The organism is Aureibacillus halotolerans (assembly GCF_004363045.1).
In the GTDB taxonomy this organism is placed as follows: Bacteria; Bacillota; Bacilli; order Bacillales; family DSM-28697; genus Aureibacillus; species Aureibacillus halotolerans.
The window spans coordinates 115,343-230,685 of sequence record NZ_SNYJ01000005.1 but is presented as its reverse complement, the minus strand read 5'-3'; the positions used below and the strand labels follow the sequence as shown (position 1 = coordinate 230,685).

General features: G+C 44.6%; 103 protein-coding genes and 3 pseudogenes (1 of these 106 cut by a window edge). 28 read left to right on the top strand and 78 right to left on the bottom strand.

Annotated elements, in window-relative coordinates; all coding sequences use genetic code 11:
- Positions 1–505 precede the first annotated feature (505 nt).
- The gene (pdhA, locus tag EV213_RS08390; protein WP_133580061.1) at positions 506–1,579 is read right to left on the bottom strand and encodes a pyruvate dehydrogenase (acetyl-transferring) E1 component subunit alpha; all 1,074 of its coding nucleotides are present in this window, start codon (positions 1,577–1,579) and stop codon (positions 506–508) included.
- 183 nt (positions 1,580–1,762) lie between these two features.
- Here pdhA and EV213_RS08385 point away from each other — a divergent pair, with 183 nt between their 5' ends.
- On the top strand, positions 1,763–2,590 hold the full coding sequence (locus EV213_RS08385; RefSeq protein WP_133580060.1) for a PaaX family transcriptional regulator C-terminal domain-containing protein: 828 nt from the start codon (positions 1,763–1,765) through the stop codon (positions 2,588–2,590).
- Between the two features lie 484 nt (positions 2,591–3,074).
- On the opposite strand, the gene EV213_RS08380 is transcribed toward EV213_RS08385, so the two are convergent.
- Both EV213_RS08380 and EV213_RS08375 read right to left on the bottom strand, forming a co-directional pair.
- Positions 3,075–3,623, bottom strand: coding sequence for a GNAT family N-acetyltransferase (locus EV213_RS08380; RefSeq protein WP_133580059.1), 549 nt, complete (start codon positions 3,621–3,623; stop codon positions 3,075–3,077).
- Positions 3,624–3,934: 311 nt separating this feature from the next.
- Entirely contained in the window at positions 3,935–5,449 is a 1,515-nt protein-coding gene (locus tag EV213_RS08375; RefSeq protein ID WP_166639218.1) for an S-layer homology domain-containing protein, read from the bottom strand.
- A gap of 96 nt (positions 5,450–5,545) precedes the next feature.
- On the opposite strand from EV213_RS08375, the gene EV213_RS08370 reads away from it, so the two are divergent.
- Positions 5,546–5,854, top strand: a complete 309-nt coding sequence (locus EV213_RS08370) for an MGMT family protein (RefSeq protein WP_133580057.1) — start codon at positions 5,546–5,548, stop codon at positions 5,852–5,854.
- Between the two features lie 3 nt (positions 5,855–5,857).
- Here the strand turns inward: EV213_RS08370 and EV213_RS08365 are convergent, their stop codons facing one another.
- The 11 genes from EV213_RS08365 to EV213_RS08320 all read right to left on the bottom strand — a co-directional run bounded on the left by EV213_RS08365 (position 5,858) and on the right by EV213_RS08320 (position 15,422).
- The gene (locus tag EV213_RS08365; RefSeq protein ID WP_133580056.1) at positions 5,858–6,388 is read right to left on the bottom strand and encodes a DUF5412 family protein; all 531 of its coding nucleotides are present in this window, start codon (positions 6,386–6,388) and stop codon (positions 5,858–5,860) included.
- Between the two features lie 224 nt (positions 6,389–6,612).
- Positions 6,613–8,244 carry a ribosomal protection-like ABC-F family protein gene (gene abc-f / locus EV213_RS08360; protein ID WP_133580055.1) on the bottom strand — a complete coding sequence of 544 codons (1,632 nt, stop codon included), beginning with the start codon at positions 8,242–8,244 and terminating at the stop codon, positions 6,613–6,615.
- Between the two features lie 209 nt (positions 8,245–8,453).
- On the bottom strand, positions 8,454–8,588 hold the full coding sequence (locus EV213_RS21200) for a hypothetical protein (RefSeq protein ID WP_279512755.1): 135 nt from the start codon (positions 8,586–8,588) through the stop codon (positions 8,454–8,456).
- A 449-nt stretch (positions 8,589–9,037) separates the two neighbouring features.
- Positions 9,038–9,511, bottom strand: coding sequence for a thioesterase family protein (locus EV213_RS08355; RefSeq protein WP_133580054.1), 474 nt, complete (start codon positions 9,509–9,511; stop codon positions 9,038–9,040).
- Between the two features lie 48 nt (positions 9,512–9,559).
- Positions 9,560–10,519, bottom strand: coding sequence for a 3-hydroxyacyl-CoA dehydrogenase NAD-binding domain-containing protein (locus tag EV213_RS08350; RefSeq protein WP_133580053.1), 960 nt, complete (start codon positions 10,517–10,519; stop codon positions 9,560–9,562).
- A gap of 19 nt (positions 10,520–10,538) precedes the next feature.
- Complete coding sequence (locus tag EV213_RS08345; protein WP_133580052.1) at positions 10,539–11,417, bottom strand: beta-keto acid cleavage family enzyme; 879 nt, start codon at positions 11,415–11,417, stop codon at positions 10,539–10,541.
- Positions 11,410–11,979: a GbsR/MarR family transcriptional regulator gene (locus EV213_RS08340; protein ID WP_133580051.1), complete on the bottom strand. Its 570-nt coding sequence runs from the start codon at positions 11,977–11,979 to the stop codon at positions 11,410–11,412. Before EV213_RS08340 ends, EV213_RS08345 begins: the two co-directional genes overlap by 8 nt.
- A gap of 38 nt (positions 11,980–12,017) precedes the next feature.
- Complete coding sequence (locus EV213_RS08335; RefSeq protein WP_133580050.1) at positions 12,018–12,662, bottom strand: ABC transporter permease; 645 nt, start codon at positions 12,660–12,662, stop codon at positions 12,018–12,020.
- 1 nt (position 12,663) lies between these two features.
- Positions 12,664–13,572: an osmoprotectant ABC transporter substrate-binding protein gene (locus EV213_RS08330; protein ID WP_133580112.1), complete on the bottom strand. Its 909-nt coding sequence runs from the start codon at positions 13,570–13,572 to the stop codon at positions 12,664–12,666.
- Positions 13,573–13,609: 37 nt separating this feature from the next.
- The gene (locus tag EV213_RS08325) at positions 13,610–14,254 is read right to left on the bottom strand and encodes an ABC transporter permease (protein ID WP_133580049.1); all 645 of its coding nucleotides are present in this window, start codon (positions 14,252–14,254) and stop codon (positions 13,610–13,612) included.
- Between the two features lie 13 nt (positions 14,255–14,267).
- A complete protein-coding gene (locus EV213_RS08320; RefSeq protein WP_133580048.1) occupies positions 14,268–15,422 on the bottom strand; it encodes a betaine/proline/choline family ABC transporter ATP-binding protein in 1,155 nt (384 codons plus the stop codon).
- A 533-nt stretch (positions 15,423–15,955) separates the two neighbouring features.
- Between EV213_RS08320 and EV213_RS08315 the strand changes: the two genes are divergently transcribed.
- The gene (locus tag EV213_RS08315; RefSeq protein ID WP_133580047.1) at positions 15,956–17,653 is read left to right on the top strand and encodes a M3 family oligoendopeptidase; all 1,698 of its coding nucleotides are present in this window, start codon (positions 15,956–15,958) and stop codon (positions 17,651–17,653) included.
- A 46-nt stretch (positions 17,654–17,699) separates the two neighbouring features.
- Here the strand turns inward: EV213_RS08315 and EV213_RS08310 are convergent, their stop codons facing one another.
- Both EV213_RS08310 and EV213_RS08305 read right to left on the bottom strand, forming a co-directional pair.
- Positions 17,700–19,217, bottom strand: a complete 1,518-nt coding sequence (locus tag EV213_RS08310) for an amidase (RefSeq protein ID WP_243740037.1) — start codon at positions 19,215–19,217, stop codon at positions 17,700–17,702.
- A gap of 15 nt (positions 19,218–19,232) precedes the next feature.
- Entirely contained in the window at positions 19,233–20,093 is an 861-nt protein-coding gene (locus EV213_RS08305) for a GNAT family N-acetyltransferase (protein ID WP_133580046.1), read from the bottom strand.
- 446 nt (positions 20,094–20,539) lie between these two features.
- Here EV213_RS08305 and EV213_RS08300 point away from each other — a divergent pair, with 446 nt between their 5' ends.
- Positions 20,540–20,725: a hypothetical protein gene (locus EV213_RS08300; RefSeq protein WP_133580045.1), complete on the top strand. Its 186-nt coding sequence runs from the start codon at positions 20,540–20,542 to the stop codon at positions 20,723–20,725.
- Between the two features lie 316 nt (positions 20,726–21,041).
- Here EV213_RS08300 and EV213_RS08295 read toward each other — a convergent pair whose 3' ends face one another.
- From EV213_RS08295 to EV213_RS08275, 5 genes are all read right to left on the bottom strand, one after another.
- On the bottom strand, positions 21,042–21,695 hold the full coding sequence (locus EV213_RS08295; protein ID WP_133580044.1) for an amino acid ABC transporter permease: 654 nt from the start codon (positions 21,693–21,695) through the stop codon (positions 21,042–21,044).
- A gap of 13 nt (positions 21,696–21,708) precedes the next feature.
- Complete coding sequence (locus EV213_RS08290; protein ID WP_133580110.1) at positions 21,709–22,341, bottom strand: amino acid ABC transporter permease; 633 nt, start codon at positions 22,339–22,341, stop codon at positions 21,709–21,711.
- Positions 22,342–22,500: 159 nt separating this feature from the next.
- Positions 22,501–23,445 (bottom strand): transporter substrate-binding domain-containing protein, encoded by a 945-nt coding sequence (locus EV213_RS08285; RefSeq protein ID WP_133580043.1) that lies wholly within the window; start codon positions 23,443–23,445, stop codon positions 22,501–22,503.
- Between the two features lie 17 nt (positions 23,446–23,462).
- On the bottom strand, positions 23,463–24,188 hold the full coding sequence (locus tag EV213_RS08280) for an amino acid ABC transporter ATP-binding protein (RefSeq protein WP_133580042.1): 726 nt from the start codon (positions 24,186–24,188) through the stop codon (positions 23,463–23,465).
- A gap of 196 nt (positions 24,189–24,384) precedes the next feature.
- Complete coding sequence (locus tag EV213_RS08275; RefSeq protein WP_133580041.1) at positions 24,385–25,209, bottom strand: histidinol-phosphatase; 825 nt, start codon at positions 25,207–25,209, stop codon at positions 24,385–24,387.
- A 124-nt stretch (positions 25,210–25,333) separates the two neighbouring features.
- On the opposite strand from EV213_RS08275, the gene EV213_RS08270 reads away from it, so the two are divergent.
- From EV213_RS08270 to EV213_RS08260, 3 genes are all read left to right on the top strand, one after another.
- On the top strand, positions 25,334–26,146 hold the full coding sequence (locus EV213_RS08270) for an undecaprenyl-diphosphate phosphatase (RefSeq protein WP_133580040.1): 813 nt from the start codon (positions 25,334–25,336) through the stop codon (positions 26,144–26,146).
- Between the two features lie 171 nt (positions 26,147–26,317).
- Entirely contained in the window at positions 26,318–26,977 is a 660-nt protein-coding gene (locus tag EV213_RS08265; protein WP_166639217.1) for a pentapeptide repeat-containing protein, read from the top strand.
- 58 nt (positions 26,978–27,035) lie between these two features.
- A complete protein-coding gene (locus tag EV213_RS08260; RefSeq protein ID WP_133580038.1) occupies positions 27,036–28,169 on the top strand; it encodes a DUF4309 domain-containing protein in 1,134 nt (377 codons plus the stop codon).
- Between the two features lie 157 nt (positions 28,170–28,326).
- Here the strand turns inward: EV213_RS08260 and EV213_RS08255 are convergent, their stop codons facing one another.
- Positions 28,327–30,306: a beta-galactosidase gene (locus EV213_RS08255; RefSeq protein WP_133580037.1), complete on the bottom strand. Its 1,980-nt coding sequence runs from the start codon at positions 30,304–30,306 to the stop codon at positions 28,327–28,329.
- 511 nt (positions 30,307–30,817) lie between these two features.
- Positions 30,818–31,117 (bottom strand): antibiotic biosynthesis monooxygenase family protein, encoded by a 300-nt coding sequence (locus EV213_RS08250; protein ID WP_133580036.1) that lies wholly within the window; start codon positions 31,115–31,117, stop codon positions 30,818–30,820.
- A 161-nt stretch (positions 31,118–31,278) separates the two neighbouring features.
- Between EV213_RS08250 and EV213_RS08245 the strand changes: the two genes are divergently transcribed.
- The 3 genes from EV213_RS08245 to EV213_RS08235 all read left to right on the top strand — a co-directional run bounded on the left by EV213_RS08245 (position 31,279) and on the right by EV213_RS08235 (position 36,205).
- The gene (locus tag EV213_RS08245; protein ID WP_133580035.1) at positions 31,279–31,614 is read left to right on the top strand and encodes a DUF4870 domain-containing protein; all 336 of its coding nucleotides are present in this window, start codon (positions 31,279–31,281) and stop codon (positions 31,612–31,614) included.
- 292 nt (positions 31,615–31,906) lie between these two features.
- Complete coding sequence (locus tag EV213_RS08240) at positions 31,907–32,650, top strand: sugar phosphate isomerase/epimerase family protein (RefSeq protein WP_133580034.1); 744 nt, start codon at positions 31,907–31,909, stop codon at positions 32,648–32,650.
- 489 nt (positions 32,651–33,139) lie between these two features.
- Entirely contained in the window at positions 33,140–36,205 is a 3,066-nt protein-coding gene (locus EV213_RS08235) for a family 43 glycosylhydrolase (RefSeq protein ID WP_133580033.1), read from the top strand.
- Positions 36,206–36,320: 115 nt separating this feature from the next.
- Here the strand turns inward: EV213_RS08235 and EV213_RS08230 are convergent, their stop codons facing one another.
- Complete coding sequence (locus EV213_RS08230; protein WP_133580032.1) at positions 36,321–36,938, bottom strand: NUDIX hydrolase; 618 nt, start codon at positions 36,936–36,938, stop codon at positions 36,321–36,323.
- Here EV213_RS08230 and EV213_RS08225 point away from each other — a divergent pair.
- Positions 36,938–37,258 carry an O-methyltransferase gene (locus tag EV213_RS08225; RefSeq protein WP_243740036.1) on the top strand — a complete coding sequence of 107 codons (321 nt, stop codon included), beginning with the start codon at positions 36,938–36,940 and terminating at the stop codon, positions 37,256–37,258. The genes EV213_RS08230 and EV213_RS08225 overlap by 1 nt on opposite strands.
- Positions 37,259–37,265: 7 nt before the next feature.
- Here the strand turns inward: EV213_RS08225 and EV213_RS08220 are convergent, their stop codons facing one another.
- On the bottom strand, positions 37,266–37,796 hold the full coding sequence (locus EV213_RS08220; RefSeq protein ID WP_133580030.1) for a hypothetical protein: 531 nt from the start codon (positions 37,794–37,796) through the stop codon (positions 37,266–37,268).
- A 208-nt stretch (positions 37,797–38,004) separates the two neighbouring features.
- Here EV213_RS08220 and EV213_RS08215 point away from each other — a divergent pair, with 208 nt between their 5' ends.
- Positions 38,005–38,556 carry a hypothetical protein gene (locus EV213_RS08215; protein WP_133580029.1) on the top strand — a complete coding sequence of 184 codons (552 nt, stop codon included), beginning with the start codon at positions 38,005–38,007 and terminating at the stop codon, positions 38,554–38,556.
- Positions 38,557–38,632: 76 nt separating this feature from the next.
- On the opposite strand, the gene EV213_RS08210 is transcribed toward EV213_RS08215, so the two are convergent.
- From EV213_RS08210 to EV213_RS08180, 7 genes are all read right to left on the bottom strand, one after another.
- Positions 38,633–39,616: a LacI family DNA-binding transcriptional regulator gene (locus EV213_RS08210; protein ID WP_133580028.1), complete on the bottom strand. Its 984-nt coding sequence runs from the start codon at positions 39,614–39,616 to the stop codon at positions 38,633–38,635.
- A gap of 156 nt (positions 39,617–39,772) precedes the next feature.
- On the bottom strand, positions 39,773–42,019 hold the full coding sequence (locus tag EV213_RS08205; RefSeq protein WP_243740035.1) for an alpha-galactosidase: 2,247 nt from the start codon (positions 42,017–42,019) through the stop codon (positions 39,773–39,775).
- A gap of 14 nt (positions 42,020–42,033) precedes the next feature.
- Positions 42,034–43,752 (bottom strand): glycoside hydrolase family 35 protein, encoded by a 1,719-nt coding sequence (locus EV213_RS08200; protein ID WP_133580027.1) that lies wholly within the window; start codon positions 43,750–43,752, stop codon positions 42,034–42,036.
- A gap of 15 nt (positions 43,753–43,767) precedes the next feature.
- Complete coding sequence (locus tag EV213_RS08195; protein ID WP_243740034.1) at positions 43,768–44,592, bottom strand: carbohydrate ABC transporter permease; 825 nt, start codon at positions 44,590–44,592, stop codon at positions 43,768–43,770.
- Positions 44,589–45,443 (bottom strand): carbohydrate ABC transporter permease, encoded by an 855-nt coding sequence (locus EV213_RS08190; protein ID WP_133580026.1) that lies wholly within the window; start codon positions 45,441–45,443, stop codon positions 44,589–44,591. Before EV213_RS08190 ends, EV213_RS08195 begins: the two co-directional genes overlap by 4 nt.
- Positions 45,444–45,760: 317 nt before the next feature.
- Positions 45,761–47,053: an ABC transporter substrate-binding protein gene (locus EV213_RS08185; protein WP_133580025.1), complete on the bottom strand. Its 1,293-nt coding sequence runs from the start codon at positions 47,051–47,053 to the stop codon at positions 45,761–45,763.
- An 849-nt stretch (positions 47,054–47,902) separates the two neighbouring features.
- Positions 47,903–48,754 carry a DUF1206 domain-containing protein gene (locus EV213_RS08180; protein ID WP_133580024.1) on the bottom strand — a complete coding sequence of 284 codons (852 nt, stop codon included), beginning with the start codon at positions 48,752–48,754 and terminating at the stop codon, positions 47,903–47,905.
- Positions 48,755–48,918: 164 nt separating this feature from the next.
- On the opposite strand from EV213_RS08180, the gene EV213_RS08175 reads away from it, so the two are divergent.
- On the top strand, positions 48,919–50,349 hold the full coding sequence (locus EV213_RS08175; RefSeq protein ID WP_243740033.1) for an NAD(P)H-binding protein: 1,431 nt from the start codon (positions 48,919–48,921) through the stop codon (positions 50,347–50,349).
- Between the two features lie 301 nt (positions 50,350–50,650).
- Positions 50,651–51,343, top strand: a complete 693-nt coding sequence (locus EV213_RS08170) for a response regulator transcription factor (RefSeq protein WP_133580022.1) — start codon at positions 50,651–50,653, stop codon at positions 51,341–51,343.
- A gap of 9 nt (positions 51,344–51,352) precedes the next feature.
- Here the strand turns inward: EV213_RS08170 and EV213_RS08165 are convergent, their stop codons facing one another.
- From EV213_RS08165 to EV213_RS08145, 5 genes are all read right to left on the bottom strand, one after another.
- Positions 51,353–51,937 (bottom strand): hypothetical protein, encoded by a 585-nt coding sequence (locus EV213_RS08165; protein WP_133580021.1) that lies wholly within the window; start codon positions 51,935–51,937, stop codon positions 51,353–51,355.
- A 152-nt stretch (positions 51,938–52,089) separates the two neighbouring features.
- Positions 52,090–53,313, bottom strand: coding sequence for an ATP-binding response regulator (locus EV213_RS08160; protein ID WP_133580020.1), 1,224 nt, complete (start codon positions 53,311–53,313; stop codon positions 52,090–52,092).
- Positions 53,310–53,930 carry a cupin domain-containing protein gene (locus tag EV213_RS08155; protein WP_133580019.1) on the bottom strand — a complete coding sequence of 207 codons (621 nt, stop codon included), beginning with the start codon at positions 53,928–53,930 and terminating at the stop codon, positions 53,310–53,312. Before EV213_RS08155 ends, EV213_RS08160 begins: the two co-directional genes overlap by 4 nt.
- A 151-nt stretch (positions 53,931–54,081) precedes the next feature.
- Positions 54,082–59,304, bottom strand: coding sequence for a trifunctional serine/threonine-protein kinase/ATP-binding protein/sensor histidine kinase (locus EV213_RS08150; RefSeq protein ID WP_166639216.1), 5,223 nt, complete (start codon positions 59,302–59,304; stop codon positions 54,082–54,084).
- A 532-nt stretch (positions 59,305–59,836) separates the two neighbouring features.
- Positions 59,837–60,745, bottom strand: coding sequence for a phosphotransferase family protein (locus tag EV213_RS08145; protein WP_133580017.1), 909 nt, complete (start codon positions 60,743–60,745; stop codon positions 59,837–59,839).
- A 1,338-nt stretch (positions 60,746–62,083) separates the two neighbouring features.
- On the opposite strand from EV213_RS08145, the gene EV213_RS08140 reads away from it, so the two are divergent.
- Entirely contained in the window at positions 62,084–62,998 is a 915-nt protein-coding gene (locus tag EV213_RS08140; protein WP_133580016.1) for a sulfite exporter TauE/SafE family protein, read from the top strand.
- Between the two features lie 192 nt (positions 62,999–63,190).
- Here the strand turns inward: EV213_RS08140 and cls are convergent, their stop codons facing one another.
- Together cls and EV213_RS08130 are read right to left on the bottom strand one after the other, a co-directional pair.
- Complete coding sequence (cls, locus tag EV213_RS08135; RefSeq protein ID WP_133580015.1) at positions 63,191–64,639, bottom strand: cardiolipin synthase; 1,449 nt, start codon at positions 64,637–64,639, stop codon at positions 63,191–63,193.
- Positions 64,640–64,909: 270 nt separating this feature from the next.
- Positions 64,910–65,752 carry a helix-turn-helix transcriptional regulator gene (locus EV213_RS08130; RefSeq protein ID WP_133580014.1) on the bottom strand — a complete coding sequence of 281 codons (843 nt, stop codon included), beginning with the start codon at positions 65,750–65,752 and terminating at the stop codon, positions 64,910–64,912.
- 126 nt (positions 65,753–65,878) lie between these two features.
- Between EV213_RS08130 and EV213_RS08125 the strand changes: the two genes are divergently transcribed.
- Positions 65,879–67,825, top strand: a complete 1,947-nt coding sequence (locus EV213_RS08125; protein WP_133580013.1) for a glycoside hydrolase family 127 protein — start codon at positions 65,879–65,881, stop codon at positions 67,823–67,825.
- Between the two features lie 97 nt (positions 67,826–67,922).
- On the opposite strand, the gene EV213_RS08120 is transcribed toward EV213_RS08125, so the two are convergent.
- The 10 genes from EV213_RS08120 to EV213_RS08075 form a co-directional block, all read right to left on the bottom strand.
- Positions 67,923–69,248: a GntP family permease gene (locus EV213_RS08120; RefSeq protein ID WP_133580012.1), complete on the bottom strand. Its 1,326-nt coding sequence runs from the start codon at positions 69,246–69,248 to the stop codon at positions 67,923–67,925.
- 25 nt (positions 69,249–69,273) lie between these two features.
- Entirely contained in the window at positions 69,274–69,984 is a 711-nt protein-coding gene (locus EV213_RS08115) for a GntR family transcriptional regulator (protein WP_243740041.1), read from the bottom strand.
- Positions 69,985–70,001: 17 nt separating this feature from the next.
- Positions 70,002–71,015 (bottom strand): sugar kinase, encoded by a 1,014-nt coding sequence (locus EV213_RS08110; RefSeq protein WP_133580011.1) that lies wholly within the window; start codon positions 71,013–71,015, stop codon positions 70,002–70,004.
- Positions 71,008–71,760, bottom strand: a complete 753-nt coding sequence (gene dagF, locus EV213_RS08105) for a 2-dehydro-3-deoxy-phosphogluconate aldolase (RefSeq protein ID WP_133580010.1) — start codon at positions 71,758–71,760, stop codon at positions 71,008–71,010. The genes EV213_RS08110 and dagF overlap by 8 nt, the downstream gene beginning before the upstream one ends.
- Positions 71,761–71,765: 5 nt before the next feature.
- Positions 71,766–72,872 (bottom strand): DgaE family pyridoxal phosphate-dependent ammonia lyase, encoded by a 1,107-nt coding sequence (locus EV213_RS08100; RefSeq protein ID WP_133580009.1) that lies wholly within the window; start codon positions 72,870–72,872, stop codon positions 71,766–71,768.
- Complete coding sequence (locus EV213_RS08095) at positions 72,850–73,950, bottom strand: amidohydrolase/deacetylase family metallohydrolase (RefSeq protein ID WP_133580008.1); 1,101 nt, start codon at positions 73,948–73,950, stop codon at positions 72,850–72,852. Before EV213_RS08095 ends, EV213_RS08100 begins: the two co-directional genes overlap by 23 nt.
- Positions 73,951–75,055: 1,105 nt before the next feature.
- The gene (locus tag EV213_RS08090; protein ID WP_133580007.1) at positions 75,056–75,793 is read right to left on the bottom strand and encodes a sulfite exporter TauE/SafE family protein; all 738 of its coding nucleotides are present in this window, start codon (positions 75,791–75,793) and stop codon (positions 75,056–75,058) included.
- A gap of 153 nt (positions 75,794–75,946) precedes the next feature.
- A complete protein-coding gene (locus EV213_RS08085) occupies positions 75,947–76,375 on the bottom strand; it encodes an Hsp20/alpha crystallin family protein (protein ID WP_166639215.1) in 429 nt (142 codons plus the stop codon).
- A gap of 469 nt (positions 76,376–76,844) precedes the next feature.
- Complete coding sequence (gene thrS / locus EV213_RS08080; RefSeq protein ID WP_133580005.1) at positions 76,845–78,764, bottom strand: threonine--tRNA ligase; 1,920 nt, start codon at positions 78,762–78,764, stop codon at positions 76,845–76,847.
- A 630-nt stretch (positions 78,765–79,394) separates the two neighbouring features.
- Positions 79,395–80,255: an AraC family transcriptional regulator gene (locus tag EV213_RS08075; protein ID WP_133580004.1), complete on the bottom strand. Its 861-nt coding sequence runs from the start codon at positions 80,253–80,255 to the stop codon at positions 79,395–79,397.
- Between the two features lie 196 nt (positions 80,256–80,451).
- Between EV213_RS08075 and EV213_RS08070 the strand changes: the two genes are divergently transcribed.
- Positions 80,452–82,110, top strand: a complete 1,659-nt coding sequence (locus tag EV213_RS08070) for an SLC13 family permease (protein WP_208112732.1) — start codon at positions 80,452–80,454, stop codon at positions 82,108–82,110.
- A 124-nt stretch (positions 82,111–82,234) separates the two neighbouring features.
- Here EV213_RS08070 and EV213_RS08065 read toward each other — a convergent pair whose 3' ends face one another.
- Positions 82,235–83,068, bottom strand: coding sequence for an SDR family NAD(P)-dependent oxidoreductase (locus EV213_RS08065; protein ID WP_133580002.1), 834 nt, complete (start codon positions 83,066–83,068; stop codon positions 82,235–82,237).
- 108 nt (positions 83,069–83,176) lie between these two features.
- On the opposite strand from EV213_RS08065, the gene EV213_RS08060 reads away from it, so the two are divergent.
- A complete protein-coding gene (locus EV213_RS08060) occupies positions 83,177–84,130 on the top strand; it encodes a helix-turn-helix transcriptional regulator (RefSeq protein ID WP_243740032.1) in 954 nt (317 codons plus the stop codon).
- Here the strand turns inward: EV213_RS08060 and EV213_RS08055 are convergent.
- The 3 genes from EV213_RS08055 to EV213_RS08045 form a co-directional block, all read right to left on the bottom strand.
- The gene (locus EV213_RS08055) at positions 84,124–84,930 is read right to left on the bottom strand and encodes a class I SAM-dependent methyltransferase (RefSeq protein WP_133580001.1); all 807 of its coding nucleotides are present in this window, start codon (positions 84,928–84,930) and stop codon (positions 84,124–84,126) included. The genes EV213_RS08060 and EV213_RS08055 overlap by 7 nt on opposite strands.
- A gap of 198 nt (positions 84,931–85,128) precedes the next feature.
- Positions 85,129–85,410: a type II toxin-antitoxin system HicA family toxin gene (locus EV213_RS08050; RefSeq protein WP_243740031.1), complete on the bottom strand. Its 282-nt coding sequence runs from the start codon at positions 85,408–85,410 to the stop codon at positions 85,129–85,131.
- Positions 85,389–85,817, bottom strand: coding sequence for a hypothetical protein (locus EV213_RS08045; RefSeq protein WP_133580105.1), 429 nt, complete (start codon positions 85,815–85,817; stop codon positions 85,389–85,391). The genes EV213_RS08050 and EV213_RS08045 overlap by 22 nt, the downstream gene beginning before the upstream one ends.
- Positions 85,818–86,260: 443 nt before the next feature.
- On the opposite strand from EV213_RS08045, the gene EV213_RS08040 reads away from it, so the two are divergent.
- Positions 86,261–86,899 carry an S-layer homology domain-containing protein gene (locus tag EV213_RS08040; RefSeq protein WP_133580000.1) on the top strand — a complete coding sequence of 213 codons (639 nt, stop codon included), beginning with the start codon at positions 86,261–86,263 and terminating at the stop codon, positions 86,897–86,899.
- Positions 86,900–87,092: 193 nt separating this feature from the next.
- Here the strand turns inward: EV213_RS08040 and pyrB are convergent, their stop codons facing one another.
- The 5 genes and pseudogenes from pyrB to EV213_RS08015 form a co-directional block, all read right to left on the bottom strand.
- Positions 87,093–87,992: an aspartate carbamoyltransferase gene (pyrB, locus tag EV213_RS08035; protein WP_133579999.1), complete on the bottom strand. Its 900-nt coding sequence runs from the start codon at positions 87,990–87,992 to the stop codon at positions 87,093–87,095.
- Positions 87,993–88,095: 103 nt separating this feature from the next.
- Entirely contained in the window at positions 88,096–88,665 is a 570-nt protein-coding gene (locus EV213_RS08030) for a histidine phosphatase family protein (RefSeq protein ID WP_133579998.1), read from the bottom strand.
- A 271-nt stretch (positions 88,666–88,936) separates the two neighbouring features.
- On the bottom strand, positions 88,937–89,245 hold the full coding sequence (locus tag EV213_RS08025; RefSeq protein ID WP_133579997.1) for a hypothetical protein: 309 nt from the start codon (positions 89,243–89,245) through the stop codon (positions 88,937–88,939).
- Between the two features lie 31 nt (positions 89,246–89,276).
- The gene (locus EV213_RS08020; protein ID WP_133579996.1) at positions 89,277–89,822 is read right to left on the bottom strand and encodes a hypothetical protein; all 546 of its coding nucleotides are present in this window, start codon (positions 89,820–89,822) and stop codon (positions 89,277–89,279) included.
- Positions 89,823–89,853: 31 nt separating this feature from the next.
- A pseudogene (locus EV213_RS08015) lies at positions 89,854–90,415 on the bottom strand (N-acetyltransferase family protein).
- Between the two features lie 286 nt (positions 90,416–90,701).
- Between EV213_RS08015 and EV213_RS08010 the strand changes: the two are divergent.
- Together EV213_RS08010 and EV213_RS08005 are read left to right on the top strand one after the other, a co-directional pair.
- Positions 90,702–91,862 (top strand): glycoside hydrolase family 76 protein, encoded by a 1,161-nt coding sequence (locus tag EV213_RS08010; protein ID WP_243740030.1) that lies wholly within the window; start codon positions 90,702–90,704, stop codon positions 91,860–91,862.
- Positions 91,863–91,945: 83 nt separating this feature from the next.
- Positions 91,946–92,365, top strand: a complete 420-nt coding sequence (locus tag EV213_RS08005; protein WP_133579995.1) for an NUDIX hydrolase — start codon at positions 91,946–91,948, stop codon at positions 92,363–92,365.
- Positions 92,366–92,467: 102 nt separating this feature from the next.
- On the opposite strand, the gene EV213_RS08000 is transcribed toward EV213_RS08005, so the two are convergent.
- Entirely contained in the window at positions 92,468–93,634 is a 1,167-nt protein-coding gene (locus tag EV213_RS08000) for an acyl-CoA dehydrogenase family protein (protein ID WP_133579994.1), read from the bottom strand.
- Between the two features lie 162 nt (positions 93,635–93,796).
- On the opposite strand from EV213_RS08000, the pseudogene EV213_RS07995 reads away from it, so the two are divergent.
- A pseudogene (locus EV213_RS07995) lies at positions 93,797–93,943 on the top strand (ATP-binding cassette domain-containing protein); the annotation flags it as partial.
- Positions 93,944–94,171: 228 nt separating this feature from the next.
- Here the strand turns inward: EV213_RS07995 and EV213_RS07990 are convergent.
- From EV213_RS07990 to EV213_RS07975, 4 genes are all read right to left on the bottom strand, one after another.
- Positions 94,172–95,410, bottom strand: coding sequence for an MFS transporter (locus tag EV213_RS07990; protein WP_133579993.1), 1,239 nt, complete (start codon positions 95,408–95,410; stop codon positions 94,172–94,174).
- 138 nt (positions 95,411–95,548) lie between these two features.
- Positions 95,549–96,130 (bottom strand): TetR/AcrR family transcriptional regulator, encoded by a 582-nt coding sequence (locus EV213_RS07985; RefSeq protein ID WP_133579992.1) that lies wholly within the window; start codon positions 96,128–96,130, stop codon positions 95,549–95,551.
- Between the two features lie 132 nt (positions 96,131–96,262).
- Positions 96,263–96,484, bottom strand: a complete 222-nt coding sequence (locus EV213_RS07980) for a helix-turn-helix domain-containing protein (RefSeq protein WP_133579991.1) — start codon at positions 96,482–96,484, stop codon at positions 96,263–96,265.
- Between the two features lie 24 nt (positions 96,485–96,508).
- Positions 96,509–97,081 (bottom strand): DUF2975 domain-containing protein, encoded by a 573-nt coding sequence (locus EV213_RS07975; RefSeq protein ID WP_166639214.1) that lies wholly within the window; start codon positions 97,079–97,081, stop codon positions 96,509–96,511.
- Between the two features lie 188 nt (positions 97,082–97,269).
- On the opposite strand from EV213_RS07975, the gene EV213_RS07970 reads away from it, so the two are divergent.
- The 3 genes from EV213_RS07970 (at position 97,270) to EV213_RS07960 (ending at position 99,933) form a co-directional block, all read left to right on the top strand.
- Entirely contained in the window at positions 97,270–98,199 is a 930-nt protein-coding gene (locus EV213_RS07970; protein ID WP_133579989.1) for an ABC transporter ATP-binding protein, read from the top strand.
- Positions 98,196–99,146, top strand: coding sequence for an ABC transporter permease (locus EV213_RS07965; protein WP_133579988.1), 951 nt, complete (start codon positions 98,196–98,198; stop codon positions 99,144–99,146). Before EV213_RS07970 ends, EV213_RS07965 begins: the two co-directional genes overlap by 4 nt.
- Before the next feature lie 115 nt (positions 99,147–99,261).
- On the top strand, positions 99,262–99,933 hold the full coding sequence (locus EV213_RS07960) for a VC0807 family protein (RefSeq protein WP_133579987.1): 672 nt from the start codon (positions 99,262–99,264) through the stop codon (positions 99,931–99,933).
- Positions 99,934–99,980: 47 nt separating this feature from the next.
- On the opposite strand, the gene EV213_RS07955 is transcribed toward EV213_RS07960, so the two are convergent.
- Together EV213_RS07955 and EV213_RS07950 are read right to left on the bottom strand one after the other, a co-directional pair.
- On the bottom strand, positions 99,981–100,217 hold the full coding sequence (locus EV213_RS07955; protein ID WP_133579986.1) for a hypothetical protein: 237 nt from the start codon (positions 100,215–100,217) through the stop codon (positions 99,981–99,983).
- A gap of 181 nt (positions 100,218–100,398) precedes the next feature.
- Positions 100,399–100,797: a nucleotidyltransferase substrate binding protein gene (locus EV213_RS07950; RefSeq protein ID WP_133579985.1), complete on the bottom strand. Its 399-nt coding sequence runs from the start codon at positions 100,795–100,797 to the stop codon at positions 100,399–100,401.
- 163 nt (positions 100,798–100,960) lie between these two features.
- On the opposite strand from EV213_RS07950, the gene EV213_RS07945 reads away from it, so the two are divergent.
- A complete protein-coding gene (locus EV213_RS07945) occupies positions 100,961–101,842 on the top strand; it encodes an RNA polymerase sigma-70 factor (RefSeq protein WP_166639213.1) in 882 nt (293 codons plus the stop codon).
- Between the two features lie 76 nt (positions 101,843–101,918).
- Entirely contained in the window at positions 101,919–102,356 is a 438-nt protein-coding gene (locus tag EV213_RS07940) for a carboxymuconolactone decarboxylase family protein (RefSeq protein WP_133579983.1), read from the top strand.
- An 84-nt stretch (positions 102,357–102,440) separates the two neighbouring features.
- On the opposite strand, the gene EV213_RS07935 is transcribed toward EV213_RS07940, so the two are convergent.
- Entirely contained in the window at positions 102,441–102,965 is a 525-nt protein-coding gene (locus tag EV213_RS07935; RefSeq protein WP_133579982.1) for an HAD-IIIA family hydrolase, read from the bottom strand.
- A gap of 123 nt (positions 102,966–103,088) precedes the next feature.
- Here EV213_RS07935 and EV213_RS21060 point away from each other — a divergent pair.
- Positions 103,089–104,364 (top strand): annotated as a pseudogene (locus tag EV213_RS21060) (MFS transporter).
- 22 nt (positions 104,365–104,386) lie between these two features.
- Here EV213_RS21060 and EV213_RS07920 read toward each other — a convergent pair.
- The 12 genes from EV213_RS07920 to EV213_RS07865 all read right to left on the bottom strand — a co-directional run.
- A complete protein-coding gene (locus EV213_RS07920; RefSeq protein WP_208112728.1) occupies positions 104,387–105,037 on the bottom strand; it encodes a YdcF family protein in 651 nt (216 codons plus the stop codon).
- Between the two features lie 26 nt (positions 105,038–105,063).
- Complete coding sequence (locus EV213_RS07915) at positions 105,064–105,885, bottom strand: GNAT family N-acetyltransferase (protein WP_133579978.1); 822 nt, start codon at positions 105,883–105,885, stop codon at positions 105,064–105,066.
- 32 nt (positions 105,886–105,917) lie between these two features.
- Entirely contained in the window at positions 105,918–106,262 is a 345-nt protein-coding gene (locus EV213_RS07910; protein ID WP_133579977.1) for a hypothetical protein, read from the bottom strand.
- A gap of 160 nt (positions 106,263–106,422) precedes the next feature.
- Positions 106,423–107,244, bottom strand: coding sequence for a sugar phosphate isomerase/epimerase family protein (locus tag EV213_RS07905; RefSeq protein WP_133579976.1), 822 nt, complete (start codon positions 107,242–107,244; stop codon positions 106,423–106,425).
- Positions 107,241–107,645: a hypothetical protein gene (locus EV213_RS07900; protein WP_133579975.1), complete on the bottom strand. Its 405-nt coding sequence runs from the start codon at positions 107,643–107,645 to the stop codon at positions 107,241–107,243. Before EV213_RS07900 ends, EV213_RS07905 begins: the two co-directional genes overlap by 4 nt.
- A gap of 67 nt (positions 107,646–107,712) precedes the next feature.
- Positions 107,713–108,093: a hypothetical protein gene (locus EV213_RS07895; RefSeq protein WP_133579974.1), complete on the bottom strand. Its 381-nt coding sequence runs from the start codon at positions 108,091–108,093 to the stop codon at positions 107,713–107,715.
- On the bottom strand, positions 108,090–109,109 hold the full coding sequence (locus tag EV213_RS07890) for an ABC transporter ATP-binding protein (RefSeq protein WP_133579973.1): 1,020 nt from the start codon (positions 109,107–109,109) through the stop codon (positions 108,090–108,092). Before EV213_RS07890 ends, EV213_RS07895 begins: the two co-directional genes overlap by 4 nt.
- Positions 109,099–110,127 carry an ABC transporter ATP-binding protein gene (locus EV213_RS07885; RefSeq protein ID WP_133579972.1) on the bottom strand — a complete coding sequence of 343 codons (1,029 nt, stop codon included), beginning with the start codon at positions 110,125–110,127 and terminating at the stop codon, positions 109,099–109,101. Before EV213_RS07885 ends, EV213_RS07890 begins: the two co-directional genes overlap by 11 nt.
- An 18-nt stretch (positions 110,128–110,145) precedes the next feature.
- Positions 110,146–111,288, bottom strand: coding sequence for an ABC transporter permease (locus EV213_RS07880; RefSeq protein WP_133579971.1), 1,143 nt, complete (start codon positions 111,286–111,288; stop codon positions 110,146–110,148).
- Positions 111,285–112,283, bottom strand: a complete 999-nt coding sequence (locus EV213_RS07875) for an ABC transporter permease (RefSeq protein WP_133579970.1) — start codon at positions 112,281–112,283, stop codon at positions 111,285–111,287. The genes EV213_RS07880 and EV213_RS07875 overlap by 4 nt, the downstream gene beginning before the upstream one ends.
- Positions 112,284–112,364: 81 nt before the next feature.
- Positions 112,365–114,341, bottom strand: a complete 1,977-nt coding sequence (locus EV213_RS07870; protein ID WP_133579969.1) for an ABC transporter substrate-binding protein — start codon at positions 114,339–114,341, stop codon at positions 112,365–112,367.
- 355 nt (positions 114,342–114,696) lie between these two features.
- A protein-coding gene (locus EV213_RS07865; RefSeq protein WP_166639212.1) for an AraC family transcriptional regulator crosses the window boundary here: on the bottom strand, positions 114,697–115,343 show its 3' portion. It continues 262 nt past the right edge of the window; the window shows 647 of its 909 coding nt (coding positions 263–909); its start codon lies beyond the right edge, outside the window; the stop codon is at positions 114,697–114,699.

Below are 115,343 nucleotides of genomic sequence, written 5' to 3'. Positions count from 1 at the left end.
CTACGTATTATGACTACGCTGATGTTTGTTTCTGGGTAAATTGTTTTATTTTCTATTGGTCTCGTATAATGAAGAAAATGGAAAAGTGAATTAAGTTGTGTTGCTTTAGGAAACAAACAAGACGAGGTAAGTGCATCGTTTCATGCAAAGTTACATCAACTATGCAGTATTGATGCAGCAGTCGACTTGTAGCAGTACGAAATCAACTTTAACGCTGGCTGTGCTTTAGACGACACGAGGTGACATAGATCAATGGACCTCTTCAAAACAACGCCTGCTGTTTATAGTAAATATAAAAGTGACAATGCTCACAATCCTGTAATGAAAGGTGCGAAAGTTGAGTGATTAACAATTGGAATTAAGCACAAAATCACTTTTCACAATTATAATCCTTTCTTCACTTTTTGTACCATGCTGCCCGAATGTTTAATTCGTTGCGTATCGCCGTAATAATTTGGTCATCTGACGAGTCGAAATATCTCGGTATATCAACGTTTTCTACAACTTAATCTTTGCCATGGAGATGGGGGTTTTCATACATGTTTTCAATTAAATCAGAGACTGTTGTTTTACGTTCAGATTCAGCTTGTTTTATTGCTTCCTTTACATCTTCGATTGCTTTTTCTATAATTTGGTTTTCCTTCTCTTCAGTCCATAACGCTCGTTTTTCTAGAAACAATCTAAACCTTTTTATAGGGTCTTTTTTGTCCCATTCTTTCTCAAGCTGCTCGTTTCTGTACAGTGTTGGATCATCACCTGATGTGGAATGAGGACCATACCGATAAGTGACAGCCTCAATTAATGTAGGCCCATTCAAATGAATTGCCCGTTCTCTTGCTTCTCTTGCAACGACATAAGTCGCTAGAATGTCCATTCCATCTACCCGTACACCTTTGATTCCAGCAGCAACAGATTTATGGGCAATCGACTTTGCAGCTGTTTGTTTTTCAAATGGGGTTGAGATAGCAAATTGGTTATTTTGCACAACAAAAATGGTTTGTGCATTGAACACGCCCGCAAAGTTTATCCCCTCATAAAAATCTCCTTGAGACGTGCCTCCATCACCAGTGTACGTCATTGCAACATTCTTTTTCTTCCTCTTTTTTAAACCAAGGCCTACTCCTGCCGCTTGCACAATTTGTGCACCTATGATGATTTGAGGAGGTGTAACGTTAACTCCTTTAGGCATTTGACCTCCCTTATGATGCCCCTTGGACCATAGGAATAATTGGGATAACGGAACTCCCTGAAACAACATCTGTGGAAGATCTCGATACCCTGGTAATATCCAATCATCTTTTTCTAGTACAAACTGCGTGCCAATCATACTAGCTTCTTGTCCAGCAACCGGGGCATAAAAACCTAATCTTCCTTGCCTAGATAGAGAAATACATCGTTGATCAATTGTTCTCGTATAAATCATCCGCTCCATGAGGAGTTGGAGCTCTTGATCACTGAGTTCAGGCAACAAGTCCTCATGAACAACTTCTCCGTCTTCATTTAACAGCTGAAATGTTTCAAATTCATCGGTTCCATTTAGTAGATTGTTCACTTTAATCACGTCCTTAAAATTAATCATTTCGTTTAACTGCTTATCGAATTTATAATATCATTATAATCGTTCGTTGTATTTTATATTATATTATTAACCATACATTTACAAGATGTTTTCTTGTAAGCCGTAAGTACTAATGATTTTCTCAACTAGCGCTCACTTGAATAACATGGTTATCTCGTTATACTTAATGTAGAGGTGAACGAGGTGACAGTTGAAAAGCAGTTGCTATACTTATTATCTAAAAAGGTTGAAATGGATGGGAAAGAACTCATTCGTATTTTTGAAGAAATGAATTATACGCCACAATCAATAAGAAATAACTTATCTAAATTTAAACGAATGTCATATATAACGTCATTAGAGCGCGGAATTTATAAAATTACACCAAGTGGTCTAAACGCCTATCGTTTATATGCTAAAAAGGATAACTACTACACTGAACATTGGAATGGGAAATGGTACGTAGTGTTCTTGGAGATCCCTGAAACATTAAGAAAGAAAAGAGATGCCTTTAGGAAAGGTTTACTGGATTTAGGCTTTGGCATGTTATACAAGAGTGTTTATGTTTACCCTTGGGATGTAACCGATAAGGTGCTTCATCTGATTGATTCGCTTGAAATCGAGGATTATGTAACGATTATTTCAAGTAATGAGTTCTTGTTAAATGGGATAGACCCTGAGGGAAGAGCAGGACCCAACAATGCTAGGTCGTTGTGGAATTTAGAGGAAATCAACACTACATACAAAAATATAAAAATATGGATTGAAAAAGAGTATACACCAGAATTTAATCGTTTAGTTGAAAATAAAAACCGTGACACTTTACACGTATTCACAAACTTTCTAACACTAAAGGAGATCAGGGATGATCTACTATTAGCAGACCCTATGTTACCAGCTGAGTTCTTACCTGGTAGTTGGCTAGGAACCACTGTCCTTTTTTCACTAGATAAGTTCATCCAAACATTAGCTGATTTAATCCCTAAAGACTCGTATTATTCCTCATTTGTAGCCGATTTAAGAAATAAATAATCTACTAAAGAAAACGCAATGGATTATTGCGTTTTCTTTTAGGTAGCGTCAGGATTTAGACAATCTAGAACATTGATTTTCCGGGATTTTCTTGCACCGCTTCGTCAAAACACTTCGCTTTCCGCGGGCACGGCTTCAGCTTCCTCGGAAAGCAAAAGCGGCTTTCCTGCGGGATCTTCAGCTCGCGCTGTTCCCGCAGGAGTCTACGTATTTTGACTACGCTAAATGCTATGTTTACTTCACTATCCTTTTGTTCTTCGGTTTTTGTATAAATTGTTTTTAATTTGTTCCAGCCTCTTCTTGACTTATTTTTAAAAAACAAGACCTAATCCAAAAGATATATAAATCTTAAGGGAGCGGAGTTGTCTTAAGAGCATCAAAACAGCAGGATGAATGAAAACGCTTGTCTTTCAAGGCGCGGAGTTGCCACATGGGCAATGAGCACCGGATAAGGCGGAAGCAACAAGAAAGCGAGCGTTTCTCATCATCCTACGTCATGTGCTGGGTTGATGATTGCAAACATCTCATGATCCTCCCAGCGCCCATTAATGTTGACATTTTTCCTAGCGAGGCCCTCTTTATGAAAGCCAGCTTTTTCAAGCACACGCATGGATGCACCGTTATGAGGCATAACACCCGCCCCAATCCGATGAAGCTCTAGTTTTTCAAACGCATAGGATACGATAAGCTTAATCGCCTCACTCATATACCCTTTGCCATTTTGCTCTTTATCCAGCATGTAGCCAAGGACACAGTTTTGGAGTACGTGGCGCTGCACTGAATTTAATGAGATCTTCCCAATAAGCTCGTTGTTGCCTTTCTCATAAATACCAAATTGATAGCTTTTGTCTTCCGTTGCCTGCTTGATGTATTCCTGAATCTTTTTTTGAATGGCGTCAATTGTGTAGAAGTCATCCTTGCGAGTGCCGCTATACAACGAGAAATAGTCACGGTTTTTCAATTCGAGTGCAAGAAGAGTCTCTGCATCCTTTTCTTCAAATAGGCGTAAGTACAAACGGTCGCTTTCAAACATTCTTTTCACTCCCTTAGTGGTGTCTCATGCTGAATTTTTAAGTGAAAGAACCCGATCTGTCATCAGACCGGGTTCTCGCATGTATCGTTTGCAAACCAAGACTTTGACAAGTAGTTCATACGCGTATCTTACCATGTCGATGCGACGCACTCCACCATTAACTCAATGGTTTAATATGCATTATGAGCTTGTCTAACTACCACTTCTTCTTCACAAAGCGCTTGTTTATACCTTATTCAAGACACCATCATCGTGTAGAGACATTTAACGAAAAAGGTCTTCTCTTTTTTATGCCACTGTTCATTCGTGCCTTATTTTCTATTATCCCAATCGTAAATATGCACCTTAGAAATCGGTTCACTACTACTTCCATTCCATTTCATCAAAAGTTGATTCCCGTCACCGCCTTTGGCACCGTAATAGAGCGCGTGATCAAACAGATATAAATCATACACACCCACGTTTTCTACTAGTTCTGGGTCTTTACCGACGTTGACCTTAAACAACCGCGTTCTATACATCGTCAAATCGCCGAACCAATCAACGACATAATACATGCCGTCGTCAAAATTGACGGTGTGAACCCATCTTGCCTCAGGTTTATTGACCTCAAAAATAAGGGTGGAGCTTCCATCAAGCGCCACCTCATGCACCTGCTCGTCATTTGTCATAATGAACTTGTCATGGGCTAACCCTTTTAAGTGCAGTTCACTTGTAAACAATGGCGTTGGATCAGACCCATCCATGCGGATTTGAAAGAAAGCATCGTCCGACTCATAGAAAATGTAAGGATCGCTGAGCACATACTCGGATACGTTGGTCGCCAATGTTTGAAGCTTTGACCCGTCTGATTTCATCCGCCGCAAATAACCGTTTTGTTCCGTATGCTCAACAAAATAAAGCCAGTCTCCAACAACCGTTAATTCCGATGGTGTTCCCTTGAAATTGGTGTACACCGCTTTATCACTGCCATCTACATTCATGCGATACAAACGATTCGACATATCTAAGGGTTGTTCAGACGTTGTAGCGATAAGATAAAGCTTGTTGTCGACAACATTAATATCTGTCCCGACAATATTGCCTAAATGCTCTATCGTTCCATCTTTCAAATGCTTGCGTTCAAGAATACTCTGATCTGCACTAATGACAGAATTGATGATTGGAGAGTAATAGATCCAATCCCCTTGACGTGTGATTCGACCGCTATTTTCCAAGTTCCCAACCGTACTTCCATGTTCAGCAACACGGAAAGACGGATTGAGCACACGTGCAAGCATGATCGCAAATTCGGCTTTTGTAACCTGTTCATTTGGGGAAAATCCTTGCCCAAAGGCGTGGCCGACGATACGACTTTCAGAGAGCGTAGCAATGGCATCCTTTGCCCAGTGATTTACCGTATCGTCGTATTGTGCAGCTTCTTGCTCATAGGACAGACTTCCGCGAAGCACCTTGTTTAAGAGAACCGAAGCCTGTGCTCTCGTCAATGTCTCCTGCGGTCGAAACGTGCCATCTGGATACCCATTAATAATACTGAGTCGCCCCATCGCAATGATGGCGTCATAATAAGGGTTGTCCGCTTGAACATCCTTAAAAGAAAATGCATCTTGATCGGCAGGTGCATCGACGTAATGGGAGAGCACCTGAGCAGCTTCGGCTCTCGTCATAGGATCGTCTGGAGTGAATTCGTTCGTCCATATGCCTTGTTCAGCGAGATAACTGATTTGCTCACTTGCCCAATGCTCTGCCGGTGCTGCTTTTGTCGCTTGCGAGATACATAGAATTCCAGCGAACAGAGCCATTACTCCAATAAAACACCTTTTCAAATAAACCCTCTCCTTCATCGTGAACGTATAATAATAGAATCGCAGGCACTCATTTGCTAGACTAGAAACATCTCATGTTGAAAAAAGGAGCCGCTTATGACGCCATTTACTTCTAGAGTCGTTGATCTAATGAAAGCCATTCCTGAAGGTCGTGTCATGACCTATGGACAAATCGCCGCTGCTGCAGGGAGCCCACGCGGTGCACGGCAGGTCGTACGTATTCTTCACTCGATGAGTCGAAAGCATCAGCTTCCTTGGCAACGAGTCGTAAATGCTCGTGGAGAAATTGCCATTCGTGATCCTGAAGGCTCCCTCACCCAACAAGAGCTTCTAGAAGAAGAAGGGGTCGAGCTTTCTATAGATGGAACGATTGATCTCGAGCGTTATCGACATATTCCTGAGTAAACGCTAAAACCAACCATCTGCTGTAGGAAGCTGAATCATCTCCCCGTTTATTACGAACAAGTCTTCACCTTCCCACTGTGTGACTAGGTCATGCGTGCCATCATGCTCAATAAAAATCCTTTTTGTGAACCAAAGTGGCCCATTCAATTCTGCCATAATGCCCTTTAACGTTGTTGCACCACCATCCGTGGCATACACGTCAATCTGATGCGTACCTTCTGGTGACGTCAGGCTGGCGATATATTCTTTTTCAAATGGAAAGACGGACGTGAAAACGAGCGATAGAAGTAAAGCCGCCCCTAATAATGGTGCGATGAAGAACGTCATCCAGCTCTGCATTCTTCCCCAGCGTGTTGTTTTCTTCATAATTCCTATGCAAGCCGTAACGAAACAGCCTGTGACGAGCAACAGTAGCACAAGCCTAGGTGGCGCTACCTGCCACATATTATGAATGGTTGAAAACAGTGAATACACTGACATTACCAAACAAAAGAGCACTCCATAAAAGGCCATCGATTGACTGATTTTCATCATTTGGTTCCTCCTGAAACACTAGGAAGTCATATCCAGTTCGTATACATGATCAAGACTACCATTTTTTCCAGTTTTCATCAAATGGCAGTACGTATGATCATTAGCTGTTATACATAACAGCATGAGCTGTTCCGAAAGCCACAGAGATGACTTTCAAAACAGCCCTTTTTCACAATAATGCTATACAGGATTCCTTCAAATCAACGGAAAGCCGCAGTCGACACTCACTCATTTAATGCGAGTTCTAGACGCTTCGCTCTCGCATAAGGATAACTTCCTTCGTAACGTGTCAGCTGTCCGGAATCAAGCCAGCACGTCACAGGAAAGAGCTTATCGAGAAAGTAGCGATCATGCGATACAGCAAGGATGGTGCCGTCGAAGCTGTCCAATGCTTCCTCAAGCACCTCTTTCGAGTCAATATCTAGGTGATTTGTTGGTTCATCAAGGATCAGAAGGTTATGCTTCTCATGCATAAGCTGTGCCAGTCGAAGCCGCATCCGCTCTCCTCCACTCAAGCTCGATACCTTTTGAAACACCGCAGGGCCATAAAACAAAAATTTAGCTAAGAGACGTCGGGCATCTCCTTCCGTAATCACAATTTTATCACGGAATTCATCAATGACTGTCAAGCGATCGTCCAATTCATCGTTATGCTGTGATAAAAACCCCATCGACAACCGACTTCCGATAGTAAGTTCGCCCGCATCAGCAGTCATTTCACCTAAAATCAGCTTCAACAGCGTCGATTTCCCACTTCCATTGGCTCCAACAATGGCGACGCGTTCCTTGTAGCGCACATGCATTGACAAACGGTCCAGCACCACCTGCTCAGCAAATGCCTTTGTCACACCTTTAGCGACAACGACATCCTTTCCGCTCCGGCCACTGCTGTCAAAGCCGCCATCAATCGCTTTTTGCACAACGGGCTTTTTGACAAGGGTCATGCGGGCAAGCGCCTTTTCCATGTTTTTCGCCTTCTTATGCAAGCCCGCGTTTGGCGGATTCGCGCGGTTTGCCCAGTCCTTCAAGCGTTTAATGGCTTCCTGCATTTTTTTGATTTTCTTCTGTTGATCTTCATATTGCTGAAATTCACGTAACAGTCGTTCTTCTTTTTCCTTAACGTAACCGGAGTAGTTTGTGTGGTACACATACAATTCCCCCTGCTCCATTTCCATCACCTTTGTCGTCGTTTCATCGAGGAAATAACGATCATGCGAAATAATGACGACCGTCGCCCCAGATGACGTGATCCAATCGGTGAGCCATTCGATGGCAGGCAAATCTAAATGATTCGTTGGTTCATCAAGCAGCAACAGTCCTGGATTCCGAAGCAACAACTGAGCCAACCCAATTTTCGTGCGTTCGCCACCGCTCAGTTGCTTCCACGGCTTCTCTAACAGCGGCGTCACTTGAAGACCAGCAGCCACACGCCGAATATTGGCGTCAACTTCATAACCGCCTTCTGCCATAAAGCGCTCCTGAAGCTTGCCGTATACTTCAAGGCGCTTTTCCAGTCCCTTTGTTTCTGAAGCTAGTTGCTGCTCAAGCACTGTCATTTGTTTTTTCATCTCAAGCAGCTCGGTAAACACAGCTAGCAAGGCGTCTGCTACAATTGTGTTTTCCGCAATGGTTGGCATCTGCTCTAGCAACCCTACAGCCATGCCCTTTTTCCAGGAAACGACGCCACTCGCCGGCGTCGTTTTGCCTGCTATTAAATGCATGAGCGTTGTTTTTCCTTCGCCGTTTCTGCCGATGAGGCCGACCCGTTCACCCTCTTTTATTTCACAAGTAATGTTTGAAAAAATTGTTTCTGCGCCAAACGTCTGCGTGACGTCTTGTATACTGCATGCAATCATTGTGGTGTTCCTCCGTTGTTCCTCTGAAGAGACACTGCCAGTTGAACGGTCCTTCCGTCTTCCCGTTCATTCAATAGCAAAATGTATAGATAATGAAGCATTATGATTTCTGTGCACGTTTTAGGGCACAAAAAAGACGCCTGTAGTTAAACAGCCGCCTGTTACGTGCATGGAGAAGGACGTGACGTCCGTTCGTGGGCAGATGTCTCTTACTGGGTATTTTGACAAGCATTGAGTTCAAAAAGGGCATACGTATCCCGTAATACCTCAATGGCTGAAAAAATCGCACGGAGAATGTACAAAAAGCTTTCCATTGCTGTCATGCGAGCACCAGTAAAATTCATCTTCCCACCTCCATTTCCTTTTCGTTACAATTAGTTTAGCCGCTTTTTTGTTTTATATCAAGTGGCTTGTGCTTGTCTACAGACGGTTCCTTGTTTAGCGGAATAGGGGATGGTAAACTATTGGAAGAGACTGAATTTCACATGGGAGGTATTATTTGCTTTCGTTCAAACAACTGGTCTTAAAGACACTTCTCCCCAGTTATGCGGGCATTGTGGCAGTCATTGCTCTATTTCACTATCTGGAAATATCGGCATTTTCACTTGGTAAATTAGAGTCCGCCTTTGTTGGCCATACTCTTGGAACTACTTTTATGTTTCTGTTTGACTCTGTAAGAAAAAGAGGGGCACCTCCTGACAATAGTAACCATGAGGTAAAATAGGGGGCTTATAAGCACAAAAAGGGCTCCAAGTCATTGCTTAGGAACCCTTTTTCTTATTTCTTGTGTCGTTCACTTCCGCTTAATCCCGATTACGCGGCCGGCTTCTTTTGGCTTTTCTGCTGGTGTGTACTGCTCAGCTAATGCTTGAACTTTGCTATACACGCTCTCAGGAAAAGGGGCGGGTCTCCCAGTGGATTGGTCGATGCCCATGAGCATTTGTTCACTTGTTGCGGCTCTTTTGTTATTCTCACCATACAGTTCAAAAAAGACATGAAGTCGTTTGGCATCATAATCAAGCAAGTGTATATGCACTTCAAAAGCCTCGTTCAGCTTCATTTCATCTAAATAAACCACATGATTCTCGAGCGTATACATCGTGTATTGCTGTTGATCACGAAAATCCGCCGTCATACCGATGAACTCCATTAGAGCATCAGTGCCCCAACTAAACGCACGTACATATTCAGCGTCATTCATATGGCCATTAAAATCGATCCATTCTTCCGGCACGTTGTGTTGCAAGATTTTTTTTCCTTCACTCAACGGGTGTACCTCCTTCCCATATCGTTCTTCGTGCTTTCCTTCTTGCCCTTAAAGCTTTCCATTCAAATTAGCACCCGGCCAATATTTTTCCAGTAGTTGCTGTAATTCAATTAGAAACTCATCACGGCGTTCTTCAAGCTTTTCCATTTCAATGGCGCCGGTTTGTGCTTCGCACCCTTCAATGACTTTATTGGCTAGCTCATCGGTTAATTCAGGAGCTTCCAATTTGGTCCATGGCAATTTCAAAGCAGGACCGAATTGGCTGAGCAAGTGGCGCATCCCTTGTTTACCGCCACCCATATGCAACGTCATGAAGGGCCCCATGAGTGCCCAACGCAATCCTGGTCCGTAAATAATCGCAGCGTCCACCTCTTCTGTCGTAGCGACACCGTCATTGACGATGTGTAGCCCTTCACGCCAGATCGCTTCCATTAAGCGATCGGCAATATGCCCTTCAATTTCATTGCGAACGACCAACGGTTTCATATTCATCTCATCATAAAAGTGCTTCGCTTTTTCAATGTATTTCGCTTCTGTTTTTTCACCGCCCACAAGCTCCACTAGCGGGATTAGATACACTGGATTAAACGGGTGTGCGACGATCACTCGCTCCGGATGACGTGTACAGTCTTTTTGCAATACGCTCGGCAAGATACCGGATGTACTGGAAGCGATCACCGCTTCTTTTGGTGCAAATTGATCAATTTTCGCAATGACAGTTCGTTTTAATTCTTCACGCTCCGGGACATTTTCCTGAACAAAGTCCGCATGCTGCAGAGCTTTCTCAAGATCAGGCTCGAAAAACAGCCGCTCCGGAGACGCCTCTTCGTGAACACCCACTTTCTCCATATGCGCCCAGGCCCTTTGGACTGCGTCACGTGTGCGTGCCTCTGCCCCTGGGTCCGGGTCGGACGCTGTTACCGTGAAACCATTTGCCAAAAAACGTGTAATCCAACCGTTACCGATAACGCCTGTACCAACAACGGCAATATGCTTTGTCGCTTTCATTTCAATTCAAACCTTCCTTCTACGGTGTAAATAAGTTCAATTCTTGGCGTGCTTCTGCAGGCGTCATAATATCAGAACCAAGACTCTGCACGATGCCGACGGCCTTGTCAACTAGCTGCTCGTTCGTTGCCAGTTGTCCCTTCTTTAAATACAAATTATCTTCCAAACCGACACGGATATTGCCTCCCTGTAAGAGTGATTCAGCAACCAATGGCATTTGCATACGGCCGATGCCAAACGCCGCCCAGCGTCCATTCGCCGGAATACGGCTCTTCATATAGGATAAGGTCTCCGCATCTGCAGCTGCCCCCCATGGGATGCCTAAACAAAATTGGTATAATGGATCGCCGTCAATAAGGCCTTTGTCAATCAAGTTATTCGCAAAATGGATATGACCCGTATCAAAGCATTCCAGTTCCGGCTTTACGCCACTTTCTTGAACAAGCCTTGCTTGTTTTTCCAGCCAATCTGTCGGGCTTACATATAGCATATTTCCGAAATTGATGCTCCCACAATCGATGGTGCACATTTCTGGAAGAAGTTTAGCTATCGGTTCGTGGCGTTCTTCTGGCGTTTGGATATCCGTCCCTTCGCCACCTTTTGTCGGGTCCTCTTGGCTAGGAATCCAGTCTCCACCACCGCCAGATGTGATATTAATAATGACATCTGTTTCAGATTCACGAATGCGTTCCACCGTTTCCTGAAAAAGCTTTACATCATGACTTGAGCGACCTGTTTCAGGATCACGGACATGAATGTGTGCAATCGTTGCACCTGCTTTTGCTGCCTTTATGGCAGAGTCGGCAATTTCCTTTGGGGTGATAGGCACATGCGGGCTTTTAGCCGTCGTATCTCCTGCGCCGGTCACGGCACATGACAACATCACTTTTTTATTCATCACGATCTCCTCCTGGTGTTTTTTTAGGTACGTGTTTAAAGATCTCTCCACTTTCAAAAAAGTCATTCACTCTGCGAATCCAATCGTAGTACTCCATCCATTCATAGAGTTCTGCCAGTAACTCGTTCATGATCACTTCATTTTCTTCTGTTAATTCTTGATTCTGTTTTAAATCATCGAGCTTTCCCATGAGCTTTTGTTCAAAATGTCTACTTCTAGAAATCGCCCGTTTCCAAGTGGCAGTGAACAGTAAGATAAACGTTTCATAGTAATCTTCCTCCACCCGGTACAAATCTTTACGGAATCCTTTTTTAAACACACGCTCGGCGATGTTCATATCAACCATTTCCCTGACCAACTGGCTCATTCTTGTTTTGCTCATGCCTGTTTCCTCTGCCAATTGATCCAGTGTCATCGGCTCATTGTTCATGTAAATAATGCCGAGAACACGCCCGACACTTGTCGGCGCTCCAAAAGCATTCATATTATCCGTTATCTTTTCGACAAACTGTGTTTTGATATCGTCAATGAGTTCGTTTTGATCCGATGTATGTTCTTTCATGAAGATACTACCTCCCATTATCAGCAAAGACTATCTTCTCATGCTCTTTCTGGCTGCAGCCGCCGTTCAATCCAACCTAAAACAATGTCTGCAATAACCGCCATCAGCGCTGTCGGAATAGCCCCAGCCAAGATAATTGCTGTTCCATTGGTTGAATTTGTGCCAGTGATGATGATCGCTCCAAGTCCGCCGGCCCCAACAAAGGCGCCAATGGCTACGATCCCAATGCCCACGACTAGCGCTGTGCGAATCCCTGCCATAATAACACTGATTGCCAGTGGAAGTTCAACCATGCGCATTAACTGAAACCGTGTCATTCCCGAGGCGTAGCCCGCTTCTACGACGGTTTTGTCAACCTCTTTCATACCTACATACGTATTTTGGGTGATAGGAAGGATCGAATACAAAATGAGTGTCACGATGACCGTATTTGGTCCAAGCCCCATCACAATCATCACAACAGCCATTGCCCCTAAAGCAGGAACGGTCTGAATGATGCTTCCTAATGCTAAAACCCAACCACTCATCTTGCTATATTTGGCGATAAGAATACCTAACGGAACAGAGATAATAGAGGCAAATAATACACCATATAGCGCCATTAGAAAATGCCTATAAAATTCGGTCCAAATATAAAAACTGTTTTCACTGGAATAACGAAGAAACTCCTGCAGTGTTTCCATATTAGTTTCCCCCTTCCCCGGTGCCTTCAAAGTAATTACGGTCTTCCAAAAATTCCTCTGCTATGTTACGCGGGCTGGTATTTTCCACATCCGCTTTGTAGTTTAGTTCTTGCATTTGTTCTGTTGTTATCTGGTTCCCTAATCGCTCCGTAATCTCTTTGATTTTTGGATATTTTTCCAGCACTTCGTTTCTAATGACCGGAGACGCGTCATAAGGCGGGAAAAACTGTTTGTCATCCTCCAATACTTTCAGATCATACTCTTTAATTCGCCCATCCGTTGAATAGGCCAGAACAACATCCATGTTCCCAGTCGCCGCAGCTTTATAGACAAGACCGAGATTCATCGGATACACATTGCCAAATTCAAAATAGGTTTGCTTGAATCCATCATAACCGTCCCCTTCCCGGTTCACCCACGCATTGTCGACGCCAAAATTCAACTCATCAACGTAAGGCTCCAGATCGGAAATCGTTTCAATCTCATTTTTCTGAGCGAATTCTTTTGTGACTGCTAACGAATAACTATTCGCAAAACCATAGGTGTCGGCCCATGTCTGATTAAAACGCTGCTGAAATTCTTCCTTTACTGTCTCCAAAGCTTTTTCCGGATCTTTAATCGGCTCCATACCTAAGGCACCAGCGATATCTGTTCCTGTATATCGTGTGCTAGAAATATCAATATCACCTTGTAGCATCCCCTGGTGCTGCACGATCGATGATCCAAGTTTTGTGACCAGATCTGTTGTTGCATCCGTTTCTCTTTCAATCATGATCGCTAAAACATTCGCCATGATCTCTGATTCAGACTGTGTCAAAGAGCTGATACGTATCGTATCCTTGGATGTTCCAGCAAGCCCAGGCAACGCACAGCCTGATACGAGCAACAGGACAATTGCTGGAATTATCATTTTATAAAATTTACCAGTCACTACATACACTCCTATATTAAGCTGCCTTATAAGAATCTTTCATCCCTTCAGGTGTCAGTTTATTTTCAAGCAAAACGAGCGAACGATTTGCAGCTAAAGCTAATAGTGTTGCAGGTATTGTGCCTGCTAGGATAAGCGTTGGCTTATAAAGATTTAACCCATCAAAAATAAAGTCGCCAAGACCACCGCCTCCGATAAATGCGGCCAATGCCGCCCAACCGATCAGGTACACTGTTGATAACCGGATACCTGCCATAATGACCGGAAGCGCAAGTGGGAACTCCATCTTTATTATTTCCTGCCATCGGCTCATTCCCATACCTCTACCTGCTTCAACGACACCTTGATTCACACCGCGAACGCCAATGTATGTGTTTCGTAATATAGGAAGTAATGAGTAAAAAAACAAGGCCAGAATTGCTGGCGGTTTTCCTATTCCGACGAGGGGAATGAAAAATGCCAAAATTGCCAGGCTTGGAATGGTCTGCAAAATCCCGACAAACGAAACAAACCGGTCGGCAAATTTCGGTACACGCGTCAGGAGAATCCCTAGCGGTACGGCAACAAGTACACCAAGCAAAATCGCTGCCAATGAAATATACAAATGTTCTCCAGTTTTATACAAAAGATCTATTCCATGTTCATTAAAAAAGTCCATCATTACCATACACCACCTATTCTGCTGCCTTTACGATTTCTTCAAGCTCCGTTCCGTCACCCCAAATGGTGTCATAAACCACATTGGTCAATGTTGCGCGCGTGACAATGCCTTCCAACTGGTTATGATCATTGACTACGGGTACATAGGAAGCATTTCGACGGAGAATTTTTCGAATCGTATCACGCAGCAAACTCTCCGCGTTTACAGCCAATACGTCTTTGTTCAACACTTCATCTACCGTTTCTGCCTTTTTATAATTCTGGTGGATTGTTTCTATATTCACATAACCCTGTAACTCGTTATTGGCGTTCACGATCAGAAGAGAATCGACGCGTTTTCCTTGCATCGTGGAAATGGCGTCCTTCAATGATGTCCCTGTTGCCACAACAATCGGATGTTTTTCCATCACTTGGCTGACTGTTGTCACATCCGGTCTTCCCTGAATGAGTAGGTCTCTTCCAAGGAAATCCTCCACAAATTTGTTTGCAGGGTTTCTTAAAATTTCCTCTGGCGTATCAGCTTGTACAATTTCACCATCACGCATAATCACCACTTTATCGGCAAGCTTAATCGCCTCATCCATGTCATGCGTGACAAACACAATGGTTTTATGCAATTCTTTTTGCAATTTTTTGAATTCATCCTGCAGTGAATCTCTTGTGATAGGGTCCAGCGCACCAAATGGCTCGTCCATCAAAATTAATGGCGGATTCGCCGCAAGCGCCCTAAGCACACCAATCCGTTGCTGCTGTCCGCCGCTTAGTTCATGCGGATATTTGTCCAGGTACTCTTCTGACATATCAACGAGCTTCAGCAATTCCTTGGCTCGCTCATCTTTTTTATCTGTCGACCACTTCAGCAATGTCCCCACCAGAACGATATTTTCCTTAATGGTCATATGAGGCATTAAGCCGATTTGCTGGATGACATAGCCCATTGATCTTCTCAATTCCACTGAATTCTGCTGTTTAATATCTTTGCCATCGACCAAGATCGACCCATTTGAAACATCAATCAGGCGATTTACCATTTTCATCGTCGTCGTCTTTCCGCAGCCACTGGGACCGATAAAACAGACAAATTCACCTTTATTGATTTTCAAATTCAACTCTTTGACGGCGATTGTTCCGTCCGTATATTTCTTCGTTACATTCTTAAACTCTAACAATGACATAAACCTCCATCGATGTTTTTCAACATTTTTCAACTTTTTTCGACTCCGCTTTTTAAAGTATAAAGAAGATGACGCGATAACCAAACGTCCAAATAGTTTCATATACTATATACAACTTGTATAATTTTTATTGTACAAACTTTACGTTCACCTATCGTATATATCCTCACTATCTCGTCATATAACGATAGGATGTAGTATTATTTTCACTATTTAATTAGTTTAAAAAAACAAAAAAAAGACCAAAAAACCATCGCTTGATACCGTGATCATCTGCCCTCTTCCTTTGTCTCATACACACGTTTCGGCATTGTGTCAGGCAGTTGCATCTTACCAACATTGTCGTCCTCATTTGGCGAAACGCATGGGCGCTCTTCCATATGAGGCACCTTTTCAGCGGTACCAAACCGACGTATTGAACCGTCTTACTCATCCCCCCACTACCAAATTAATTCACTAAAAAGCAGGAAAAGCAGGGATACGTGCGAAAAAGGTCTAATGACGTCTATTTCAGGAAGGTGAACACATTGACTAAATTTCAAGACATGACCTATGTACGACCACAGCTTGCTGACATTGAAGCGGCTTGTAAAACGTTGATTTCACGGTTTAAGCAGGCGCAAAGCTTTACTGAGCAGGATGCACTCATGGAAGAAATGAACGATCTGATGAACAAAATAGAAACGCAGCAGCAGCTAGTGTACATCCGGCATTCGATCGATACAAATGATGCCTTTTACAAGCAGGAGAAGGATTACTTTGATGATGCCTCTCCGCAAATGGAGGAGCACCTCAATGCCTTTGACAACACCGTTATGGCATCGCCTTTCCGTGCCGAGCTTGAAGAGAAATGGGGGAAGCAGCTATTCAGACTCACTGAGCTTAAACTAAAAACCTTTCACCCTGACGTTATTCCTGACCTGCAAAAAGAAAACAAGCTCACTACCGAATATGCCCAGCTCATTGCTTCGGCCAAAATTCAGTTCAAGGGGGAGGAGCGTACACTGTCTCAGCTCACCCCTTTTGAGCAAGATAAAGATCGAACGGTACGCAAGGAAGCGGCGAGAGCAAAAACGGATTTTATGTCCGCTCATGAGGAACAGCTCGATCGCATTTATGATGACCTTGTAAAAGTACGAACTAGCATAGCTCAAAAACTTGGCTTTGAAAATTTCGTCGAGCTTGGCTATGCGCGTATGAGCCGGACAGACTATGACGCCTCAATGGTTGACGCCTTCCGCAAACAGGTGCGAGAGCATATTGTTCCGCTCGTCACTGCGTTAAAACAACGACAGGAAAAACGCATTGGTGTAGACACGCTTCGCTATTACGATACGTCTTTTCAATTCACTTCAGGAAACCCAACACCAAAGGGTGACCCGGAATGGATTCTGCAAACAGGTGAAAAGATGTACAATGAACTATCTCCTGAAACCACTGAATTCTTTCAGTTCATGCGATCAAATGAACTCCTTGACGTATTGAGCCGGAAAGGAAAAGAAGGTGGGGGCTACTGCACCTATATTAACGATTATCAATCGCCGTTTATTTTCGCTAATTTCAATGGGACGTCAGGCGATGTGGATGTGTTAACCCACGAGGTTGGCCATGCTTTTCAAGTGTACGAGAGCCGTGCCTTAAACGTGCCTCAATATAACTTTCCAACCTCTGAGTCTGCCGAAATTCACTCAATGAGCATGGAGTTTTTCGCCTGGCCGTGGATGGAGGATTTCTTCAAAGAGGACACAGAGAAGTACAAATTTGATCATCTGGCTTCTGCCTTGACGTTTATTCCTTATGGCGTAGCCGTCGATGAATTTCAGCATATCATTTACAGCCAGCCTGAGCTGACTCCTCAGCAGCGAAAAGATGCCTGGCGAAAGCTCGAATCGACGTATTTACCGCATGTGAACTATGAAGGCAATGATTATTTAGAGAATGGCGCTTTATGGCAGCGACAGCTTCATATTTATGAAGTGCCGTTTTATTACATTGATTATACGCTCGCCCAAATTTGTGCGTTGCAGTTCTGGAAGCGCATGAACGACAACCGTGAGCAGGCATGGGCAGACTACCTCGCATTGTGCAAGCTTGGGGGCAGTCGCTCCTTCCTAGAGCTCGTTTCGTCGGCGAACCTCGCATCACCTTTCGAGGACGGCTGTGTGTCATCCGTGATTCAAGACATTCAAACCTGGCTTGATCGTGTTGACGATCAAGCTTTATAAGCACAGCAACCCCCACGTAACCAACGTGGGGGGTTTTTGTCGTCCTTCAATTCATATGTGGGTTTCCCTTCATGCCTTGCCACAGTGTCGTCTGTTCCAGCTGATAAGCAAGCTGCAAAAGGAGGTGCTCCTGTCCTTTTCTGCTCATCACTTGAACACCAATGGGCAGCCCTTCGACAGTCTGATGCAGCGGCAGTGACACGGCAGGCTGTCCAGTTAAGTTCGCTAGCTGCGTAAAGGGCGTATACGTCAGACTCGGCAAAAACATGTCGTAGACGAGCTCTAGCTTATCTATTCTTGCCCCTTGACGCATCCGATCTCTATAGCGCTCCTGATCCTCGACATTCCAAGACAACTCACCGACGAGCGGTGCGGCCGATGCGGTGGCGGGCGTGATGTAGAAATCATATCGTTCATGAAACATGTCCATCTTTTCTGCTGCGTTGTCCCACGAGGCTAAGCTCATTGCATAATCGGCGGCGAGAACGTGCTTCCCGGCGGCTCGCAGCATCCACGCTTCAAACTCCGTATCATCCTCCGTCAATGCACGACCAAGACGATGTTCAATGCCTGTAAGCAAGGCATCCATTTCTCCGCAATTCATAATGTAATACTGCCTCATCAAATCCACTCCATCAATCGGTGGCGCCACCTCTTCGACAGCATGACCCTCTTCTTCCATCCAACGCACCATTTTCTTTACAGCCGCTTGTGCCTCATCCGACACAGGCGTCCCTACAGGGGATTCCAGACAGAAGGCTATGTTCCATTTCGCTTGGAGTGGTTTTTCAATGACCTCACGATACTTATCAGGAAAACGTGGAGTAAGAAAAGCTGCAGACAACTGCTCCGTTTGCAACACGTCCAGCATCGCGGCACTGTCTCGAACACTTTTGGTGAGCACAAAATCAACTGCTGCCCCCTGCCACTGTCGTCCAATTCCTGGGCCGACTGGAGTACGTCCCCTTGTCGGCTTCAAACCAAAAAGTCCAGTGAACGATGCAGGTATGCGAATGGACCCTCCCCCATCACTCGCTCCAGCAAGCGGCACAATGCCTCCAGCCACTGCGGCAGCAGCTCCTCCACTAGAACCTCCGGGAGAATAGGCGTGGTTCCATGGGTTTCTTGACGGTCCATAAAGCTCAGGCTCTGTTATATTTTTCAGACCGAACTCTGGTGTATTCGTGTGGCCAAGCATCTGAAACCCCGCCTGTTGACATTCCTTCACAAAATAAGAGTGCTTCGAGGCGACATTGTCCCGGAACAGCCTAGCACCTGACGTGATCTTTTCCCCTTCAAGTCGATGAGACAAATTCTTTAAAAGCATGGGAACTCCTGCAAACAAGCCCTCAGCAGAGTCCTCGTGCAAACGGGCTTCTGCTAATGCTCGTCCTCTTCGGTCATGGACGACCGCGTTCAGGTCAGGGTTCACCTTTTCCAGCTGTCGAATGCTAGCCTCAAGCAACTCTAGTGAAGAGACTTCCTTGTCTCGAATCCATTTAGCAAGCTGTGTCGCATCTGCTTGTACATAGTCCCGTTCATTCAATTCAATCACCACAATCATTGGAGTTTGTAATGCTTAGGAAAAGCGATAGTGCACAGAATCGCAGACAGGCACATAGCCCATATCTTGATAGATATGGTTACTGGTCGGATTGGAAAGATCGGTATACAGTACACAATAGTGAAAACCTTGATTCAGTACCTGCTGACTCAACGCAGCCACGCATGAGGACGCATAGCCGTTGTTGCGGTGCTCTGGCGGTGTGTACACAAGCCCTATCGTCATGCTATGGGTCGTAGGGCGAGCCGCCTTTGCCATCGAGACAATCCGTCCCTCCAGTTCCCAAAAATACAGCTGCTTTCGATCATAGCCTTGTTGCACAAGCTTTTCAGCCTCGTCCCGTGTTATGCCTTCTGTGACACTGCCAAACGCAAACGTCCAGTCTGCAGCCATCGGGAGCATTGATGGCTCCGCTTGTATTAGGCGGCCCATTCCTGGCAAGCGTTTCACCTTTCTCAATTCATAAATACGTTGATTCATTGCGATCGTTTTTTGATGAGATGTGCGTGTCTCCCAAAGCGCCGCCAACTCGTCTGTCAACGGCCTCGGACCAACCATCCCAGAGACTGGAAGGTCGCTATTTAACAGCTGTGCCACCGCGGATTCTAAAGCGCCTTTAGACGGTGTGCTCGTTCCACAGGCAATAATGAGGTTTTTTGTACTCAGAAAAAGGAGCAGTACGGATTCGCCAGCTTCATTTTCGACACGCCAGCTCCCTAGTGCAAGGGGTTCTTGTCCAGTTTTTTCCTGGTCAACAGCAAGCTGAGCAAGCCCAAGCAGGAGGCTATTTTCTGCTTCTCTGTTCTCTAACACCTCTCGATTTTCTGTTAGAAACACTGCTGAAGATTTATAAGAAATGACGTTCACCTGTTCCACACCTCTCCCACCATTTTCTCTTTAATTGGGTTGCAATTCAAACCCGTTAAAAACAACTACGATAGCGGTCAATAATACGAATCAAGATGAGGTCCCGCACTGGTCAGTTCCAAAGACGTTTCTCAATTTTTCTTCATTATCGTTTGACAAGTAAACTTTGCAAGTATATAATGAAATTACGCCAAGAAAACTTGTCATAAAAAAGTGATGACAGGCTTCATTGGCATCCTATTTTCTGTTTCTGTGAGCAGTGAAATACGATAGAACCATTAGCAAGCCAGTTTTACAAATCCCAAACTCGTCTTGATTCTATGCATCGTGTGGATAAGAGGTTTGAAGAGTTGTTTTATTTCAGGCAGATGTTGATCTAAGAGAAAAAAGGTTTTGCCACATTTGTCTGCACCTATGTGTAGTCGAGACACAATCATTCGAAAGAGGTGTCGTTTATGAATAAGTTTAAAGTAGGAGAAGTCGTAGAAGTTCCAGAATCGGTCATGAAGCGTGTTCCTGGCATTGTCGTATCCTTTGACGAAGGACAAGAAAAATATTTAATTCGCTTTGGTGCTTTACAGCAACTGTATTTCTCAGAAGACGAAATTGAACTATGGGATCCAAAAAGATATAAAAAATAAGCTTTTGCCGCGACGGGGTTTGTGTTGCGATGTTGTTCGGCGATCGGTAGCCGGCCACTACAGTCCTGAATTTCTCTGGACGATTGGGAGAAAGGATCAGCTCTTGAATTGCATTTCACGTAGTACCTTTCAGGTTAAGCCAATTCTGTTCAGAATCGGTTTTTCAAATCACGAGTGTTGCCGCACTCGTGATTTTTTTGTGCTTTCATCTTCAGTACAGAATAATAGATACACATGCTGTTTTATCATGCTCTCGAACCCTTTCACAACATGGGTTCGAGGGCATGTTGTTTGCCTAGCGGCTGGTGCAAAAAGTTTACGACCACTTCTTTTCCAAGCGAACACTTAATGCCGACAGTGCAAAGTTTACAACAAAATATAAAATGGCAACAAGAATGATAATCGGGAAGATAAAGTCAAAATCTTGGTTCCAAATAATTTTTGCAGAATTCAGCACTTCAAGCAAGCCAAACATGGAGGTGTACGACGTATCCTTCACGATGGTGATGAACTGGCTGACAATGGATGGTGTCATTCGCTTTAGCGCTTGAGGAAGGATAATGTGCTGCAATGTCTGCACATAGCTGACCCCTTGGGAACGCGCTGCCTCAATTTGCCCTTTTTCAATAGAGTTTAATCCGCCACGAACAATTTCTGCGAGCTGTGAAATTTCAAAGATAATTAACCCTAATGCAAGCTTCCAAAAGAGGGACAAGTCAAAGCCTAACTCTGGCAATCCAAAAAAGGTGAAAAACAAAATTAAAATGAGTGGTGTGTTCCGAACAATTTCAGTATAAAGAAAAGCCAGCTGCCGCAATACAGGAATTTTACTGTAACGGAATATAGCAAGCAATCCACCAATGATAAAACTCACAACGATAGCTGTTAACGCTAATACAATCGTCATTAACAACCCTTTTCCTAAAAATTGCAGATTGCTCCATTGATACGCTTCAACGAAATGCTCCATTCGGTCTCCCTCCTTACACGGCTAATTTTCGTTCTAGAAAATTGACAAAGACACTCATTGGTATTGTAAGTATTAAGTAGAAAATCCCAGCAGTTATATAGACAGGAAATACGGCCCCTGAGCTTTGCAATGAATCAGCTACGTACATAATGTCACCGCCAGCGAAGAAGGCAAGGACGGCGGAATTCTTAATTAAATTGATAAATTGATTTCCTAATGGTGGTGTGGCGATACGAAATGCCTGGGGCAAAATAATAAAAATCATCGATTGCAAATAGCTCAGCCCCGAGGATCTTGATGCCTCCAACTGCCCACTAGGCACAGATTGAATGCCTGAGCGAATATTTTCTGCGATATACGCTGCTGTATAGAAGGTTAGACCGAGCATCCCAGCTTGAAAACCATCGAAATTCAGCCAGTCAATCTCAAGGGTGGGAAGCGCATAATAAAAAATAAAGACTTGGACAAGAAGAGGCGTGTTCCGAAGAAATTCCACATACCATCGTGAGATAAAACGCATCCATCCAACGGTGGACACACGCATAATCGCAATTAAAAATCCTAACACAAAGCTTAGCAATAAGGCGATGACACAGGTTGTTAATGTAGTGACAAAGCCCCCCCAGTACAAATCAAGGTTATTCATAACCGTTTCCACGACGCTCACCTCTTTTTCTTTCAAAGGATGCACATAAAGAATGCCTTGTTCACTGAATTGAACACAATGAACAAGGCATGACAAAATGTGGCCGATCTTATTTCGCATTCAATGCCTGTATATCCGGCGTTCTCTTACGTCTTTTCTTTATTTAAGAAATTCGTTTTCGTATAAGATGTTTTCAGGAGCAGGCTCACCGAACCATTTTTGATACAATTCATCAAGCTCCCCTGATTCCTTGAGTCCATTTAAAAATTCATTCACATACTCGCGGAACTCATCATCGCCATCTTTCAGGAAAATACCATATGGTTCTTCAGTAAACAGACCGCCAACCAATTTGAAGGAAGGATCCGTTTCACGCATACCAAGCAAAATGGCGTTATCCGTAGTTAGTGTATCCCCTTTGCCAGCACGCAGCGCAGTAAAGGCCGCAGCATAATCGTCATAAAGGTCTACTTTTGCGTCCGGAGCCTTTTCTTTAATGTTCTTCTCACTCGTTGATCCTTTTACAGCAATAACAGTTGTATCTGCGGTTAGATCCTCAATTCCTGTGATGCTGCTGTCTTCAGGTACGAGCAAGGATTGCCCTGCAATGAAATATACATTTGTGAAATCAACGATTTCCTCGCGCTCAGCATTAATCGTCGCTGTTGCCGCGCCGAGATCAATTTCACCGTTATCGACGAGTTCAAAGCGTGTTTTTGAGTTTACTTGAACAAGTTCAAGTACATCATCCGCGCTGTCCGTCTCAAAAATATGTTGGGCGAGTAATTTCATAATATCCACATCATATCCTTCAACGTCACCGGATTGTGGGTTTTTCAGCCCGAACAAACGTGTGTCGAATTTCACACCAGCGACAAGCTTACCCCGATCTTTAATCGCCTGAAGCGTTGAACCTTCAGCTGCTGCTTCGCTATCGTCTCCCTCAGCATCCCCAGTAGCTTCTCCACCATCAGCACCACTGTCTGACGTTTCCTCATCTGCTGGAGTGGAACCGGTTTCATTTCCTCCTGAGCCTCCGCAAGCTGCCAAAAGTAGCATCAATGCAAACAATGCAAAGAATAGCATTTTTTTATTCATATTCATTTGAATGCCCCCTCTTTTTATAAGATTTTACTTAAGAATTCCTTCGCTCGTTCTTCCTTCGGGTTTTCAAAAAACTCGACAGGATTGCTTTCTTCGACAATCATCCCTTCGTCCATGAAAATTAGACGATCGGCAACCTCTCTTGCAAAGCCCATCTCATGTGTCACAACGACCATTGTCGACCCTTCTTTAGCGAGGAGCTTCATGACCTCAAGAACCTCCTTGACCATTTCTGGATCAAGTGCTGAAGTTGGCTCATCAAATAACAGGATTTTCGGCTTCATGGCGAGCCCACGTGCAATCGCAACACGTTGTTGCTGACCACCTGATAGCTGATGTGGCTTTTGCTCTGCTTTTTCCAAGATTCCTACTTTGTCGAGATATTCCCTAGCTTCTGTTTCCGCTTGCGCTTTTGGAATCTTTGAAACTTTTCTCGGTGCAAACGTTACATTTCCGATTACATTCAAATGTGGGTAGAGATTAAAGTGTTGAAACACCATGGTGATGTCTTTCCGAAACTCATTCATGTTCATTTTCTTTTGGTCAGATAACGATTGTCCGTTAACGACTAATTCGCCCTTTTGAAAATCCTCAAGACCGTTGATACAACGAATTAACGTGCTTTTTCCAGAACCACTCGGTCCAACAATAACAACGACTTCACCATCGTTGATCTCCAAATCAATCTCTTTAAGAACATGAAGGTCCCCGAACCACTTATTAAGCTCTGTGAATTTAATCATGATGCCACCCCCCTCAACGTCTTCTCGCTATTATCTTATGAATCTGAAGTCCAAGATATCTTAAATTATAAACTATTGCAAGTTTAGATATTCTATATTTGTCAATTAGTTTGACAAGTTAAAATAAAAAAGAAATAAAAACCCCCACGGCTCAAGGCACAAGGGGTTATTGACAATATATAAGATAATTCACTATTCAAAGTCGAACTTCCCTTTTTTCCCTTTCAACAAAATACACCATACGCGTGAAGCCAATGTCCTTTAACACTTTTTTCACATTTTCAAAGTCATCACCAACACGTTCAGGAACGTGTGCATCGGAACCAAAGGTAATATCTACACCATGGAATAGGGCTCGCTCTAAAATCTCGTGAGATGGATACCAGCCACCAACATCCTTCATCTTCCCAGAGGTATTCACTTCAATCGCAACTTCTTCTTCACCAATAATACGTAATGTATCATCAATCTCTTTCTGCGCTGGGATATCTGAAAACGCTGGATAAAACCCCTTCATAGCATCAATATGACCAAGGATTTGAAACATACCGCTTTTAGCAGATTGTTGAATCAAACGATAATATTCCTTTTTCTCCAGAATGGCTTCCTCTTCAGAAAATTGATCCCAACGACCGCGAGTGAAGATGTTGACGTCATTGACATAATGGACAGAGCCAATCACATAATCAAACGGATAGCGATCAATGATGTTTTGATACGGAGGTTGATGCAATTCAAAAAAATCACTTTCCATTCCGAGAAGCACATGAATATCGGACGCATACTTTTCTTTTAAGCCAAGAACTTCTTTAATGTAGTGATCAAACTGACTAATCGGCATTGCAATGCCTGGATACAGGTGATCGTTTTCACTGTAAAAATAAGGCGAATGATCAGAAATCCCGATGTAATCAAGTCCTTTTGAGATGGCAGATGTGACGTATTCCTCAATACAACCAGACGCATGACCGCATCGTTCATGATGCGTGTGTAAATCAAATGAAACCTCAGTTGCTGTCATTGATCATCATCCCTTTCTTCCTTGATTCTTTTAACGTTAGTTTCATTTCTGTCGTAGTCAATGGCACCTCCTTCTATTATACTAAAACATAAATAACTTGTTTAAAAGGATGGGTATCAACATCATGGAAGACTTATTGACACTTATAAAATATGTATTGCTTGGTCTTGTTCAAGGAGTCACAGAGCCAATTCCAATTTCCTCAAGCGGGCATTTAGTATTGCTCCAGCAGTTGTTTAACATTGAATCACAGGGACTTGATTTTTTAATTCTCTTAAACTTTGGTTCGTTTATCGCTGTTGTTCTTGTGTATTGGCATGATATCGTTCGACTGGCAAAAAACGCAGTGGGTTTTGTTGCCACAAGAGACACGACAAAAAGAGACGACTTTGACATGGTGCTTTACATCATCATCGCTACAATTCCAGCAGGCGTTATTGGTCTTTTGTTTAGCGATGCGATTGATTCACGCCTTAATCAAGCCTGGCTCGTTGGGGCAACCCTTATCGTGACTGGTATCGCATTATGGATTATCCGTAATATCCGCGGACGACGAAATGAGGGTCAATTGACATTGAAAGACGCACTAATCGTCGGGCTCGCTCAAGCTGTCGCGCTAATTCCAGGCATTAGTCGCTCTGGGTCAACCATTGTTGCGGCAATGTTGCTTGGCATGAAGCGTGACCTTGCCTTGCGCTTTTCGTTTATGCTTTACATTCCGGTCAGCTTAGGCACTATGGTGCTGTCCATTGACACATTACTTGCTCGAGATTGGTCGTCCATTTGGCTGTTCTATAGCTTAGCGTTTATCGTTACTGCCGTCGCATCATATTTTGCATTGCGCTGGTTTATGGGCATCATGGAACGTGGCAATCTCAAGTACTTTTCCTATTACTGTTTTGTTGTCGGTATTCTGGCTATCTTCTTTCTCGTTTGAGGCAATCCTTCCTTGCAGACAGACCACCCTTTAGGGGAGTTATTTAGCCTAATCAGAATAAGTTATCCTGATTAGGCTTTTGCTTTCTGCTTAAAGACTAGGTCCAACCCTTCTTTTTTGAACAAAAAATCTCGCTAGCAGTTGCATAGCAAAATGAAAAGGAATGATCGCATGAGCACTCAAAAAATGATTAAAAAACCTCGACTCCCCCGATCTTTTCATCCAGTGACTTTCGAGCTGGCCTATGGGGAATGGGTTCTCGAAAATGCTCATCAGGATGGCGGACACATTCTTGAAGCCGATGCAAAAAAACGACGGATTGAGCGCTGTTCCTTTTCAAAAGTTTCCTTCGCTGAAAATCGTTGGGCAGGAGTGGATGTGCAGGACGTTGTCTTTGACCAATGCGATTTATCCAATCTCCAGCTCCATGAAGCAGTAATGCACTCTGTTCATTTCATCAACTGCAAAATGACAGGAATTGATTTGTCCGGTGCCACCCTCCGTCACGTTACTTTTGAGGGCTGCGTTGCCCCTCTATCTTCTTTTGGCTTTATCAACACAAAGGATGTGCGTTTCCAGCGATGTGATCTCACGCAAACAGAGTTTTTCGAATCGACTTTTGTGCGTACGAGCATCGGTGAATGTTTGCTAGATGAAGCCAACTTTAGTCAGGTAGATCTTGGCGCAATGAATTTGAGCAATTCTTCCTTTGAACGCCTTACGGTCACACTCGATAAACTCGTTGGTTGCACGGTTTCTTCTGAACAAGCGATTGGGTTTGCAAAAATGATCGGACTGCGTCTTTCTGACGAAAACAACGAAACAAATTGATTCAGCAGTGCGTTTTTTATATGCACGAATAGGGAATTGTTTTGTAGGAGGGTTGTATATGCTCAATCACCATGACAAACGACTGCGACAGCTGACCGCATCCATTGTTACGGGTTCATTGCTATTAGGAACAGCGGCCTGTTCCTCCAATGCATCAGCGACAGACGCATCAACGCATAGAAGTGAAACTCAAATAGAAGCACATCAAACAGCACCGACCCAAAATGAAGATTCATCCAACAATCTACTGGATGAGAAAAAGGTCCGTCAAACGCTTGATGACATCGTTCAGAAATCAAAGCATCGGACACTTCCAGGGCTCCCAGACAAGCTAATAATTGAAGAAAGCAAGCGGGACACCGTCCATGAAATGCTCGGAGCGCCTTATAAAGAAGCTTCAGTCAATCATGGCTACGATCTGTATTCGGCTACGATGGGACATAGCGGGTATGCGATCCATTACTCGCCAGAAGGCGTGGTTGACGAGATTCGCTTTTTAGGTCGCAATGTGGAACGTCAGCAAGGGATCGGCGGCGTCACTTCAGCGATGGTCCAGGAATCGCTTGGTGCCCCAACAACAGCAAACGTTCTTTCGACAACCGATCAAATGGCGTGGACGTATTCATTTGACCAAACTGAGGTGCAGTTCGTGTTTGAAGCAGAGGAGAAAACATTCTCTGATGAAACCACGCTAGATCATGTCAATGTACTGCCCGCAGACCATACGCGAGCTCACGCAGAAGCAGCAAAAACACTTGATTCCCTCATCGCTGCGGCGAAGAATGGGACCGCTCCAGGGCTTCCACAGCCCCTTACTGTTGGAGAAACGACAAAGGATAACGTGTATAACAGCCTAGGAAAGCCCGTTCAATCTGAGCATGGTTATGATTCGTATTCGGCAACGATGGGACATAGCGGCTATGCCCTCCACTATTCAGAGGAAGACATTCTTCAAGAGATTCGCTTTGTTGGCCGCAACGTCGAACGTGATCAGGGGATAGGCGGCATTACTGCCAGCATGATTCAAGCAAAGTTAGGTCAGCCGACAAAAACATACACCATTTCGTCCACAGGCGAACAAGTGCTAACATACAAGCTGTCCTCGTATACCGTCAAATTCGTTATGGACAGTGCGTATCCTGAAGACAAGAATGCACCAGTGAGTCACGTGAATGTATTGGCAGCTCAATAAAATAGCAAAAAAAAAACGGTTGGACAATGCTACTTCATGCTCCAACCGTTTTTTGCTTACTTGTAGACACCGAAAACGAGCGTTTGCTCCCTTCACAGTTCAGACTGAATGAAAACGTTTGTGTTTCATTGTGGATCATTCCTATTTTCTCATGAATTTATAATGCAGGCGTTAGAACGTCGATGGCATAAGGCTCGAGCTGCTTTTTTTGCTGCACAGATTCCCCAGATAGTTGAGAGACGAAGGACCCTTCAATTGGGACCGTTTGTGTCTGACGACTCATGTTTAGCAGAAAAACAAGTCGCACGCCATCCCTTTCCCTGACAGATACTTGTACCCCTTCCGGCAATGATGTCATTGGTGACAGTCCTGCTTCTTCACTTAAGTCTGCAAACAGCGCATCATAGTATGCCTCTTCTGGAAATGTACCGAGATAATACGCCGCGCCTTTGCCAAAGGCGTGCTTCGTGACGGCAGGAGTCCCCTTGTAAAATTGGTCTGCGTGGACACAAGACGCCTCGGCCCCCTGAAGCTCCAACAGATCACTCCAATAATGAGCCGAATAGCGTATGCCGCTTGAATGTTGAATCGAATGCGGCTCCAGTCCCAGAGAATCGTATTCTGTTACTCGAACCCCTAAACACCTTGCTAGCGGTCCTGGCAGATGGTCCTGACGCATCTGATTGTTCGCTAATTTCACACCTGTTCGAGGCGTAACAACAAGAATTCCTCCCTTCTCCACAAAGGCTTCCAGCTTTGCTGCGGTTTCATCGGTGAGGACATACAGCATCGGAACGATAATGAGGCGATAGGATGATATGTCGACCTTCGGATCAATGAGGTCAACGCCAAGACCTAAACGCAACAGCGAACGATGAAGCTCCTTTACATGCTCCTCAAAATCAAGCCCCTCAGTTTGTTTCTGCAGTTTGAACGACGTATGACTGTCAAAGTCCCAGAGGATTGCCACATTATTGTTCACTGTCGTTCCCTCAAGCAATGAAGACAGCTCTCCTACTTCTTTGGAGAACTTCGAAAATTCTTCTAATCGGCGCCCAGGAACCCCATGATGGTCGAGTAGTCCGTGCCAGTATTGCTCACTGCCGACGGCGGCTGTGCGCCAGCGAAAGAAGACGACCCCATCTGCTCCTCTTGAAATGGATTGCCACGCGGCTGCACGGATAAACCCAGGATACGGCGCACGCCAAATGTTTTGCCAACTTCCTGGTGGTCCAGAAAGCTGCTCCATAACCCAAAAAGGCGCTTGCTTCATGCCTCTTGTGCGGTCAAGCAATAGGGCGCCACTGTAAGGGTTTGTTTTCACCTTCTCTGGACTTGTATTTGGGTAATAGTCGATGGAGGCAAAATCAAGCTCCTTGAACAGCTCATAATGGTGGAGAGGTGTCCCATCTGCCCACGTGTTGTGTGTAATAAAATGAGTTGGACACAACTTGCGGATTTCCTCTATCTGAATGTGCTGATACGCGGTGACGGACTCGCTTTGAAATCGACGGTAGTCCAAAAGGAAAGAGGGATTGAAGTAGGTATGATGGTTTTTTGGAAGTCGAATTTGCGACCATGAGCTGTACTCACCACTCCATACGACTGTTCCCCATTGCTTGTTAACCATCTCAAGAGAACCGTACGTTCGTTTCAACCACATATGAAACGCCTCGGTGCAGTGCTCACAACCACACATGAGCAAGGCGAATTCGTTGTCCGTTTGCCATCCTATCACCGCTGGATGATCGTTGTAATGCGCTGCCAGCTGTCGCGTGATTTGTCTCGTTTTCTTTTGATAGGAAGGACTGTTGTAGCAGCGATGCCCACGAACGCCTGGTTGTCCTAAATGATTGTCGAGTTGTGGCAACACATCAGGATATGCTTCGACGAGCCAATTTGGTGGTGTCATCGTCGGAATACCGAGCACGACGTCAATGCCATAGCTCGCAAATAAGTCAATGGCATCATCAAGCCAACCAAAGCAGTACGCCCCTTCCTTCGGCTCTAAACGGCTCCATGCAAACTCCGCCAACCGGACGACATTCACTCCACTCGCCTTCATTAATTTTACATCGGATTCCCATTGTGAACGTTCCCATTGCTCTGGATAATAATCGACGCCAATATAGATCATAATCTAATCTCCTTCTATGAGTGCGCTTTCTTTTGTAGCTCTCTCAATACTATAGCAAATTTTTTGCCTGAACTTTGGGTTTTTTCGTTCATTGAGAACATTTCATCTGCATTGCTAGCACATAAAAATGCACGTCTAACCCACTAAAGGATCAGCGTGCTTTTTTACTGGTTAATGATCTTGAGATGGTTTCGCCTTGATGTCTCTTGAGCGGGGGATCTTCAGCTCGCGCTGATCCCACTAGAGTCTACGCATGTTGACTACGCTAATGTTTGTTTCTGCGTACATTGTTTTAATGTGGCTCGGTCTCGTATAGAGGGTAAAAAGCCGTGTTGCAACCAAATCAGGCAAGTAGTTGCAATGTTTCAAGTTAGATCACCTGGTGCCTTTTACACGAATTTCGTTTTGAGTGTTTTCCAACTGGTGATTTGTGCAAAAACAAGCACCACAATTCATTCTATTAAAATATGATCTACGTTACCTGAACGGGCACTAGATTGCATTCCATGTTTTACGCTTCTAGCGAAACCTCTTGAAAATGCTCCACCGTCGGAAATGGGTCATAAAATGGGTGCAGCAGTTTCTTCCACTCCAAATATTCTTCAGATTGCCGAAACCCTACCGTATGGTCTTCTAAGGAGCGCCATTGGACCAATAGCAAGTACTTCCCGTCAACTTCTATGCAACGTTGCAATGTATGAGATACGTATCCCTCAATGGCTGATATGTATTGCGAAGCCTCCCGAAACGCTTTTTCATAGGCAGCCTCTTCTCCTGGTTTCACTTGCAGCATGACCGCTTCTAAAATCATTTGGACAGCATCCCTTCCCTCTGTATTGCATATATATTACCATCTGATGCACTTTCATAGGCGTTTTTTAGCTAAAAGCCACTTTAAGCTTGTTTTCTGTCAAGAAATTGTTCACAATATAAGAAGATATTGGTGAATTTGAATACGAAAGGGTGACCCCTATGGAAAACAATGAAATTACAGAGTCCTCTACCAACCTAGACCCTAAGCTCGCGGCCATGCTGTGCTACCTTGGGATCTTCATTACTGGCATCATCTTCTTTATGATTGAAAAAAAGAGTCGATACGTGCGCTACCATGCGATGCAATCGATTATAGTATTTGGCATTTTGTCGATTATCTCTTTTGTGTTGGGCTTTATTCCGGTCATAGGGATGATAATAAACCTAGTATACCTCGTCATCTGGATTGTTTTGATGGTTTCCGCGTACCAAGGAAAATGGGTCAAGGCACCATTTGCCAGTGATATCGCCGAACGCCAATCCGCCAAGTTCTAATAGAAAACAGAGAACCACGTGCGCCATGATTGGCGCGCGTGGTTTTTAATTTAATCCATCCGCTTTACGTTGCCCAATGGAAACCGTTATTAAATCACAGCTATAATCTTTACAGAAAATGCAACAGTCAGAGCTTGTTGTTTTTTTATGTGAGCATTCTCTATGCGGGAATTCAGCCCATTCTAAATTGCACCAATGCACAAAGAAACGCTTTACGATCTCTCCGCTTAATGATACCGTTTGCATAAAGGGAAGCCTTGCCCTTACATGGTAAGGTGGAAGGAGACTTTCGATGAAAATTGGACTTTGCTCAATCACCTTTCGACAACTGGATATACGATCGATCGTAAAACTTGCGGTTGAAGCAACGCTGGACGGCATTGAGTGGGGTGGGGATAAACACGTCCCTCCAGGAGAGCTAAACACCGCGAGACAAACGGCTTTAACAACACAAAAGGCTGGCTTAGAGGTCTCCTCCTACGGGTCATATTATCGTACAGGCTCTCTGACACATGAGCATGAATTCGACGCCATTTTGGCTACCGCAGTGGCACTGCAAGCGCCGTCTATTCGCGTTTGGGCAGGAGAAAAAGGATCTGTCGATGCCACAGCGGAAGATCGCAAACGGGTTGTCAGTGACGCTCAACGAATTGCCACACTCGCACAAGTTGAGGGAATAGCTGTCCACTTTGAATACCACGGGGGCACCTTAACCGATACGAAAGAAAGCGCTCAGGGCCTTATGGTTGCCGTCGATCATCCAAATGTCGGGTTGTATTGGCAGCCAGCTGTTGGCCTACCTGTCGAACAACGTGTACAGAGTATACGATTGCTCCTGCCCTACTTGACACACGTCCATGTGTTCCAATGGCATGGCACAGACCGCTTGCCCCTTTCTGCTGGAGAAGAGGATTGGGCGACATATCTTCACGCTCTGAATAATAAACAGCGGTACGCCATGCTCGAATTTGTCAAAAACGATGACCCCGCACAATTTATAGAGGATGCCAAAGTGCTACGCGGTTTGTTGAGCTAATGGACCATACTGCACTCTTTTGAAGCGGTTCTTGCCACATGAGAGAGCAGTGATGGTCCCATTTTAAAAAGAATGATGTTCTCCAGGAGTTGCCCCAAACATTCCACTCCCATTCGAACGGTTTCTGCGCGTCTACCGCACCTAACATCCAGATTGTTAAAACTCCATGCAAATGCGCATGGGGCTTTTTGACATGCACATTGAACAAAGAGGATAAGAAATGTATATTGTTTTACCTCTTCCCTATCGATAGAATGAGGAAGGGGGGCTGGTTGTAAGAAAAATACAACAGGGGGTGATATAAATGTAAGCGCTTTAATAATTCACTTCACGCTGATGTGGATAAAGGATGGGTCATGATATGCCTTCCGACGCATATTCTAAAAACTAGGTACATGGCTTTCAGGCAAGAAGCCGATTGGTACCAATTCTAAGACAGTGATAGGAGTTGACAATCCGGTTTCCTAATGATTCCAAGGAGGAATGTAAATGGCCAATAAAAAGTTCCATATCCTATTGTTTTGTCTTGCCACAATGCTTATGTTTCCTCAAAAAAGTAGCGCAGAACAACCCGCGCCGGCTAATCCAAAATCGAATGCAGTGACGGATTTCTACAATGTTATCTTTCAAAATGGAGGCGATCCCTGGGTTTATAAGCATACGGACGGGTATTATTATTACACACATACGACTGGTGGGAACGTCACTGTTTGGAGGTCAAAGACGATCACTGGCATTGATGCGAGCGACAAAGCTGTAGCTTGGACACCGCCAAAAAACACAATGTACAGCTCCAATATTTGGGCGCCTGAAATCCACTATCTGGACGGCAAATGGTATATTTATTTTGCCGCTGACGACGGAAACAACGCAAATCACCGCATGTATGTTCTGGAGAACGCCAGTAGTAACCCGCTGACCGGAACTTGGGAGTTTAAAGGGCAGATTACCGACCCTAGCGACCGGTGGGCAATAGACGGTACAGTGCTGGAGATAAACGATGAACGCTATTTCGTCTGGTCCGGCTGGGAGGAAACAGATGGTAGTTTTCAAAATATTTATATTGCAAGGATGAGCAATCCATGGACCATTAGTTCGGAACGGGTACTGATTTCGACGCCAACCCATGATTGGGAAACATCCCCTGCGAGAATCAATGAAGGCCCGCAATTCACTATACGGGGAAACATGATCAACCTTGTCTATTCCGCAAATGGAAGTTGGACAGACAGTTACTGCCTCGGATTAATTACAGCCGACTTGGGTGCCGATCTGCTGGACCCCAATTCTTGGGTAAAAAAGGATGAGCCGATTTTCTCCAGCGCCAACGGCATTTACGGCCCAGGTCACCACAGTTTCACTACATCTCCTGACGGCAGCGAGGACTGGATCCTCTACCATGCCGCTCGCTGGCAAGGTTCAGGATGGACGCGCAGCATCCGGACGCAAGAGTTCACTTGGAACGCAGACGGAACACCGAACCTTGGAATGCCTGTTGATCAAAACACCCCAATTGCCTTACCTTCGGGAGAACTGAAACGGAAACGCTATGAGGCGGAGCACGCCCTGTTGGTGAAAGATCCCGAAAGCGGGACCGGTCCCAGTGTAAGGTGGGAAAGTTCTGCTTCGAGTGAGATGAAGGTTGCCAACATAAACAATGATAACGACTATGCTCAGTTTAAAATAAACGTCCCCACGGCGGGATCTTATTCGCTGTTCGTGCGTACTGCTAACGGCTCAGCCGGTGGGGGGACGGCAAATCATATTTTATCGGTAAACGGCGGGCCCGGAAGCAAGTTGAACGTTGTCTTTTCAGGTTGGAATCACTGGGGAGTCTCGACGGCGACCGTCTTCCTTGAGAAGGGCGACAATACTGTCCGTTTCACTAAAGGCGACAAGTATGCTGAAATAGATAGCATGGATGTCGTTGGACCTGTGGAAGGATTAGAATTCAGGGCCCCAGTGTACACGCTCGGTCTGAATGAAACCCTCAGCCTGCTGCCATTGATGGAAACGGTAAAGAGCGCTGCCGATGGAGTCAGCGTACGCCCCATTTCTGAAGGAGTTTCCTTCTCTGTCTCCCCCGGAAACAAGGTGGTCGAGGTGACTGATACAGAAACGGGTACGATTAAGGCGATTGGCTTGGGCAGCACTGTGATCACTGCAACCTATGGTGATTATATCGCCACAACGACGGTTACTGTCGATGCTGAGCCTGCATCTGTGCAGTCCATTGCCATCAGCGGATTGGACAATGTTATCGTCAGCGGAGAGCAGGAGCAACAACTGCAGCTATCTGCGCTCTACAGCAACTATGAAGTTCACGATGTGACAGACGATGCCACATACTCCAGCAGTAACACTGATGTGGCTACTGTTACACCTACTGGTCAGGTTCATGCTGTTCAACCGGGTGAAACGGTTATAAATGCCACGTACGGAGGCAAGGAAGTGGAGTTCAGCTTGGTGGTCGCTGAAGATCCCGATGCGTCTTCGATTCAGGTTTTTCCATTGTCGAGGGAAACGCCTTCCGGGGTGACACCAGTGCTGCCGAACAAGGTTCCGGTCGTCCATAAGGGCGAGGAGAAAGGAGTAGCCGAAGTCAATTGGAAACTTCAGGGACTTGATTTCAACTCCCTGGGCACTGTTCAAGCGACTGGCATACTGGAGGATTCAGGCATTCCACTCACCGCTAGCGTTAGAGTCGCCCCTGGATGGGGTCTAGACGAGATTGTAAATAACGCCCGCAGCAGGATTGACGATTTTTCAATTCCTATTGGCAAAGGCTTGGGAAACTATAGTCAATGGGCTTACGATGATCTTATGGGTGAGCTTGATCATCTGGAAGAGCTGTCCGCTGCCCCTGATCTGAGTAAAAAACAATTTGAAAAGGCACAGAATCGCCTTGCTGAGGCGGAAGCAGAGCTGTTAGATTCACTCAACCTTACCGAGGATGGCGTTACCTACAACGCATACCGGAACTTTTCCGATGATGAGACGGGCAAGTACCCCTATGGTATTGCCATTGAAGCACTAACCAATGGTGCTACCGCAACGGTACAAGAGGAGGAAGGGAATAAATTTCTTCGCCTAACCACAACAGCGAATTCAGGCAAAGCAAACCTCTTCTTGCCGTATGCAGGGGAAGTAAAGGCAGAGGCAGGTCAGAGCATCGTCATCGAATATAAGGCCAGAGTAAACAGCGAATTCGGTTACGCCAATGGCGCCATGGTGAGAAATGACAGCGGAAATGACAACTATTCCATGGTCACAGCTTTTGATAGAGGGAACATTATCGCGCAGGATGGAGGATCCAAGAAACCAGTCCAAAAGGTTTCATACGATACATGGTATACCATTAAAATGGTGGCAAACTGGGATGCCAAAACGTATGCCGTCTATCTAAACGATGAGCCTGTTCCTGTGGCCACTGATTTCGTCTTCCGTCATACTGGTGGCAGCATGTTGACCGGCCAGCGGTTCGGCATCGACGGGTTTGCTAACGCCTCCATCGACTTTGACGATTTCAAGGTCAGAATTACCGACGGACCGTAAAAAGGCAGCTGAAAGAACGTGTCGTTTTGACACGTTCTTTTTTCGTCACGCACTAATTTTAAGGTCGATCCTCGTTTGAATCTTCACTTCTCTCGCATATAACAATAATCGTCCGCTACAAAGTCTTCTTTAAAGCATCAATTAACGTCTGCACATAATGATCGGGATGGGGCACGAATGCACCCTTAGTTACTTCAATCGTTGTTTGTCGCTGCTTCCCATTTCCCACCGCAAATCCGGTAACATGAATGGAACCCCTCTCTCCGTTCCAAAGCGACACGAAGTGATCAAGGTCTGCTTCGTATAGCCCTGCCACTTCCTCCACTTGCACGTGAAACGCTTCAAAGGGGACTTTTTTTCCATACAGAAACACATGGACAAATTCGCGATCAATAAACGTCCCTTCCTCAATTGTGCACGGGATGGTCGCCACCTGCACGATATCCTCCATCGTTATAGGAAGTCCAAGTTCCTCCTCCACCTCTCGAACACCGTCCAGTACAGTCTCTTCAGCGAGCAAATGCCCTGCCGCTGTGATGTCAAGCAAGCCTTTAAAATCCTTTACGTTCGGGCTCCGCATTTGAAAAAGCAGACGGATGGTCTCTCCTTCACGATAGGCGATCCAGCAATGAAACGTCTCATGCCAGTGCCCTTTTCGGTGAACCTCTTCACGTGAAGCCACTCCTATTCTCTCCATTGCTTCATTAAATACGGCAAGTTGTTCTGTTTTCATTGGTCATTGTCCCTCTCTTCTTTTCTCGACTTACCGAGCATCCACCATTTGATTTTATATTTATTGACGCAGATAAGCTGAACAACCCCCGCTACCTCGAGTGGGCCCTCACATTGTCAAAGCCCGGCACTGTGGTGTTTGCCGACAACATTGTGCGTGAAGGTGCCATCGTCCAAAAGCATACAACAGACCTGCGGGTGCACGAGGTGCAAGCCTTTGTTGACATGCTCGCCAATGAACCACTCGTCCACACGACCGCCATCCAAACCGTCGGTCGTAAGGGATACGACGGTTTTCTCCTTGGCATCGCGCAAGCGTAAGTCATTGCTACATGGCTGGAACCTTTTTGTTCATTCGCCAAAGCAACAGACAACAAAAGGTGATGCCAAACATATATCGATTTATTACCCAACCCGCCCCATACATGAGGATCCCGTCACTTCCGTAAAGCCATGAGCCTGGAGTGAGCGGCCCTCCTTGGTACACTGAAAATGCATAACGCAAATAAACGACTTCTAGATAGAGGAACAACAGAATCGTACCAACAAGAAGAAGTAACACTGTCCGTTTCACCGTTGTCGAGACACGTTGGATCCATTCGCCAACGTCTCTCGACAGCATCCACAAAAACAAGAAACCCGGAAAAAGCACTAAAGGCAACAGCAAAAGAAGTGAATTCCCATTCGATATTTGCCTTTCTGGAACAGAACTAGCTTCAAACATATACGCAATCAAAAAGCTGAAGGTTCCTATGTAAAAGTAGCCAATTATTTTCGCTACCATTCCCCCATCTGAGATCTTTGCAATGCTAACAAACACCAAAATGATGGCAACAATGAAAATGAGAGACTGAAGCATGACCTTCCCCCTTTTAAAGGACTATTTCGCCAATAATGCCTTATCCCCTCTATCCGAAATCAACCAGTAAATGAAATCAACAAAAAAAAACTTTACTCCTCTCTCGCGTGATGATAACGTTTGCAAAAAGTAGCAATGCAGTGTAAAGAGAACTTATGAGGAAATTATCTAAACTCATGGGGTTAGGATCTTTGAAAGGAGCAAACAATTGAGAAGCTCTAAACTCTTTTATGCTGTTTCACTTGTTTCTGTTCTGACAGCAGTTTTGCTTGTGATTGCATTTAGCGCAGCTCAAAAGGATGATCATCATTCTTCAAATCTACCTGAACGTTCTATGATCGGTTATTTAACAAAAATAACAAGGAGTAACGGAAGCATAACGAATGTCTTTGTATCTGACATCCATCAGCAATTAAATATAGGAAACTATACGATCAATGAACAGACCCTATGGTTGAATGAACATGGACGGACGATAACGGAGGATGCGTTTGAGGTTGGTCAGAAAGTTAAAATGACTCACAATGGAAATATCGATACAAGCAATCCTTTTTCCACCACTGCTGTACAAATAAGCGCTACAGAAGGGAACAATGAAGAAGCTGAAGCCCTTCGTTCTGCAATAAACCAAGCCAAGGGATTGCCTGAGGATGGGACCTTTTCCATTGAGGGAATCACCTATAACAATGATACAGGAATGTGGAAAATTGTGTTTGTGGATTTAGGGACGGAACAACGTTGGGAGGTTCAAATTAACTAAATCTAGAAAGAACGTGCCGACTAAGCACGTTCTGTTCGTTTTGATTTCGGGCACTTTCTGCCTCCCTATTGCCGAATCACGTATCTCTCAGGATAAGCGTATTGGCTAAATACACTTTTTTTGGTACTGTGCGGTTGTCGTGGATGCGTTCAAGCACGAGATCGACAGCCGTTTCGCCCATTAATTCTGTGTAAATCTTAACTGAGCTTAACGATGGATAGACGTATTTGGAGACGTTGATATCGTTCACACCGACGAGCGATACACGGTCCGGTACAGAAATGCCTGCTTCATGCAATGCTCGCAGGCAGCCGATCGCGAGTGGATCGTTCGCAACATAAAAGGCTGTTGGCAACTCATCACCAAGCTCGGCTATCGCTTTTTCCATCAATGTGTACCCGTCGTGTACAGAGAAGTCCGCAAGAAAAATGAAGCGTTCGTCCAACCGACCTCGTTCTGCCAAATAGGACCGATAGTATTTTTCTCTAGCGTCTTGACTAGGGGCAAATTTCGCTTTAAACGTTTCATAGCCGCCAATGAACCCAATATGGTGATGACCCTGATGATCAAAATGCGTCATCACCAGCTCTGTTACGTGCTCAAAGTCTACGACTACGGCGTCGCTGCTTTGATCACCCGGATTGAAATCTAGAAACACAATGTTTTCAGTGACTTGCTTTAAGCGCTCAATTTGCTCTTCGTAGAAACGACCAACAGCAATAATGCCATCAATGTTTGGATCAATGCTGGCATAATCGTTCTCTACATATTTTAGTAGCTGTGTATTCTTTGCTTCTGCTCTGCCTTCGACCCCATACCGAATCGCCATATAATAGATATCATCCAGTTCTTCTTGTTCGTTCACCCAATGGATAAAGGCAATACGGTTGGCAACAGACCTTCTCGACCGCCCCTTTTGATAGGACAGTTCTTCAGCCACTTGGAAGATCTTTTTCTTCGTCTCATCAGCGACAGACAGTGTTTCATCATAATTTAGCACTCTTGATACGGTTGACGCAGACACACCTGCCTTGTCTGCAATGTCTTTAATTGTAGCCATTGGCACCTTCCTATTCAAAAAGCCAACACACCACAAAAGAGGAGTGCTGGCTATGAGATCGCGATTTCTTTATAACTCTCTAAATTTTATGAAAAGAATACATTAATTGCAAGATAAAAACTTAATACACGTCGATCGCACATCACTTACAGTCCATTAAAGCTCTTTTCGTTTCAAATGGTAGAGTGCAGATTGCCCATCTCCGCCAGTTTCAGCAACAGCACGGTTGGCACCATTGAATTCTGTAAGAAGTGGCAGTCCGCTGTACATTAGCTCGTCACCATACAGTTCCACGCTCTTCCGTTGAGACAATTCCTGTACCGTATACAAGGACTCTTCACTAATTCCAGCTACCTTGAGCGTTTGCATTTTCACTGATGTTGGTGATGCCAATGCTTTATAATAGCCAACTAGCGCTTCTGTTTTATCTTCATTGATGACCATCCAGGCGGTTGGTCCTTCTGTGAAAGGGCTTTGTAGTCGAACAAACTGGCCTGTTCGAATCAGATGTCGATACATTTTGTAGGTCTTGATGTCTATTTTAATCTGTTGTTTATCTTCTTCAGATAAACTAGTCGGATCAAGCTCATAGCCAAACAATCCGAAGTACGCGACATTGGTCCGTGTTCTCAATGACGTTTCACGAAGTGTCTGGTGATTTGGAATGTCCGATACATGTGCGCCCATTGTGCTTAATGGGTAAACAAATGACGTACCATATTGGATTTTCAAGCGCTCTACAGCATCTGTATCATCACTCGTCCATGCTTGAGGGGCATAATACAGCATGCCCGGATCAAAGCGTCCGCCACCAGCTGCACACGATTCAAACAACACCTGTGGGAACGCTGTGGTTAAACGTTCATACAGCTGATACATGCCGAGAATATAGCGGTGGAAAAACTCCCCTTGCTGGTCTGGACGCAAGGTGGCTGAATACGCCTCTGTGATATTGCGATTCATGTCCCATTTAATATAGGAAAGCTTCGTTTCTTTGATGACAGCACTCATCCGCTCAAAAATGTAGTCGACGACCTCTTGTTTTGTGAAGTCGAGGACGCGCTGGTTTCTACCTAAGGACATGTTTCTTCCAGGTGTCTGAATGACCCATTCGGGATGATTTTTATGCAGTTCACTCACAGGACTCACCATTTCGACTTCGAACCAAAGACCAAATTCAAGACCTGCTTCTCTTACGTTTGCTGCCAGTGCACCAAGCCCGTTCGGAAGCTTTGCCTCGTCTACGTACCAGTCGCCAAGAGAGGTCGTATCGTTGTTGCGTTTCCCAAACCACCCATCATCTAAGACGAATAATTCAACACCAAGGTCCTTCGCTTCATGCACGATGTTCATTAGCTTCTGCTCATCGAAATTAAAATAGGTCGCTTCCCAGTTGTTAATTAAGACGGGCCGATCTTTGTGCTTCCATTCCCCCCGCACAAGATGTGCCTGAAAAAGGCGATGGAAGGCTTGACTCATCCCGTTTAACCCATTTGGTGAATATGCCATAACGAGCTCTGGTGTTGTAAAGGTTTCTCCTGAAGACAATGTCCATGAAAAACCAAATGGATGAATACCAACAAGAACGCGGGCGACATCGTATTGGTCGACCTCTACTTGAGCGAGAAAATTGCTGCTGTAAACAAGGCTAAAGCCATAGACATCACCTGTATGTTCCGTCGCTTCAGGGCTTTTAAGAGCCAAGAACGGATTTTGCTGGTGTGAGCTTGACCCACGCAAGCTGGATACTGCTTGGATGCCGCTTTCAAGGGTTCGTGTCTTCACATGGCGTTCACGTGACCACGCTCCAGAAAGCTGAACCATGTCATAATCGCTGTGGGGCAGATCTACGCTTCCACTCATCACTCGATCAAGCGTGATTGAATTCGCCCCATTGTTTTTAATAACGGTGTGTCTTGTTAAAATAGGCAGGTCGCGAAAAAGCGTATAGGACAGAGTCAGTTCAACACCTAAATGAGAATCGAACAGATGGATCTCTAATGTTTCAGCATCGCTTCCTTCGTTCGTATACGTCGCCGGCATTTGTGGCAAAGCTTTCTTGCCTGCAAACATTTCGTGTGAGACGTACTCAAAGTTCGTGATATGACTGCCGTCAGACTGCAAAACATGCAATGCTGGCTCGCGAAAGTCCGTCGTTCCGTATACTGGATACTCCTGCCGGCTTGTTTCCATACTAAAGTCAGGGTCATCCACGTAAGGGTGTGACGTATTCGGCGTATGGAGATCGTAGCGCTGCAGATGAGAAAAATCACTTCTGTGCGTGAGCGCCTTGCCATAATAGAGATGACCAAGCTGGCCATTTTTCATGACATGAAAGATGTAGCTCAGTTGTCCGTTTGTCAAATGAAACTGCTGGTTTTCTTGTTCAACTAGAATTGCCACGTCTGCCGCACTCCTTACCCAAGATCTGCTTCGTTTTGGAAAACGATCCGTTCAGAATTTGTTCCTTCAAGCTCCAACACTTGAATGCGATTTGCCCCTTTTTTCAGGAGTGGGCCTGGGACGTACAACGTTTTTTGCGGTCCAATGCTCCAATAACGCCCTAGGTTAAAACCATTCACAAACACGTTCCCCTTCGTCCAACCCTCTAGTTGAACAAATGTATCCGCAGGCTCCTCAACGGTTAAAGTTCCTTCAAAGAAACGTGGGTAACGCGTATCAACTCCAGAAATAGAGACATCAACATCTTCAAGCTCAATGCTGTACATTTCCCAGTCAAACAAATACTTGTTATCAATCCACAGGTTTTGAATGATCCCTTTTCGATCCTTCAAATGCTTGCCGTAATTGACGCGCCCCATATTTTCAACGAAGATTTCGAGAACGTTTTGCTCTTCTGGAAAATCCAACGTAATCATTTTCTCTTCATCATTACGATACACCAGTTTTTTGAATTCACCATTCACGTAAAGGGACGCGCGATCACGGATTGGATCCGCATCAATCGTGTATGTTCCTTTGCCTGGCACTTGCACACGATAAAGAACATATCCGTAGGCTTGATCTAAATCCTCCATCGCCAATGGGGTTTTGTGAAGCGTCTTTTTCCCGATTGAGGATAACGTATCAAACAGACTAACGGAAGCTGTTAGATCCACCGCTGTGACAGGAAGTCGTTTAACTGCCGTAGGAGTACTTTCTGGAACTGTCGTATACTCCTGCAATACTTTTTGAACATGTCGGTATTTCTCAGTAATCTCGCCAGACTCTGTCAACAGCGCATCGTAGTCATAGCTTGTAATCGTCGGATCGTAAAATTCATAATGGTTTGCCCCATTATGGAAGTTGAAGTTTGTCCCACCGTGGAACATGTAAAAGTTTACTGAAGCCCCAGCCTCCAGCATAGTTCGTAGCACATCAACGGCTTCTTCAGGCGGCCGTGTATGATGCTCCTTTCCCCAGCTGTCAAACCAGCCAATCCAGTATTCCGCACACATGCGTGGGCTTCCAGGCTTTAATTCATCAAGTGCTTGGAACGCCTCCTCTGCACGTGAGCCAAAGTTTAGCGTCGTCAATACGTCCGGAAGAGAGCCTTCTCGGATCATGTCCGGACCGTCTGACGTAAAGAGAAGAACATCGATGCCCTTTTCTTCAAACATCTCCTTCGTAACTTGCAGGTACTCCCGGTCATTGCCATAAGCCCCATATTCATTTTCAATCTGCAAAGCCAGTACCGGCCCGCCGTTTGTTGAAAGATACGGCACAATCTTCGGTAACAACACATTATAGTAAGATTCCAGGTGTTCTAGAAAGCGTGGGTCTGCGCAACGAAGGTCTAACGTACGGTCCTTTAGCAGCCATGCTGGCAAACCTCCAAATTCCCACTCTGCACAAATATAAGGCGCCGGTCGTAGGAGAACGTGAAGTCCGAGCTTATCCGCCTCTTGAATAAAGGCTTCAAGGTCTGCTAAGCCTTCAAAATTGAACTGCCCTTTTTTTGGCTCATGCACATTCCATGGGATGTAGGTTTCAACCGTATTGAATCCACATTCTTTTAGTTTCTGAAGGCGATCTGCCCAATACTCTGGCACCACTCGGAAGTAATGAATGCTGCCAGATAGAATGCGAAAAGGTTGCCCATTCAATAAAAATTGATTGTTTTCTGTAGTTAACATCGTGGCACTCCTCTGTTACTTCACTGCACTGCCAAGCATGCCTGAAACGAAATGCTTTTGCAGGGCGAGGAAGAATATCATAATTGGAATGGTAGCAATCGAAATACCTACCATCATTTGTCCGTAATCTGTGAAAGATACGCCGCTCAACGTGGACAAAGCCACGGGGAACGTATACATCTCCGGCGTTCGAATTGCAACGAGCGGCCACATAAAGTTATTCCACTGGTACATAAACAAAAAGATTGATGTTGCAGCAAGCGCTGGCTTCATAGACGGCAGCACGATGCTCGTAAAGATTCTCCACTCCCCAGCACCATCCAAGCGTGCTGCTTCAAGCAGCTCTGTTGGGAAGGCCACAAAGTTTTGCCGCATGAGGAAAATCGCAAATGGATAACAAAGCTGTGGTGCAATTAAAGAAAAATAGCTGTTTAAAAGACCGTAGTCCGTCATCATCTGAAACAAAGGGATAATGGTCGCTTGGTACGGAATCATCATCGAAAGAATGAAGATCGTGAAAATGACGTTTCTCCCTCTGAACTCAAACTTGGCAAACGCGTAAGCTGCCATTGTGCTGACGGCAAGTGCCAAAACAACATAAAGACCCGACACATAAAGAGAATTAAACAACACTCGCCAAATGCCAACACTGGCATCAAGATTGGATAAGTTTGTCCAAAACTCTCCTCCTGGCAATAAGGTTGGAGGAAAAGCAAACATTTTATCTGAACTATTGGTAGACCCTATAAGCATCCAATAAAACGGAAAGATAGATACAACTAGAAACAAACTCAAAAACACATACATACCGACTTTTCCGATAAGCTGCTTCGTTTTCATGACTTATCACCTGTAAATTTGAATTGGATAAATGACAGAATCGCAACGAGCACAACAACAACGTAGGCAACAGCACTACCATAACTAAAATCAAAGTATTCAAAGCCGTTTTCATAAATGTAGAGGCCTAGTGTCATCGTGGAATCCGCCGGTCCGCCTTGCGTCAGGTTAAACGGCTCGTCAAAGAGCTGCAGCGTTCCAATCGTCGACAGAATCCCCGCAAAAAGAAGAATAGGCTTCAAGCTAGGAATCGTAATAGAGAAAAATTGTCTAATTTTCCCAGCTCCATCAATGGACGCCGCTTCATACATCTCTTCAGGCACATTTTGTAGCGCAGCCAAAAACAGGACCATGTTGTAGCCTGTCCAGCGCCAAATCATTGCTATGATAATAGAAACCTTTGCCCAGAACGGGTCAGATAGCCAAGGAATTGGGCCAATGCCAAAAACGCCGACAATTGTATTTAAAATGCCGTTGTCTTGAAGAATAATAGAAAATAAGAGCGAATAGGCAACGAGTGATGTAACGGCTGGCAAGAAAAACGACACTCGAAAAAAGCCTTTCAGCTTTAGAAGCTGACTGTTTAATAAACTTGCCAAGCACATAGCCAGGAACAGCATAATCGGCACTTGGAAAATGAAGATGATAAACGTGTTTTCTAAGGCCTGCCAAAAAATCGAATCATTTAACAAACGAACATAATTGTCCAAGCCAACAAACTCATACGTAGCTCCTACCTTTTTCTGAAAGCTTAAAAGCAAGGACGCCACAATGGGATAGGCTGTAAACACGGCAAACAATAGTACTGCCGGCGCTATTAAAAGGTATGGAAAGGGTTTTGACCGATTCATTTGCCACGCCACCTTCTTCCTATAAAATGAATTTGATGTAAGAAACAAAACTCTAGACGAAGATGTCTTTTCTTCATCTGAGGCCCGTCGACATCAAAAATGAGAATACTATAAACGATCTGCTTGCATACGAGTCATTTGGTAGCTTCTAATTTACACGAACGAACATTTACTCATTTTCCACGGGCAATTCGCGAGACTCCTTTTTTCTGAAGGAGTCTCGCGAATGTCCGTTTCTCATCACATTCGCATAAAAAGCGTTTAGCAACAGCCTGAGGAAGTAGCGTCCTCCTCAGGCTGTGCCCTATTTTATCGTTTTATTGAATTCGGTTTTTCAGACGATCCGCCGCTTCCTGGAGCGCTTGAACTGGATCTGTGCCGTTCACAGTCAACGATTGTGCTTTTGTGGCTTCATCACGAGCAAGCGCATAGTTGCCTGTGTAGTTTGCTGTTGGAATATCATCCATCATACCCGCAAACATTTCCCAAATCTTTTGATCACTGAAATATGCAACAGGTTCTTTAAAGATTGGCTCGTCATAAATGGTGTTCAATGACGGGAACAATCCGCCTTCCATCGCCGTTAACTGTACTTCCTCTGAAGTTGAGAAAAACTCCATGAATTCATAGGCAAGGTCTTGCTGGTCAGAAGCAGTTGGAATCATATAGTTGCTTCCACCAAGGTTAGCTGCTCGATTGCCGCCCTCTTCCATTGCAGGCAATGGGAAGACGCCCCATTGACCTTCCATGTCAGGTGCTTGTCCAGTAAGTGACCCTGTCAACCAAGCCCCTGTTGGTGCTGTAGCAATCGTTCCGTTAGCTAGGCCACCAATCCATGCATCCCAACCTACCAAGTTCTCATTCAAACCTTCATCGACCAACGTTTTAATGACGTTCATCGCTTTAACTGATTCGTCAGAAGTTAAAGCAACTTCACCAGCATCATTAAAGTAGAAGGTCCCTTGTTGATTCAGCATGAGACGGTAAACGCCATCATCATTGTTCACGTCAATTCCTGTCATAGCGACGCCAGTAGCTTCTTTGAGCTGTTTTCCAGCCTCAATAAAGTCATCCCACGTTTCAATGCTTTGTGCATCAATACCTGCTTCTTCAAACAAGTCTGTACGATAAAACACGCCTGCTGGACCTGCATCAAACGGGAAGCCATACAAGCCGCCATCTTTTGTCAGTAACTCTGTTTTGTACCCTGGGAATTTATCTGTATGCTCATCAAAGCCTTTTTCAGATACATTCACAAACGCTTCTGGGAACGCATTCAAGTAACCTTGTAAACGATCGTCCTCGACAAGCATAATGTCTGGAAGACCTTCTCCACCTGCTTGAAGCCCTGTTGTGATCTTTTGGTACACGTCAGGTGTTCCAGTTTCATTAATTTCTAGTGTAAATCCTGGATTTTCTTCAGCAAACAATTCTGCCGCTTTCTCAAGCACAGGCACGTTAATGTTCCAAGCCCATGCTTGCAACGTCATGTTTTGCTCGCCGCCTTCTCCTGAGCTATCTCCATTGCCTCCGTCGGAAGCGTTATCATTTCCACCACATGCAGCCAAAAGCAAAACCATTGCAGCCATAAGACCCATTAGCTTTTTCATATTTTTAAATCTCCCCTTTTCGTCTTCATAAAAAATGAAAACCTTTTCACCCATATAATACGTGTTAGTGTTCATTTAGTCAATAAAATTTAGTAAATAATTTACTAAATGTATTTCTATTTGTTAAAAAACCTAGGTTCATCAAGAGGTAATGTCATCAATCTAGGAAACCTCCTCGACTCAATGGAAAAACAAGTTAGATCGGGAAGCTCATTGCTGAGATTCGCATCTCTTTTTGCCCACAAGAAAAAACTCCCCTTTAAATTTCTGATCCATCACGGATCTGAGATTGAAAGGGGAGCACCTAGAGAGAGATCATCTCTGTTATCTTTTAACAAAACTTTCGCAGCGTAAAACACGCGATCAAACTCTACCATGATGAGGTCCTTTGAAATCGATGTTGCCCTTATACCCTTTAGGGTGAAGAGTAAATACGAGTGCTTCGTCAAAACACTTCGCTTTCCGCGGGCACGGCTTCAGCTTCCTCGGAATCTTGCTTTCCGAAGGGATCTTCAGCTCGCGCTGTTCCCGCAGGAGTCTACATATTTTGACTACGCTGATGTTTGTTTCTGCGTGAATTTTTTATTTTATTCAGGTCTCTTATCACGAGTTAGAAAGAGTGTTAAGGCATGTTGCTTACCAAACAAGACAAGTAAGTGCAAGTTGGGTCACCTAGTGCAGTATTGATGTAGCGGTGGCTTTATGTTTAGATAACTTGCGCAGAGCAAAAATCACCTTCAACAGAAAAAGAAACCCCAACAATAAATTGCAGGGTTTACCAAATTATATCTAAAGCGTGTCTGCCAAAAGCCAAAGTGCGAAGTTTAGTTTTAAGACGTACCTTACTGTTTAACGACCAAGCGCCATATGTTCGTATCGACCACGAATGATGCTATAGATGCCATACAATACGAGACCGAGTGCTACAAGAGCGAGCAACCATGTTCCGTAAGGCTGTTGGGCAAGCTCTGACAATGCGCCGCCTAAGCCCTTTGTTTCGTCGGGGTTTGCCGTAATGGCGGTTTGAATAAAAAAGTACCCGACCATGGCAAGCACGGTGCCTCTAGCCATTAAGCCCATTTTTCCTGCTTTTCGTGCAATCTTTGTTTCTTGTTGATTCATTTCACTCGTTTTAAACTTACTCATAAACGTTTTTTTATATCCCGAGATGAATTCGTAAAGGCCATACCCAATAATAACAACACCGACAATTCCGATAATCCATTGACCAAACGGCTGCGACAACAGTTTAGCTGAGAGCGTTTGTTGCCCTCCTCCATCTGATCCACCAGAACCTATCGCTAACTTAATCGCGTTAAAGGCAATGGCACCATAAATGATTCCACTTATAAAATAGCCGATGCGAATAATGATGCCCTTCGCATCAGAACCTCTGTTTTCCGGATCTTTGAAGCACTTCACGATTTCCCAAACAACGTATCCGATCAATCCGATCCCAATCACCCAAAGCAGGACTGAACCAAATGGCATGTTCGCAACTGATTGCAAAGCACCTGATTGACCCGTCGTCTGCCCACCACTGCCAAAAGCCGCCATGAGCGCCAATACACCAATTAAACCATAGACAACGCCTTGTGCCATGTATCCAAAACGACCAAACCGACGAATCCACGGCTTCGTTTCGTTTTTTGCTTTGTTGGCTTTCTGTCGTGCTTCGTTTACTGGCCTGGATGCTTGCATGTCAATCAACTCCTTTTTATGTTTGTTATCGTATGCACAGATACCTTATACGTACCCGTCACTGTGATTTAGAAACATTTAATAATTCCCAACAAATCCATTGTTTACGTTTACTGATGTCTAGGGAACAACCAAACAAAATGAATCAATCGGAGGGTTTGACTATGAAGCAGCATAAAAAGCCCGTCATTGCTCTCACTGGAGCAAGCGGGTATATTGGTTCTCACCTTATTGAACACTTATCACAGCAAGGACATGTCGTCGCTCTGTCTCGCCACGGGGACGATAAACAGGATACAGACCACATTTCATGGCGCTCATGTGATCTCTTCTCCTTGCAAGATGCAGAAAAAGGACTTAAAGGAGCTGATATTGCCATCTACCTCGTCCATTCCATGAAGCCTGGGGCGAAGCTGACGCAAGCCAGCTTTGAGGATATGGACTTAATTTTAGCCGACAATTTTGCCAAAGCGGCGAAGAGAAATGGCGTCAAGCAAATCGTTTATTTAAGTGGGCTAATGCCAGTGAATCAATCAGACCTTTCACGCCACCTCCGAAGCCGGCTAGAGGTTGAAAAAGTGCTTCAGTATTATGGGACGCCCGTCACTGTTCTACGAGCCGGGTTGATCATTGGACCAGAAGGCTCGTCTTTTCCGATTCTTGCGACCTTAGTGAAACGACTTCCAGCTATGCTGTTACCCACATGGACTAGAACAAACACACACCCCATCGCTCTTAATGATGTGCTCCATGCTTTTGTTTCGGTTGTCGATCAAGAACGATACTATGATCAAATCATCGATTTAGGCGGACCCGAAGTCATGTCATATCGTGAAATGATGTTCAGAACAGCCGCAATCATGAACAAAAAACGTCGTCTTATCAATGTCCCCGTTCTAACTGTCAAGCTCTCTAGACTGTGGGTCATGCTGACAACACAGTATCCAAAGGAAACGGTCTACCCTTTAATCGAAAGTTTACGTCATCCGATGGTGGCGGATGACAGTCGCATGGTTGCGGGGGTCAGCGATGGGCGTATTGGATTTGAAGAAGCGGTTCAACTTGCACTTGCTGAAGGCTCTACAACGTCCCGAAAGACCTTCTCGCAGATGCCATTGCGCCCGCTCGTGCGTTCCATCCAACGGGTGCCTCTTCCAGAAGGAGCGAGTGCCAAATGGGCCGCACAACATTACATTTCCTGGTTAGCAAAAGCTTGTTGGCCGTTGCTTCGCACTGAAACGAGAGCTTCAGAGACCTATGTGATTTCCTTACGATGGAGCTCATCGCCATTGCTCGTTTTATCGTTTGCTAAGGAACGCAGTACGACGACACGTGCCCTCTTCTATATTACAGGCGGATTGTTCGCTAACGTGAAAGAAAGCCAGCGAGGCCGAATTGAGTTCAGGCAAGTACCAGGCAAACAGGAGTGTTTAATAGCGATTCACGAATACATGCCTTCGCTTCCATGGGTGTTCTACAAAGCTACGCAAGCAAAGGCCCATTTATTGGTCATGACACTTTATAAATGGCACCTCATGAGGTTTTCTGCAATAAAAAATCAAGCCTTTCAGTCAGATGGTTATTTAGAAGCGTAAAAATTGGCGCAGACACACCCATTTTTTCCATTTCACTCTCTGGGACATAGGGCGCCTCTGTGATACTATAGCTTCTATAAAGGGCAAATGACCTACAAAGGCAGAGATACAACTTGTCGTTGGACCGGTCAAACACCAGCAGCTACCAGCAAACGACACTTGGATGGAATAGCCCCTAAAATCGTGTCTTACGTCAAAATAAATAGGTCTTTAGACATAGATATGAAGGACATGAAGGTTACATGTTGAAAGATATATAGACGTCTTTACAGATGACAAAACACGAGGGGGGTATCATCCGGTGGATCAGTTAAAAATAATTATTGCCGATGATCAAACATTGCTCCGAGATGGCTTAAAAACGATTCTAGATCTTGAGCAAGACATGAACGTTGTGGCTACTACTGTTAACGGGGAAGATGCGATTGAGGCCATAAAAAAAGAGAACCCTCATGTGGTTCTTCTTGACATTAAGATGCCTATAATGGATGGCATCGAATGTCTGAAACAGATTAAACAATTCGACCCTTCCATTATCGTGCTTATGTTAACGACTTTTATCGAAGAGCACTATATTGTTGAAAGCCTTACGCTCGGAGCAGATGGCTTCTTACTAAAAGACATGCCTGGGGACAAGCTTATCACTTCAATTAGAGATGCGGCGTCTGGTCAATTGATGATGCCCTCCATTATCGCGACTAAGCTGGCCGACATGGTCGTACAACTGTCAGCTACAAATACAACATTTGATAGTAAGCAATGGGCGATCAAAGATCGTGTGGGCCTCTCTGAGAGAGAAGGAGAAATTGTTCACTTACTTGTTAAGGGCTTTAACAATCGGCAAATTGCTAGTACACTTCACATGAGCGAAGGAACGATTAAAAATTACATTAGCATCATTTACAGTAAAATCGGCATAAACGACCGCGCCAAAGCCATTGTGTATTTTACCGAACGATGGAAAGATTCAGCACCAACTACATCTTCCCAATAGTCTTGCTCCTTAAATTGCGCGTGACCCGAGTGACTGAATGACGTTTTGAGAACCTCGAACAACGCTATGGCGATGCTTTGTATTGATGAGTTGCAACACTCGTACTGCTTTTTCGAATACATCACCTACGACAACTTCATCAAAGATGACCCTGTCCCAATCCCAAAAATGTGAGGACTGGAAGGCAATCGCCAGAGGAACGATCGGTTGCATTCCTCCTTGCTCGTTAAGAGCTGCACAAACTGTCATTTTTGTCATAATTTCCACGGGCGCGCTGTCATCTAGAGAATAGGTCGCTTGAAAGTATGGCAAAGCCACTTGAATGACGTTCGCACGCTCCCATTCATCCTCCGCAAGCACACTTCCTTGTTGATCGATAAAACGAGCTCTATCTAGTTGTTCAGGTGCGCCAATCGTCATGCTTTGAAACCGCCCTATAGTCCAACTGACATCATATTTCAATCCTGACATCTCGCCAACAACACGGCTATGAAACACTATATCTTGGTGTTCCTCTTGATACAAAAGAGTTTCTTCTGAATGCTCAGACCTGACAGATGTTTCTTCAGAAAATGATACTTCTCGTAACCCCACAGACTCCACTCCAATCCCAAGGATACAACTCTCTGTTATCCAATTGATGCTTTTATCGTACCCGATAAAAAGTCATATGATTAGTGAATGGAGTCACTTCTTTTAGTCATATTCTCTTAGACAATCTCGATTTCGTTGATTCATAAGCACGGTTATAGCACAGGTACAGCAAACCAAAGGGTGGCTCCTTTGCCTTCGCTGCTCTTAAACTCAAGGCGCCCGTTTTGTTGCTCCACTCTTTCCTTTAAGGCGGTCAAGCCAAAACCGAAGCCTTGCGTTTCGCTCCCTTTGCCGTTATCACGAAGTTCAAACGCGAGCGAATCTTCCTGCATGTCAACATCAAACCAAAAGCGGGTTGCACCGCCATGCTGAATACCATTTGTTAATCCTTGCTGCAACGCATGATACACTGTTTTTTTCAATGGTGCGTCCAACTCTGGAATGGCTTTTTGCTTATAGGTGACGCTCACTTGAGCATTCAGTTCCGTGTCCATAATCAGCTTCTGAATCATTGGCCAAAGCTTTACGGCGTCGCCTTCTTTTTTCAGCATATGAACAGACTGGCGTATGTCCTGTAACCCTTGACGAACCAACCCCTGAGCGAGGCTAAGTTTTTGTTGTGCGAGCTCAGGGTCAAACGCAATCAAACGTTTACCTGCCTCCATTTGGATGACCGTGGTCGTCAATGCATGCCCCACGACATCATGGATATCGTGAGCAATGCGATTTCGTTCTTCAAGCTTCGCTACCTCAGCAAAGGCTTCAGCGGTTTGTTGAAGGGATTGCTTCAATTGATGGTTGGTCTCCTGGAGGTCAGCTGTCCGTTCATTCACCAAATGCTCTAGGCGCTGATTGTGCTGGTCAATGAATACCAAATCACGATACGACCGTATGGCAGAATACATCGTTGTGTAAAGTTTTTCTGCCGTAAGCTCCGTTTTTTCTTTATAATCATTGATATCATATCGATGGACAACTTCTCGCTCTGGCACTTCACCTGGCTGCCCTGTACGAAAAATTATGCGCACGAGATGATTGTTTAATTGCTCGCGTACATATTGCACCACTTCAATTCCTGCCGCCTCATGCTCCATGACGGCATCCAACAGCAATATCGCCGTTTCCGGGTGCGATGCCATTAAACGCTTGGCTTCTGCTCCAGAATACCCACTAATAAACTCAACTGGTCGTCCTTCAAAATAAAAATCATTCAACACCATTTTTGTGACACGGTGCACCTCGGGCTCGTCATCTATAATCATGAATTTCCAAGCCTTCTCACTGGTTTCTTCTGTCTCTTCCGGATCCTCCTCCCATAAATCATTTAATAGCATGTCGTCTGAATGCCTCGATGTATTCGACGCTTCTCTCTTCATGCCGTATCTCCTGTTGAGGCAACCACATCCTCTGGCTCAACATAATATTTCTCAAGCGTTTTGTCTGCACCTAGCCATTTTCCAAGTTTGGCGAGCGCACCGAAAAATAGCTTTTGCATACGTATCGGGATTACCGGGAGATACGTGCCACCCCACTGAAATAAAAATCCCCAAAGAAGAGGGTTGCGAGGGACAGGGATTTTTCCTGGCAACGTTCGCCGGTCCGCCTTCAGCCCATAACCACAGCGGATAAAGCGCTCAAAATCATCCGCAGGACGAATTTCCACTGTGAAATTAACAAATTCAGACGTGTGATTCCAAAACGTATGACGTTCCCCCGGCTGAACGACAAAGGTGTCCCCTGCTTTTAAAATGTGCACCTTTCCGTTCACTTTTAAAGACAGCTCGCCATCAATTCCTAAAAAGGACTCAGAAAAAGCTTCATGATAGTGCATTGGAATGCCATCATTTGGATCAAGATGCGTTGTGAACTGCACATAGGCTCCATTTGTCTCAGGCGTGGTTTTTAAAAATGTGACCGTTTCACCTGTTTCGGCGTTCCCAACTGTTCTTGGCAATGCGTGAAGCGTAACGTCCTTCGGATCAACTTTATTCATGTGATTCCCTCCTCATTATCGTATACATCCTAAACATGGCGTGCATTAGGTTATGGTTTACCCTAGACATCTAGCAAATCGAATTTTTAAAGCGTGCGTCTGACAGAATCAACGAATGGTATACACATATAAAGCCTACATAGGTCGCGACCTATGAACTACCCTCTGAGTTCATTTCATGCGGCAGATGAATAAGAAACTTCGTGCCCTGCCCAAGCAGACTTTCACAAGAAATGGTTCCTGAGAGTGTCTCCGTAACCATCTGATAGACGACGTGAAGCCCTAGGCCAGTACCACCTTGACCACGTTTCGTCGTAAAAAATGGATCGAAAATCTTTTGCAAAGAATCCTCTGAAATCCCTGCGCCATTGTCCTTAAAGACAATAAGCACATGAGAACGCTCCTGAAACAATTGAATCGTAATCTCTCCGCTAAGCTGCTCATGAAAAGCATGCTGTAAAGCGTTCATAACAAGATTTGTAATAACCTGAGAAAAGCTCCCCGGGTAGCTGTTGATTTCCATGTCGTCGGGCCCTTTAACAACCAGCTGGTGACTCGTTTTCTTTAGCTCTGGGGACAGACTTCGAATCACATCTTCTATATAGGCCTTGACCTTGAAGGAACGTTTTTCTTCACTTGAACGATCAACGGTAATCTTTTTAAAACTAGCAACCAAGTCTGCTGCTCGTTTGACGTTTGTTAAAATCATTGACGACGCATCGCGTGAAAGCTCTGCAAATGCATCAAGATCCTTTTTTTTCAATTGACCCTCTTCATACTTCCTTAGCCAACGTGTCGTTGAATCATACAAGTGAGAAGATGCTGTCAAGCTTACCCCAATCGGCGTATTTACCTCGTGAGCGATGCCAGCCATTAACCCGCCAAGAGACGCCATCTTTTCTTTCTGAAGCAATTCGCGTTGTGTTGTCTTTAAGGAGGTCAACGCTTCTTCAAGCTCTTTTGTACGCTCTTTCACTCTCACATTGAGCTGTCCATATAATCTGGCATTTTCTAAAGAGATCGCCGCTTGAGAAGCGATCATCGTAAGCAATGACTTTCGTTCTGGTGTAAAGGCATTTGGGATTAAGTTATTTTCCATATAAAGCACCGTATTGACCGAATGGCGTTGATAAATGGGTATACAAAGCAATGATCGTGGTTGCCGGCTACGGATGTACGGATCGTGAGCAAATTGTAAATTCTTCGTTGCATCATCAATGACGACCCATTCATTCGTTCTTACAGCGTACTCAATAATGGTTGAGCTCACAGCGTCCCTAAGGTTCGAAAAAGGCGCAGGACATTGAACTGGCCTTTCAACCGATGCGAGGGATTCAAACGCCTCTGCCCTCCATCCATCGGGATGCTTCATAAAGAGCCACGCTTTTTCAGCACCTGCGTTTTCCATTGCTACACTGAGTAGAACCTTGAGAAGCTGAGGGTGGTGCATTTCTTTTGAAATGACCTGCGCTGCCTTAATGGCCGTCGTCAAATCCAATGCCGCAGATCGTTCAGTGGCAGAGGTTTGTTTTGATACACTTCCTTTTATCGTGGGAAGTGCTGTCTCGTCCACTGTATCAACAAACCACTCAGGATACGTTCTCTCCATATCGGCAATTTTGCCATAGGCTCCCCACTGCTCGTAAGCTTTTATAGCCTCGTTAAAGAACCATCTAGCTTGCATATGAAGCTGATCCGCTACACAATGCAACGCCGCACATTCTCCTGCTTCAGCCACATGCTGAACAAAAGAATGTTCCTTTGCATGGCGTAGGGATGCATCGTAACAGCGAAGGGCCTCCTGTCCATCTCCATGAATGCGCGCAAGCTCTCCTTGGATGAGAAGCTCCCGATGGTGATAATTCTCAGGACATTCTTCAGCTCTTGACCTCAGATGCGCCAAATGGGACTGGATTTTCCGAATAAGCCGTTCACGCTCATCGGCCACCAATGGCTGAGACAGACAGTAACGACAAAGGGTCAACGCTCCATAGTACACATATTCCTCTTCAAGGATTTGTCCGACCACTGAACCCACCATCTCACCAGCAAGAGCTTCCTCCGTCACAGCTTCTTTAAGTTGACCAAAAAAGTACGCTGCGCGAAGCTTGTGGAAGTGAAAGAGAAATGTTTTCACTGGGTCTTCACCAAGTGTTGCTGCGTAAGTGTCCTGATCAAAATCGGCACTCGATAAGCTGCCCGGCTGATCCGTTTCACCCCTCATACTAAGAACCCACTGATGCATCAGCATAACGCGATCGAAGGAATCTAACGAATTGATTTGTCGTAACCAAGCCATGTAAGAATTCGCTTTATTTTTGACTTCTTCCAATGGGACGGCTGTGCTTACGGAAGTATCCACAAGAGCAACTGCACAGAACCCGGCATACACAAGATCTCCACTTTTCTTTCCATTTTCATACGCTTTCTCCAGACTCGCCATCGACGTCCTCACATGACGTTTGCGATGATTAATAAAGATGGCGAACGATCCGTAGGCTTTACAGATCGCTTGTGCATCATGAAGTTGGTCTGCGATTGCACAAGAAAGCTGGCCAAGACGAAAGCCCTCATCGACATTGCGCCATACACCTACGAGCATTATGCTGTATGCCGTGAAGCCAGCCCCTGAAAAGGCAGACAGCCCATGGGCAAGGGACAGTTTTATCGAGCGCAAAGAGGTGTAGGCAAACCAATTTAAATCAACATAATAAGAGGATGGTCCCGTATGGCTAATCAGTTTAAGAGCTTGCTGTACAGCGTCATTTGACATGACCGGAAGCTGTTGCAAGTCCTCCTCATTAACATTGGAAAGTAGCTCCTCAATAACCTTACGCTCTTGCACAATATCCTGATCGGTAATGCGGTCTGGAATAGAAACGTCCAACATCGCAAGTGCTCGATTGCTTATTTTCAGTACATCTGCATACTCTGTTAAATTCGTTTTGATGCTAATTTGAATCGTAAGTAAACGCACTTTATTCAGTGTCGACAACGGTTTGTTAATGGCCACATCTATCCAACGCTCCGCCTCTTCAAAGGCACCACACAAATAGCTTAACTCCGCACATGCCTCGTGCAAGGCAAAGCACAAATCAGGAGTGTTCACCCATGCTTCATCTGACAACGCCTCGGCACCGAGTGATGCATAGTGCAGTGCCATGTCAAAAGCTGCTGCGCGCTGGCTCAACACCGATGCCTCCAATAACAAGGATGCCATTGTCAGCTTTTCCTTAGCATCCTGAATGAGCTCTTTAGAGGCAATCAAATGCCCTACAATGGTGTACACATCCATTGCCCATAACGAGTTCTGTTCTTTTGCAGAAAGTCCATAGCTCGCAAGCGCATAATGCACCTTTTTTCGTTCAAACTCAGAAAGTGATTGATACGCCACCTGTTGGATACGGTCATGCAGAAACTCAAACTGTGTTTCCGTAGACTGCGAAAGATATCCTCGTTTCACGCCTTCCTGCAGTGCCCCAGTCACAAAAGCAGGAGATTTTTCCATAACCGTTGACAGTGTCCCCACACAAATCTGTCTGCCTACACTTGCCGCCCAAGCAAGGCACCTGCTTGTATCAGCTGAAAGAGAACGAAACTGATCCACTAAGAACTCAACCACATTGTCCGTATGAGGCGCATTGCGAATAGACGACTCCATCCAATCCCATGCTTGTGTAGTAGGGTCAAAATACAACCAGCGTTTTTCTAGCAGCACACCAATAAACTGGCGTACAAAAAATGGATTACCTTTCGTCTTTTGGTGAATTAAAGCAGCGACGGCTTCAATCTTCTCCGTTGATGAATGGAAGGCATCCATTAGCATCGTACGAATGGCTTGCATGGAGAGGTCATTCAAATGCAATTTAACAATATCGCGATCATTGATGAGCGCGGGCAGTAGCTCAACACCCTCCACATTTTCCTCGCGGTATGTGCCAACGCTCAGCAGATAGGGAATATAGAAATCTTCTTTGACGTAACGGAAAAATTGTAAGGTCGCGGTATCTGCCCACTGCAGATCATCAATAACGAGGACAACGGGGTGCTCTTTGAAGCAACATGAGCGTAAGACGTCCGCTAGTACATACTTAAAGCCAATATCCGAGTCCATCAGTGAAGGCTCGTCGGACGTGTCAACGGTTGGTAGCACCGCTTCGAGAACAGGTAAAATTTCCTTGAGACGTTTGCCATTGGTATCTGCGATATATCGTAGTCTCTCCGCCCATTCATCGACCTCTGCTTCAGACCTAGAGAGCATTTTCTTAATCAATTGCTCCATCGCTTGCAGCAGAGGCTGATACGGAAGACCACCATTGTACTGTTCGCATTTCCCAGAAACAAACGCGCCACCAAAAGGCACAAGCTGCGACACAAACGTTGTTTTTCCTGACCCAGAAACACCAGAGACGAGTATGGAAACAGCTTCGCCCATCCGCACATCATCATAAAGTGACAACAGACCGTTCGTTTGCTCCTCGACTCCATACATTTGTTCAGACCATTCAATGGTGATCGCGCGATCCATTTCACCTAGTGAAAAAGGAGAAATTTCCTGAGAAGATGCCCATTCCTCACTACAGTGAAGAAGATCAGAACCTAGGCTCATCATAGATTGATATCTCTCATACGGATTTTTTTCCAAACATTTCATAACGATCCGTGACACCATAATGGGGAGGTTTGCATTCAACGCATGTGGAGCATCCGGTTCCATAGCCAAATGCTCATGGATCATTTCAAGCGGATCACTCTTCGTAAACGGTCGCTTTCCCGTCAACCATTCATACATTGTCACGCCAAATGCGTACACATCACTCATTACATCCACATGGTGCGTCGTTCGGCCAGTCTGCTCAGGGGACAAATACGCGTAAGTGCCTGACAGCTGGCGGTCATCGTCCCTCGCATCCCTCACAGTAGAAGCCAAATTCAGATCAATGAGCTTAATCGTTTCAGTTGTTGGTTCGAGGAGCATATTTGACGGGTTCACGTCACGGTGAATAATGCCTTGATCATGCAATTCCTGCAAAGCCCCCGTCACCTGCGCAGTGAATTGAAAAAACGTTTCCAAAGCCATCGATTCGCCTCGATAGAGCCCATCCATAGACAAACCAAAACAATCCTCCAACACAATGGCCGGACGGCTTGAGATCGTTCTCAACCCATAAGAACGAATAATATGATTTGAAACCACCGATTGCAGGAAGGTATTTTCTCGTTCATAGACTGCCAGCGTTTCACTGTCATTAAACTCCTTTGCTGGCATCTTCAAAATCACTGAACGAGATTTCTCAACCTCCTGACACCGTAGCACAAGTGTATCTTCACTCTCGTGCACCTTTTCAATCAACTGAAACCTTGAATCAAGCATGGTCCGACCCTCATTTCTATATCTACCAGGCTGATGACAAACGCTCGCTTTCTTCGTTGTTTCGCCATGTCCGGTGCTCATTGCCCGTATGGCAACTCCGCGCCTCCCAAGCCTTCACGCCTCGAGAGACAAACGTTTTCATTCAGCCTGACTACGGCTTGATGACAAACACTCACTTTCTTCGTTGTTTCGCCATGTCCGGTGCTCATTGCCCGTACGTTTTCATACAACCTACTATATTCAAAAGTCCCCTTCATTTAGCTCTCTTTAAAAAAGTTTAAGAGATATATGTAGTGCCTTTACACTCACGCAAAACAACAACGCCTTCCGACTGCGATCTATCCCGCACGAAATGAACTTCCTCTCCAACTTTTTGCTCAATTCAAAGATCATTAAGCGCCGAAGATGGGGAGGTGGCGACGTGGCGAGATTCCTCTTTCAGTTTAGTAGGAAGGAGGTCATATGACCAGTGACCCCAGTCACAAACAACCAAAAGAAAACAAAAATGGAAAACAAACAAGAGCCTCTAACATTATAGAAGCTCCAGTAGTTTTCCCTTTATAAAATTGTAGCTTTCCTTTGCATCTTGCTTGGCGTAGAAGCGAAGTCCGTCTACCGTTCTGAAAAGCATGTAGCATTGCAATCGCTCTGAAAAATGGGGAATAGTGTTGTTTGCTTGAAATAGCAGTGTTGGGAAATGAAGCTGAGGGGCCCATAGGTGAACATTGGCGACATCCATCATAAAATCGCTGAAAGAAGCCATCTCCCAGTCGACAATCCCCGTCACTTTAGTATCGTTAGCGAGCATGTTTCCGAGATGAAAGTCTCCATGAACGAGTGTTGGTGTTTTAGGAGCAAAGGCTGTCAATTCAATTAGCCTCTGATACCCCGCTTGGAAAACGTCTTTTTCTAGAAAACTATCATGATATAAATGGGTCCAGTTTTCGTAAAAACCACTTGGCTCCTCATGAAAATGCGAGGCGATGAGCTCGGTCATTGTCTCATACGACGCTTCGTTTTCTTGAGGGTCTATGAACTGGAAGCCCGCAGTTGATGGAACGTCAATTTCCCCCATCCGGGTCACTTGCTCGGCGAGGTCTTTCAGTGGCCATTGCACCGCCTCAATCGAAAGCTCATCCATCGCTGTTCCTGCTGCTTTTTCTGAAATGGCGTAATGAACATTTTCGATTACTCCTCGAGAGATAACCTTTGGGATTGGCAATCGTTCTCCGAAATTCATATACATATACTGTGCTTTCTCGAAGCTCTTTCCGTCATCCTTGAAATGAACGATCAACGGCTGTTCATCTGATTGAAAGCTGAACACTCTACTCAGCTCTCCTTTTTCGATTGGTGTAACGTTTTTTACAGTCCCTTGCACAATCTGTTTAATGAGTGACTCAACACGCTCCATTGTAAGTGATACTTTGAATGACTTCATCTCAGACCTCTTTCATTGTTGTCGTAGTGTACCCATTCGCCTAAAAGAGGAGCATTCCTTTTTAGTTAAAGCGCGTGAGTGAATTTCTTACGTTCAGTGAATGAGAAAGTGACCTTCCAAAAGTACTAACAGAAGTTTTTTAAAAAAAGCAGGCACTAGTGCCCTTTCCACTTCCTTCGTTGGTTATGGTCGAAATTGAACCAACAAGGTCTATCTCATTTCATTCGTTCTTAACAATAACCAAAAACGGTAACTAACAAGACTCCTGCGGCAAAGAAAACACGATGAGGTGGACGGGAATGACGATCGCTCCGTCAACATACTTCGCTTTCTGTGGGGCACGGCTTCAGCTTCCTCGGAAAGCAGGCTTTCCGAGGGGATCTTCAGCTCGCGCTGATCCCACTAGAGTCTACGTATGTTGACTACGCTGATGTTTGTTTCTGCGGACATTGTTTATTGTGGCTCGGTCTCGTATAGAGGGTAAAAGCCGTGTGGCAACCAAATAAGGCGAGAAAGTGCAATGTTTCAAGGTAGGTCACCTGGTGCCTTTTACACGAATGTTGTTGGTAACGGTTGAAAATGAAACCAAAAAAGATCTTTCTCATAAACCAAAAACGGCGACTAGCGAGACTCCAGCGGCAAAGAAAATACGATGAGGTCCTTTCGAATCGATGTTGCACTTGTACCCGCAGGGTGAAAAGAAAACACGATGAGGTGGACGGGAATGACGACCGCTCCGTCTACATACTTCGCTTTCTGTGGGGCACGGCTTCAGCTTCCTCGAAAAAGCAGGCTTTTTCGAGGGGATCTTCAGCTCGCGCTGATCCCACTAGAGTCTACGTATGTTGCCTACGCTGGTGTTTATTTCTGCGGACATTGTTTTCATGTGGCTCGGTCTCGTATAGAGGGTAAAAGCCGTGTGGCAACCAAATAAGATGAGGTCTTCTCGAGTCGATGTTGCACTTGTGCCCTTTAAGGTGAAAGCGAACGTATAGCCATTTGCCTATAGAGAGTGTTTTCCAGCTGTTAACTTGTGCGAAAACAGAAACTATAACTCACCCTGAATAAAATAAGATCTACGTTACTTGATGGGGCATTAGTGACCAATTCTGAGAATGCCGCTATGAATTCACCTTGCGAACACAAAAGCGCATCGTACAAACGACCTTCCGAGCAAGCACCAACGCATTTTTCATTTATATAACCAAGTTAAATCATTAAACACAGTTGACATATAAGAATAAATTGTTTTTAATTATCATTAACACATTTTACATCTGTCATAGGTCTGAAAATTCGTTTTGTTCTTACAGTCTTTACTTTCAAGGGAGCGTTCATATGTCAAAACTATTGCTATTTGCCATCATCGGTTTTTTCGCCCAATTGATTGACGGATCACTGGGAATGGGGTTTGGCGCTACGTCATCGTCTTTACTGTTGCTGTTTGCTGTGGCCCCTGCGGTTGTTTCTGCTTCTATTCATATCGCAGAAATTGCGACGACGGCTGCATCTGGTGCCTCCCATTTAAAATTCGGCAATGTCGATAAGCCATTGCTCTATCGAATGATTATTCCTGGCTCTATTAGTGCGTTCATCGGAGCTGCTTTTCTGAGTGGATTGCCCGGAGATGTAATCAAGCCCTATATCTCTATCTTTTTACTAGTTCTTGGCGGGTACATTATGTATCGTTTTTTAATTGCCGTTCCTTCAACGAATCAAAGCATCGCTAAGCCGCTGAAACGAATTGTGCTCATCCCTATGAGTGCCCTCGCTGGCTTTTTCGATGCCGTTGGCGGCGGCGGATGGGGACCGGTAAACACCCCATTTCTGCTTTCGAGAAAAGGCGCCATTCCAAGAAAAGTGATCGGCACAGTAGACACAAGTGAATTTGCAGTCACTTTATCCGCGTCGTTAGGCTTTATTATCTTTCTCGGGTGGGAGCAAATCAGTTGGTTTTGGGTAGCAGCATTTGCCATTGGCGGTGTTTGCGCTGCTCCGATTGCAGCCTGGCTTGTTAAAATCATGCCAACTCACCTGCTCGGTGTCCTTGTTGGCGGACTGATCATTTTCACTAATGTAAATATACTACTAATACATTTCCTGAATGGATTTAACAATGGCTTTTACGTCATTTACATCGTTCTACTGGCGCTTTGGGCTTATGCTGTATTTTTCGCCCATTCTCGCAACAAAAAAATACAGCTTGAGGACAATGAGAATCACGCGAAACAAATTCAATCTTCATCACATTAATCCACAGGGCCTGTTGATAAGTGAAGCCGCCTTTTTTGTAAAAACCCATATCGTTGCACGTTGAAAGCAGATTGACGTCCATTTGTTTGCTACCAGCTTCAAGATGCACCAACAAAAACAAAGCGTGCCCAATGGATTTATCGGGCACGCTTTGTTTGCCTTTCTATGTTCAATCAAACAATCAATTAACACTTACAGAATCGGTGACAGCAGTCTTGAAATGGATTCTTTGAAGCGAATCCAGCGAGAGCGTTCTTCGTAAGCATCGTACGTTAGCAATGTAGACACCTCTATATCCTCTCTAAACTTCTCGCTAATCTCCATCGCTATTTCCTTGTCATAGAGAAAGGCATTAACCTCAAAATTCAGCTTAAAGCTTCTGACATCAATATTCGCGGTACCCACTGAAGAGATTTCATCATCCACAATTATCGTTTTTGCGTGAATGAAACCTTTGTTGTATATATACACCTTCGCTCCTGTTTTTAATAGCTCCCCAATATAAGACATTGTCGCCCAATACACAAACATATGATCCGGCTTATTTGGGATCATAATGGTCACCTCAATGTCTGACAAGCATGCTACACGCAGCGCATCAAGGACACTTGCATCAGGAATGAAATATGGTGATTGGATATAAATTGATTTTTGGGCAGTAGAAATCATCTTTAAATACCCGTACTTGATGTGCTCAAGTTCTGAATCTGGACCGCTTGTCACAATTTGAATACCCGTTTCGCCTGTTGTTTCCACTTGAGGAAACAAGCGTTTTTCGTATGAAATGTCATGGTGCTTCGAGGCCTGGTTCCAATCGAGGATGAACCTGGCCTGCAAGGAATACACTGCCTTCCCCTGGATACGCAAGTGATTATCTCTCCAATAGCCGAACTTCTCGCTTCGTCCAAGGTATTCATCCCCTACATTAAATCCTCCGATGTAGCCTATCTTCCCGTCGATAACAACGATTTTACGATGGTTCCGGTAATTCAAACGAATATTGATAATGCGGAATTTGGAAGGGAAGAACGCTTCGATTTCCCCACCATGCGCAACCAAGTCTTTAAAATTTCGCTTTCGCAATGTTCGCGAACCGAGATCATCATAAAGCACCTTTACCTCTACTCCCTCGGTGGCTTTTTCAGTCAGTGCGCGAATAATGTCTCTCCCAAGCTGGTCATTCCGAAAAATATAATATTGCAGGTGAATCGTGTCCTTCGCAGCTTTAATGTCGGTTAATAGCTGTGTAAACTTAGCGTTACCATCAGCATATAGCTCAACTTTATTATCATCCGTGAATACAGCCTTATTGTTTAGCAGATGCAAGTACAACAAGTCCGAGTGTTCAAACGTCTCAGGATTATGATAAGGAAAGCTCCCAGCATGAATTGCTTCAAGCTGCTTTTCTGCCATCTGATCGTAATCGCGCCGATTAAAGTCCTCCGAATCAAACAAATGATAGCGACTTAGGTTTTGCGCGAACAACAAGTAGGTGATAAATCCGATCCCAGGAAGAAAAAACATGACGAGCAGCCAAGCCCACGTCGCACCAATATCTCTGCGCTCACGAAAGACGACGATAATGGCAAAGGCAAAGTTCAAGGCAATTAATAAGTAAATAAGGATTGCTGAGACACTCACTCGTTACTCCCCCTGACAACACCGATTTCAAAATTCCAAGCCGTTTCGAACAATAGCTTGGTATACAGTATACCTTCATTTTGCAAAGAAATGAAAATCGAGTGGGTCAGCGAAACAAAAAGCATTTTACACAGAATACAAAAAATTTAAAGAGGTTCGCCTCTTCCTTTGACGAGATAAACACTACCTTCTCCTCTAAAATTCTTGAACCCCACAGATTCCTACGTGTGGATCAAAGGGTTGCACAGTATCATCAACCTCAGTCAAAGGTTAGTTCAAATATTGATTACGAAATTGAAGTGGCGATTTACCCACCTTTAGTTTAAAGGATGCTGAAAAATAAGGTGGGTAAAGAAACCCTACTTTTTCAGCGATTCGCTCAATCGGCAATACGGTGGTAATAAGTAAGCGTTTGGCTCTCTCAATGCGAAAGTCATTTAGATATTCCACTGGTGTCCGATTATATTTCATTTTCATACATCGCACAATGTAATTAGGGTGAAAATGAAGAGCTGAAGCGAGCGTAGAATTCGTTATTTTTTCTTGATAATGTTCATGGATATAAGTGGCTGTCTTCATGGCGAGTCGAGCTGCTGCTGAGCCATTTCCCCCCTTATCCCCCAGCTCTAAGATAGCCAACAATTCCGCCATCAAATGCTGTTCCTCCCAGAAGGAGCTTTCAATAGGCATTTCTAGCATACGATTCATAAGATTAAATGCTCTTTGAGAATCTGTCAGTCGAGAGTACTTAGGGAGTTTTAAAGTGTAGGGATTGGCAAATGGACGGGATGTCCGAAACGGGGAATCAAAGGAATGCTCACGATGACTAGGATGCTCAAAATGAAGCCAGAAAAAAGCTGTTGTTTGCTTACATGGTTCAACAGAGAAATGTTCTCCTACAGGCTGAAGGAGTAATGCATCGCCTTTACGCAAGGTCCATTGCTGATGATTTTCTCCTATAAACAATTCTCCTTTGGTAGCAATAATTAAATCGTAGATACCCAAATTTGTGCGGTGTGGATGAGTGTCACCGCTCTCGAATTCAGTGTAGCCTGAGCCTAGATAATAAGGAAGTGGCGGTATTTGCAATTCAACATAAGTCTCCAAACTCATTCTGTATTTCCTTTCCAAGTTGTGTTGTTTTTTATAAAAAATAGTTCAATACTTCGCTATTAGTGACGCTATACCAAAGGATATAATTGAAATAGAATAGAGTCAATTTTTATAGGAGGGTTTCATTTGACAAACACAGAGGTACTAATAAAAGATCCATTCTGGCATAGTTATTCAGAGCTGGTTCGTCAAACAGTCATCCCTTATCAATGGGACGCACTTAATGACAGAGTTAAAGATGCTGAACCGAGTTATTCGATTCGTAATTTTAAAATTGCTGCAGGTCTAGAAGAAGGGGAATTCGGAGGCTGGATTTTCCAAGACAGTGATTTGTACAAATGGCTGGAGGCCGTTGCTTATTCGTTGCGTCATCATCCCGATTCAGAATTAGAGAATACAGCCGACGCAGCGATTGAACTGATAGGGAAAGCACAACATGATAACGGCTATTTGAATACATACTTTACCATTCAAGAAGCTGGGAAGCAGTGGACAAACCTCTATGAAGCACATGAGCTGTATTGCGCTGGTCATCTTATTGAAGCGGCAGTTGCATATTATCAGACAACAGGGAAACGCTATTTGCTTGATATTGCATGCCGTTTCGTGGATTTAATTGAAAGCTTGTTTGGCAGGGAGCCTGGTCAAATGCCTGCTTACTGTGGTCACCAGGAGATTGAACTGGCGTTAGTTAAGCTATATGAAGTCAGCAAAGAAGAGCGCTATTTAAACCTCAGTCGTTACTTTATTGATGAAAGAGGACAAAAACCCGAGTACTTCATTGAAGAGTGGGAGCGTCGGGGAAGAACAACGATTTGGAATAAGGGGAAGCCTAATTTAGAAGTTTATCAAGCACACCTCCCCGTACGAGAACAATCCGTTGCCGTTGGGCATTCCGTCAGAGCCGTTTATATGTACACCGCAATGGCTGATTTGGCTCGACTAACCAATGATAGTGAGCTTCTGGAAGCATGCAAGCGTTTGTGGAATAACACAACACACAAGCAAATGTATATTACTGGGGGCGTTGGAGCGACTCATTTAGGTGAAGCCTTTACTTTTGATTATGATTTACCTAATGATATGGCGTATGCGGAAACGTGCGCTTCAATAGGTTTGATTTTTTGGGCGAAAAGGATGCTAAAGTTGGAGGCCAACAGCGAGTACGCTGATGTGATGGAAAGAGCACTGTACAACAATGTGTTAGGCAGTATGTCGAAGGATGGGAAACATTTCTTCTATGTGAATCCGCTTGAAGTTTGGCCAGAAGCAAGCGAGAAAAATCCAGACAAGCGTCATGTCAAACCAGTTCGTCAAAAGTGGTTTGGGTGTTCCTGCTGTCCTCCCAATGTGGCGAGATTGCTTAGCTCTCTAAACGATTATATTTACGACGTATCGAATGGCGGGAAAGCGGTTTATGTCCATCTTTTCATTGGATCTGATATACGTTTCGAGACAGTCGCTGGAGGTAAAGTGACCATAACGCAGCAATCTGAAATGCCTTGGAATGGCAAGGTTCAATTTAATATCACTATGCCGGGTACTACCAATGAATTGTTTGAACTTGCACTACGAGTTCCCGATTGGTCCCATAGCAAAAATCCTATCTTAAAAGTGAACGGAGAGGTTCACCCTTATCAGGTAGAAAAGGGGTATGCAAAAATAGAACGCAACTGGGCAGATGGAGATACGATAGAATGGATGTTATCAATGGATACGCAATTAATCGCTGCTCATCCTCACATCCGAGCAAATATAGGGAAAACTGCTATTCAGCGAGGCCCTTTGGTGTATTGTATAGAAGAAGCTGATAACAGCGCTCCTATTGCTGCTTTGTCGCTTGCAGAAAACCTTGATTTGAGCAACCATTTCGCATCTGATATTTTGGGAGGCTGTGAAATCATTGAAGGAAATGCCTTAATAGAAGACCAAGATTGGTCCGAGGAACGATCCTATCGACCACTTCAAAAGAATAAAAAGGAAACACGCTTTCGCGCCATCCCCTATTATTTGTGGGGAAACCGCAAAACGGGTGAAATGAGTGTCTGGATTCGTTATTCCCACTCCAATTGAATGACTTCAGACGGCAAGTTTAAAGGAAATCAGAACATTTTTCAGGCGTACAAAAGCCGCTCCATTCTAAAATGGGGCGGCTTTGTATGGCATTTATTTAAATAAACATATCCAACGTAAGGGCTAAGCCAAAGGCAATGAAAGCTAGTAAGGTCTCCATGACCGTCCACGTCTTAAATGTTTCTTTGACGGTGAGCCCCATGTATTCCTTCACGAGCCAGAAACCTGCATCGTTGACGTGGGAAAGCATAAGCGAACCTGCCCCCGTCGCAATCACAAGTAGCTCTAGATTGACATCGGACATCTGAGCGACGACTGGGGCAACAATCCCCGCGGCTGTCGTTAAAGCAACCGTGGCGGAACCCGTTGCGACACGAATCAGGCCTGCCACTAAGAAGGCCAACACGATCGGCGACAATGACAGCTGCTCAGACATGGTCGCAATCGTATCACCTACGCCACTCACAATTAGAATTTCTTTAAAGGCGCCACCCGCACCAATAATAAGAATAATGGAGGACAATGGCAGCAGGCAATCCTCCGTAAGCTTTTGAATCATCGTACGATCCATTCCTTTTCTGTATCCTAAGAAAAAATAGGCGAAGAACACTGAAATTAACAAGGCAATGACCGGGTTACCGATAAAGAGCAAAAACTGCTCCAAGCCGCCAGAGACATTAAAAAGTGGTGTAACGACCGTTAATATCATGAGAAGAACAGGAAGAATAATAACAAAAAATGAGATCCCCGTCCCAGGGGCACTGTCAGTTTTGGTTTCTACTTTTATAATCTCTGGTTCGTTTTCAGGAATAACACGCTTGTGCACCCATTTTGCGAAAATCGGGCCTGCCACCACCGCTGTTGGAAACGCAATGATTAATGAATAGAGCAATACTTGACCTAGATTGGCTCCGTAAATCTCAATGGCCGTCATCGCCCCTGGATGTGGTGGGACTAAGCCGTGGACAATCGAAAGACCAGCAAGAACTGGAATGGCAATCAGAATAATGTTTTGCTTTGTCTGTTTGCGAATCGCAATCGCCAATGGCAGCAAAATGACCAAACCTACTTCGAAAAACACCGGAATTCCAATGATAAAACCAGAAAGCAGCATTGCCCAAGGCAAACGCTTCTGACCAAACTTTTTCACAAAGAACTCAGATACTTGCATCCCGGCGCCTGAATCAGACATCATTTTTCCAAGGATCGTCCCTAAAGCTAGAATACCGACGAGGTGCCCGAGGACATTACCGACCCCTTTTTCATAGGCGTCAACGATGGACCCAAGCTCAACCCCTGCGAAAATTGCGAGGAACAAGCCTGCAATCGTCAAGCTTAAAAAGGCATGCAATCTAAGCCAAGACACCCCTAAGATAACAATAACAATCGACAAAAACGTAATACTAAGCAAATAAATATCCATAATAACCTCCTTCTAACAGCTTTGATTAAAGATCATTGTATGTGACGACATAATGTTGTTTGTCCGTCATATAATACCCCTCACTGTATTCAACCAATTGAGCTTTTTCATCCGTTGACCAACGTATCCTTTTCAATAAAGGAGATTGGTCGGAAAGCTCAAGCATGGCGCTCACCTCTTCAGGAGGGATAGCAACGGAAAATTCATCCTTAAACGCTTCTAAATGAATGCCCGCCTCATCCATAAACCTGTATAGCGACGTAATCGTTTGCGGCACATTCAAAAGCGTTTGCTCATCGACCTTTATATAATGAATAAAATAGATATAAGGGGCTTCATCAAGTAAATAAAGCCTTTTCACTTGCAGGCATGTCGAACCTAAAGAGCCAAACAAGAAGGAGGAAGGGTCCACCTTGCATGGAGCAATCGAGATGATCCTTTTTTCTAGCTTGTGCCCTTCATCGACGAGCCACTCCGTGAAGCGTTTCCCTTTGGCAAGCCGTGGAGAAGGTGTATTGGCAATGACCTTCGTCCCTCTTCCACTTGCCGTTTCAAGATACCCTTCCGTGACAAGCTCCTTAATGGCGTTGCGGATTGTAATTTTGCTAACACTAAATTCCTCCTCCAGCTGAGGCTCTGAAGGAATCGTTGTGTACAATGGATACACACCGTGAAGGATCCGATCCTTAATCGTCTCCTTAATCTGCAAATACAATGGTCCCTTGCGCTTCCTTATAACGCCCTCCCCCTTTCTTATCTGGAGACATCCGTTGTATGTCCTCGCATCGCCTGACGAATGTCCTCAACCGTAGCCATTGGCGTATCGCCAGTAATCGTACAAGCAAGTATGTTGGACGTCGCCGCAAACGCGACCGTGTCCTCTGCAGGCAACTTTGTAAGTTCGCCATGCAAGATTCCACTTGCAAACGCATCTCCAGAGCCAATGCGGTCATGCACGGCAAAGGCAGGTGGCTCGGCATAGGCAAAGCGTCCTGCTTTCCACAAATAGCCGCGAATGGAGTGCCTGTTGTCGCTGTGAACCGTACGGTGAGTGCCTGCAATAACTGAAATAGCATATTTGTCTGCAACTTGTGGGATAAGCTCCTCAAGCTGATCTGCTCGATCCGTATAGCGACTTGTCAATCCAAGCGTATTCAAGGCATCTTTCTCATTCATAAAGACGATATCAGCCATCGCCAACATGTCTTCATAATGCCCCTTCGCCTCATTTGCACGCTCTCCCCAAAGCGAAGGGCGAAAGTTGCAATCAAAGCATACTTGTCCACCATGATCCTTTACTTTCCTTGCCAACGCCTTCATATTGTCACGAACACGATCGGTCATCGCCAAAGCAATGCCATCAACGTGAAGCAAATCGGTTTGCGCAGCAATGCTTTCCAGCGTACTCTCGGACCATTCCGCCGTATTGAAGCTACTTTCAAGTCGGTTCGTATACGTCACTTTGCTCGGGCGTGTGCCGAAGCCATTTTCGAGGAAATACATCCCCAAGTAAGCTCCGCTTCGTTCGATTAAAGCAGGGTCAATTCCAAGACGCTGTAGCCATGCAAATGCTGCATCCCCCACTGAATTGTCTGGGAGCTTTGTCACGAGCGCTCCGGAATGACCAAGACGAGTCATTGCCGAAGCGACGTTTACGCCAGTGCCGGAAAATGAATAGCTCAAGCTGTCTCCTTGGGCCAATAATGCATAGCCCGGAACCTCTAGCCGCATCATGACCTCACCAAACGCCACGACTCGTTTACTCATACTTATCCACCAAGGTTTTCACTGTGTGTAATAACGTTTCTACATCGGCAACACGCGTTTCTCCAGAGGCTTTGTCGACGATTGAAGAATACACATGAGGGATAACTTTTTGAACACCGGCGTCTAAGGCAATAGCCAGGATCGTTTTGAAGTTATCGAGGTCGATTCCTCCTGTTGGTTCTAGGGCAAAATCTGCGTCTGCACAGGCTTTAGCAACAGCGCGGTATTCGTCCTCACAAGCAAGGCCTTTCATTGGGAAAAACTTCAGGGCATTTCCTCCCATATCCTTCACGAGCGCAATGGCTGCTTCGACTGGCACAAGCGCTTTTCCTGCCGCTGCACTTTCTGGACCAGTAGAGATGTTCACGTACCCTGTTTTCCCAGAAGGAGAGACAAGAGCATTAATCCAGCTGTCCTTTTCCCCTAAATTGGCTCGTGTCGCGCCGACCGCAGGGAACACTTGGTTGATGTGACTACCTCCATAATGCTTGGCAATCTCTGCAACCACTGCTGCCTGTCTGTTGTCTCCGGCACCAAGCCCGATGGACACCGCTCCGTCAATCGCTTCTCCATAAGCTTTCATCGCCGTGACGCCTTCGTCCACCGTTGGGTAATCTTTCGAAAGCACACCAACCAACACATGCCCTTCAGCTGCTTTGAACACGTCTTTTGCGTTGTCAATAGAATTGGCCAACACATTTAATGCCACACGATTTTTATACAACCTTTGTTCTATTGTTCCCATTTCATTCATCCCCCTAAAATGTCTTGCAAGCGTTGTTTAATGACATCGATATCGTCCCCTTGTAGCGGTCGAGGGTCAATGTCAAAGAATCCTTGGCGCACGCCATAATCTCTCGTATAAATGGCGATTGAACCGTTTTTCAGCTGATCATTGGCTTCCTTCGCAGAACAAGGCGCTTCCTCTTCAGTAATCTGAATGCGTGCGCGGTAAATCTCTCGGCCAGCCTCATCTTGAACGATGGACACAGAGACACCAGCGAGATCACTCAGCGTTGCTAGCCCTTGAAGGGACTCTTTTTCATTTTGACTGTTGTCCGTTTTAACAAAGTACTCATCTAGCGCTTGCAGCAACCCGAAGCTTGTTTCCTTGCCAACTTTCATGCTGCGGCCAATGCAATGCAGCTGCATTTTAACTGCTTCAATATGGTCGGTTTTTCCGGCGACAATACCTGATGTCGGTCCTTCAATCGCCTTTGAGCCGCTATAAATGGCAAGGTCAGATAGTTGCACGTATTTTTTAAGGTCTTCTTCAGCAGCAGCGTCAATGATCAGAGGAACTCCAGCTTTTTGAGCAACTTCCCATGCTTCTTCCGCCGATATCATGTTTTTCTGCACACAGTGATGTGACTTAACGAACAAGATGGCTGCGGTCCGCTCATTGATGGCATCCTCTAAATGCTCCGCTTTGCCTTCATTGGCATACCCCACTTCAACAACCTTGCCACCACCTAGGTAGACCATCGTCTCTACGGGCGCCCCATACTGCACATTATGACCTTTAAACAGAAGGATCTCGTTTTTCTCGATCGGCTCTTGATGGAGACGTTCGCTTTTGCGTCGATTGCCTCCTGTGACAATCGCTGCGACAGATAGTGCAATGCCGCTGGACGCTGAATTCACCACAACGGCCGACTCTGATCCGAGAAGACCCGCGACATGAGCGCCAGCCTTATCAACAAGATCGGCGATTTCCACGTAACGCTGTCCACCTTGTTTCATGGCTTCCATGACTGTATCCGTTGGCGCCGAGACCCCAAGGATGCTCATGCGACCACTTGCATTAATGACTCGTTTAAGACCGTATTTTGAATTAGAGTTCGACGTATTCGCCATTCACAACCACTCCTTTAACATTAATTTGCTGCTGTGTGAGGCGTTCAGCACCTTCGGAATCAACCAACGTGAGCGGCTTGTCCTCCAAAGAAAACAATGTCAGGTTGGCTGCGTCCCCTGCTTCAATTCGTCCAAGCTCTGGACGGCCAAGCCATGTTGCAGCGCTTGTTGTCACAGCTGCGATCACCTCAGTTAGCGAGTAACCAAGGGCAATAAATTTGCTTAACACACTGGCTAAACTGTACACGGGACCTTCAAGCCGATTTTTTCGGTAAATGTCGGTACTGATCGTATGAAAAGGAATGCCGGCTAGCTTCGCTTGATCCGCTACGTCAAAAGAAAAGCTAGCGTTTCCATGACCGACATCAAGATGAACGCCACGATCAATGGCTGCTAAAAATGCAGGGAGCGGCTGACCGGAATCATCAAAGAGATTGTTCGCTTTTCCATTTAAGTAGTGCGTAATGATGTCCCTCGATTGCAATCTCTCCAGCACTTCGCGAATATCTGGTGGTCCAGAACCGATGTGAACCATTAAAGGCAGCTGCGTCTTTTCCGAAAAACGCCTGGCAACATCTAACGGTTTAATGCCTTGCTCACCTACTACGCTGCGGCTAATTCGCGCTTTTAACCCGACAATAGTGTCTTGATGATCCTGCACCTTTTGAACAAGTACTGATTCATCCAGCCATGCCTTGTCTGTCAGCTCATCAATTCGTTCCAACCCAATACGCGAGATGTTGCAAAAGGCGAGCAAGTTCGTTTTGGCTTGTCGGCCAGCAGCGACCAAATCATCGATTCGATCCGCTCCTGTGCTTCCAGCGTCAACAATCGTTGTCGCACCTAGTTTATATCCGATTTCATCAATGTCATCTCCGTAAGGCGAGAATTCCTTGAAGGCATGGACATGCATATCAATCCATCCACTAGACATATAAACGCTTTCTTTAAAATCAATCACATGCTCACCAACCCCACTGCCTGGCTTGTCCAGGCTAGTGATGGCGCCTTCAGCAATCGTCAGATCAAACACGTCTTCTGTCACCGTTTTCACATTTCTTAGTACGAGACGGCTCATCTTTTCTCACCTCTCTTCTCTAGTGCCTACCACTGTAACAAAAAAAATTAACAAAGTAAATATAACGTTATAATGTTTAACTCGATGAGAGAAAAACGAGGAAGCCAAAACTCCTACCTCGTTATAAGTAAGATAGACTTTGCGTACCCGTGTTTGATATTATTTGTTTCCGCGTACATTGTTTTATTGTGGGCTCGGTCTCGTATAGGGGTAAAAAGCCGTGTTGCAACCAAATAAAGCAAGTAAGTGCAATGTTTCAAGGTAGATGATCTGGTGCCTTTTACACGAATGTTGTATGGTAAAGGAATGAAGTGAACCCATAAAAGGTCGGTCTCATTTAATTCGTTCTTTATCATAAACCAAAAGCGGTCACTAGTGAGACTCCAGGCACGGGAATGTCGACCGCTCCGTCAACAACCTTCGCTTTCTGTGGGGCATGGCTTCAGCTTCCTCGAAAAAGCACGGCTTTTTCGAGGGGATCTTCAGCTCGCGCTGATCCCACTAGAGTCTACGTATGTGGACTACGCTGATGTTTATTTCTGTGTACATTGTTTTCATGTGGATCGGTTTCGTTTAGTGGGTAAAAGCCGTGTTGCAACCAAATAAGGCAAGTCAGCGCAATGTTTCAATGTAGATGACTTGGTGCCTTTTACACGAATGTCGTTTGGTAACTGTTGAAAATGAAACCAAAAAAGATCTTTCTCATTTCATTCGTTCTGTATCATAAACCAAAAACGGCTACTAGCGAGACTCCTGCGACAAAGAAATCACGACGAAGTCTTTTCGAGTCGATGATGCACTTGTACCCTTTAAGGTGAACGCGAATGTATAGCCGTTTGCTAGAGAAAATGGTTTCCAGCTGTTAACTTGTGCGAAAACAAGAACCATAACTCTTCGTTACCTGATGGGGCACTAGTCTCGAGTGTCCTCTAGCGAATGTAAGACGACTGAAACAAAAATAATTTGTCTCTTATCAGAATAAGGCTGTCCGTAAAGTCATGTTACAACTTTTCGAACAGCCTTATTTGGATGCTTGAATCATTGTCTCTCTTCTATATAAAGAAGCATCGACTAGCTAAAAAACAACTTTCCTATAAATCTTTTTTTAAAAAAGCAACAAAAGCCCTGCAAACGCAGGCGTCGCAACGACTGCTGCCTTCAACACAGGCTTGGGCGCAAGGTTCGTAAACTTTGCCCCTATGTAGGCGCCAATCATCGTGCCAACAAGCACCTTAAGGAGCAAAAGGAAATCTACGTAGCCTTCTGTCCAGTAGCCAAATCCCCCACCAATGGCAATCGGAATAATGACAAGCATCGTCGTTCCAACGGACTGCCTGATGGTGAGATGCAACAGCATTAACAGACCAACTTGAATAAATGGCGCTGACCCGACACCAAACATGCCCGACAAAAGGCCTGTCACAAGCCCTAAACCAATGGCGCTAAGCCAAAGACGAACACCATCAAAGGGAACTGCTTCTTTGTCTTTTAAGATAAACAGTTTAACGAGCATCGTTACTGCTGACAGCAGGAGCATCGCCGAAGTGAAATAATGCAACGTCCCTTCTGGAATGAATGCGGCAAGACGAGCGCCAAAAAAAGAACTGAAAAAAGCAGCTCCTCCAGTGATGAGTCCAATTTTCAGATGTGTGTTTTTTTCTCTGTAATGACTGTATGCGCCTGAGAGGGTCGTAAACGCCATTGCGGTCAACGACGTGCCCAATGCCACATGAATGGGAACGTCAAATAACGTTGTGAGCAATGCGATCACAAAGCCTGCCCCACCCGCTCCAACGAACCCGACAATCAGACCCAAGACAATCATCGTAAATGTTATTGCCATGATGCGCCTCCAGCGATGAAAAAATAAGATCGCTGTTAAGCGTACTACGATTGGGCAGGCAAAGTCCAGTCGACCTTTTATCGTGTTCGGTCCGTTTTACTAAACAAACAACTCCACAGTTCAGTCCCACCCTGACCTGTGGAGTCGTGGTTGTTAATCATGAAATTTGATATCAATCGCCTTACGCTCGTGCCCTCCGAGTTTGGGCATCCTCACTTCCAGAACGCCTCCTTGAAAAACAGCGTACACATCTTCTGTGGAGATGGTGCCTGGAAGCGACACCGACTGTTGAAATTGACTGACATGATTTTCTTTACGGTGCACTTCCCCATCGCTAGGGGTGCTGTGGTTGACCTTGGCTCGAATGGTCAGCATATTGTTCGCGATGTCCACCTCAACATCTTCCTTCTTCCGAATCCCCGGAAGGTGGCATGTGGCCACAACCTCGTCGTCCAATTCATACAACCTCAAGCCAACTTGCGCCGCTGACTGAAAAGCAGTCGGAAATTCATTAAAGAAACGGTCAAAATCTTTTCGAATGTCTGCCAACTGTGTAAAGGGATCATAAGGGAGAAACGACATACACATGCCTCCTCTGAATTGAATCGCTTGCTCTAGCATATTCAGATTCTGTATTCCGTGTGCTAAACATTAAAGGACCTGTATACATTATGTTTCCCTCTTAGTCCTTTACACCTTCCCTACGCCGAAACTGAACGGCGAGGTCAATATATCTGTCCGTCAGCTCCATCAAGCGCTTATCCTCTTCAGACCATTCCTCTCTCGCTGCTCATAAACGGACCGATGGGCATCGAGCTCTCGTTGCGTAAAGAAAAGATAATCTGCTGAAGCACATAGACATCGTCTTCTCTGTAATAGCGACATTCATCACGCTCTCCCCTCGTAGCAGGCAAGAGCCCAATGTTGTCTTAGTACTGGAGCGTAAGATTGTGACCCCTGTTCGCTTTGCAAGCTCGCCTAATGTAAAGCGTTTTTCCGTTGTCATCTCCTTACCTCTTAAAGAGAGCGTAACGTTATAGGGAAATGACATTTATTTTTCACTCTTGTTAGGTCGCCGGAAATCCCCTATCTCCCCTAGCACTTCTTCTATCGTCATTGAGCCGAGATTCTTTTTGCCACGTTGTCTGAGAGAGACGTTTCTATTCGACACTTCGTCGTCACCTACAATCATCATAAAAGGGACTTTTTCTTGCTCTGCCTCTCTTATCTTCAACCCCATCTTTTCTGCGCGCTCGTCGACTTCCACTCGACAGCCTTTTTCCTGTAGCATTCGCTTTACCTTCTGAGCATAGCTGACGTGTTTATCTGCAATGGGGAGGACTTTCACTTGTACTGGCGCAAGCCATAATGGAAATGCGCCAGCATAATGCTCGATCAGAATGGCTAAAAAACGTTCTACAGAGCCGAAAATGACACGATGCAGCACAACAGGCGTTTCCTTTTCATTGGCTTCGTTAATATACACACAGCCGAATTTTTCAGGCATTTGGAAATCAAGCTGTATCGTACCGCACTGCCAGGATCGACCTATGGCATCTGATACATGGAAGTCAATTTTCGGTCCGTAGAAGGCGCCATCTCCTTCGTTTATAGCAAACTGCTGGCCACGTTCAACTAACACTTCCCTTAGCGCAGCAATCGATTGATTCCAAAGCTCATCTGACCCCATCGAATTCTCGGGGCGTGTCGACAGTTCAACCTCATACGAAAAGCCAAACACTTTGTACACTGCATCGATAAGGTCAATAATGCGGTGGATTTCCGTTTTAATTTGTGCAGGTCGGAGAAAAATATGGGCATCGTCCTGCGTAAAGCTGCGAACACGCAAAAGTCCATTTAAAGCCCCTGACGCTTCATGGCGGTGCACAAGCCCTAGCTCGCCGTAACGAAGAGGCAGCTCACGATAGCTTCGGCGTCTGCTATTGTAAACGAGCATTGCCCCTGGACAGCTCATTGGTTTGAGAGCAAAAGCCTGTTCATCAATTGTCGAAAAATACATATTCTCATGATAATGTGCCCAATGCCCTGATCGTTCCCACACTCGCTGGTTCATCATGATTGGTGTTTTCACCTCTACATACTCGGCTCTTTCATGTGCCTCTCTCCAAAAGGCTTCTAGCTTGTTGCGAACCTGCATGCCCTTTGGAAAAAACAGTGGCATTCCAGGGGCATCTTCAGAAAATCCAAATAGCTCCAACTGCTTACCGAGCTTACGATGATCGCGTTTTTTCGCCTCCTCGAGCATGTGTAAGTGCTCTTCAAGGGCAATCTTGCTTGGAAATGCTGTTCCATACACACGTTGCAGCATGGCATTGTCACTGTTGCCACGCCAATAAGCGCCTGCGACATGAAGCAATTGAACATGCTTGATCCAAGACGTTGATGGAACATGTGGACCACGGCAAAGATCAACAAATTCGCCTTGACGATAAAGAGAAATCTCTTCATTTTCCGGCACATCTTTTAGCAGCTCTAGCTTTAACTGGTCGCCTACCTCTTCAAACCATTTCTTTGCTTCTGCTTTGGACACGACCTCTCGTTGGATGGGCAAGTTTTCTGCTGCGAGCCGCTCCATTTCTTTTTGCAACTGCACAAGATCATCTGGTGTCAACGGTCTTGGCAGGTCCATATCGTAATAAAAGCCATCTTTTATCACAGGTCCAACGCCAAGCGGGATGTTACCAAACAATCGTTTCACCGCCTGAGCGAGCAAATGGGCTGCACTATGCCGAAGCACCTGAATTCCCTCTTCAGAATCAAGCTCAACAATCCGAATATGGTCGTTATGGCATACCATATGGCTAAGGTCGACTAGTTTTCCATTCAATTCCCCTGCAACGGCACGCTTTTTTAAGCTAGAGCTCAATTGCTTTACGATGCTAGCAAGCGTTGCCCCTTCATCGACCTCTCGACTTCTTCCATCTGGTAAAAAAACAGTGATTTTGCTCATTGGTTTGCTCCTCCTATTTTCAATAAATTCGTAGAAAAAAAACAACAAAAAAAGCCCATCCCTCACAAAAGGGACGAGCTTACTATCGTGGTTCCACCCTGATTCCATAGACATCCCAAATCAATCGATGCCTATGCTTCATTGAACGGATAACGGCGTCACCCGTCAATAGATACTTTGGTCTCCCAGTTCCCTAATGCACTTGAAGGGGGTACAGCTCTAGGTTTTCTTCAAAGGCTCGCAGCCGATGGCCTTTGTTCTCTGGAAAGAAAACGATTAGAGTTGCGTGTCCTTCTCATCGTTTTAATTTATTTTATGGCGCAAAAAAACCCGTCCCTAGTAAAAGGGACGAGTTGTCGTCGTGGTTCCACCCTGATTTGCACACGAAAGAAAGAATTCGTGTCTTCTCAAAAAAGATAACGGCTTTTACCGGTTGCGGTTACTCTGGGCGCCCATTTCCCCACAACAGCTTGAAGGTGGTAAGTCATTGGTTTTACTTGAGAGGCTTCCAGTCGATGGCCCCTGTTCCCTGGAAAGAAAAATATCGCTGACTCTTGTCCTTCGCATCGCTTATCATCACTATAGGATTGAAGAGAACTTTACCCCACTCGCTCCCCTGTTGTCAACCCTTTATTTTACAGATATCCAAATCTCTGAATAACAGTTTGGATCATAAGGGTCATCGTCTGTATACATTTCAAAGTCTGGCCCGCCTACTGGCTTGTATCCACTCGACGGAAACCATTCAGAATAAATTTTTTCCCAGACTTCTTGGATGGCATGTGGCATTGCCCCATGCACTTCAAATACTGCCCATTTTGCTGCTGGCATTTTAAGGGTTGAAAACTCTTCATGCGTTTCCTGCTTCGATGCTGCCGCAATCCAATAATCTATACGTTTAGACGTTTCATCACTCAAATCGACGCATACACCGAGCACACCTTTAATGTCCCCATCATTTAAAGCAACAAGGCGATCTGTTGTGCCGTCTCCATTTACCTGATTCCAAAACTGCGGGATTTGATGTTGGTTCTCCACCATATCCATGGAAAATTCCTTTTTTAACCCCACGACACTAAAAGCGTTCCTTTCTTCAATGCGATACTTCATCTGTTCGACTCCTTTCAATGTCACCTGAATGACCAGGCGGTTATAAGATTGTCGTTCCCCCTTGCCGTTGCGCGCTTCAGTCGGAGTGCATCCGTGCTGGTTTCGAAAGGCTTTGGCAAAAGCTTCAGGAGTGTCATAGCCGAAGGCATAGGCAATATCGATAATTTTTGTATCTGTTGTGCATAGCTCTTGAGCAGCCAGTGTCAGTCGCCTGCCTCGATGATATTCACCCATCGTCATGCCTGTCAGCAACGTAAACATACGTTGAAAATAAAACGGAGACATATTCGCCTGCTTCGCCACCTCTGTAACATCAAGCTTTCCCCTCAGGTGTATCTCCATATAATCTATAGCTTGTTGCAACGACTCTACCCACGTCATCGGCTAATGCCTCCTTTAATTTATACTGTAGTGTGTCCCAAGAATGGAATCCTGTCTTTCTCTGCACTCTTGGGACAGGAAGTACTTTTGGCTCGTTATTCAATTCCATATTTACAAAAGTATGCGTTTTCATTTAAACGGAATCGGGTACGCCTTAACATGCCCCTATTTAACTCACCAAGGAGGAATCGTTATGTTGAAGTCAACTGCACTTGCTTTGTGGAGCAGCCTTTGGCGATCTCATGCACAAACAAAGCACCATCTACGTTTTTACAAACTTCAATTTTCTAAAAGTACGATTGAGCATGGGAAGCCCGGTGCGTCTTCTACCTCATTATCCCCAACTGAAAAAGAAAAGCAACCGAAACCAAACTACTCAAAACCACAGCTTATCGGTTTGCTTCTTGGTCCATTATTGTTTGTGCTTACCTTGCTTTTTTTTCATCCAACTGATTTAAGTCCTGAAGGGAGAGCCGTTCTTGCCTCTACTTTATGGATTGCGACTTGGTGGGTGACAGAAGCCATCCCTATCCCAGCGACCTCCTTGCTGCCGATTCTTCTTCTCCCTCTGACCGGAGCAATGGAGTCGGATGCCGTATTTTCTTCCTACGGCGATGATATTATCTTTCTATTTCTCGGTGGCTTTTTTATAGCGACCGCTATGGAAAAGTGGGATTTGCACAAACGTATCGCCTTATCGATTATTTCTTGGATTGGTACAAGTACGAACCGTATCATTTTTGGTTTTATGCTAGCCACAGGATTTTTATCTATGTGGGTTTCCAACACTGCCGCTACAATGATGATGATTCCTATTGGTTTGGCAATGGTTTATCAAGTGTCACAAACGCTAAAAGGAGAAGAGCATAAAACGACACTTAAAAAATTTGAAAAAGCGATTATCTTTGGTATTGGTTATTCAGGGACAATTGGCGGACTAGGCACACTAATTGGTACCCCACCCAACATCATTTTAGCTGGTACCGCTCAAAACCTTTTTGATGTAGAGATTTCTTTTGCGGGATTTATGGCATTTGCCGCGCCTTTATCCATTATCCTGATTCTCTTCACTTGGTTTTTTTTAACACGTATTGTGTACAAAGTGGATCTTAAACAGTTGCCAGGAGGGAAAGAGGTCATTACTAAAGAATTATCTGCCCTTGGCCGCGTTTCCTTTGAGGAAAAAATCGTCCTTACTGTCTTTTGTTTTGCTGCGACGATGTGGGTCACAAGAACCTTTCTATGGGAAAGTTTAATCCCTGGAATTACTGATGGCATGATCGCTGTCACAGCAACAATTCTTTTATTCCTCATTCCGCGCAGAGAAAAAAGCGGAGAGGATGACAGGATTCTGTCATGGAAGGATTCGAAGGAAATCCCTTGGGGCATCCTGCTTTTGTTCGGTGGTGGGCTAGCAATCGCCGCAGGGTTTAGTGAAAGCGGTTTATCAGACTGGCTTGGAAATCGCCTGTCTGTGCTGGATGGAATGAACATCATCATCATTATTGCAGCAACGACGCTACTCATCCTATTCTTAACTGAGATTACTTCAAATACTGCAACGGCCACAATGATTATGCCTGTTGTTGCAGCACTTGCACTAGCGTTAAACATTCACCCGTTCGCGTTAATGGTTCCAGGAGCTCTAGCAGCAAATTGTGCCTTTATGCTACCCGTAGGCACGCCACCCAATGCGATTATTTTTGGAACGGGAAAAATCACCATTGCTGATATGGTGAAAAACGGCTTTTGGCTTAATATCATTGCTGCAGCTCTTATCATCTTTGCTGTTACCGTCTTGCTACCGATAATGTGGGGCATTGATTTGAATAGTGTTCCAGAGAATTTTAGGTAAACGCATATTTTGTTTGGATAACCCGTATCTCACCGATTAGCACGGAAAAATAAACTAAAACGGAACCTCCTCAAGTAAGAACGTGCTGACAGTGCTTCACTGATGAGCACGTTCTTATAATAATTTAAATCGTAAATGGAGGGATATACCGACCATCGACGTCAGTAAATTGATATTCCTTGGCAAGTTGCCCTGCAGTGAGAACCTGTCCGGTTTTTTCCATCCTTCGTTCGTCACATGCTAGCTCAACAATTCCTCGCCCAATATACCGTGGTGTCTCCGTAGACTGTAAATCCGGAACATCCATCCAGTGATCTTCGTCGGTATTTACTGACTTTAAGACGAGCTCCGTACGCATAAAACCAGGCGACACGGCGATGGCCGCTACGTTGTCCTCCTGCAATTCAGAAGCCAAACCAAACGCCATCCTGCACAACGCGTTTTTGGCAAGGTCATAATAAAAGTTTCCGATATATTTGTCTTGATCCCAGAAAGTCGTATGCACAATCAGACCGTTTCCAGTTGCTCTCATTAACGGGATGGCGAATGTATTGGTCGCGACCTGTGCTCTCACACCAGAAGTAAACATATTCTCCCAATGCTCTAACGGAACCTCCCACATTGGCTTGTTGTTATCAATTTGAAGCTCATTGCCACCCCAAACATTGTTTACGAGAATGTCCATTTTCCCTTCCTTATCCTGAATGGCTTGTATGGCAGCTTTTGTTTGGGCATCATCGGTGTGATCACATCGAATTGCCACCGCACGCCCACCAGCCTCTTTTATCTCTTGAACAACTTCATCCAAGCTGCCTGGGCTTTTCGACGGATGTTCTGTTGTACTCCTCCCAGTCACATACACTGTGGCTCCTGCGAGACCTAATTCGATAGCGATTCCTTTGCCTGCCCCTCTACTTCCACCTGTCACCAAGGCGACTTGTCCTCTTAATCTCTCCATTATGATTCCCCCTTCTCGTGTCGATAACGTTCACTATACCGTATCAATCTTGACATCCTATGTCATATTTAAAACAATAGCTGTAAGAATGAATAAGGAGGGGATTCCTTGAGAGGAGACCGTTTGCTTATGATTGTGCTTTTGCTGCAGACGAGAAAGCAAATGACGGCCAAGGAGCTTGCGAACGAACTCGACGTGTCCGAACGAACCATCTATCGCGATATGGAGGCCTTAAGTCTCTCTGGCATTCCTGTTATCGCTGAACGTGGACAACAAGGCGGATGGTCGTTGCTTGGAAATTATCAGACGTCACTGACGGGATTAAAGGAAGATGAAATTCGTGCCTTGTTCATCTCTCCTTCCAATGCCATGCTTGCAGATCTTGGTATGGGGTCGTTTTCAAAAGAAGCGAGAGAGAAACTGCTTGCCTCGCTTCCTTCTCAGCAGCTTGGGTTCGCTCAGGATGTGCGGGATCGCATCCATATCGATACGAGCACTTGGCACAAGGAAAATGATTATGCCCACACACTTGAGACATTACAGACAGCCATTTGGTCGGAGCACCTGCTCGAAATAAATTACCAAAAAGCCGATGGCACGACATCCGAGCGCATGATTGGGCCACTCGGCCTCGTTTTGAAGGGAAGCAGTTGGTATGTCGTTGCTCTATCCGGTGGAAACATCCGAACCTTTCGTATCTCACGTATCGGTCGCATTTCAAATCGTCATGAGGGGTTTGAGCGTCCAGAGGATTTTTCGCTTTCTTCCTACTGGACCAGTTCATCAAAGGCCTTCACGAAGGCATTGCCCGTCTACGATGTCATGCTCAAGGTGAGGGTCGAGGTGCTGCCTCGTCTCACGTTTAGTGATCGCTTTGCTCGTATCCGCTCGATTGGGGAAGTGTGTCACGGCTGGGCAAACGTCTCCATCACCTTTGCCGATAAGAAGGAAGCTCTAGGCTACGTGCTTGGGTATGGAAATCAAATGAAAATTGTAACTCCTGCGTCTCTTCAACAGGCGCTTTTGGACAGCGCCCAAGGCATTGTCGACCTGTATCAATAAGGCTTTTGCGCCACCCAGATGGTCCAACGATCGCGATCAATGAGTGGATGGTCTTCTTCAAGAGTATTGAGCTTTGTGAGCAGATAATCTGTGAATTCATTTAGCTCTGCATCTGAAAGCTCATGCAAAATTGACCTGCCCTCTCTTCGCAGAAACGACTTCTTGAGAGCTTCTTTATTTGCGTATACACCTCTCGTTTCCCATAATGTATACGATTGGATGTTAGAAAAATCCACTGAACCAAGAGCTTCTAGTACCGTCTCTTGTAAATGACGTCGCCGCGTGTCCACAGCAAGGAGCGCCGGGTACTTCTCAAAGAGATAACCTCTAAGATGTTCAACGCTCGCCTTTTGTTGGACATCCTCTGGCGTGCGGTCCTGCCAAACGCAAACACCACCAGGCTTTAACAAACGATGAGCTTCCTTTGCACATGTAGGCAATTCCATCGTTTCGATATGGTGAATCAATGCCCTTTCCAGCACCACGTCAAAGGAGGCCTCTGAGAAAGGCGTGCCGAGTGCATTTCCTTGCTGGAATGTAACGTTTTTGATTCCAACACACGTCTTTTCTGCCGTTTCAATACTTGGCAGTGAAAAATCGACGCCTATGCCTTTAGCGGCCCCCATGTCCATTAGTGCTTTCGTATAGAGACCACCACCACAACCGATATCAACGATGCTTTTGCCGTTGATGTCAACAAGACGATTCGCCATGTCCTTCCAGCTTTGATCGACTTTACGCTCACTGTATGAAGTCTTATTTTTCGGGTTATGAAAATCAATCGCCATTTTACCTGCCACACCACCCTATTTCTATTACTTTTAGTGTAAACAAGAAGGGCGAGGTGCAGAATGTCGACTTTTCGAAGCCGTCCGATAAGTCATTCTTATTGGAGTGATAACTGCGTTTACGAGGGAAGGTAAGAGAAGTAAAGCGTTATTTGGTTTTGATTGAGTGGCTATGTTCTTACACCTATGATTTTCAGCTAACAATTCCATTCACAACTTACACAAATCGGTACAAATAGTAAATAACAAAAAGCTGACCAGTTGGCCAGCTCTACTTGGTGGAATTAAATTCTCCTCAGTAACTTGAAGTTGCTTGTTTAGTATTTCTTTCCACTTGTGTCCATTAACTTCCCCCGTACCTCTAGACACCCTTGTGCGTTTCAAATCACCGTTTTTTAATTTTTCACGAAAATAAATATGGTGTGATTTTTTTTTATACTCTTCCCAGCCGTCTTTTCTACAAAACCTTTCTATCTCTCTCCAACTGGGCATTTAATAAGATCCTTTACATCTTTTTTATTATCCTGAATCAAAACATTCATAACATAAGGGAAATGTTCACGACGATTTGGCGCATTAAAAAACACGTTAAATTCATTCTGATATTCAGTTGCGTACTCAATTAATTCTTCAGTAATTAATTCCATTGCTTCTTCCCGTGTGGTCCCATTTTCCACGAGATCAAATCCATCTAAAGTAACAGTATACGATTTGTCTTCTTCTTGAGTGAAAGTAGCTTTGAACACAAATGGAGCAAACGCGACTTTTAGATGTTCAGCACTAAATGCTGCCCACGAATCCCGATGACGTTTAACAAATTGAGGTCCCTGACGCACTATATCATCATTGAATTGCCCCCAATTTTCTCTTACTTTCGTTGCATTAAGAACTCCAGCCATATGAATCACCTCTCCCACCTCCTATAATACCATATGTATGTACGTTACGTACGTTATGTACATTTTATATTAATTCCTTTAAAAGCTTTTATTAAACACTCTATTCTTTCGACATAATTTCACCCTTCACCTCACCCAGCTAAAGATTAATCTTAGGTTCATAATTTAATTCTCTGACCGATAACATCTATGCAAGGATCGTAAATTTTTTGTAAATAAACGAGTTTGACCATGTATTGAACAATCTTTTTTTGTATGATTAAGGATATACATAATTTAGAAGGGATGCGTTTTCAAATGAAGAAGTTTGCTCTATTTGCATTAACCGTTCTCCTAAGTTCTATATTTGCTTCACCTTTGGCCCAGGCATCTATGAGACAATATCGCTCCCTTCTCAAAGCGAGCAAGCTTTCGCCGGACGCTGGATTGAAGGATACGGTCTGTTGCCTCTTCCATCAGAAGAGGATGATGGCGAAGTTAAAGTAGCCGTTGCGGACAGCGGCACCGTTTTTCTTTACGAAGGTACAGAGACACTATCGCTTCCTGAAGCACACTGGGCAAAAAATAGCATTCAAGAATTTGCACAAAAACGAATTATTCCAGTATCCCTTCAGAAAGATTTCCAACCCGATGATGCAGCTTCTCGTCAATCAGCCGTAAGCTTGCTCGTACGCTCTCTCGGATTGTTTAAGGGGAATGAAACGGCACCATTTTCCGACCTCTCTACTGTTCAAGGTACGGCAGGCAAGGACATTGTCACAGCCTATCATTACGGCATAGTCAATGGCAATGAAGATGGACGTTTTGCTCCCGAACGAACGTTAACACGCCAGGAGTTTGCAACAATGATGACGAACGCCTGGGAGTCCAGAGACGGGTCAGTGAGTTTTTCGGAGAAACAGATTGAAGAGCAACTTCGCACATATTCAGATGGCAGCGAGGTACCGCAATGGGCCAGAAAATCTGTCGCACTTGCACTTTCTCGTGGCTGGATGAATGGCGACGGCAAACAAAGGCTCCAAGGCGAGCGCGATGTAACGATGGCAGAGGCGATCGTACTCCTCGACCGAATGATCGATTAATTGATGTAATACACATAAGTGCCTAATAGCCTTAAAATGAAACACAAACTTGGACGATAAAACCCTATTGAAGAGTAGCCCCACGAACACATCGCTGTTCGCAGGGCTACTCTATGTATGTTCAAACTATTTATTGCAGGCTGATTATAAAGAAGGGCTGTCCCCAAAATGTTAGGACAGCCCTTTCTTTTCGTCATTTCCCATTTAACAGTGTATCAAGCAACGCCATACGGGCGTACAGTCCAAGATGCGACTGCTGGAAATAGACTGCTCTTGGATCACCGTCCACATCTAAGGCAATCTCATTGTTTCTCGGCAATGGGTGAAGCAGTATCGTTTCTTGTCCGAATTGCTCCATTACCTTTTTATCAATCACAAATTCACCGCTTGTTCCGTTCGCAAAGCGCTCTGTTTGAGTACGTGTTTGATAGAGCACATCAATATCTGTGGGAAGATCTTCAAAGCGCTCACAGGCTTGATAGGCAATGCCTCTTGCCTGCAAATAATCAATATACACTTCAGGCAGCTTGCGATCTTCCTGACTTAAGCCGTAGACTTTTACACCATCGTATAGTGATATCAGCTTCACAAGTGAATGAATCGTCCGACCATAGCGCAAATCACCAATAAGAGCAAACGACCGATGATGGATCGTTTGTTTATATGAGTAAATGGTGTAAGCGTCCAGCAACGCTTGCGTTGGATGTTCTCCTGCACCGCCCCCAGCATTAATAATCGGGATATGGGAGATGCTTGCCGCATCCTGTGCCGCATTGTCATCGAAGTGACGAAGTACGATGGCATCACAATAACCTTCCACGACACGAATTGTATCAAGCAAGTTTTCCCCTTTAATCGCAGACGACATTTCCTTGGCATTCTCTGTACTGATAATGCCACCGCCGAGCTTTTGCACAGCCGCCTCAAAAGACAGTCTCGTTCTCGTGCTTGGCTCATAAAACAGTGTCGCGACAATTCGAGAGGATAGGGCTGAATGATACAGCTCAGGGTTTGCTTTCATGTCGTCAGCTAATGCAAAAAGTGATTCTAAACGATCAATTTCAAATTGTTCACACGTGATTAAATGCTTCATTGGAATATCCTCACAATCTCACAGATTTCGTGTTATAAGCCTTTGCTTTTCCCTAATATACGACAAATTTCGCAAAACTCCTGCTAATGACCGATGCAATTTTTTAGGACAGGTGATCGATCTGGTTGTAGTCGTGGACAAGCCATGCTCCATCGCGAAAATGAATATTGCTGATACAGGCGTTGATCAGTCTCGTCTTCTCAAAATCATACTCGCCGTTTGAGTACTGAGACAAAATAGCGGAAATGACCGCCCCATGAGCGACAAGAAGAACCGACTTGTCCACATGCTGTGCATAAATATCCTCGATGCCCCTCACGACGCGATTCCGCAGTGAATCATAGGGCTCTTGATTTGGGTAGTTTTTGTCGGGATAGGCGGATTTACGTTCTTCCGCCGTCATTCCTTCTGCATCACCAAAGGATCGCTCTTTGAAAGCCGCCATCTCAACGAGCGGCAGCTGCAATGCCTCATTCACGATTGTGGCCGTTTCTTTCGCACGCAGGAGTGGACTTGTAATCAGCACGTCCCACGAGGCGTTTTTCAAAAACTCGCGGCACTTTCTTGCTTGCTCAATCCCTGTTTGATTTAAGGGAATATCTGTACTTCCCTGAATGCGTCCTGCTGCATTCCAATCGGTCTCCCCATGCCTTACTAAACAAATTGTCGTCATGCTTGCTCATCCTTTATACATTGTCATTTCGTCCTATTTAATGTCATATACAGCGTCGTTTGTTCGACATTCTTTTCACTTAGTTTGTACTAATAATACCAAAATCAATAACGGAATGTTACTGACTCGTTCAAGGCGACTCTGATTCAAGCACATTAAACCGTTCAAAGGAACAAGAAGGCCATCACCACCACTGCGGTGATTTCGCTTATAAAAAACAGCCGTCAGGAGCGCCTTAATGGCTACTCTTCGATGGCTGTTTTCTCTTGATCTAGATACGTTTTTCTCTTTTTCTTCGAAGAACCGAAGCGATTACTAAAATCACTTCACTCACAAAAACCCCTGTCAACACTGAGACAGCACCGCCGATGAAAAGATATGGGTCGACCGTATACGTCTGAACTCCCCAGTAAATGAGCGCAATGACACCAAACAGTAGGACGAGGGCTATCGCTGTAAAGAGATGCACAGCAAAAAGACCTGTTTTCCGTATCATTAACGTGACATAAAAATAGCCAATGGCTGCTCCAAGTAAAGGAAGGATTGAAAGCATTAGGATTTGAAGATCGTAGGGAGACATATAAGCGATCCTTTCTGAGTATCTAAGCCGTTTAGCTAAACAAATCCTCCAGCAAATCACCAACGACGTTGGCTTCATGTCGATATATTTTTACCATGTAATACATCAGCACAGAAACAGCAAATTCCACAGATAACTCTGTAATAGACGGTTCGAAATCGTACGTCACTTTGCTGTCGTTTTTCTTAGATTTTATGAATCCAGTTTTTTCCCCTTTTATATAAATCTCGACATCCTCGTCCCAATTTTCTTCGAAACGTATTTCCCCTGCTTGGAGACTTCCACGAACACTGAAGTAAAGGAGGTTACGTCCGATGCGATCGCTAAGTTGATAAGTTCTGTCGTTAAAGACCACCCCATAGTCTGCTTTAACAAGACGGGAAACACCTTTCTTTTTGATGCCTAGCGTTACACATTCTTCATGCTCAAGCCATGTGAAAGAAAAGACATGCTTTTTCTCATAGCCCTCTACCGATTCCTTTTGAATACAACCAATCTCTTTATTGGCCTCATCGACTAGCATGACGCGAGATTTTTTGGAAAAGTACGAGTCGTCCTGCAATGTATACGTCCGCATAACTTGCTCCTTTTTGATCGTCTATCTATGCTTACGATTCAATTGATCCTATATTGTCATGCCATCTTCCCATAACAACGGTATTTTCGTAAGTTCCATTCGATCGCACTCTATCATTTTTCAGTATGCCTTCAATGCTAAATCCATAGCCTTCATACATTTTAATTGCTCTCTCATTTGTATGGACGACGCGAAGCATCATCTTTTTAATAGTGTGCGCATATGCCCAAGCAATCGATTCCTTTAGCAGATTCTTCCCAATTCCATAGCCCCAAAAACGCTTTTCGACACATACACCAAACTCAACCTTGTGCGCAAATCGCTGCAAACGAACACCTTCACATCTAGAAAAGCCAACAATCTTACCGTCAACAACCGCCACTAAAAAAAGGTTTCTCGGCTGTTCACGGTCTTCTTGAATCAGTTCTTCAAACCCATGAGCATCAAGCCTCTCCATATACTCGATCCATATGATCGGTTTCTCCATCGATTTGTACTCTCAACGCTGATAAAGCCTTCGCGTCTTGGAGCTCCGCAGAACGAAGGGTATAGTCGATTCCTTTGCCTTGGATGATTTGTTTTGTAATGATCATCGTATTCCCCCCAATGAGTAAGTGATGACGCTCATCATTTTATATCATTGCTGTGCATAAAAGGAAGGACAACGTTTCTGTCCCGATGATTTTGTACACCTTATTACTTATTTTTCTCTATATTCAATTAATTAATTGACCTCTTTACATCACCGTTATATGATGGGTTATAACTTCTAGTTTAATTGCAAGCACGTTTCAACAATGGCAAAGCGAAACGTTGGCATTCGAAATGTTCCCCACTTCAAAATCATTAGACCTTATTCTACTCGAAAGGGATGATTAGATGTCGGATCGAAAATCGCGCCGGAACACACGACTCATGCAATGCTTAATGGCCTCGGTGCTAGCCACTTGTCTCCCGCTTTCAACCTCTGCTCAATTCCTCGGCAATGTGGATTCCCCTGGGCGAGCTTCTGAGGCGCAAGCATCGTTAGATCAGCATTACTGGAACGCGGAGTCCGGGTTGTATAACAATGCATTTGAGTGCAATGAATGCAATGGGCAATTTCATTATTGGTGGCAGGCTCATGCCCTTGATACGTTGATTGATGGCTATGAGCGAACAGGAGACCTCGCCTATTTAGACCGAGCTGAAGCTTTGTACGAAGGTGTACTAGATCGGAACAATGACGAGATTACGAATGATTTTTACGATGATATGCTCTGGATGGCCTTGGCTCTCCTACGTTTATATGAGCATACAGATGAAGAGCATTATAAACAGGCTGTGCTTACCTTGTGGGGAGATATAAAAACAGGCTGGAATAACTCGTTTGGAGGCGGCATCGCTTGGAACAAAGGACAGCTAGATTATAAAAACACCCCATCCAACGGACCAGCTGTCATTCTCGCGGCCCGCTTGTACGATGCATTCGGTAATGAAGAAGATCTGCTTTGGGCAGAAAAAATCTACTCCTGGCTTACTGATACACTCGTAGATCCAAACACCGGTATCGTTTGGGATGGCATTAACCGAACCGGAGATGGCACCATCGATAAAAACTGGATATTCACATACACACAGGGGGTTTATATCGGTGCAGCTGTTGAACTTTATCATGTGAAGAGCGATCCGAAGTTCCTTGAAGCTGCCTACGCGACAGTTGATGCATCCATTGACCAACTCACAACGAACGGCATTGTGAATGAGCAAGGCACAGGCGATGGCGGGTTGTTTAAAGGCATCTATATTCGGTATATCACAGAGTTATATAAAACCAATCCTACGAATGACGAATTAGGCTCATTTATACTCGCAAACGCAGAGAGCGCCTGGGCACAGACGTCTGATGCTGACGGAGCATTTTTCGGTGCACGCTGGATGACCCCACCTGAATTCCCTGTTCAACTAAGCCAACAGCTAAGCGGTGTTATGTTGATGGAACATGCTGCCGTAGTTGAACAATTGAATTTACATGGGTCGTCTAATGAAGCTATACATTGAGCAAAATGCTACACTATTCAGGCTGTATGAAAGCAAACATTTGTCACAAACCGTAAAGCTATTCACAAGAAAAGGAGCTCCTTATGCATTCCCCAAAACACATCGTATCTGCTGCCGTTATTGTTAAAAACGAAAGAAATGAAATCCTGCTCATTAAAGGCCCTAGGAGAGGTTGGGAAATGCCTGGAGGTCAAGTAGAGGAAGGTGAGCCCCTTCGTACTGCCGCCATCCGCGAGGTTCAAGAAGAATCTGGCATCCTCGTTGAGATCACCGCATTTTGCGGCATTTATCAAAACATCAAAACCTCCATCTGCAACACATTGTTCTTAGGCAAACCTGTTGGAGGTTCAATAACGACGTCACCAGAAAGCTTGGAGGTCGGTTATTTTCCAATTCCTGAGGCTTTAAAGATGGTGACATGGGCAAACTTCCGAGCGCGCATCGAGCATTGCCTTGATGAGAGCTCACATCCATTTCTAGTTGAATTCAATTACGACTGCTAAAAATGGTGTTCATTAAACGTTTAATGAATCTGTGTTTATAGCCATTAAAACAATAAAGGCTGCCCTAAACGTCAGGCAGCCTTTTCAATTGATATCAAAAATTTACTGGCGATTCTTGATCTCGTCAATTGCCGTTTTGGCAAGTTTTGAGATTGTTACATCGTCCATCGGTGGGTTGTGCAAACCTGCCCGAATATCACGGTAGTACCGTTGCAAGGGGCGATCCAGTTCAAGACTCTTGGCACCAACGAGACGCATCGCTTTATCGATCGTCGTAATCGCATGATTGACGACCGTGTATTTGGAAACCCCAATTTCGTTGGCGACGAGCGAACGTGTTGTTTCGTTATAATACGCACGCGCTGTGCCATAGATGACGAAGCGAGACTGAGTTAGCTCGAGGTCCATTTGCCCAATCAGATTCTGGACATTCGGCAAGTCGCTAATCGTTCCCTCAATGCTGTTTGGGGAATGCTCTGTAGCGAATTTGACAGCGTAATCGCGCGCCGCCTGTGCGATACCAAGATACGTGGATGGAATATGAAGCATCCAGCCATTCACATTGTTTCCGCGAGGTCCTTGCTGCGCCTCAACTAACCGATTGTCCGGCACTTTGACGTGATCCAAGATCAAATTGTGACTTTCTGTTCCCCTCATCCCGATCACATTCCAGTTTTCACGAATAGAAATGCCTGGTGTATCACGATGGACAAGGAAAAAGCCCATTGTGTTTTTCTCTTCAATCCACGCCCCAATCAAATAATACGTCAAAAATGGCGACATCGTCGTAAAGGTTTTCTCTCCATTGATTACCCAGTGATCTCCTTCTCGTGTCGCCTGTGTTCCAGGCTTGCCTCCACGGGTCGGACTGCCGGTCTGGGCTTCACTCACAGCGCGATTCACTATCGCTCCCTTTTTGATCTCCTCGGCAAAAAATTGCAGCTGCTCCTCTGTCCACTGGCGTTTTTCATAAATCTCACCGACGACGCCCATATGCCAACCAATCGATAAAGCTGTAGCACCATCCATGCTGCCAAGGGTTTCTTGGAACAAAACGAGGTCGGCGATGGAACAGCCCTCTCCCCCATATGCTTTCGGAAGAGCTAAAGCCGAGTACCCTATGTCAACGAGCTGTTGGATATTGTCTTTTGGAAACCGTGATTTCTCATCGTTTTCCTGTGCAGAGCTTTCAATATCCTGGCGTAACGTTTCAAGTTTATTTAGCCAGTGGTTTTGGAATTCTGTAGTTGCAAATAATTGTTTTGCCATATGTGTCATCCTCTCTCTAAACCAACTTTACACACCGGATTTGTTATGATAAGTGTAACAATACCTCAAGACACTGTCAAAAAGGATGGTTTTCAAATAATAACTGTTTCGAACTTGCTTCAACTACCCACCACTTAACACCATACGTGTGTTTGAAGTGGGGTGTTCTCGCCTGAGTCTGATAAATCGTATGGGGACGCCCATGTGCTAAAAGGCATTGATTTTCATGTGAAGCTGAGTGAAGTGGTTGCCATTATTGAGCCAAGTGGCTCAGGAAAAACCACGTTGTTGCGGAGCTTGAATTATTTAGGATCAAAGCCTTTGCCCTGCTGTACTGGCTACTCAGCATTGTTCTCGAAATGGCTCTTGCCAAAGCAGAAAGCAAGTCGCGTCGCTTTGAAGGAATTGCGGCTCAGAAAGCGGGATAGTACATGGTAAAAAAACAAAAAAAACGAAGAACGTTGACCTTCAATGGCTCGCTCTTCGTTTTTATTTTGCCGTTTATGAGAATCCATTTTCTTGCGTTACATCTGAACCCTAGACATTGAGCTCAGTATCCTTTTCCTTTGCTTCAATAACCGCATCGAGCTTAGGAGCGTCCATCCGAAGGTTTAAGCCGATTAAACCAGCAATGATAAAGAGGATCCCAGCGCTACAGTACACTGTAATAAGTGAGCTCACACTCATATAAATACCTGACAGGCCCGTTCCAAGCAACATTGCTCCTGTAAATACAGGGGTCATTAGTCCATTGAAGCGACCGATATACCTTTCTTCGACCGCAGAAAGCATAAACGCAGAGAGCACCGTTTGCATAAAGGCCATCGAAATTCCGTTCAAAAGCTCCATGGATACCGTTAGACCAAACCAAACGGACCATGCTTCTACGATGGTTGTTATGGCGAGAAACCCTAGCCCTGCAAACACCACCCATCTGCCTTGCAATTTGATTGAAAAGACACCTACGAGAATACTCCCAATCAGCATCCCTACTCCCGCAGAAACGGCGAGCCATTGAAGATTTTCTTTGTCCATCCCTAGACGATCAGTAATGAGAAAAACATCCAGAGGCGCAATAAGCCCAATACCTAAGGCAAGCACCCCAAAAATCAGCAGAAGAATCTTTAGCTCTCTTTGGCTTTTAAGGAAAACAAGACCCTCTTTAAAGTCTGCCAAAACACTTCGCTTTTCCGTAACCGTAACGGCTTTGCTTTTCGGTAAAAAGCTTAGTACGATAGCCGACAAGGCAAAAATGACAAGCAAGCTGGATAGAGAGGCTGTGATGCCAAACCAGTTGTATATCGCCGTACCGACCATTGGTCCAGCAATGATAAACACCGACATCATCGTCTGTGACAATGCCATAGCGCCTTTCACATGCTCTTCTGGCACATGCTGCTTAAATATTTTCATCGAGGAAGGCTGCGAGAATTGTGAGACAATCGCGGAAATCACTGTCACAACAAATACGGCCTGCCAGACACCAGATTGAATCACCAGCAAAATAACGAGAATGGAAGCAAAACTAAGGGTATCTCCTATAATCATCGTTCGCTTCGGACGCCAGCGGTCTGCCAAAACGCCACCAACTAGTGAAAAGATAAAAATCGGCGCATACTCTGCTACTGTCAGCATAGACACGGCAACAGGGTCGCCATTCGTCTGTGCCACGACATAAAACAAAAGCGCCATATTACGAATCCATATGCCCATATTTTGTAGAAAATCAGACGCCATAACGAGCAAAAACACTTTATTTGAAAACAATGGTTTCATTTTTATCGCCCTCCAAACCTGACCGGTCGGTTTAATTTGTACGTGCCTCAAGCAATAGCTTGTCGCACGTTGAATACTGTTTTTTATTTTTACTTTCAACGATTCGAAAGAGAATGATTTTCTCACGGGAACTCAGACTTATGTTTTTAGAACCCCGTGCAAAAAGTGCTCTACAGCAGATTGATACAGTTTATAGAGTTTTTCTTCTTCCAACGTGAAATAATGAATGCCTAATCCATTTAGAAGCCCAGAAAAAATGAACGCTAACTCCTCAGCAGAAGTATCCCTCACGCTGCCCTGTTCAATGCCTTCAGCAAAAATATCTGTATACACAGCTTGTGGTGCCTGATTGATTTTCAGTGCCCGTTCAATCATTGCTTCCTGATCGGAATGACTCATAAAAAACTCATCCACTACCTTCGTTAATGGATTTTTAAAATCGGACATGTAATGATCAGTGACGGCATAAAGTTTTTCAGTAAACCCTAAACCGCTTGTTTCTTTCTGTCGCCACATCTCAAGCCAGTCGGAGGAGCTTTTTTCAATCAATTCAACAAACAGCTGCTCCTTGCTGTCAAAGTGGTAATAAATACTTCCCTTACTGACGCCACTGAACTTTACCAAATCCTCCATAGACGTTCCTGCGTACCCTTTTTGAATAAATAGGGCTTCTGCCTGTTCAAGGATAAATGCTCGCTTTGATTGCCCTTTTGTACTCATGAATTAATAACCCGCCTTTAAACTGACCGTTTGGTTTAATTTTAACGGAGTTTTGATGAAGTTGCAAGAGGCAACCGGAAAAAAATGAAGCGATACAGTCACCTAAAAGCCTGCGCCGATCGCTCCATTTTTTTACTCGTTAGCTTCACTTTCATCCTCCACATACTCCAGCAAATCCCCCGGCTGGCAATCAAGCGCTTTACACAGCGCGTTCAATGTGGTGAACCGTATTGCCTTCCCTTTTTCATTTTTCAAGATGGACAAGTTGGCAGGCGTAATTCCCACCAGCTCTGCCAAGCGGTTTGACGACATTTTGCGCTGTGCCATCATCACATCCAAATTAATTCGAATCATAGATTCTCGCCTGCCTACTTCTAGTTAAATTGTCTGCTTGTTTTCCTCCACGGCGTGCACTGCTTGTTTTAAGGCCAAAGAAATAAACAGAAGAACTACGCCCGAACTTATAGATTCGAGATAGGTCACATCAGTAAAGGTCATTGTCGCATTCGTTATCGTCAACAGTGCCAGCGCTTTTTGTGCTAGTAAATTGTCTAGAAGGACAAACGCTGAGCCAGGCACTATCGAGACAATGCCTAGTTTAAAAAGTACGCCCACATTCTTGTAAGTGAACAAGCTGTCCAGAAAAATGTTCTTCAGTAGCCTATGCATATACCAACAAAACAGTCCCCCGAAGACACCCATCATTACGTCACACAAAAGCGCAAGCGAAATAAATCCGCTGTCCTGATACAAGGTTGGATGTTCGTTAAATTGGATCGTGAACATGCTATAAATCGGGTCAAAAGGACCAAAAAATGCAGCAAGACCACTTTCCGGCCACCAAAGATACGATACTTTCTCAAGCATTGATAACAGGCTAAATAGCAAAACAACATAAAAGAAAATAAGAAACATCGTAGACCCTAGTTTAAAAATACGCTTTGATTTCATACGGGTCCTTCCTTCCTGCACGTAAAATAATTGCTCTGTTAACACTATAGCACATTTTCGTTTAGGAATAAAATTATATCGAAAAACAATAAATTTTAATTGCAAAGGAATAATAAAGCTGATATCTTTAAAACGATCAGGACAAAAAATCACCTTGGTTGCCGCCATGGTGAAAGGGAGTGTCATTCGTGGAAGCTGTATTAGATATTGATCATGTCAGCAAGTCCATCCAAGGAAAAACAATCATTCATGATCTTGCTTTTACCGTATTTGCTGGGGAGGTTTTCGGATTTCTTGGTCCGAACGGTGCTGGAAAAACGACCACGATCCGAATGATGGTCGGCCTCTCCTCGCCTGATTCAGGAGACATTCGCATTCACGGCCACAGCATCCAAAAGGCGTATAAGCAAGCCATCGCTCATGTTGGGGCCATTGTCGAGAATCCGGAATTGTACACGCATTTGACGGCAGAACAGAACCTCGTCCACTTTGCACGCATGAACGGGAAAGTGGATAAAGACCGCATTCAGGAGCTTTTAAGGCTCGTCCGTTTGGAGAACGTCAAGAACAAGCGCGTCCGTACCTTCTCTTTAGGCATGAAGCAGCGCCTTGGCATTGCCCAAGCGCTCATTCACAGACCAAAGCTGTTGATCTTAGATGAACCAACAAACGGACTTGATCCAGAGGGCATTCGAATGGTACGTGATTATTTGCGTCAGCTCGCAAAGGAGGAGGGCTTGGCTGTCGTCGTCTCAAGTCACCTCATGTCTGAAATGGAACTAATGTGTGATCGTTTTGCCATTCTTCAAGAAGGTCACCTAGTCGATATTGAACAAACAAGTGACGAAAGCAACGAGGACACAAGACTCACTTACCGTCTTGAGTTCACACCGGGGCAACAAAGTGAGGCACAGCACGCCATACATGCCTTTGATCCAAGTGCAAAAGCCCGACTGCAAGGCGATCATATTTTTGCCTCCTTCTACAAAACACAGCTGCCTGACCTCATCCGACATCTAAGTTCAGAAGCCATTGATATGTATGAGCTTCGCGAAGAAAAAGTGACGCTGGAAGACCGCTTTTTATCTGTAACATCACGAAAGGAGGCCTCTTCATGATTCGATTAATTCAAAATGAATGGATGAAAGTATGGGCACGAAAAAGTCAGTGGGTATGGCTGGCTCTTTTAGGCGTCGGCATTGCTGTTGTCCTCATCCTCACCTTTAGAACGGCCGCCCCTGCTGAGCAGGATTGGAAAGCATTATTGCTGCAAGAAAACCAACAGCACGAACAAACCATCGCGGAAGGCTCTGAATGGAGTGATCCAACTATGTTGCGTGCAGACATTCGGGAAAACAACTACCGCATTCAGCATGATTTGCCACCAGAGAGAATGCTGCAGGAGAATGTTTGGTCCTTCTTAAGAAGCAGTGTTCATCTCCTCAACCTTGTTGGGCTCATGGTGATTATCATGGCGGCCACCATTGTCTCTACAGAATTTAAGACGGGCACGATCAAGCTTTTGCTCGTTCGACCGCCTTCTCGATTCCGTGTGTTAATGTCCAAATATTTAACCGTTGTCGTCTATGCCTTGATGCTTGCTTCTTTATTGTTTGGACTGTCGTTTCTCATTGGGTCCATTTGTTTTGGCTTTGAGGATCGTGCTGTTGACATACTGCATCGGGGCGACCAGTTGATCGAACGCTCTGCCATCACTGGCGTTCTGATTGAATACGCAACATCTATCATTCATTTGCTCGTCATTGGTACACTCGCTTTCGCCATTTCTACTATTTTTAAGAGTGACAAGATGTCGATCATCCTTAGCTTGCTAGCCTATTATGGGGGCACAATTACAACTGGCGTGCTGCTCGCTTTCTTTGACTGGGCGAAATACCTCTTTTTTATCAATGCCGATCTTGGGCAGTATTTTTCAAGCGAGGGAGCTATACTAGAAGGAATGACACTCGGGTTTTCAATCACCATTCTTCTCTTGCACTGGCTGTTATTTATTGGTGCGGCAGCGCTGATTTTTCAAAAAAGAGAGATTACCACTGGCGAATAAATTAGAGGACGTGAGGGGCTGCTTTCCACTTTCATTAGCACCTGTTGCGCTGGAGAAGGAAAAATCGTTCGTTCTTTGATACAATCATCCCATATCATCGAAGGGACGTTTTTTCGTGAAAAAATACTTAGCCTTATTCGACATCGTATTCTATGTCGTCCTTCCACTCGTCATCTGGCATGGAGGACGAGATTTAATCGGCGACTATTACGCGATGCTGCTGTCGTCAGTTCCAGGGATTCTCTACAGTGTTTATCGATTTATAAAGGTTAAGAAGCTCAACACCCTGGGCATTTTTCTTCTCGGCTCGCTTGTCATCGGCAGCGTCATCGATGTTCTTTCAGGCTCCGCCCTTCAGCTATTATGGAATCAAGTGTATTACAACTTTTTCTTAGCTGGATTATTTTTATTAACGATTCTTATTAAAAAACCTCTTTCGCTTTATTTCGGCCTCGACGTGATAGAGCTTCAAGGCGTACCACGTGAGCCTTTGCGAAAAGTGTTTTTCAAACGGAAGTTTTATATCGTCTTTGTACTTTTAACAGCCGCCTTCATTCTGCGCTACATCATTGGCAACCTATTTCAAATTCACTTTATTAATGAATATGGGGTTGACGCTTTTGACGAGCTTATTGTCGTCAAGCAAATTCTAGGCTGGGTCACATCGGGCGCAATGGTCCTTGGCTTTTTGTATATAGGAAAGCTGATCAAAGAAGACACGGACGCCCGAAATGTATTTCAAGAATCTCATTTAATGAAAAACAAGGAATCCGAACCTGAGCAATAAACTTTTAAGCATGCTAGATTGGTCACGGTGAGCGGCAAACCTATTCCTTATCGCTGCTCACTAGACCGATGTGGGGTGGTTTCTTCCTTTTTCCTAAATAGCGGCGGAGCAAGCGCGGCGTTAATCCTTATTAGAATATCGTACAAAAGATTGATGACCGTGCACATGAACAGCGTTGGGGCAAGAGACAGGAACAGAGCGCCCAAAATGCCGGAATCTGTCATTATACCCATGAAAATCGCATTTGAAATCGCAATAAGAATACATATCACTATAATTGACATATAAATCAGCTCCTTTTACTTAAATAATATGAGGAATGGTCGTTACTTTATTAGCCTTCTGATACTTTTCCAATATAAGAATGTCTCCTATTCCCGCTTAAAAAGAACAGCCAACCCCAAAAAACATAGCCACCGGGCAGACCAAGGTTATGGCAAGCGATTAAACGCTTGCTGTCGGCTGTTACTCCTTTTTCAGCCGCTCGTAAAGATTGTTGAAAAGAGGGACATACGACTCTCTGATTGTTTTAATCAGTTCTTTCGACTTTTCTTCATCATACATATGGATCGATAAGTTACGTCTGGCCAAAGCATCAAGCCAAACGTGCCCATTCGAAATCACGTCGTTTTGTATCGCTTGTTTAATGGTCTCTCTTGGACTTTTCACAAGCTGCCCTTCAGCTTCGAGGTAATCCTTTAAAACCTTCCATGCAAGCTCGATCGTCATCTCAAAAAACTGTATCACGCCTGCCCGTTCTAATTCTGAGTCCAAACTGGTTTGTGCATATTTATCTAATAGCCTATATGATTTCTCGAAGTTCTCAAATCTTTGTTTCCAACGAATGTCTTTTTCAGGTGTCAAACGCCTTACCTCCACTTCAACCTTTCCAGCTTCAACGCCCCATGAAAATCTTAACATACAGAAACATCGAAACCTATCCATTGCTCAGTTTCAGTTAAAAACATGCCCCTCTTCGCATACATTTGGTATTCTGAAAGAAAACCAATGGTCAGGAGATCAACCAATGGATACAAAAACGGCTTATGAAACCTTCCGTCCGCTCCTCCATTCAATCGCCTATCAAATGCTTGGATCAGCAACGGATGCTGAGGACGTTGTACATGATCTGTTTGTTGACTATGAAAAAAGAGATTTGAGTAATGTACACAATTTACAAGCCTACCTAGTCAAAACCATCACAAATCGCTGTATCAACGTTCTTACGTCCAGTCGTATGAAACGAGAAACCTATCCTGGCGTATGGCTGCCAGAACCCAAACTCGATGAAACTGTACGAAGTCCCGATCTGATCGTTGAACAGCAAGAAGAGCTGTCTTATGCGCTGCTTTTTCTATTAGAGAAGCTAAATCCTGTGGAGCGCGCCATTTTCATCCTTCGAGAAGCATTGTCATATCCTTACGCTGACATAGGAACTATCCTCGAGAAATCGGAAGCCAACTGCCGAAAGATTTACAGCCGTGCAAAGCAGCAATTAAACCAATCTACTGATGAACATCTCACCAACAGCCCACAAGCAGAGGCATTAATTCTCGCCTTTCTTCAAGCTACGCAAAGCGGGGATTTTGACACGGTCGTCGGCTTGCTTACTGAAGAAGCTGTTCTGTACAGCGATGGTGGCGGAAAGGTCAGAGCGGCAATGCGGCCCATTTACAGTCGTCAGCGTATCCTTTCATTTTTACAAAGTCTTGCTGCGAAAGGCTTGTTTAACGTCGAAGTTCGTATGACGTCTATCAATGGGCAGGCCGGTCTTCTCCTTTACGACAACAACTCGTTACGAGACGTTGTTCTTGTTCAATTAAACGCTGATCAATTCCGCATTTCGGCCATTTATCTTGTGCGAAATCCCGACAAGTTAAAAACGATGACATCAAAAAATAGCAAGTAAGTGTCACAAACCCCTCCCCTCGATTGTCTACTCTATGAACCTATGGTAGGCAAACTCAAAAACGGAGGGATTTTTTATGGAACAGCGCTTATCTATTGAAACTGTTTTCCCTGAGGGTGTACGCGCAATGATGGCTCTTGAAACAGCCGTAGCCACATCAGGATTGGAAAAATCGCTGCTTGAGCTAGTGAAAATTCGCGCCTCACAACTGAACGGCTGTGCATTTTGTTTGGATATGCATACAAAAGACGCACGGAAGGCAGGAGAATCAGAGCAGCGCATCTATACACTTCCTGCATGGAGAGAAACGCCTTATTTTACGCAAGAAGAACGCGCTGCACTCGAATTGACAGAGGCAGTGACTCTGATTTCAGAAAACCATGTACCAGATGCCGTATATAGTCGAGCTACTGAATCCTTTGATGAAACGCAAATCGCAAAGCTAATCTTGGCTATCGTCACGATCAATGCTTGGAATCGTCTGGCAATCGCTGCATTAAAAATGCCTGTTTAAAAGGGTTAAAAATAGCTGTTCCAAAATGAGTTTGGGACAGCTTTTTCACGTGTTACTGAACGGTCTTCCTTCACTTTAATCCGATCACTTGACCAACCACTGAACAGCCTCCAGCAAATCCTCTGCAACGAAATCGGGCTCCACTTCTGCCCAAGTATGGCGAAATTTTTGCATCGATCCCTGACCCCATCCTGTTTGAACAAGAATTTTAATTGCGCCAACGCCATGAGCAGCGAGCATATCCGTTGCCCCCACATCTCCGATCACCACTGTTTTTCGCAAGTCCAAATGGTATGTTTTTGCAGCCTTCTCCAAAAGTCCTGTTCTTGGTTTATGGCAGATACAGTTGTCCTCAGAACGATGAGGGCAGAGAAACATGTCATCAAACCCATAAGACCTAAACTCTCCCTTAAACTCATCCAGTGTGGCTTCGCCTTTTGCGATTCGGTTCTGGTTTGTGAAAGCAAACATGGGGATCGCTTGTGCCTTTAACAAAGCGAACGCTCTAAGGCTATTTGGATATGGCTTAAAATTTGCCGGATGTGCAAAATGACCATCGCCACCAATCGTACCATCTCGATCTATAAACACGGCTTGAATATCTGGCATAAGCTCTCCTCCTCTCCTTCACTGTATTTGAACTCCTAGATGTAATTTCCAATTATTTCTTTTAATATTAGAAATATTATAGTATAGTAATGATTATAATTATCAAAAAGGAAGTGCTGTTCATTGAACGTTTACATACAGTTGCTGAAAAACACATACTTCCGGCATTTTTTTGTTGCCTTGACGTTATTAAATATGGGAAGAAAATTAACTTGGGTTGCGCTTGGCTGGTTTGTCTATCAGACGACCGGTTCACTCGTATCCATTGGGATCGTTATTACGGCGTCTACCGTTGCCCCTTTGTTATCAAGCGTTCTCGTTGGTGGCGTGCTTGATCAATACAATCGTCGATCGATTATGATTGTCGAAAATGGACTCCGCGGCGTTTTCCTGTCTCTCATTCCTATTTTGCATTGGCTTGACCTATTAAATTTACCTATTATTGTGGCAATTATCTTTGTAAAAGGCTTTCTGTCCTCCTTTACCACCATCGGAGTAACATCTATTCTGCCCTCCTTTCTCAGAAAAGAAGACTTGGAACCAGGAAACGCTGTTTTATCAATGACTGGACAAATGGGCTCACTCATCGGGCCAGCCATTGGGGGAATTAGTACAGCTATGCTCGGTGCTCCGCTAACTCTACTCATCAACGTGATCTGCTTTTTTATCGCCGCTGTACTCTACTTTCTCATTCCTACCGAGGTGTATCACAAAGGCATGGAACGCCGACCAATCGACCCGTCCTTTAGACGCAATCTCGTGAACTACGGGCGGGATGTAAAGGACGGCCTTCGCTTTATTCTGAAGTACCGTGTTCTGATGATGATTGCCCTCGTCACCTTTGTATTCAATTTTTGCTTACGCACCACTAGAGGTCATGCTGCCGGCCTATGTTGATGACGTTTTGGATGCTGGATCAGGCGTCCTCGGTACAATCTGGACTTTTTTTGCTGTCGGTTCTTTCCTTGGTTCATTGCTTTGGGTGAAGTTAGGGAAAAAACTGCCCTACTCCTTTTCACTTGGGGGAGTCATGTTGCTATGGGGCCTCGCGCCTGTTTCGTTCAGCTATGTAACGAGCGAGTGGGTCGTTTTTGCTATCATGTTTCTCGGTGGGGTGGTTTACGCTCCGTATAACATCGTTTCTCCTACGCTCCAGCAAACGCTCGTGCCTAATTCATTACGAGGCAGAGTTGTTGGCGTTTATGGCCTCATCGCCGGGCTCGGGTTCCCTATCGGTGTTTACTTAGGAGGCGTTGTTGGTGAGCTTTTAGGCGTTTCAGAAACCATTCTTCTCTCCGGATTGCTAACGGTCGGGCTTGGTCTACTTGTCATGCTGAATCCCGTCCTTCGCTTCAAGCAGACGTCGGTTCTTCCGGCAGACAACCAGAAAAGTATGTAGGTACTCTACAAATTTCAAGAAATTAGAGTGACGTATCAAGTCCGTCTATTTCTTCTTCTAGAGGAAGAACATGACCAATCTTACCTAGATGAATGATTCGTAGATATTCCCCAAACACTCTGGACCGTCCTATGTTTGTATTCATCCAATTGTCTCTTGAAACAGAAATATCATTGTATCGTGCATCAAATCCATACGGTTGATAATTTATTTCTGCGCTCATGTTCTTTGCAAGGGTACGATACTGCCGACCAGCTCCATGATTTTTACAAATAAACAACATGTTTTTGACGTTTGTAAAGTCCGCTAACTTTTTTGCATTCAGCACATTTTCTAAAGAATGTCTAGAATCAGTTTCATAGTCAATATGTTCTTTTGGAATTCCTGCATTGATCATTTCTGAAACAATCACTTTCGACTCTGGTACAGTCTTGTCCTTCCAGTCGGGATGTTTTATTCCCGTAGGACTTACACCACCTGTGACGATAACTTTTTTGCCAAGACCTAGTTGATATGCTTCAATTGTTTTTTCCCAATGCCCTGGATGTGTGCCAGCAAAGACGAATATAACGTCATAAGAGGTGGGACTAATCGGCTCTAAGAAAACGACTTTTGTTAACTGTTCTACTTGCTCTGTAGTAAGTATAGGGACTTTCGGTTCTTTAGAAATCATTAAGTATATCTCCTTTATTTATAGGTTTATTTACTTTTAATCATTCCTCCGGGAAAATCAAAAGCATAAACGCGATAAGTGGCTATACATTCAAAACCGAGCTGTTCTGCCACAGCCACGGACGCCTCATTGGTCGTGGTGCAATCCCAATATGGTGTGACTCCCTTGGCATGACATTCGTTTATAAACGCACTGGCAGATGCCTTCGCACAGCCTTTGCCACGATGAGCAGCATCTGTACTAATCATTACGCAGTGCTGATCGCTCCCAACGAAAATAGACAAGCAATAACTCACGATTGTGTCCTCATACAGCACGCCATAACCCACGCCAACTTTCAGAAAATCTTCTATCGATGGCCAGGTTGTTAAAATATCTGCTTTGACGTGCCCGTTCCGTTGGTCGTCCAAAAGCTTTGTTGTGAGCTTCTTGAGCGTATAGGCAGTGTCAATGTCGGAGAATTGATGAAGAGGCATAGACGGAGGGTACAAATAGACGTTTTGTTGAAAGAACGTCTGCGCTCGTTCACTAAACGCCTCTTCCCAGACTTGATTTACGCTGATCATTTCAAATTGATTCAAACCAACCACCTTAATTTCTTCAACCAGGTTGTCTTCAACCCACGGAAGCAAATGGTCGTTCACTGTCTGGAGATCTTCTTGACCAATGAAGAAAAAACCATCGTTATTGCCTAACCAAATTAGGGCCACAGATGGGCATTCCAGTTGATTAACAAAAACACGTCCCAGATTGTTGCCTTCAATCACTCCGCGAACTTCTAAATTCGTTTGTTCATTGAGTAGAGGCAAACAACGAAAAAACAAGTCTTTTGAAAGCTCATGCATCATTCCCTAAACCACCTTTTACTTTCGAGCCCCGGTTATTGTTTCTCTAAACCATACATTTTCATGATGTCTGACGGCACATAGACGATTGTATACATCTCCCCAATCTCTTGCTTCAGTTGTTCAGTTAGGAGAACACCCTTTTCGTTAAACTCCTGCTCCACATCAAGGCGGTCCAGTCGAGGTTCATCCTTTTCCCAATCAATCCATACGCCATAAACCATTCCCCATGAAAGCAAGGCTGACAGCAACTCTTCAGAAATCGGTGCGTCCTCCGCCTCCAAGTGACAAAGACACCGACTGCACCAAAGCGGACCTACACCGACATCTCCTTCAACGATAAGCGAATCTGTTTTTCCTTCAGGACACACACATTGCATTTCCAGACCTCCCTCAACAGCCAATATGTCTAGAACTTTCTATATGTATTAAGGGAATCCCTTTTTTTCTCAAATTCTGTTGTTCACTTCGAAAAATGACCATTCACTTGTAAGACAAATAAAAAACCCTAACAGTCAGAAGACGTTAAGGGCAGTTCAATTATAGGCGAGCGTCCGCTTGCATGACTCTGTCACGGACCATAGCGGCATTATCGGCATTCACATATTCTAAAATCATCGGAATGCCTTCAGTATGTTGATGATACAGCTTTACAAATCGTTCCCATTGAATATCCCCGTCCCCGACAATTCTCCCTCTGGCATCGTTCACCTTTCGATCTTTCCCGTGAAAATAAGCAATATGCTTTCCTAGATAGAAAAACATGTCTTCCTCTGAGCTGTTAGCGATTAAATTGGCTGGGTCCAGCAGTACTTTAAGATGGTTCGAGCCTACCTGATGCAACAAATCGGCCATTCGTTTTGCACTTGGCACAATATCCAACACACATGGTTCTAATGCGATCGTCACCTTATGTTTTTCCGCTTTTTCTGTCAGAATTTTTATCGTTTCCACAAATGAAGTGAAGGCAGATTCATACGTGTCGAGCTGAATGCCTCGCTTTCCTGGAAGAAACCCACATTCGGTCGACACATATGCAACATCATAGGCTGCCGCCATTTCCATATGCCTCTCAAAATAGGCGAGGTTTTGTTCAAGCTCCTGCGCATTGGTTTCCATAAGGTTTGTAAACACCCCGATGGCTGTCACATCAATCCCAGCGCCTCTGTAGATGTCGATGATGTCACCCACCCTCTCACTAGTAAGATGAGACAGATCAGATCGACCATTGTAAACCCAAAAGTTTGAATCGGTTTGGGAGAAGCAGAGCTCCGTAGATGTAAAGTGGTTTTTTGCCATAAAGGCTGCGGCTTCTTTATTGCTCATTTCCGGGAAAGATCTTGTTACAACGCCAATGTTCATAAGGCATCTCCTTTTTTCGTATGATTTTCCATGGCAGAGGGCTTTGACCTGGTGTATCCGATGAAAAAACAGACAACCCCTGCCACACCTTCGCCTCCCCAAATGAACCAGCGAAGCAGAGACATATCACCTGAATTAATGACCATTGAAACGGCTGAACAAAGAAAAAGCAAGAAAAACTGATAGCCAGTAAAGACACAGAAGACGTTCAAGACATTGCTTTGTTTTAACGCTTTTGTGTACATATACTGGCTACAGAGGACAACCAAAAGCCAGCCAATGCCAAAAACAATAAAGCTGACATTGTCAATGATTTTCCATGACCATGGATTAATCGAGCTCACTTCAAGCACGTTGAGCACGAGCGTTCTGAAGTACACCCAGTTAAACAGTCCGATCAAACCTGTCACTCCTGCTAAGACGTAGGAAAGAAACATCACCAGCAAGCTATTACGGTTGGTTTGCATCTCAGGCATTGTGATGAAGGCTTTGCCTTTTTTCGACGACTAATGCCTTTAAGTCATTCAACAGCTGCTCTCGAACCTCTTCGTTTTCGACCAACCGAGTATGCTTCGTGTAGGCAATTAGACGATTCAGCTTTCGGATGTACGTCTTATTAGCGAGTCGCCTTACCCTTTTCATCTGTTGATCGCTCTTCAATCTTTCTACCTTTTTCTCAAACCTGTCAGACCAACGCGCGGGTACGTCCTCCGAGTCGCATATATCTTGCAAGTCCGAATGTTTTTTGCCAATCACCTGCTTCATAAACAATTGAATAATGAACAACGAGATGACCACCGCGATAATAAGGGAGACTGTAAAAGCAACCAGAAGCAATAAAATAGTCACTGCGCAGCAGCTCCTTGTAAATTTAGTTCTCCTGCAAAATGGCAAGCCACCTTGTGCCCTGGTGAAATGTCACGAAATGCCGGCACACTCTGGCGACAAATGTCCTCAGCAAATTTGCATCTTGGGTGAAAATAACAGCCGGAAGGAGGATCTGCTGGATTTGCTACCTCTCCCTCCAATAAAATGCGTTGTTTTTTCACTCTTGGATCCGAGGTTGGTTTGGCAGACAATAGGGCTGCTGTATAAGGATGACTTGGGCGGTTAAAGAGCTCCTTTGTTGGTGCCATTTCGACCAGCTTACCGACATACATCACACCAACACGGTCTGAGATATGTTCAATCACGCCTAAATCGTGGGAGATGAATAGAAAGCTCAATTGAAATCTCTCCTGCAAATCGAGCAATAAATTTAATATTTGGGCTTGAATGGACACATCAAGGGCAGAAACTGCCTCGTCACAGACAATAAACTTCGGATCAGTGGCAAGTGCTCGCGCAATGCCAATCCGTTGTCGCTGACCACCACTAAATGCATGAGGATAACGTTCTACATGTTTACTGTTCAAACCAACAATTTCCATTAATTCCTTCACTCGCTGTTTGAGGTCATTTCCTTTTGCCAGCTTGTTGCATATTAATGGTTCCCCGATGATATTCAGCACCGTCATACGAGGATTTAATGAAGAATACGGGTCCTGAAAAATAAGCTGCATATCTTTTCTGAGCGACCTTAGTTTTTGGTATTTCAACTGAGTAATGTCTGTCATTTGCCCTGATGAATTGAGAAAGTGAACCGCTCCTTCCGACGGTTCGATGGCTCGCAGCAGACAGCGCCCAAGAGTGGTCTTCCCACAACCAGATTCCCCAACCAGACCAAACGTTTCTCCTTCATATATGGAAAGAGTCACATCATCAACTGCCTTTACATAGCCAACGGTCCGTTTTAGGAATCCTTTTTTAATTGGAAAGTACTTTTTCATACCATTGACTTCTACGATCGGACTGTTATTTGCCATAAGCAACCTCTCCTTCACCTTTGGGAGACGGTTCTGCGAAGAGACACCTAACTCCATGGCCTTCATGAACAGGCACCATCTCGATATCATCTACATTGCAGACGCCATCCTGAGCTAATGTACAGCGTGTGTAATAACGACAACCTTTTGGCATATTGATTGGCGTTGGCACGGTTCCTTCAATTGCTTTGAGACGCCTTCCCTCCTTAGCGACAGATGGCATTGACTCCAAAAGCGCTCTCGTATAAGGATGCTGTGCACCATGAAATAAAGTGTCTACGTCCGTGTATTCAACGATCTGCCCCAAATACATCACAGCGACCTCATCTGCTGTTTCTGCAATCACCCCGAGATCGTGCGTAATAAACATGACGGACGTATCATGCTTTTCTTTTAATGCATTGATTAAGTCCAGCACCTGGGCCTGAACGGTTACATCCAGCGCCGTTGTTGGCTCATCGGCAATGAGGATCGACGGATTACAGGAAAGGGCCATAGCAATCATTGCACGCTGCCTCATTCCTCCCGATAATTCATGGGGGTACTGGTCGTACCTTTGCTCTGGATTGGACATCCCAACATCACGAAGCGCTTGAATGGCAATCTTCTTTGCCTCGTTTTTATTGGTCGTATGATGAAGAAGGATCGCTTCGATAATTTGGTTGCCGATCGTATGAATTGGCGAAAACGCCTTCATTGGTTCTTGAAAAATCATGGCAATGTCCCCGCCGCGGATGGAGCGAATTTCTGCTCCATTTGCTTTTAGCTGCGCCAGATCAATCGGTTCTTGACCCGCTGCTCGATACAGTAAAAGTTCACCCTCCACCTTTGCCTTTGATGAAACGATTCGTAAGACAGATTGAGCAGAAACACTTTTTCCACTTCCGCTCTCACCAACAATGCCAAGTGTCTGCTTCCTTTTCAGGGTAAAATCGACGCCATCGACTGCTTTTAATAATCCCTCATCCAGGTCAAAGTGCACTTTAAGATTTTTTACATCGAGAATCGTATCGCCCATCTTTCTCCAACCCCCATCTTATTTGTATGGATCTGCAGCATCTCGCAACCCATCGCCTAAGAAATTAAATACGAGCACAGTGACGACAACAAATGCTGCTGGCCAAAGCAGCCATGGATGGAACGCGATACTTTCCAAGTGCTGTGCATCCTCCAAGAGTACACCCCAGCTAACGGCAGGTGCTTGTAAGCCAAGACCTAAAAAGCTTAATGCCGTTTCCCCTAAAATTAAAGCAGGGATAGAAATGGTGATGTTGATAATGATGTAGCTTGCGAAGGACGGCAGCAAATGCTTGGTAATGATGCGTAAGTGGCTGGCACCTGCAAGTCTAGCGGCCATTGTGAAATCCTCTTCTCGGAGTGATAGAATTTTCCCTCTCACTACACGAGCCAGCCCTGTCCAGCCGACCATGGAGAAGATCAAGACCATACCAAAATAGATTTGCGTTGGCGTCCAATCCTTTGGCAATGATGCGGATAGAGCCATCCATAATGGAATGGTAGGTAGACATAGTAACAAATCAATGATCCTCTGAATGATGGTATCGGTGATCCCTCCGAAGTACCCTGAGATGCCTCCGAGCAGCAAACCGAAAACAAGCGTTAAGAGAATGCCGGCAAATGCAAAGGAAATCGATATTCGTGTCCCATAGAGAATACGTGTGAACAAATCCCTGCCCAACTCATCTGTTCCAAGAATGAAGAAAGGTGCACTCGGGTCCTCCAGTCCAAGGAAATGGATGTTCGTCTCAAACAATCCCCAAAACTGATAGGGTTTACCTTCAACAAAAAGCGATAACTCATGCTTTTGAGAGGTCACCTCACGATAAGTTCTTAAATATGAACCTGCATCCACTTCCAGCTCCAAATCATAGACAAATGGACGTAAACTAAAATTCCCGTCGGCGTCGACAAAATGAATCTGCTGAGGCGGGGCATTTTTATAATCTACAAAGCGGTCCTTCGGAAGATGAGGTCCTAAAAAGCCACAAAAGGCTGTAATGAGCAGCAAAAGAATCAGTATTGGTGCGGCGATGATGGCGAGGTGGTGTTTTCGGAACCTCCACCACATAAGCTTCCATTGCGAGGCCAATTCGTAGGCTTCGACACCTTTTTCCTGAGGAATGACAGTAGGTTTTTCATGATCCACCACTGGCTTCATTCGTCTAACCCCCCAAATCTGATGCGAGGATCTAACATCGCCAGCAAAATATCGGAGATCAATGTTCCAATAATCGTTAAGACGCTTAAAATCAGAAGAAAACTTCCTGCTAAGTACATATCCTGATTCATTAATGCATTAAGCAATATCGGGCCTGTTGTCGGCAGATTCAACACGATGGAGACAATCGCTTCCCCTGAAATGAGTGCCGGTAGCGTCCACCCAATGGTACTAATTAAGGGGTTAATGGCGACCCGGACTGGATATTTAAACAAAAGCTTTTTTTCCTCTACACCCTTCGCTCTTGCTGTAACGACATATTGCTTATTTAATTCATCCAGCATCATCGCTCTCGTCACACGAATCAATCCAGCCGTCCCTGACATGCCTACGATGACAACTGGAACCCAAATTCGCTGTAACATACTGCCGAATTTCTCCCAACTCCATGGCTCACCGATATATTCAGGGCTAAACAATCCAGTAATGGCGACGCCTGTGTTTGTAAACACAAAATACACAATCAGTAGTGCAATTAAAAAGCTCGGAACCGCCAACCCAATATATCCTACGAAAGTAAAGATATAATCGAACAAAGAATATTGACGGACAGAGGAGTAAATGCCAATGGGAATGGCGATGATCCAGACGAAAATGAGAGACAAAATCGATATTAGAATCGTTAATGCAAGTCGTTCACCAATGATTTCCGAGACCGGTTGATTCCACTGAAACGACCTGCCAAAATCCCCCTCAAGGAGAATGTTCTTTATCCAAATTAAATATTGCTGATACATCGGCTGATCCAGTCCATACTGTTTTTGAAGAGCTTGAACGGTTCCTTCAGAAACAGCGGTTCCAGACAGCTCCAGCTCCTGAATATAGGTCGTCAGATAATCGCCTGGTGGCAATTGAATAATGACAAAGATGATGATTGAGATCGCAATCAATAATGGAATAAGCTGCAGTAGCCGGTGTCCAATGAAACTCAACATCTTATCTCCCCCCTCACCAAAAATAGTCCATGAATCTTCTTTTTTGATAACGCTTACATAAAAGCGATGATTTTAGTGACTCTATTCTTTTGAAGGGTCAGCAAAGAAAAATTGTTCACCACTGAAGTTTAGACCAATGGCGTAGCCTTCCTCCGCCAAGTTCCTTAAATTTTTCGAGAAAATTAACGGCTGTTTCACATTTTGTATTGGGGTGAAATACCATAGGTGATCCCCCATTTCTTCACGAATTTGCGCAAACACCTCTGTACCCGCCTGTTCTGTTGGCGTTGTATAAAGCTTATCAAGAAGCTGATAAAATTCCTTTACATCATCAGGAGGTTCTTCACCTTCTGCCCCATTTGTCAGCCACCATGATTCCCAGAGGGGTCCCCAGAACTCAACGCCCCAGTCAGCCATATACCACAACGGTGTATGTGTCCAGATCATTGTCGCTTGTAGCTCATTCGCTGCATTACGTGTTCCCCAGAGAGCACCATCTATCGTCCTCATGGAGACATTTAGCCCTAAAGCCTCCCATTGCTGTACGATGATTTGTGTCAAAGGAACAATGTCTGGAGCAGCATCCTGCACGACAAACGGAATGGAAAAATCTTCACCATTAGGGGCTTTTCTATACCCATCAGTGCCCATTTTCATCCCCATGTCATCAAGCAATTGATTGGCTTTCTGAACATTGAATTCATCGGAGATAAAATCTGAAGTTTCTGTCAATCCGTAATACATCGTGTCGATGATTTCTTCTTTATTTAGAGCCAAGTTGAGTGCTTCTCTAAAGCGTTCATCGCGAACAACTTCACGCCACGTTGGATCCTCATACGTCATATTAAGGAAAAAATCGGTTGGAGTAATGTGCATATCATACAATCCTGCTTGATACCCTCCATTTTCTTCCCCTTTTTTGTACAAAGCCATTTTGTTTAAGGCGGTGGCTTCACGGGCAAAATCAACCTCCCCTGATAGCACCTTCAGGTTAATGATTTCCATGTCTTGAACGTACTCACTGCGGATTTCGTCAATGTACGGAAGTTGTTTCCCAGCGACATCGACTTTAAAATAATATGGATTTCGCTGAAAAAGCATCGTTGTCTTATTGTTTTCTACTAGTGTCCAAGGGTAGAGGACAGGGAAACCAACCGCTTCAGGATGAGCCATTTCATTGCTAATGACATCCTTTTTATTAAACAGGTTGATCCAGCCATTTTCATCCGTTTCAAAATCCGCTTCTTCAATAGCAGCTGTTAACGCTTCAGGGTCGGCATACGTTTTATGAAAGGGCTTTAAATAATGGGCAGGCTTAATAAAGTCGTGATAGTTTCTCCAACCTTCGATCGCAAGGCGCATTGGAAAGCCACCATAAGGTTCAGTAAAGGAAATTGTAAAGCTTTCCTCGTCAATAACATTGAAAGACATCGGCTCTCCTGACGCTTTCCCTGACGCTCTCAGCCATGATGGAAATGTCGGCATAAGTTCTTCATTAAACAGCACATCCTCAACCGCAAAGCGTACATCTTCCATCGTAACTGGTTCACCATCTGACCATTTCAATCCTTTTCTTAAATGAAAGGTAAACGTTTTTTGATCCGGGGTAACCTCATACCCTTCCAAAACATTTCCAGTGATCTCTTCCCCTAAAATGCCTGGCGTGTTCAGCAATGGCTCGACATTCATCACAAAGACGTCAGCATCCCAATTCACTGAGCCTGTGACCGTATTTAATGTTCCACCGTAATTTCCTATTTGATAGTCAAGCATCGTTTCCGTCATCTCATTCGTGATTTTAGGATTATCAGGTAGCCGTTGTTGCACTGGCGGTAAATCCATTTTTTCTACCGTCGGACTTTGTAGATAATTACTGCGTTCGGGCGTTGGAAAATCTTTCGCAAACACTTCTTCGACAGATTTTTCAGATATTTCTTGCTCGTTGTTTACCTCCGACCTGTTGCTATTGGTTTCTTCGGCCTTACTACATGCTGACAATGCCAACAAAACAACAAGGAGGACGCACTGAACCCTTACAAAAAATAACGTTGACTTCATCCCACACCTCCATATGGCTTACTAGTCGAAACTGAAATAAACGAAAAGCAGACGACAGTGAGATTTACTGAGGTAACCATGAGCATAGTCATCGCCTCTTGAAACTAGGCACGTTAATAGCAATCTGGTTTGTTGTACATTGAAGTCATTGCCATCGACAGTTTGAAAGAACAATATGATCAATTTGCTCACTGTTGTTCTATTGATTTTATCTTCCGTCTTTAATTGAGTCAATATTTCTTAAGTTTTAAATATTTCTTCTTTTGTTTGTGCAACTTTTTTGAGCAAAAGTACAACTTTAACGATTTCCAACTAAGCCAATGATCAAACTAATCATTGGTTCTGTTTCTGACTATTACTCTTGACCCATCCCATCCACACCTTGCGCACGATACTTTCCCGGTGAAACGCCAACAAGCCGGCGAAAAAGCCGACTGAAAAAAGCCTGATCCTCATAGCCGACTTTATTGGCAATGTGAATCACCTTATCGTCCGTTTGATCAAGCAAGTACTTGGCTTTCTCAATGCGAATGCTGTGAATCATCTCCACGATGGTCATGCCCGTTTCTTCTTTAAACACACGGCCAAGCTGTCGCGTGCTTACATTAAATAACTCTGCTAGTGTCGTCGTCGTGATTTTCTGGTCGTGATGGCGGTCCAAAAATCCACACATCCGTCTGATTAGCATTTGGCGGTCGTGTTCATATGGAGAGGGCTTTGCATTTTCGGTCATATCGGTATAATAGCGTGATAAACAAATGAGGAGTTCGACTAGTTTTAAACGAATCAAGGTGGAGTAACCAGATTGCTGTGCTTCGTATTCACTGTGCATCCCTTCAAGCAAATGGAGCACATGCGTCGATGCCTTGCCGCGAAGATTAAGACAATGATGGAAGCGTTCGGTTGGTTTTAAGAAGGGGTGTACATAAAAGTAGTCCATTGATTGTGTGATGCCAAGGGCTTTTAACCAAGTGTCCTGGATGAGCTCAGGAAGAAACAAAC

Coding starts and splice junctions, on each gene's coding strand:
- EV213_RS08310 (WP_243740037.1), bottom strand. CDS start 19,217: ATGATTGTGGTGATTGAATTGAATGAACGGGACTATGTACAAGCAGAT.
- EV213_RS08370 (WP_133580057.1), top strand. CDS start 5,546: ATGACGCCATTTACTTCTAGAGTCGTTGATCTAATGAAAGCCATTCCT.
- EV213_RS08090 (WP_133580007.1), bottom strand. CDS start 75,793: ATGGCAATAACATTTACGATGATTGTCTTGGGTCTGATTGTCGGGTTC.
- EV213_RS08230 (WP_133580032.1), bottom strand. CDS start 36,938: ATGAAAACAGAACAACTTGCCGTATTTAATGAAGCAATGGAGAGAATA.
- EV213_RS07980 (WP_133579991.1), bottom strand. CDS start 96,484: ATGATTCGAATTAATTTGGATGTGATGATGGCACAGCGCAAAATGTCG.
- EV213_RS21200 (WP_279512755.1), bottom strand. CDS start 8,588: ATGAATTTTACTGGTGCTCGCATGACAGCAATGGAAAGCTTTTTGTAC.
- EV213_RS07920 (WP_208112728.1), bottom strand. CDS start 105,037: ATGATTTCTAAAGAACCGAAAGTCCCTATACTTACTACAGAGCAAGTA.
- EV213_RS08290 (WP_133580110.1), bottom strand. CDS start 22,341: ATGAATAACCTTGATTTGTACTGGGGGGGCTTTGTCACTACATTAACA.
- EV213_RS07915 (WP_133579978.1), bottom strand. CDS start 105,885: ATGATGCATGAGCTTTCAAAAGACTTGTTTTTTCGTTGTTTGCCTCTA.
- EV213_RS08175 (WP_243740033.1), top strand. CDS start 48,919: ATGAAGCAGCATAAAAAGCCCGTCATTGCTCTCACTGGAGCAAGCGGG.
- EV213_RS08270 (WP_133580040.1), top strand. CDS start 25,334: ATGGAAGACTTATTGACACTTATAAAATATGTATTGCTTGGTCTTGTT.
- EV213_RS08325 (WP_133580049.1), bottom strand. CDS start 14,254: ATGATGGACTTTTTTAATGAACATGGAATAGATCTTTTGTATAAAACT.
- EV213_RS08155 (WP_133580019.1), bottom strand. CDS start 53,930: ATGAATAAAGTTGATCCGAAGGACGTTACGCTTCACGCATTGCCAAGA.
- EV213_RS07910 (WP_133579977.1), bottom strand. CDS start 106,262: ATGCAATGTGTGTGTCCTGAAGGAAAAACAGATTCGCTTATCGTTGAA.
- EV213_RS08085 (WP_166639215.1), bottom strand. CDS start 76,375: ATGTCGTTTCTCCCTTATGATCCCTTTACACAGTTGGCAGACATTCGA.
- EV213_RS08280 (WP_133580042.1), bottom strand. CDS start 24,188: ATGATTAAATTCACAGAGCTTAATAAGTGGTTCGGGGACCTTCATGTT.
- EV213_RS08005 (WP_133579995.1), top strand. CDS start 91,946: ATGCATTCCCCAAAACACATCGTATCTGCTGCCGTTATTGTTAAAAAC.
- EV213_RS08260 (WP_133580038.1), top strand. CDS start 27,036: ATGCTCAATCACCATGACAAACGACTGCGACAGCTGACCGCATCCATT.
- EV213_RS08185 (WP_133580025.1), bottom strand. CDS start 47,053: ATGAAAAAGCTAATGGGTCTTATGGCTGCAATGGTTTTGCTTTTGGCT.
- EV213_RS08110 (WP_133580011.1), bottom strand. CDS start 71,015: ATGAGTAAACGAGTCGTGGCGTTTGGTGAGGTCATGATGCGGCTAGAG.
- EV213_RS08130 (WP_133580014.1), bottom strand. CDS start 65,752: ATGAGTTTGGAGACTTATGTTGAATTGCAAATACCGCCACTTCCTTAT.
- EV213_RS08195 (WP_243740034.1), bottom strand. CDS start 44,592: ATGAAAACGAAGCAGCTTATCGGAAAAGTCGGTATGTATGTGTTTTTG.
- EV213_RS08265 (WP_166639217.1), top strand. CDS start 26,318: ATGAGCACTCAAAAAATGATTAAAAAACCTCGACTCCCCCGATCTTTT.
- EV213_RS08050 (WP_243740031.1), bottom strand. CDS start 85,410: ATGCCCAGTTGGAGAGAGATAGAAAGGTTTTGTAGAAAAGACGGCTGG.
- EV213_RS08140 (WP_133580016.1), top strand. CDS start 62,084: ATGTCAAAACTATTGCTATTTGCCATCATCGGTTTTTTCGCCCAATTG.
- EV213_RS08340 (WP_133580051.1), bottom strand. CDS start 11,979: ATGAAAGAACATACATCGGATCAAAACGAACTCATTGACGATATCAAA.
- EV213_RS08380 (WP_133580059.1), bottom strand. CDS start 3,623: ATGTTTGAAAGCGACCGTTTGTACTTACGCCTATTTGAAGAAAAGGAT.
- EV213_RS08150 (WP_166639216.1), bottom strand. CDS start 59,304: ATGCTTGATTCAAGGTTTCAGTTGATTGAAAAGGTGCACGAGAGTGAA.
- EV213_RS08065 (WP_133580002.1), bottom strand. CDS start 83,068: ATGGAGAGATTAAGAGGACAAGTCGCCTTGGTGACAGGTGGAAGTAGA.
- EV213_RS08000 (WP_133579994.1), bottom strand. CDS start 93,634: ATGGCAAAACAATTATTTGCAACTACAGAATTCCAAAACCACTGGCTA.
- pyrB (WP_133579999.1), bottom strand. CDS start 87,992: ATGAAGCATTTAATCACGTGTGAACAATTTGAAATTGATCGTTTAGAA.
- abc-f (WP_133580055.1), bottom strand. CDS start 8,244: ATGATTGCATGCAGTATACAAGACGTCACGCAGACGTTTGGCGCAGAA.
- EV213_RS08250 (WP_133580036.1), bottom strand. CDS start 31,117: ATGATTTTAGAAGCGGTCATGCTGCAAGTGAAACCAGGAGAAGAGGCT.
- EV213_RS08220 (WP_133580030.1), bottom strand. CDS start 37,796: ATGCTTCAGTCTCTCATTTTCATTGTTGCCATCATTTTGGTGTTTGTT.
- EV213_RS08010 (WP_243740030.1), top strand. CDS start 90,702: ATGTCGGATCGAAAATCGCGCCGGAACACACGACTCATGCAATGCTTA.
- EV213_RS07880 (WP_133579971.1), bottom strand. CDS start 111,288: ATGAAGCCAGTGGTGGATCATGAAAAACCTACTGTCATTCCTCAGGAA.
- EV213_RS08235 (WP_133580033.1), top strand. CDS start 33,140: ATGGCCAATAAAAAGTTCCATATCCTATTGTTTTGTCTTGCCACAATG.
- EV213_RS08275 (WP_133580041.1), bottom strand. CDS start 25,209: ATGACAGCAACTGAGGTTTCATTTGATTTACACACGCATCATGAACGA.
- EV213_RS08285 (WP_133580043.1), bottom strand. CDS start 23,445: ATGAATATGAATAAAAAAATGCTATTCTTTGCATTGTTTGCATTGATG.
- EV213_RS07875 (WP_133579970.1), bottom strand. CDS start 112,283: ATGTTGAGTTTCATTGGACACCGGCTACTGCAGCTTATTCCATTATTG.
- EV213_RS07935 (WP_133579982.1), bottom strand. CDS start 102,965: ATGCCAGATATTCAAGCCGTGTTTATAGATCGAGATGGTACGATTGGT.
- EV213_RS08365 (WP_133580056.1), bottom strand. CDS start 6,388: ATGATGAAAATCAGTCAATCGATGGCCTTTTATGGAGTGCTCTTTTGT.
- EV213_RS08025 (WP_133579997.1), bottom strand. CDS start 89,245: ATGTCTCCCTACGATCTTCAAATCCTAATGCTTTCAATCCTTCCTTTA.
- EV213_RS08100 (WP_133580009.1), bottom strand. CDS start 72,872: ATGGCGAATACGTCGAACTCTAATTCAAAATACGGTCTTAAACGAGTC.
- EV213_RS08075 (WP_133580004.1), bottom strand. CDS start 80,255: ATGACGTGGGTAGAGTCGTTGCAACAAGCTATAGATTATATGGAGATA.
- EV213_RS08180 (WP_133580024.1), bottom strand. CDS start 48,754: ATGCAAGCATCCAGGCCAGTAAACGAAGCACGACAGAAAGCCAACAAA.
- EV213_RS08210 (WP_133580028.1), bottom strand. CDS start 39,616: ATGGCTACAATTAAAGACATTGCAGACAAGGCAGGTGTGTCTGCGTCA.
- EV213_RS08160 (WP_133580020.1), bottom strand. CDS start 53,313: ATGAAGAGAGAAGCGTCGAATACATCGAGGCATTCAGACGACATGCTA.
- EV213_RS07990 (WP_133579993.1), bottom strand. CDS start 95,410: ATGAAACCATTGTTTTCAAATAAAGTGTTTTTGCTCGTTATGGCGTCT.
- EV213_RS08240 (WP_133580034.1), top strand. CDS start 31,907: ATGAAAATTGGACTTTGCTCAATCACCTTTCGACAACTGGATATACGA.
- EV213_RS08345 (WP_133580052.1), bottom strand. CDS start 11,417: ATGAATAAAAAAGTGATGTTGTCATGTGCCGTGACCGGCGCAGGAGAT.
- dagF (WP_133580010.1), bottom strand. CDS start 71,760: ATGGGAACAATAGAACAAAGGTTGTATAAAAATCGTGTGGCATTAAAT.
- EV213_RS07885 (WP_133579972.1), bottom strand. CDS start 110,127: ATGGGCGATACGATTCTCGATGTAAAAAATCTTAAAGTGCACTTTGAC.
- EV213_RS08190 (WP_133580026.1), bottom strand. CDS start 45,443: ATGAATCGGTCAAAACCCTTTCCATACCTTTTAATAGCGCCGGCAGTA.
- EV213_RS07965 (WP_133579988.1), top strand. CDS start 98,196: ATGATTCGATTAATTCAAAATGAATGGATGAAAGTATGGGCACGAAAA.
- EV213_RS07955 (WP_133579986.1), bottom strand. CDS start 100,217: ATGTCAATTATAGTGATATGTATTCTTATTGCGATTTCAAATGCGATT.
- EV213_RS08295 (WP_133580044.1), bottom strand. CDS start 21,695: ATGGAGCATTTCGTTGAAGCGTATCAATGGAGCAATCTGCAATTTTTA.
- EV213_RS08300 (WP_133580045.1), top strand. CDS start 20,540: ATGAATAAGTTTAAAGTAGGAGAAGTCGTAGAAGTTCCAGAATCGGTC.
- EV213_RS07975 (WP_166639214.1), bottom strand. CDS start 97,081: ATGAAATCAAAGCGTATTTTTAAACTAGGGTCTACGATGTTTCTTATT.
- EV213_RS08020 (WP_133579996.1), bottom strand. CDS start 89,822: ATGCGGACGTATACATTGCAGGACGACTCGTACTTTTCCAAAAAATCT.
- EV213_RS08245 (WP_133580035.1), top strand. CDS start 31,279: ATGGAAAACAATGAAATTACAGAGTCCTCTACCAACCTAGACCCTAAG.
- EV213_RS08200 (WP_133580027.1), bottom strand. CDS start 43,752: ATGTTAACTACAGAAAACAATCAATTTTTATTGAATGGGCAACCTTTT.
- EV213_RS07890 (WP_133579973.1), bottom strand. CDS start 109,109: ATGGCAAATAACAGTCCGATCGTAGAAGTCAATGGTATGAAAAAGTAC.
- EV213_RS08145 (WP_133580017.1), bottom strand. CDS start 60,745: ATGAAGTCATTCAAAGTATCACTTACAATGGAGCGTGTTGAGTCACTC.
- EV213_RS08255 (WP_133580037.1), bottom strand. CDS start 30,306: ATGATCTATATTGGCGTCGATTATTATCCAGAGCAATGGGAACGTTCA.
- pdhA (WP_133580061.1), bottom strand. CDS start 1,579: ATGATTAATTTTAAGGACGTGATTAAAGTGAACAATCTACTAAATGGA.
- EV213_RS07940 (WP_133579983.1), top strand. CDS start 101,919: ATGGAACAGCGCTTATCTATTGAAACTGTTTTCCCTGAGGGTGTACGC.
- EV213_RS07985 (WP_133579992.1), bottom strand. CDS start 96,130: ATGAGTACAAAAGGGCAATCAAAGCGAGCATTTATCCTTGAACAGGCA.
- EV213_RS08350 (WP_133580053.1), bottom strand. CDS start 10,519: ATGAAAGCGACAAAGCATATTGCCGTTGTTGGTACAGGCGTTATCGGT.
- EV213_RS08330 (WP_133580112.1), bottom strand. CDS start 13,572: ATGATAATTCCAGCAATTGTCCTGTTGCTCGTATCAGGCTGTGCGTTG.
- EV213_RS08120 (WP_133580012.1), bottom strand. CDS start 69,248: ATGGATATTTATTTGCTTAGTATTACGTTTTTGTCGATTGTTATTGTT.
- EV213_RS07905 (WP_133579976.1), bottom strand. CDS start 107,244: ATGAACATTGGCGTTGTAACAAGATCTTTCCCGGAAATGAGCAATAAA.
- thrS (WP_133580005.1), bottom strand. CDS start 78,764: ATGAGCAAAATCACTGTTTTTTTACCAGATGGAAGAAGTCGAGAGGTC.
- EV213_RS08095 (WP_133580008.1), bottom strand. CDS start 73,950: ATGAGCCGTCTCGTACTAAGAAATGTGAAAACGGTGACAGAAGACGTG.
- EV213_RS08045 (WP_133580105.1), bottom strand. CDS start 85,817: ATGGCTGGAGTTCTTAATGCAACGAAAGTAAGAGAAAATTGGGGGCAA.
- EV213_RS08030 (WP_133579998.1), bottom strand. CDS start 88,665: ATGACGACAATTTGTTTAGTAAGGCATGGGGAGACCGATTGGAATGCA.
- EV213_RS08335 (WP_133580050.1), bottom strand. CDS start 12,662: ATGGAAACACTGCAGGAGTTTCTTCGTTATTCCAGTGAAAACAGTTTT.
- EV213_RS07945 (WP_166639213.1), top strand. CDS start 100,961: ATGGATACAAAAACGGCTTATGAAACCTTCCGTCCGCTCCTCCATTCA.
- EV213_RS07870 (WP_133579969.1), bottom strand. CDS start 114,341: ATGAAGTCAACGTTATTTTTTGTAAGGGTTCAGTGCGTCCTCCTTGTT.